Origin of the sequence: Pseudomonas sp. efr-133-TYG-23, from assembly GCF_030209215.1 — a bacterium.
GTDB classification, from domain to species: Bacteria; Pseudomonadota; Gammaproteobacteria; order Pseudomonadales; family Pseudomonadaceae; genus Aquipseudomonas; species Aquipseudomonas rhodesiae.
In genome coordinates this window covers 1-115,343 of sequence record NZ_JARVSL010000009.1, presented here as the reverse complement: position 1 = coordinate 115,343, position 115,343 = coordinate 1, and the positions used below count along the sequence as shown (strand labels likewise).

Sequence of the window (115,343 nt, the reverse complement as noted above, 5' to 3'; positions counted from 1 at the left end):
CGCGGTACTTCTATCCCTCCCCAACGGAAAAACCGGTAAGGAATTTATGTGCGGATTAGCTGGTGAGTTACGTTTCGATGCCCAACCTGCCGACCTGGCTGCGGTTGAGCGCATCACCCATCATTTGGCGCCACGCGGCCCTGACGCGTGGGGCTTCCATGCCCAAGGGCCGATTGCCCTGGGCCATCGCCGCCTGAAAATCATGGACCTGTCGGATGGCTCCGCCCAGCCGATGGTCGACGCTCAACTCGGGCTGTCCCTGGCATTCAACGGCGCGATCTATAACTTTCCGGAGCTGCGCGAGGAACTTGAAGCCCTCGGCTACGCGTTCTATTCCGGCGGCGACACCGAAGTGCTGCTCAAGGGTTATCACGCCTGGGGCGAAGCGCTACTGCCCAAGCTCAATGGCATGTTTGCCTTCGCCATCTGGGAGCGCGACGCGCAGCGGCTGTTTATCGCCCGCGACCGCCTTGGCGTGAAGCCGTTGTACCTGTCGCGCACCGGCCAGCGCTTGCGCTTTGCCTCGGCATTGCCGGCGCTGCTCAAGGGCGGCGATATCAACCCAATCCTCGATCCGGTGGCGCTCAATCACTACCTGAATTTCCACGCGGTGGTGCCAGCGCCACGCACCTTGCTGGCGGGCATCGAGAAGCTGCCTCCGGCCAGTTGGATGCGCATCGACGCCCAGGGCAACATCGAGCAGAAAACCTGGTGGACCCTGCCCTACGGCCCCCGTGACGATGAGCAACACCTGACCTTGGAAGACTGGACCGACCGTGTGCTCGACAGCACCCGCGAAGCCGTGGCGATCCGCCAACGTGCCGCAGTGGATGTGGGCGTGCTGCTGTCCGGTGGTGTGGATTCGAGCATGCTCGTGGGGCTGTTGCGTGAAGTCGGCGTGCAGGACCTGTCGACATTTTCCATCGGTTTTGAAGATGCCGGCGGTGAGCGCGGCGACGAGTTCCAGTACTCGGACCTGATCGCCAAGCACTACGGCACGCGCCATCACCAATTGCGCATTGCCGAAAGCGAAATCATCGAGCAACTGCCGGCGGCGTTCCGCGCCATGAGCGAGCCGATGGTCAGCCACGACTGCATCGCGTTCTACCTGCTGTCGCGAGAAGTAGCCAAGCATTGCAAGGTGGTGCAGAGCGGCCAGGGCGCCGACGAATTGTTCGCCGGTTACCACTGGTATCCGCAGGTCGATGGCGCCAGCGATCCGTACGCAGCCTATCGCGAAGCCTTTTTCGATCGCAGCTACGACGACTATGCGGCTACCGTCGCGCCCAAGTGGCTGACCGTCAACGACGCTGCCGGCGATTTTGTGCGCGAGCATTTTGCGATGCCGGGCGCCGATGCCGCAGTGGACAAGGCCCTGCGCCTGGACAGCACGGTGATGCTGGTGGACGACCCGGTCAAACGCGTCGACAACATGACCATGGCCTGGGGCCTGGAAGCGCGCACGCCCTTCCTCGACTACCGCCTGGTGGAACTCTCGGCCCGTGTGCCAGGTAAGTTCAAACTGCCCGATGGCGGCAAGCAAGTGCTGAAAGAAGCCGCGCGCCGAGTGATCCCCAGCGAAGTCATCGACCGCAAGAAGGGCTACTTCCCCGTGCCCGGCCTCAAGCACTTGCAGGGCGACACCTTGAATTGGGTCCGTGAACTGCTGCTGGACCCGAGTCAAGACCGCGGCCTCTTCAACCCGGCCATGCTCGATCGTCTGCTGACCGACCCTCAAGGCCAATTGACCCCGCTGCGCGGCTCCAAACTGTGGCAACTGGCGGCGCTGAACCTGTGGCTCAGCGAACAAGGAATCTGATTGATGAAACCTCACGCCGCGGCTTACAGCCAACGTTTGCTGAAGGGCCAGACGCCGACCTATGAGCGCCTGCAAGCCCGCCTGGCCGAAGATGGCAGCCCCCTGGCCGCCGAGCCGATTGCCGTGCATTGCGGCTGGGGCCGCTTGTTGATCGGTCACACCTTCCCAGACCCGTCCAGCCTGGCCCAGGAACTGCTCAAGGAGCAGCCGGGCGAGCGCGATATCGCGCTGTATGTGGCCGCGCCCCAGCAGATTCTGGGGATCGACCCGCAGCAATTATTCCTCGACCCGTCCGACACCTTGCGTCTGTGGTTCAGCGATTACCGCCCGGCCACTCGTGTGTTTCGCGGGTTTCGTATTCGTCGCGTACAGAGCGAGGCCGATTGGCAGGCGGTCAACCGTTTGTATCAAGGCCGCGGCATGTTGCCGGTGGACGCTGAACGCCTCACCCCGCGTCATCAGGGCGGCCCGGTCTACTGGCTGGCTGAAGATGAAGACAGCGGCGCGGTGATCGGCAGTGTGATGGGGCTGAATCATCAAAAAGCCTTCCACGACCCTGAAAACGGTTGCAGCCTCTGGTGCCTGGCGGTCGACCCGCAGTGCACCCGCCCCGGCGTGGGCGAAGTGCTGGTGCGCCACTTGGTCGAACACTTTATGAGCCGTGGCCTGAGCTACCTTGACCTGTCGGTACTGCACGATAACCGCCAGGCCAAGAACCTCTACGCCAAGCTGGGTTTTCGCGCGCTGACCACGTTTGCGATCAAGCGCAAGAACGGCATCAACCAGCCGTTGTTCCTTGGCCCCGGTCCGCAGGCGGAGTTCAACCCCTATGCGCGGATCATCGTTGAAGAGGCCCATCGCCGTGGCATCGATGTGCAGGTGGACGATGCCGACGCCGGCCTCTTCACCCTCAGCCACGGCGGGCGCCGCGTGCGCTGCCGCGAGTCGCTGAGCGACCTGACCAGCGCCATCAGCATGACCCTGTGCCAGGACAAGAGTCTGACCCACAAAGCCTTCAAGGCAGCCGGGTTGAACGTGCCGTCCCAGCAGTTGGCGGGCAGCGCCGACGACAATCTGGAATTTCTCGACGAACATCAGCGCGTCGTGGTCAAGCCCCTCGACGGCGAGCAAGGCCAGGGCGTGGCCGTGGATCTGCAAACCATCGAAGAGGTGCAGCAGGCCATCGAAGCGGCGCGGCAGTTCGACAGTCGTGTGCTGTTGGAGAGCTTCCACGAGGGCTTGGACCTGCGCATTCTGGTGATCGGCTTCGAAGTGGTCGCCGCTGCGATCCGGCGCCCCGCTGAAGTCACCGGCGATGGTCAGCATTCCATCGGCGCGCTGATCGAAGCCCAGAGCCGACGCCGCCAGGCCGCCACCGACGGCGAAAGCAAGATCCCATTGGACGCCGAAACCGAGCGTACCCTCGCCGCTGCCGGTTATGACTACAACAGCATCCTGCCACGCGGCAAAACCCTGGCTGTGCGTCGCACCGCCAACCTGCACACCGGCGGTTGCCTGGAGGACGTTACCGCGATCCTGCACCCCACGCTGGTGGACGCCGCCGTGCGCGCCGCCCGGGCCCTGGACATCCCCATGGTGGGCCTGGACCTGATGGTGCCCGCCGCCGATCAACCCGAGTACGTGTTTATCGAAGCCAACGAACGGGCCGGCCTGGCCAACCACGAGCCGCAGCCAACGGCCGAGCGATTTGTGGACCTTCTATTTCCACACAGTTAGAAGCCTCGAGTTACAAGCTGCGAGCTTCAAGAGTAGGGCATTACCGGCAAGCCTCAGATACCGCTTTTAACTTGAAGCTTGCAGCTCAACGCTTGCAACTAAAGGAAACCTTTATGACCCGAACCATTCCCGAACCGGATCTCAACTACCTGCAAAAAGTCCTGCTGGAAATGCTCGCCATTCCCAGCCCTACCGGTTTTACCGACACCATCGTGCGGTATGTGGCCGAGCGTCTGGAAGAACTGGGCATTCCATTTGAAATGACCCGGCGCGGCACCATTCGCGCCACCCTCAAAGGTCAGAAAAACAGCCCGGACCGCGCAGTGTCGGCGCACTTGGACACCATCGGCGCCGCCGTGCGCGCGATTAAGGACAACGGTCGCCTGACCCTGGCGCCGGTGGGCTGCTGGTCGAGCCGCTTTGCCGAAGGCAGCCGCGTCAGCCTGTTCACCGACAACGGCGTGATCCGCGGCAGCGTGTTGCCCCTGATGGCCTCCGGGCACGCATTCAACACCGCCGTGGATGAAATGCCAGTGAGCTGGGACCACGTCGAACTGCGCCTGGACGCCTACTGCGCGACCCGAGCCGACTGCGATTCCCTGGGCATCAGCGTGGGTGACTACGTGGCATTCGACCCACTGCCCGAGTTCACCGAGAGCGGACATATCAGCGCCCGTCACCTGGATGACAAAGCCGGCGTCGCCGCCCTCCTCGCCGCGCTCAAGGCGATTGTCGATAGCGGCGAACCGTTGCTGATCGACTGTCACCCGCTGTTCACCATCACTGAGGAAACCGGCAGTGGTGCGGCGGCGGCGCTGCCGTGGGATGTGAGTGAATTCGTGGGTATCGACATCGCGCCGGTCGCCCCCGGTCAGCACTCCAGCGAACATGCGGTGAGTGTGGCCATGCAGGATTCCGGCGGGCCGTACGATTACCACCTGTCCCGGCACCTGCTGCGCCTGGCGGCGGATAACGAACTGCCGGTGCGCCGCGACCTGTTCCGCTATTACTTCAGCGATGCCCATTCGGCGGTGACCGCCGGCCACGATATCCGCACCGCGTTGCTGGCATTCGGCTGCGATGCCACCCACGGCTACGAACGCACCCATATCGACAGCCTTGCCGCCCTGAGTCGTCTGCTGGGCGCGTATATCCTCAGCCCGCCGGTATTCGCCAGCGATGCGCAACCGGCCCAGGGCTCACTGGACCGCTTCAGTCATCAGATCGAGCACGAAACGCAGATGGAGAGCGACACGCGAGTGCCGTCGGTGGACAGCCTAGTGGGTCAAAAGTCCTGACACTGGCAACTGGGGTCCCGGCGCAGTAGGATCGCCGGGATCCAACACCCGAGGCTTGTATGCTGATTCCCTACGATGCACTTGAAGTCGATACCCTGACACGCCTTATCGAAGACTTCGTCACCCGCGATGGCACCGACAACGGTGACGACACGCCCCTGGAAACCCGCGTGCTACGTGTGCGCCAAGCGCTGACCAAGGGCCAGGCCCTGATTGTGTTCGACCCTGAGAGCGAACAGTGCCAACTGATGCTCAAGCACGACGTGCCCAAGCATCTGTTCGATTGATGGAAGATACTCAGGGGTTGGGGACTGCCGCCGGGTGAGTGGCGGCGGCTTGGCGTTTGCGGATTTTCTGATGCACCTCGGCGCGATGAACATTCACCCCGGCCGGTGCGTGGATGCCGAACTTCACTTGGTTACCGTTCAATTCGACGATGTGCAGGGCGATTTCATCGCCGATGGCAATGCTTTCGCCTACAGCGCGGCTTAAGACCAGCATGGCGGTTGTCCTTTTTTAGAATGACAGGACCCCGACCATGCGCGCCGGATGTAGAAGCATCAATGCCCTGCCCCTAAAACAGGCAGGACCTACATCAACTGGTAATTTAGCTGACAGACTAAGTGAAAGATGCAGAGGGGTTTTCCCCGCTTTCATAAATCCAAACGCTGACGCCATCGGGGGCAAGCCCCCTCCCACAGTTGGACCTGTTCACAGTTCAAAAGGTGGGAGGGGGCTTGCCCCCGCTATGGCTACAGGTAGCTGCACATCTGCGGTGAAAACTTACCCTGAGAATTGAGGTTCTTGTGCTGAGTTCAGCTTTTGGTTGCCTGCGCTTTGGCGCGCATTTTGTCGGCCATACTGGCCATTTCATCGTAGAGCAGCTGCGGATTCTTCTGCTTCAACGCCCACGCCATCCGCCCCTGCTCGTGGGGCAGAATCATGAATTCTCCCTCGGCCACACGCTGGTAGATGTAATCGGCAATATCCGCCGCCGAAATCGGCGAGCTCTCAAGCAACTTACCGACCTGCGCTTTCATGGCCGGCGTCGGGCCTCGGAACGAGTCCAACAGGTTGGTCTGGAAGAACGATGGGCAGACCACATGCACACCGACCTCCTGCTGCTTGAGTTCCACCAGCAGACTCTCGGACAGCGCCACCACACCGGCCTTGGCCACGTTGTAATTGCTCATGGCCGGGCCCTGCATCAGTGCTGCCATGGAAGCGATATTGATGATGCGCCCCTTGCTCTTCTCCAACAGCGGCAGGAACGCCTTGCAGCCCTTGACCACCCCCATCAGGTTGATTGCGATCTGCCAGTCCCAGTCTTCCAGCGACAACTCGGCGAAGAACCCGCCGGAAGCCACCCCGGCGTTGTTGACGATCACATCGATGCCTCCCAGCTTGACCTCGCAAGCCTGGGCAAACGCGGTGAGCTGGCTGTAGTCGCGCACATCGCAACGCTGCACGAAACCATCGCCGCCGGCTTCGCGTACCTGCTTGAGGGTTTCCTGCAGGCCGGGCTCGCTGACGTCCGACAAGGCCAACTGCCAGCCCTCGCGTGCCCAGCGCAGCGCGATTTCGCGACCCAGGCCAGAGCCGGCACCAGTGATCATCATGCGATTTTGCATAAGAAGTAGCCTTGTGGTTCACAGTAGAAGTGATCGGCAGTGTAGCGAAGGTTTCCACGCGCCCCACGCACCATCAGAGTGATGAATGCCCCAGGCAAACCCGCGGCCGGGTCGGATACCTCAGCTCTCTCTAAGTTCAATCTTTTTCAACTAAGCAGGGTTTTAGCCACTTATTTAAAAGAAATAACCAGGTTATCGAAATGCTTTAAAAAAACAGGGAATTTTCTGTGAAGCACTACAGTCGGAGTTGTTAAGGCGCCCGTAACTTAGAGTACGGTCCTACCGTTAAATAACCTGTCCTTGCATAAGGCCTATAAGGAAATAAAACCATGAGCCTCATTCTCATCATCATCCTGATTCTGTTGCTGGTCGGCGGTCTGCCGGTATTCCCGCACTCGCGTAACTGGGGTTATGGCCCGTCGGGTATTCTCGGCGTGGTACTGGTCGTACTGCTGGTGCTGTTGTTGCTCGGCAAGATATAAAACCGCGGTAAAAAAAAGAGGCCTTCAAGAAGGCCTCTTTTTTATTGCCAGTTAATCAGTCCGGCTTACCGTCCACCACACCGGCGGTGTTATCCAACAGGCTCTTGGTCGCGGTCTGCAGGAACGACTCAAGTTTCTGCTTGAGGGCCGCCTCATCCGAAGACTCCGGAATCAGTTTGCCGGTCGGGTTGGCACCCAACTCGTACTGCCACAACTTCGGTGGCATTTCCTTGGGCAGTACCAGGATGCGGTCCGCAGTGACCAATGCCACGGTCTGATCGCTGCCCGAAGGCTTGATCACGCCGAAGCCCTTGTCGCCTTCCGGCAGGTTGAGCAGGTCGCGGCCCCAGCACTGGTGCAGAGTTTCCCCACCCAGGCGGCCCATGATGGTTGGCACGATGTCGATCTGCGTCCCCACAGTGTGGTCGCGCTCGCCAAACTTTTCCTGCATGCCCGGCGCAATCATCAGCATCGGCACGTTGAAGCGGCCCAGGTCCATCTCAGTGATTTGCTGTTCGTTGCCGAAGCCGTGGTCGCCGACGATCACGAACAAGGTTTCCTTGAAATACGGTTCCTTGCGCGCCTGCTCGAAGAACTGGCCCAGGGCCCAGTCGGAGTAACGCATGGCGGTCAAGTGCTCGTTAAGGCTGCCACGGTCAGTGACTTTCTCCACCGGCAACGGCGTCGGCAACGCGTACGGCGTGTGGTTGGACAGGGTTTGCAGCAGCGCGTAGAACGGCTTGCCGCCTTCACGGGCCTTCAGCTCTTGCAGGCCACGGTTGAACATATCCTGGTCGGACACGCCCCACGTCGGGTCGGAGAATACCGGGTCGACGAAGTCATTGCGGCCAATGAAGTTGGTCATGCCCTGGTTGCTGAAGAAGCCAGACTGGTTGTCCCAGGCGAAGTCGCCGTTGTAGACATACACGTCGTCAAACTTGCGAGCGCTGAGCAACTGCGGCAGGCCCGACAGTTTGTGGCTGCCTTCGGGGGTCTGCATCAGGTATTCGAAACCCGGCAGGTTCGGGAAGCAGGCCATGGTGGCAAACATGCCCTGGTGGGTATGGGTGCCGTTGGAGAAGAAGCGGTCGAACAGCAGGCCTTCCTTGGACAATTTGTCGAAGTACGGCGTGATGTTGCCCGGACGGCCCAGCGCGCCCACCGAGTGGCCGGCGAAGCTTTCCATCAGGATCACCACGACGTTCTTGATCGGCAGGGTTTTCTCGGCCGGTGGCAGGAAGTTACGGCGCACAGCGGCGGTGTCGGTATCCACCAATTTTTCCGTCGGCAGCACCAGCATGTCGCGCACGGTCTGGGTCGCCAGCGGCTGCTCCAGGGTGGCTTTCCAAATATTGGTGCGGTCTTCGGAGAAGCGCGACTTGGCCGCCGCAATCAGTGACAGCGTGCCATTGAGGCCCAACTGGTTAGCGAAGTTGGACTCGGTGGTGTACACGTCGCCCCAGCGCAGCGGCGGGCCCTGGCGCAGGGTGCCACGGGCGGCGACCACGGCCACCAGCAGGCACACCACGAACACGGCGATGCGCGAATACCACGGCGCCACTTGGCGCGTACCGATGCTGCCGCCGCTGAACGGGCCGCGCGGGCGCGTGGCGCGGTCGGCGCCTTTGAAGGCCATGCTCAGGATCAGCGTACCCACAGCCCACGCCAGCAGGTAACGCACCACCGGGAAACCGTACCAGAGCATGCTCATCACGGTTTTCGGATCTTCCTTCACATATTGGAAGACCAGGCCGTTGAGGCGCTGGTGGAACTCGCGATAGAAGTCCATTTCCATCAGGCCCAGGAACAGGGCGATGCTGGACGCGACGGTCAACCACAAACGGAAGAACCCACGCGCGGCCATCGCGCGCACGCTGAACAGCGCCAGCAACAGCGGAATGCTCAGGTACACCACCAAGCGCAGGTCCAGGCGCAGGCCGTTGCCGAACGCTTCAAGGAAGGTCGAGGCCGGTGTGTCGAGGATCATCTCGCGGTTGTATACCAGAAGCGCCAGGCGCAGCAGGGAGAACATCACCATCATGACCAGTGCGCAGAGCAGCGTGTATGCCAGATGGGATTTGACGGTCGGTTGCAGCAGACGAGTCGAGGCTCGCTGCTGGCTCAGGGCGTCCGGGTTTGCCATGTCGTTTCAGGACCCATTGGAAGTTGAAGTGACGAAGTATTGCGTGGCGCGAATGGTGCCCGATCAAGGCCGGCAAGGCTATTAAATTACTGAACGGGGAGCTTTACCGCGCCTTGATTGGCGCGCAGCTGGAACCGGGGGGGAATTGTCTTGGAGGGAATGTGAAAATTCCGTGCAACGCATATTTCGATACACAAATTTCTAGATCGGACGGCAAGCCCGTGTGGGAGGGAGTGGCTCCCTCTCACACATAGCCCCTGAACGCCGTGGTCAGATCCGCACGTTACCGCGCGGGCCGGCGATCGCCCAGATAATCAGGCCCAGTACCGGCAGCAGCAGGATCAGCAGGATCCACAACACCTTGGCCCCGGTGCTGGCGCCGCTTTTGAAGACGTTGATGATCGCCCAGATATCCAGCGCGAGGATGATCAGGCCGATCAGGCCATTGAACGTGGAACCCATGGTGTCGCTCCTAAGTGAGGGCATGCCCTTGTAGGATAGTCAGCCCCTGCCAGGGTTCCGTTTTATTTCAGACATGTACGGCGATTTTCAGGGCTTCCAGGGACGGCTCGGCCTTTATCCCGACCTCGGCGCACAACTCCAACACCCGTGGCAAGGCATTGCCGTAGACCAGCACCAACTGAATCTCGTCATCCAGCAAGTGGCTGAAGTTCACCAGCACATAGCCGCCGTCTTCCTGGCTCAGGGCGCTCATCTGCACCTGGATGCGATTGAGCGCGGTCAGCGCTTCGGTCTTGGCCAGTTGTTTGGCCTTGAGGTTGAACGCCACGCCCGGCCCAAACGACGCGACGATCTGGGCAAACAGGTCGCCATAAGTGTCAGCCTGGAACAGCACCGTGTCCGGCAGGCTGCCGACCACCACCCACTCCCCGAGAGGGATCGGGAAAGTGTCGTCGTAGTTGATATCCGGGTTGGCCGCCAGAAAGGCCACCGGATCGGCGTAAGCCTGGGCGGCCTCCTCGGCGATGCGCGCCACCTCATCCTCGCCCATGACGCCGGCGCTGATGTGGCTGATGAGTTCGACGAGGGCGGTTTTCATGGGGCGTTCCTGTTGCAGGCTGATCTTCGAGGGCGCAAAGCCTACACCAGATTCTGCAAACGCGCCGCCGTATCCATCGCGCCCATGGTCTGCGCCGCTGCCAAAGCGGTGGCGCCCTGGGCGTCGGTGGCCTTGGGGTTGGCGCCCTGGGCGAGCAGGTAGTCGAGCATTTCGACGCGATTGAACATTGCCGCCATCATCAACGCGGTGCGACCGTCCGAAGACGCGGCCTCCACCGGCGTGCCGCCTTCGATCAAGGCCTTGACCACGGGCAGGTTGCCTTTGAACGCCGCGCCGGCAATCGGCAATTGGTTCTTATCGTTAGCGATCAACGGGTCGGCCTTGAACTCCAGCAGCACTTTGACCGCCTCGGCGTGACCGTGGTAGGCCGCCAGCATCAGCAAGGTGTCGCCATTGTGATTGCGAAAGTTGGCCGGCAAGCCCTTAGCCAGCAGCGCGGCGAGCATGGCGGCATCGCCTTTGCGAGCCACATCGAAAACCTGCTCGGCAAATTCGGCGGCTTCGTCTTCGGTCATTTGTTTGGGGGCAGACATGGGGGGCTCCTTGGCGGGTGCGAATTCAAGTACAGAATATGGCGCCCAGTGTCGCGATGGAGTTCCCCACTGTCATGGCTTTTTTGTCAAAAGTGTCCATAGACACACTCAATCAATAGCGGAAATGGCCACCCTGAATCTGCGCCAATAGCTCGCCAGTGATCGGCACGTAGCCATCCGACCCCGGCAGCCAGGCATACACCGGGTCGTTGCCCGCCTTGGCCGGGTCGAAAGCCTCTTCCTTGAGCCGCACCTTCTGGTACTTGAATGTGCCGGTGGTTTCCATCTGCACCTTGATCCGCAGGAACAGCGGCACTGCGTAAGGGGGCAACTGGCCGTGGGCGAATTGCAGCAGTTCACGCATGTCCAGCGCGGCCAGGGACTCGCTGGGGGTGATGGCGACCATGCCGGCGCGGCCATTGGTGTTGTCGATTTCCACTCCGTAGGCCACCACTTCAGCAATCTGCGGGTGTTGCAGCAGGACGTTTTCGACTTCGGTGGTGGAGACGTTTTCTCCTTTCCAGCGATAGGTGTCCCCCAGGCGATCGACGAACTGCGCGTGGCCGAAACCGATGCTGCGTAATAGATCGCCGGTGTTGAAGTACCGGTCGCCCGGTTCGAAGACGTCGGTGAGGATGACCTTGCGGTTTTTTTCTGGGTCGGTGTAGCCGTCGAAGGGCGACTTGTCATCGATCCTGGCCAGCAGCAGCCCCTGCCCGCCCGTCTGGACCTTGCGCATGAAGCCATCGCCGCCACGGATCGGTTCGCCGCTGTCGTGGGCGTAGTCCACCAGTGCCCAGTGCTGCAGGCAAAAACCGATGGTGTTGTCGAAATTCAACACATTGGTGAAGCCGATGTTGCCGTCGCTGGCGGCGTACAGCTCGCAGATATGAGCCACGCCATAGCGCGCCTTGAACTGCGCCCACACGCCGGGGCGCAGGCCATTGCCGACCATCTTGGTGACGCGGTTGTCGCGGTCGTTTTCGCTGGGCGGCTGGTCGAGCAGGTAACGGCACAACTCGCCCACGTAGCCCAGGGTGGTGGCATTGAACTTGCGCGCATCGTCCCAGAACTGACTGGCGCTGAACTTGCGACGGATGGCGAACCCCGACGCGCCGACAATCGCCGAGCCCCAGCACACACATAGGCCGGTGGCGTGGTACAGCGGCAAGGTGCAATACAGGACGTCGTCGGGGCCCATGTCCAGGGCGATGCGGCCGAAACTCACGGCGGTCTTGGTCCAGCGTCCATGTTTCATGATGCCGGCCTTGGGCAGGCCAGTAGTGCCGGAGGTGTAGATATAGAAGCAGGGGTCGTTGAAGAACACCTGAGCGGTGCTGGCAGGGTTAGCCTGCGAGCAGTCGGCGCTGGCTGCGATCAGGTCGACATAGCCCTCGGGCAGCGGCGCTTGCGTCTGATCAGGCACGAACCATGTCCGTTCGGCCTGGATCGGCACCTGATTGCGCACCGCGTCATAAGCACCGAGCAATTCCGCGCCGACCACGATCGCCACCGGGCTGACCAGGTTAAGGCTGTGCACCAGCGTCGCCTGGGTTTGCGCGGTGTTGACCATCGCGCAGATGCCGCCCAGCTTGGCCACGGCCAGTACGCACAGCAATAATTCCGGGCGGTTTTCGATAAACAGCGCCACCACATCGCCCTTGCCAATGCCTTGGGCGTGTAAGTGGTGGGCGATCCGATTGGCCTGTCGGTTGACATTGGCGTAACTGAGCACGCGGTCGCCGTACAGCACCGCGCTGCCGTCGGGGTTGCGCAAGGTGGCTTGTTCAAACTCCCAACCCAGCCCGCAAGCTTGGCCGGGGTCGGTGACATTCGCCGCGCGCATGCCGCGCACCACGCGCGGCAAAGCGCGAACAATGGCGGGCACCTTACGCAGCATCTTGCCCCAGGTGATCATGTCGTCATGCGGAGGGTTCATGGCGGAACGTCCTTTTTCTTATTCTTCGTATGATCCGCACACAGCAGCATCACCGTAGGAAGCTGCTAAATGCCTTGCAGGAAAATACGTCAGCCCTTCTTCAGCTGTACACGCAGGATTTGAAAAGTTTTGTATCCCGACGGATGCGCTCGGGAAAAGGGAATTTAGCCGCGCTTAAACAGTCTTTAAACGTAATGAGGCGCCAGTGGCACCGCGCCGGGTAACGCAAAATGCAGGATGCATGATGGCCATTCATGCAAATTGCACGAAAACGAAAATTTCTATTTTTTATAACACACTGATTTATAAGGATTTTTTAGTATTCGTTAAGCTGGCACAATCGCTGCACTTATCACTCCATGCTTGCCCACTTGAGCCAATGGAGCTGATAAACATGAGCCTGATCCAAGATAAATTCGCTTCGGTATTTTCCAACTACGACGTCACCACTCAGCCTCGTCCGGACGGCGGCATCCTGTTGACCTTGCGTAACAGTGAAGGCAAGCAGGTCAAACGCTCGATCTCTTATCAGCAATTGCATACTGCCGACCAACTGACCTGGGTGATCAGCGCCATCCGTCGTGACCTGGCTGAGCAGGCCAGTGAGCTGCCGCAGATCTCCATGCTGCAAAGCCAGAATCGTTTCGCCCTGCCGACCTACCATTCCGCGTAAGTCAGCCGCGCACAAAAAGGGCCGCGACGCCGTTGAGCGTCGCGGCCCTTTTTTATGGGCTTAACACAGGCCCTGGCGCGCGGCTTCGTTCATGGCCTGTACGCGGTTGTTGACCTGCAACTTGCCGTAGATGTTGCGCAAGTGGAACTTCACCGTGGCCTCGGAGGTGCAGCGAATCTGGCTGATCTCCCAGACGGTCTTGCCTTCGGAAGCCCATCGCAGGATTTCCAACTCCGACGGCGTCAGCGGCTTACCCCATAAATTAAGGCGTCTTCTGACGGCATTGGGCACGGTATACGACGACTCAAACGACTCCTCTGGGCGATTCATTGCGTCTCTCCTTTTTATTGGCTAATGCCCGATCACCCTTCGGATTCCTCCTATTGACAGGTGACATAAACACTGAGGCCGCAGAAGAGTTACACAACCCATGCACGTCGTGGGCAGGGGTCCGCATAAACAGCAGAGCCCTACAGATAACTAAGCCACTTCCCACAGCAATTTCAAATTTGCCGGGGTTGAAGATCCTATTCGTAGAGGTTAGTCGTCCAAACCCGGAAAGCGTTCGGCGAAAGTATCGCCCGTCAACGCAGGCTTAGCGCCCTCGGCACTGTTGAACAACCGCAGCATGACAAAATGCCCATGCTCGCCCTGATCAAACCAATGCGCCATGCCGGCCGGAATCACCAACAGATCGTTTTTTTCGCAGCGTACGCTGTAGACGTAATCGCCAACATGCAGGCTGAACAGCCCCTGCCCCGCGATAAAGAAGTGGGCGTGGGCTTCGCGGCAACGTTGCTCGGCAAGCGGCGGGCGCGGGTCGATGACTGTGAGCACCTCGACGTTGGCATACCCCAGATCATTGATCGGCGCCTTATACGCCTCGATCAGCGCGCTATCGGTGGCGCCCTTCTCGATCGCGGCCGGTTGCCAGCGCTCGAAGCGCACGCCGTGCTCGGCCAGGGTGCTGGCGATATCGTCGAGATGGGTCAGCACCTTGTTCGGCGTATCCGGTGTAGCGACGTGGTAGACGGCGACATAACTCATTGAAGGGTTCCTTGGTTCTGCTCGTGCAATCGAAAGCCGATGATAACGGCCGCAGCCAGGGCGGCGACGCTGGCAAGACTAAAGGTGAAGGCCGGGCCCAGCAGGTTCCAGCTGTAGCCGGCATACAGCGCGCCCAAGGCTCCGCCGGTGCCGGACAATGCGGCGTACAGCGCCTGGCCCTGGCCCTGTTGTTTAGCCCCGAAGCTGCGCTGCACAAAGGCAATCGCCGCCGCATGGAAACTGCCGAAGGTAGCCGCATGCAGCACCTGCGCCAGCAGCAGCACCCAAAAGAATTCGGCCAATGTGCCTAGCAATACCCAGCGCAGCGCCGCCAGCAGAAAACTCGCCAGCAGCACCCGGCGCAGCGAAAAGCGCGTAAGGATACGGCTCATGCCCAGAAACATCAGCACTTCGGCCACCACTCCCAGCGCCCACAACAACCCGATCACGCCCCGGCTGTAACCCAAGTGTTCGAGGTGCAAGGTCAAGAAGGTGTAATACGGGCCATGGCTCATCTGCATCAGCGCCACACAGGCGTAGAACGCCAGCACGCCGGGGCTGCGCAGTTGCTTGAGGAATCCATCCCCGGCCAGGCGATTGCCGTGGTTGGCCGGCTGTGCATTCGGCACCCACAGGCTGGCACCGATGATGCCGGCCATGATCACCACGACCACCACCGGGTAGATGTCCAGGCTCAGCCAGTCGAACAGGCGGCCCATGATGACCACGGTAAGAATGAAACCGATGGAGCCCCAAAGGCGGATCTGGCTGTAGCGCGAGGTGTGTTTTTGCAGATGGGCCAGGGTGATCACTTCAAACTGCGGCAGCACTGCGTGCCAGAAGAACGCATGCAGCGCCATCACCAGCGCCAGCCAGGCATAGGTGTGGCTGACGAAAATCAGCGAGAAGCTCAGCAATGTGCACACCGCGCCAAAACGCACGATGGCCAGGCGGCGGCCGGTGTAATCCCCCAGCCAGCCCCACAGGTTCGGGGCCACGCAGCGCATCAACATGGGGATGGCCACCAGCTCGCCGATGCGCGCGCTGGAGAACCCCAGGTGATCGAAGTACAGCGCCAGGAACGGCGCGGTGGCGCCCAGCAGGGCGAAGTAGAACAGGTAGAAGCTGGAAAGGCGCCAGTACGGGATCAGCATGGTGTGGGGGGCTGCTTCGCAGCCCGGCGCGAGCAAGCTCGCTCACCACAACAATTTTGCTTACCACAGCCAATATTGCAGACGGTCACAGCTGGCCCAGTACCGGGGTCGTCACCTGCACGTCGGCGTTCTGCCCGCGATTGCGCAGCAGGTGGTCCATCAGCACGATGGCCATCATCGCTTCCGCGATCGGCGTGGCGCGGATGCCGACGCAGGGGTCGTGACGGCCTTTGGTGATCACGTCCACCGGGTTGCCGTGCACGTCAATCGAACGGCCCGGAGTGGTGATGCTGGAGGTGGCCTTGAGGGCCAGGTGCGCGACGATGGGCTGACCGGACGAAATACCTCCGAGAATGCCACCCGCGTTATTGCTGAGAAACCCTTGGGGCGTCAGCTCATCGCGATGCTCGGTGCCGCGCTGGGCGACACAGGCGAAACCGGCGCCGATTTCCACGCCCTTGACCGCGTTGATGCTCATCAGCGCATGGGCCAGCTCAGCGTCGAGGCGGTCGAAAATCGGCTCGCCCAGGCCCGGCTTGACGCCTTCGGCGACCACGGTGATCTTGGCACCAACCGAGTCCTGGTCACGGCGCAGCTGATCCATATAGGCCTCCAGCTCCGGGACTTTGTCCGGGTCGGGGCAGAAAAACGCGTTGTCTTCCACGCTGTCCCAGGTCTTGAACGGGATTTCAATCGGGCCCAACTGGCTCATGTAGCCACGGATCAAGATGCCCTGGGTCGCCAGGTATTTCTTGGCGATGGCCCCGGCCGCCACGCGCATGGCGGTTTCCCGGGCCGAGCTGCGGCCGCCGCCACGGTAGTCGCGCTCGCCATATTTGTGGTGGTAGGTGTAGTCGGCGTGGGCCGGGCGGAACAGGTCCTTGATCGCCGAATAGTCCTTGGACTTCTGGTCGGTATTGCGAATCAGCAGGCCGATGGCGCAGCCGGTGGTGCGACCTTCGAACACGCCGGAGAGGATCTCGACCTCGTCGGGTTCCTGGCGCTGGGTGGTGTGGCGGCTGGTGCCGGGTTTGCGGCGGTCGAGATCACGCTGCAGGTCGTCCAGGGTCAACTCAAGGCCGGGCGGGCAGCCGTCGACAATGGCGACCAACGCCGGGCCATGGCTTTCGCCCGCGGTGGTGACAGTGAACAGCTTGCCGAAGGTATTGCCGGACATGCAGGGCGCTCCGTGAAATCAGTTGTAATCACTCAGGGGTGATAACCAAGCGCGCCAGTATACGCGGGCACACCGACTAGTTCATCCTCGAAACCTTACCGGTCGGCATGGGTCCAACCGGCACTTCCCTGATGATGGCGCGATGATGCTGCGAGTTTTGCTGTTTACCCTCACCCTCTTGACCACCTTGGCCCACGCCGCGTCCCCTGTTGTCCTACAACGGCCCATCAGCCTCGACACCGGCAGTGGCAAGCTATTCGGCTCGTTGTTGCTGCCGCAGTCCGACAGCCCGGTGCCAGTGGTATTGATCATCGCCGGCTCCGGCCCCACCGACCGCAACGGCAACAGCGCCGACGGCGCGCGCAACGACAGCCTCAAGCGCCTGGCCTGGGTGTTGGCCCGGCACAATATCGCCAGCGTGCGCTACGACAAGCGCGGCGTGGCCGCCAGCCTGGCCGCTACCCCGGACGAACGCAACCTGACCCTGGATGCCTACGTCGCCGACGCGGTGGCGTGGGGCAACCTGCTCAAGGCCGACAAGCGCATGGGCCCATTGATCGTACTGGGCCATAGTGAAGGTGCACTGGTGGCCGCGCTGGCCGCGCCGCAGTTGCAGCCTGCCGGGGTGATTTCCCTGTCCGGCAGCGCGCGCCCGGTGGATCAAGTGATCCGCCAGCAACTGGCCGATCACCTGCCCCCTGCCCTGCTGTTACGCAGCAATGAAATCCTCGATCACCTCAAGGCCGGCCAGGTGGACGCCGATGTGCCTGGCCCGCTGCAAGGCATTTTCCGACCCAGTGTGCAGCCGTATCTGATCAGCCTGTTCCGCGCCGATCCATCGGCCGCGTTCGCCAAGCTGAACATGCCGGCGCTGATTATCCAGGGCACTCACGATATTCAAGTGGGCGTGGGCGATGCACGGCAACTCAAGCAGGCCAAGCCCGACGCGCAACTGGTGGTGATCGACGGCATGAATCATGTGATGCGCATCGTGCCCAAGGAAGTGAAACAGCAACTGGCTTCCTACAACGACCCGCAATTGCCCCTTGCCGCTGAACTGGGCAAGCGCATCGTGAGCTTTATCGACGGACTTCAATCCCGTTAAGCAACAAATGGCCTCCAGTCCTGGCAAATCCGGCCGATAAGCCCAGGGTCGACAGTAAAAAGACCGTCGACTCGCTGGGCCTGGACAGGATCGCACCGCATGACAACCACAGAAGCACTACCCGAACCGACCGCCGACACCTCGGCCGCAACACCCGAGGCCGCCGACACGGCGCCTTTGCCATGGGCGGACGTTCAAGCCGAACATTTCAAGATGCTGCGCCTGGCTCCCCTGGCCACCGACCGCGCTACCGGTGCGCGGCCGTTGCGGTTTGTGCAGTTCGGCTATGCCGAGCGCAACGACAAACACCACAGTCTTTTGCGCATGGTCATCCAACTACCCGGTCAGCGCGTGCGCCGCGAGCAGAACCATTTGGATGTGTGGGTCGACCACGATAAACATCGCGTGCATTTCGGCCCCGGCAACAGCCTGGAAATCGAGCCGCCCAACCGTGGCATCGGTCGATTCCTGGTGGCCCAGGCCGCGGCTTGGGCGAAAAAGCACTGGTCCCATTACCGCGTCGATGGCGTCGACCTTTCTAACAAGGACGCCCTCAACGAATCCACGCGCCTGCGCCGCGATCACTTTTTGCGCATCCAGGGTTTCGATGTGGCCTACGCCGATGTGCAGCACCTCAAAGGCAACGTACAGCCCGGTAAGGTCAGCGCGGTGCTGGACAGTTGGAACACCGAGAAGGTGCAGTTCGTGGAAATCCTCGAAGCCGCACAGATGCTGCAGCAGGCCGAGCAGAATCTGCTGGAACAGGAAGTGAAGCTGCGAAAGGAAGAAGAAAAGGTCACCAAGTTCAAGCGCGAAGACAGCGGCTTGCGCTTTACGATTACCTGCCTGGTGGCGTTTACGGTGTTTCAGGCGGGGTTGTTGATCTGGATTGCGACGCACCGATAGCCGTTTGAAAGGCGATCGATGTGGGAGGAGGCCCCCTCCCACATCTTTAACGGTGGTCCCGCCGTTACACCTTGGCGGCGAACACCGCTTGATGGGTGCGGCACTGTTCGGCGGTCAACATAAACACACCGTGCCCGCCACGCTGGAACTCCAGCCAGGCGAAATCCACCTCCGGGTACAACGTTTCGACGTGAACCTGGCTGTTACCGACCTCGACAATCAACAGGCCTTTCTCCGTAAGGTGGTCCGCCGCTTCGGCCAACATGCGTCGCACCAGGTTCAGGCCGTCGTCGCCACAGGCCAGGCCCAGCTCCGGTTCGTGCTGGTACTCGTCCGGCATGTCGGCAAAATCCTCGGCGTCCACATACGGCGGGTTGGAGACGATCAGGTCGAACCGCTGGCCCGGCAGGCCGTCGAAGCCGTCGCCCTGCACGGTGTACACGCGCTCGTCGACGCCATGACGCTCGATGTTCTGGTTGGCCACTTCCAGGGCTTCAAAGGACAGATCCCCCAACACCACTTCGGCGTCCTGGAATTCGTAAGCGCAGGCGATGCCGATGCACCCGGAGCCGGTGCACAGGTCGAGAATGCGCGCCGGCGGTTGGGCCAGCCAGGGTTCGAAGCGGTTTTCGATCAGTTCGCCAATCGGTGAGCGCGGGATCAGCACGCGTTCATCGACGATAAACGACATGCCGCAGAACCACGCCTCACCCAGCAGGTAAGCGGTGGGCACGCGTTCATGGATGCGACGATGCAGCAGGCGCTGTACGTGGGAGATTTCCTCTTCTTCGAGGTTGCAGTCCAGGTAGCTGTCGGCCATTTCCCAAGGCAGGTGCAAGGCGCCGAGTACCAACTGGCGGGCTTCGTCCCAGGCATTGTCGGTGCCATGCCCGAAAAACAGCTCTTCCCCATGGAAACGGCTGACAGCCCAACGGATATGGTCGCGCAAGGTGCGCAGGCGGGAAGTGATCACGGGGCAGACTCCTGGAAAAAACGACTGGCGATTCTAACAGCCTTCGCCTGTACCGACGATGTACGAAAAACCCGGTGCCGTACGTCGGTTTTCATCCAAATTGCCAGTATTGCGCCCAACACGCCCACCTCTTGACATCGCTGCACGCCAGCAACGGCGTACCTTACGATCGTAGCGATTCACAGAAGCGCTCAGCCAGTGGACAATGTCGCAAACGCCCCCCTCACAGGAGCCCCAGAATGTCCGTTCCAAAGACGATGTTTCAACTCAGCGGTCGTGGTTACGCAGCTGCCAATCTCAGCCATGCGACCCTTGTGATCATCGACGCCCAGAAGGAATACCTCAGCGGCCCGCTCGCCCTCTCGGGCATGGACGCGGCCGTGGCCAATATCAAGCAATTGTTCGCGGCGGCGCGCGAAGCCGGGCGCCCTATCGTGCATGTGCGCCACCTGGGCACCGTGGGCGGCCTGTTCGACCCACAAGGTGAGCGCGGTGAATTCATCCCGGGCCTGGAACCTATCGCTGACGAAACCATTATCGGCAAGCTGCTGCCCAGCGCGTTCCACGGCACCGAACTGCTCGACTGCCTGCAGAACCTGGGTTCCCTGGATCTGATCGTCTGCGGGTTCATGAGCCACTCCAGCGTCAGCACCACGGTGCGCGCCGCCAAGAACCTGGGCTTTCGCTGCACCCTGGTGGAAGACGCCTGCGCCACCCGCGACCTGCCGTACAAAGGCGGCGTGCTGAGCGCCGAGCAGGTGCAGCAAACCGAAATGGCCATCATGGCCGACAACTTCGCCACCCTCGCTTTGACCAAAGATCTGATCTGATCGCCGCCGGGATGAGCGGCGGGTTTATTGCCCCGCTCATCCGCTAAGCCCTTTCATTTGGCGCATTTACCCCTGCCCCCGGAACAAGCCGGGTATCTTCCGGTCGAAGGGCCGATACCCTGGAGGAAAGGTCGGGATGAAGATATCCGATGGTTTTGACGCTCGTCGCTTGCGCCCCAAGGGCCCGAGCAATTGGCGTCTGCGCTTGGTGGCCGGCATTGCCGCGCTGCTGGCGATTGTAGGTGTGCTGTTGGCGGGCGCCGGTGGCGCTGGTCTGTTTGGCCATTCGCCGGCCCTGGGCGAATTGAATGCCAGCCCGGGCGGTTCTGCCTTGCTGTTGGGCATTGGCCTGCTGGTGCTGTGGTTGGGTGTGTGGTTGTGGCGCCGCAGCCGACGCCGCATGCGGCAGCCGCTGTCGTTGAACATTGCCTCACACCTGATGAAGAAGCACGACTAGTGGCGCTTGGATAGCGTTTCCTGCGCCCGGCCGCCGCGATTTAGGTAAACTGCCCGCCCTTCGCGGAGGCTGACATGCAAGACGACGATTTTTCCCTGTTCAAAAACGAGCTGCGCGGCGTCAAGCCGATCAAGCATGACCGTGCCGACACCGGTAAGCCCAAGACCGATCGCGCGCAGATCGCCAAACTGCGCCAGGCCGCGACCGTGCGCACCGACGCCACCACCGTGGATGGCCTGTCGGACCAGTTCGTCATCGACGTCGGCCCCGAAGACGAGCTGATGTGGGCCCGCGACGGCGTGCAGGAAAGCCAGATGCGCAAGCTCAAGGCCGGCCAGATCCCTTTCGAAGGCAGCCTTGACCTGCACGGCATGACCGTGGAAAAAGCCCGGGAAACCCTATGGGCCTTCCTCGCCGAAGCCACCAAGTTCGAAATCCGCTGCGTGCGCGTTACCCATGGCAAAGCCGTGCGGCTCGACGGTAAGCGGCCAATGATCAAGAGCCACGTCAACACCTGGCTGCGTCAGCACACACAAGTACTCGGCTTCACCTCCTGCCAGGCCCGCCACGGCGGCGCGGGGGCGGTGTATGTGATGCTCAAGCGGACCATGATGGAAGGGCGTGACGAGTAGGTAATTCAACAAAAAGCCCAGCGGATTAGCTGGGCTTTAAAGGAGCCTCTCAGAGGTTCAACTGCCGAAAAGCTCTCTTGCTTTCTTCTCCCTCGCCTGCAAGATCATTTCTTTTTGCAGAGTTATCGCAGCATTGGCGACACAACGGTATACCGCACGCCTTTCCTCCACCGAACCACTTCGAAAAAAATCCGACATCGTGGTTGAAGACGTCCCTATGACTTCTGTGACTTCACCTTTCATAAGGCTACTCCGGTCAAAATTTGCTCAAGTTGGTCTGGATGGAAGGGCTGCCTGACCAGTTCGTCAATTTCCTCGGCCGATAGATCGATGCCAATTTCCGCCTCGCCTCCATCGGTATCTTTAATAAGAACATCGACTTGCAGATGTCCCAGAAACTCTCGCTTCAATCCGCACACTGTCGTCTTTGAGGCATAAAATTGACGGATGAACTCCTTACACGGAATGTTTCGACCTTCTACCGCCTCCCGTGCCAGCACAAACTCCCAGGCAAGCTCAGGTTTTTGATAAACATAAATGATTTGTGCAGACCTGTTTTCCTTATCCAGCGCGCGCTGAATGTTCTTACGAGCCACTGCGAAATTCGCCAACGTCCCGTCCAACAAGAAGGACTGGTTCTGCTGATAAACCAAGTCTATGGTCCGTTCGACGATCAAAGTTACGCCACGTTGAAACAGGCTGGAGTTCGCTCCGTTGTATTCAGGAAAATAAACCCGAAAATCATCGGGGTCTATTCGCAATGCGCTAGTCCCGCCATCCTCCATCAAGCGAATAAAGGATTTAGAGACTTCTGTCTTCCCCGCCCCCGGAGAGCCGGCCATAAATACCGACACTGGGCAGCGTTCACCCGGATATTTAGTCAAGCAGGCCAACTCACGCGCGATACGCGTGCGATTTGCCTTGGCAAGATCAGCGCACGCTCGGAAACACTACGATCCTGCAAGGTCATCAGTTCCTGCCTCTGAACGGAGGTCGACTCTAGCACTGACATCGCCCAGGAATACAACTGTCCGCGTACCTAGGCTACTATGTGCGCCACATTAACTGCTGCCGCTGCATACGGCGCAGCGCTCCATCTTGGTACAGGCATACACCGTACCGTCCTGAAACCCATACGGAAACAGTCCTGTGACACTGGAACAGAATTACACCGCGATCCTCGGCCAACTCGGCGAGGACGTTTCCCGCGAGGGCCTGCTCGACACGCCCAAGCGTGCCGCCAAGGCGATGCAATACCTTTGCCGCGGTTATGAACAGACGCTCGAAGAAGTCACCAACGGTGCCTTGTTCAGTTCCGACAACAGCGAAATGGTGCTGGTCAAGGACATCGAGTTGTACTCGCTGTGCGAACACCACCTGCTGCCGTTCATCGGCAAGGCCCATGTGGCCTATATCCCGAGCGGCAAGGTGTTGGGCCTGTCCAAAGTGGCGCGGATCGTCGATATGTATGCGCGTCGCCTGCAGATCCAGGAAAACCTCAGCCGCCAGATTGCCGATGCCGTGCTGCAGGTGACCGGCGCATTGGGTGTGGCGGTGGTGATCGAGGCTAAGCACATGTGCATGATGATGCGCGGCGTGGAGAAGCAGAATTCGTCGATGATCACTTCGGTGATGCTCGGTGAATTCCGCGAAAACGCAGCCACCCGCAGCGAATTTCTCAGTCTGATCAAGTAAGCGGCTGCGTAGGAAAAGACCGGCGTTCATCGCCGGTTTTTTTTCGCCTGCACAAATCAGGTAAGCTGCGGCCCCTTCTGTGTTGGGCAAGAGGTTTCAGCCATGTTCGTCAAAGCACTTCGAGTGGGCCTCGGCCACGTCATCATCGCGGGCGATTTACTGACCCGTCCCCGTAAAAAGCAGCGCCCCGCCGAGCAACAGGCACAGGTCAACGAAGCGGCCAAGGGCCTGACCCTGTATCAGTTCCACGCCTGCCCGTTCTGCGTGAAGACCCGCCGCACTCTGCATCGCCTGAATGTGCCGGTAGCGCTGAAGGACGCGAAGAACAATGAGCAGGACCGTCAGACCCTGCTGGAGCAAGGCGGCAAGATCAAGGTGCCGTGCCTGCGTATCGAAGAAAACGGCCAGACCACCTGGATGTACGACTCCAAGGTGATCATCGATTACCTGGATAAGCGCTTCGCCGCCGTCTGACAGACTTACCGCCCCTTTGCCGGGGTGAGTTCCAGATCCAGCAGCGCCGAGCCCAGACACTTGCCATGGGCATCCAGGGCCAGCGAGCGGGTCACGCCGCCGCGCAGTATCCCCGGCAGCACGAAATTCAGCGCGTGCACATGGGGCAGTTCATAGCGCCGCACCGGTGCCGCGCCTGGGCCGAGCAACCCGGCGAAAAACTCGGCGACCCGTTCGGCGGTGAGCTGTTCGCACAGCCTTGGGTAATCCTCGGCGCGGTAGGCAATGATCGAGATATTCGACGTATCGCCCTTATCGCCGGTACGGGAATGGGCCAGTGTGTGCAGTTTCATGCCTGAATCCTCGGGTTGACCGCGTCACGGGGCAGCAGCAACGACGCTACCGCCACCACCTGGCGTAGGCTTTTGCTGGCACCGCCGCCGCCGGACGGGCCGTTGGTGTACAGGGTTTCCACCTCGTTGCCGATGCGCACGGCGTCGCTACGCTCTTCACAGCGGGCGGCGACGCGCAGCCGCACTTCCCAGGGCTCCACGCTATTGCGCGGACCGTGCAGCGAGTCGATACCGATCAATTCGGCGCGTACGTCCTGCATCTTCACTCCCATCAATTCAAGACGCTTGAGCACCACATCCCGCGCCAACTGCGCCCGTGCGACAGCGCCGGGGCCGCCGTAGGACATCTGCCCTTCCCCGATCCAGCCATCCAGATAGCCCACGCTGACCTTCAACTGCGACGGACGCCCACGGCCATCGGCGCCTTGGGCCCGAACGCGATCCACACCCTCGTCGACAAAGCTCACCTTGGAAAAGTCCGCAATCACGTCGGGGGTGAGATAGGCCGCCGGGTCATGCACCTCATAGATCAATTGCTCGGTGCAAGTGGCGCGGCTGACCCGCCCACCGGAACCCGCGACCTTGGTAATCACCGCGCTGCCCTCTGCATCGATCTCGGCCAACGGGAAGCCGAGCCGCGCCAAATCCTCCACGTCCTTGAACCCCGGATCGGCGAAATAGCCGCCGCTGACCTGTCCTGCACATTCGAGCAAGTGCCCCACCAGGGTGCCCCGGCCCAGGCGCGGCCAATCGTCCGCGGCCCAGCCGAATTCAAACATCTGCGGCGCAAGGAACAACGACGGGTCGGCCACACGCCCGGTGATCACCACATCGGCCTCGGCGCGCAGGGCCTCAAGGATCCCATCGACACCCAGGTAGGCGTTCGCCGAGATGACTCGCGCGCCGAGTGAGGCAAGGGTCTGGCCGTTATCCAGCACCTGCTCGGGGCGTAGCAGCGGCAATACGTCGTCGCCGACCACCGCCACAACGTTGAGGTCCAGGCCCAGTTCATCGGCGATGCGCCGTACGTGTTCGGCCGCCGACAGCGGGTTGGCCGCGCCCATATTGGTGATCACCCGCAAACGCCGGCGCCCCGGCTGCGCGCCGACAAACGGCAGCACCCGGCGCATGCGCTCGCCCAGCAGCGGGTCGTAGCCGCCCTGGGGATCGCTGATGCGTGCTTGTTGGGCCAGGGCGATGGTGCGTTCGGCCAGGCATTCAAAAACCAGGTAATCCAAGTCGCCGTGCTCGGCCAGTTCCACGGCCGGTTCAATGCGGTCGCCGGAATAGCCGGCGCCGGAACCGATGCGCAAGGTGTTCATGTCAGATCACTCCCAAAAGCAACGCGGTCAGGGTCATCAACACTGACGCGGCAAACAGAAACGGAATGGTGAAGCGCTGGTGATCGGCCAGTTCGATCTTGCACAGGCCCACCAACAGGAAGGTCGCCGGGGTCAGCGGGCTGACCGGGAAACCGGTGGTGTGCACGCCCAGCAGCGAGGCCTGGGCCACTTGCAGGGGGTCCACGCCGAGGGCCTTGCCGACTTCGGCGATCACCGGCATCACGCCGAAATAGTAGGAATCGGGGTCGAACAGCATGCTCAGGGGCATGGATATGAAGCCCACCACCGCCGGGATCAGCTTGCCGTGGCCCGCCGGAATCTGCGCCACCGCCACTTCGGCGATGGCCTTGAGCATGCCGGTGCCCTGCATGATGCCGGTGAACACCCCGGCGGCGAGCAGGATACTGGCCATGGTCAAGGCGGTTTTCGCATGGGCGTCGATGCGCGCACGCTGGGCGTCCACGTTCGGGTAATTGATGCACAGCGCCACGACGGTGCCGAGCATGAACATCACCACCGGGTCGACCCAACCGGCAATCATCACCACCATCACCAGCACGGTCAGGATCAGGTTGAGCCAGAACAGCCGTGGGCGCCGCAGCTTGAGGTCGTCCTCGCTGAGTACGCGTTGCGGCACGGCGTCTACCGTCGAACCGGCGCCCAGGCCCAGACGTTTTTCTTCGCGCCGGCCCAGCCACCAGGCGCAGGCGAACACAAAGATCAGCCCCACGATCTGCACGGGAATCAGCGGTTGGAACAAGTCCGCCACCGGCACATGCAGCGCGGCCGAAGAGCGCAGTACCGGGCCGGTCCACGGCAAAAAGTTGACCCCGGCGGCCATGGCGCACACACACGCGAGGATGCGTTTGTCGATGCCCAGCCGCGTATAGAGCGGCAACATCGCCGGCACCGTCACCAGGAAGGTCACCGCACCGGAGCCGTCCAGGTGCACCAGCAGCGCGAGGGTCGCGGTGCCGACGACAATCCGTGTAGGGCGCGTGCCCACCGTGCGCAGGATGCGGTCAATGATGGGGTCGAGCATGCCTGCGTCGGTCATGATCCCGAAAAACAGGATGGCGAATACGAACATCCCCACAACAGGCGCGACGTTCTTGATGCCGGTGATGATAAAGGCACTGGTTTGCAGGCCGAACCCGCCGAGCAGCGCGGCGATGATCGGCAAAGCGATCAAAGCCACCAGTGGCGAGAGGCGTTTGCTCATGACGGCAATGAGCAGGCACAGGATGGTAATGACACCCAGGGTAGCGAGCATGGGGACTCCAGAGCGGCCTTTGCTGGCCGGTTATTGTTTTCCACGGAGTATTGGAAGCGCGGTAGTCTTTGTAAATTGGAATATTCAGCCCGGCATGTTCGGAAAAACAAAACGATGAAAAATTCGATCCAGCATATCCAAGCGTTTCTCACCGTCGCGCGCACCGGCAGCTTTACCAAGGCCGCCAGCGAACTGAACCTCTCGCCGTCGGCGCTCACCGTGCAAGTGCAGCAATTGGAAGAGTGGCTGGGCATCGCCCTGCTCGACCGCAGCCCGCGCCACGTCAGCCTCACCCCCGCCGGGCAGGAAGCTCGCGGCCCGATGGAAAAACTGTTGCTGGACCTGGATAACATTGTCACCGGCTCGCGCGACCTCGCCGCGTTGCGCCGGGGCGTGGTCACCATTGCCGCCCTGCCCTCGGTGTGCGCCGGTAGCCTGCCCCCGGCGCTGCGTCTGTTCCGCGAGCGCTTTGCCGGGATCGACGTGCGTCTGCACGACGTGGTGGCCCATCGCATTCATGCCCAGGTGCGCGCCGGCGACGTGGACTTTGGCATCGGCGTGCGGGCGCGCTTAAGCCATGGCCTGGATTTCGTGCCGGTGCTCAATGACCGCCTGTGTGCGTTTGTGCCGCTGGATCATCCCTTCGCGGCTTTGCCACGCTTGTCCCTGGAGCAACTGGCGGACCAGCCGATCATCCTCACCGGCCGTGACAGCAGTGTGCGCGAGCAGGTGGACGCGCTGTTCGACCAGACGCGGCTGAGCATGACGGCCGGCATGGAGGCTAACTACATGTCGACGGTGCTGGCCTTGGTGCGTCAGGGATTGGGGATCAGTGTGTTGCCGGAATCGGCGGCAGATAGTTTGGAGGGGTTACAGCGGATCGCCATCGATCATCCCGGGGTAAGCCGGGAGATCGGCCTGATCAGTCGCAGCGGCACAACGCTGAGCCCGGCGGCGCAGCGCTGTTTCGACCTGCTGAGCGATGAGTTATCTGACACCTCATCGAACTGAATGGAGTGATCAGTCCAGCATCGCCACATGCTTGGGATGACTGGCCACCCGTGCCAGCCAGGCCTGCACCGCCGGGTACGGCGCCAGATCGAAGCCGCCTTCGTGGGCCACATGGGTGTAGGCATACAGCGCGATATCGGCAATCGAATACTGCTCGCCCACCAGATATGGCGTGGCTTGCAGTTGGCGTTCCATCACCCGCAGCGCCTTGTAGCCGCCCTTATGGGTGGTTTTGTATTCCTCCAAGCGATCTTCCGGCATGTTCAGGTAGTACTGGATAAACCGCGCCACGGCGATGTAAGGCTCGTGGCTGTACTGCTCGAAGAACTGCCATTGCAGCACCTGGGTGCGCAAGCGCGGCTCGGTGGGCAGAAACTCACTGCCGTCGGCGAGGAAGTTGAGGATCGCGTTGGATTCCCACAGGCAGGTGCCGTCTTCCAGTTCCAGCACCGGGATTTTGCCGTTGGGGTTCTTGGCCAGGAATTCGGCGGTCTGGGTGTCGCCGTTGAGGATGTCGACATTCACCCATTCATACGGGATGCCCAGCAGGTTGAGCATCAGTTTGACCTTGTAGCAGTTGCCCGAGCGGTAATCGCCATAAACCTTGTACATGGGGTTCCCCTTATGCCGCTTGCGCGTGCTGTGCTTGACGGATCACGGCGGCCAGACGCATCAGACCTTCGTCCAGGCGGGACGGGTCGATATGGCTGAAATTGAGCCGCAGTGAGCCCAGGTGCTGGTCCGGCTCGGAAAAGAACGGTTCGCCGGGCATAAAGGCGACGTTCTGAGCGAGCGCGGGCGCCAACAAAGTGCGGGTATCGAGCGGCTGTTTCAAGGTCAGCCAGAAGAATAATCCGCCCTGGGGCACCTGCCAGTCGGCGAGTTCGCTGAAATGCCGTTCCAGTGCGGCCTGAAACCCATCGCGGCGCTCGCGGTAAAAACGGCGCAGTTCAGCCAGGTGCTGCTGATAATTTGGCGTGCCGATCCACTGCATCGCCTGCCACTGGCCCACGCGATTGGTGTGCAGATCCGCCGATTGCTTAAGCTTGAGCAGGTGCGGGAACAGGTCGGGGCTGGCAATCAGGTAACCGACGCGCAGGCCCGGCAGCAGGGTTTTGGACACGGTGCCGGTGTAGATCCAACTGGCCTTGTGCAGGCGGCTGACGATGGGCCGCGCGCTGGCGCCGTCGAAGGTCAGTTCGCGGTAGGGTTCGTCTTCGATCAGGGTCACGCCGAATTCGTCGAGCAACGTGGCGACAGCGTCGCGCTTGGCCTCGCTATAGCGCACCGCCGACGGGTTCTGGAAGGTGGGGATCAAGTAGATGAACGCCGGGCGATGACGCTCAAGCTTGGCGCGCAACGCGGCCAGGTCGGGGCCGTCGTCCTCCAGGGGCACAGTGAGGCAATCGGCGCCGAACAGCTGGAAGATCTGCAACGCGGCCAGGTAGGTCGGGCCTTCGAGCAGGATGGGCGTGCCTTGATCGATATACAGCTTGGCCGCCAGGTCCAGGGTCTGCTGGGACCCGCTGACCACCAGCACCTGGCTGGCCTGGCACGGCACGCCCAGGGCGCGCGCTTCGGCCGCCAGCAATTCCCGCAACTGCGGCTCGCCTTCGCTCATGCCGTATTGGCCGATGTTCAATGGCATGTCATCCCACTTCAACGCCGGCAGCATGCTTTCGGCCGGCAGCCCGCCAGCGAACGACATCACTTCCGGGCGCTGCGCCGCGGCGAGGATTTCACGGATCAAGGAGCTTTTAAGGCGCGTAACACGTTCGGAGAAGGCCATAAGGTCACCGCTGGCGAAGACTGTAGGAAATACGTCAAACTGGTTGACCGAAATTACGACAGCTCACCTGGATACGTCAACATGCTTGACCTTAAAAACCCAAACAGCCAGCAGCAAGCCATGGAAGCGTTTTTCTTCGGCTACCAGGCGTTCACCGCCAAGGCCGATGAAATGCTCGAACGTCGCGGCCTGAGCCGGGTACATCAGCGCATTGTATTTTTTATCGCCCGCTACCCGGCCCTGAGCGTGACGCAGTTGCTCGCATTGCTGGGGGTGAGCAAGCAGGCGCTGAACATGCCGTTGCGCCAACTGCAGGAAATGCACTTGGTGAGCAGCGTGGCGTCGCAGACCGATAAGCGCAAACGCCTGCTGGAGCTCAGCGAAGACGGTCGACGGTTCGAACAATCCCTGCGCCGCGAGCAGGTGAAGTTGCTGCAGCGCGCCTTCAGTGAAGCCGGTGAAGAGGCGGTGAAAGGCTGGCTGGCGGTGAATATGGCGCTGAGCGCGAAAAACTAGAGGTTTGCCTTTCATTCCTTTCGCACACAAAATGGAAAACATTATTTGCTTTCTTTGTATACAAAAGCATAATTCGCTTCGTGCGAGTTCCTGACCTATTAGTCAACAAAACCCGCCAGTAACCTCACAGCGCCCTGCGCTGGCCATAACAATAAAATGCTTGAGGAGTACTCGCTGTGGATAGCCGCAAATCCGAAGCCCCTACGCTGGACCTGTCACCCGCCTCCCAAGGCGGTTGGCTGGAACGTCTGTTCAAACTGCGCATGCATGGCACCACAGTGAAGACCGAGCTGATCGCCGGCCTCACCACCTTTATCACCATGGCCTACATCATCTTCGTCAACCCCAACATCATGGCCGATGCCGGCATCGATCACGGTGCGGCCTTTGTCGCCACCTGCATCGCCGCCGCCCTCGGTTGCCTGCTGATGGGCCTGTACGCCAACTGGCCGGTGGGCCTGGCACCGGGCATGGGTTTGAATGCGTTTTTCACCTACACCGTGGTCGGCACCATGGGCTATCACTGGGAGACCGCCCTGGGTGCGGTGTTTATCTCCGGGGTGCTGTTTATGCTGCTGACGCTGTCGCGCATCCGCGAGTGGCTGCTCAACAGCATCCCGGTCAGCCTGCGGCATGCCATGGGCGCCGGTGTCGGTCTGTTTCTTGGGGTGATCGGCCTGAAAACCGCCGGCATCATCGTCGACAGCCCGGCCACCCTGATCAAGCTCGGGTCGCTGCACGAGCCGGCACCCCTGCTGGCGGCGGTGTGCTTTTTGCTGATTGCGATCCTCAGCTACCACCGCGTGTTCGGCGCGATTCTGATCAGCATCATTGCCGTGACCCTGGCCGGTTGGGGCCTGGGCCTGGTGCATTACAACGGCATCCTGTCCACCCCGCCGAGCCTGGCGCCGACCTGGATGGCGATGGACGTCAAAGGCGTGTTCAACGTCAGCATGATCAGCGTGGTGTTCGCCTTTCTGTTTGTGCACATGTTCGACACCGCCGGCACCTTGATGGGCGTCGCGCAACGGGCCGGGCTGGTGAATGCCGATGGCAAGATCGATAACCTGTCCCGCGCCCTCAAGGCCGACAGCGCCTCCAGCGTGTTTGGGGCCATGGTCGGTGTGCCGCCGGTGACCAGTTACGTGGAAAGCGCTGCCGGCGTGGCCGCCGGTGGGCGCACCGGATTGACCGCCGTGACCGTGGGCGTGCTGTTTGTGGCGGCGATGTTTTTTGCGCCACTGGCCGGCATGATTCCGGCCTACGCCACCGCCGGCGCGCTGATCTATGTCGCGATGCTGATGATGGCGAGCATGGCCCATATCAACTGGGACGAAGCCACCGACAGCATTCCGGCGATTGTCACGGCGATCATGATGCCGCTGACGTTTTCTGTGGCCGACGGTATCGCCCTGGGCTTTATCACGTATGTGGCACTCAAGGCCGGCACCGGCAAATACCGTGAAATATCCATCAGCCTGTGGGTGCTGTGCGCAATTTTCATCGCCAAATTCGTTTTCCTGTAACCCAGGCAAACGGCGATAACCGCCTCACCTTCGGGTGGGGCTTTTGCATGAAGGGAGGAATGTAATGAGCGTGGAAACCTGGCTGCTGTTCAGCGGCGCTGCCTTGATCGTGATCCTGATTCCGGGCCCGCTGTCACTGCTGATGATCAGCAACAGCCTCAACTACGGCCTGCGCCGCTCGTATCCGGCGTTTCTGGGCGGGGTGTTCGCCTCGATCTGCCTGCTCAGTGCGTCGGCGCTGGGTCTGGGGGCGCTGCTGCTGGCGTCCGAGCAATTGTTCAGCGCATTGAAAATCGTCGGCGCGCTGTACCTGTTCTACCTGGCCTGGCAAAGCTGGCAGCAATCGCGCCTGCCGTCCCAAGGCGCGGTGGTGCCGGACGCGGTGCCGGTGCCGCGTTTTCGCGCGTTGTTCGGGCGAGCCTTTGTGCTGGGCGCCAGCAACCCCAAGGACATCCTGTTTTTCGCCGCCTTCCTGCCGCAGTTTCTCAGCAGCCAGCAGGCGTTCCTGCCGCAATTGCTGATCATGATCGCCACCTGGACCGTACTCGACTTGCTCTGCAAGTTGGCCTACGGCCTCGGCGCCCATGGCGCGGCGCGCTACCTGCGCACCGGCAAGGGCCAGAGCTGGTTCAACCGCTTCAGCGCCGGGCTGTTCGGCGGTGCCGGCGCGGTCTCCCTGCTCAAGGGCTAGTAAGCTGAGGCTTGATGAAATACACGGTGGGGGGAAGGTTGCCTTTGACCGGCCACTGAACGCCCCCCACCATCGTCACCAAGCGCTCGCTGCCCATTGCATCGTTGACCAGACGATGCACCTCTGACGTAGGATGAAGGGTCAGCTGTTTGGCGACCGATTCCTTCGACAGCCTGGGAACGCCCGCAACGCTGCCTGATTCAAGCCATTGGGTCGACAGGTAATACACGTTGTCGGAGCGCTCATGGGTACACACCCACACGAAATGCTCCCGCCCGCCATGGGTTTTCTTCATCGACCTGAGCACAAAGCCTTGTGCCTCCAACACTTGTCTGATTGTGGCCTGCTGCGCCTGCCCTCGCTCACGCAAGAGCACATCCTTTGCCTGCTTCTTCTGCAACGCACCGAGCGACGCGGAAACAGGCGCCTTGAGTGACGCCGCCAAGGGGGTGGGCGGCTGGAAATCCACGCGCGAGAAGCCAGGCGCCTTGCCTTCGAACCCGATGAAAAAGGCTTGTTTGCCCGAGGGTTCGGCCGGGCGCAGGAGTTTGAACAGGTCATCGGTCTGGCCCCCGGCCGCAATCCAGCCGTCCAGGGTTGCGCGCACGTTCAACAGGTGCGTGGCCGACGCCGTGCGGCCGGTGTCCGCCAGTTCAATCAAGCGCTGGCCGGCGAAACGTCGGCTGGCCAGGGTCATGCCGGGAAACACCTGGGCCACGGATTGCTCCAGCGGGCGGTCGAACAACGGGCGATGCAGTTGCCAACGCTTTTCGGCGTTCAGGGTCGCCGGAATCGGTTGCTCGTGGAGCTGGCTGTTGAGCCAACGCTCGATATCGTCGACAGCCCGAGAGAAAAGTGGGTTGTCTTTCGTCAGGAAAATAATCTGGTCGAGGGGCGCGTTGCTGCCCTGGGGCAGCAACCGGTAGTAGTGGCCGTCGATCCTGACTACGTAGTAGTTGCGCTCCTGCAACGACGGCGAAGAAGAAACCGACTTGAAGGGCGGATGGGGCAACGCGACTTCAGGCTGCATCGGCACCAGAAACACCCCATGCCCGGACGGCGCTTCCGGCAACTGCGCAACGATATTGGCATGCCAATCGCGCCACGCCACCTGGGGGCCCGGCGATTGACGCACGGCGGTTTCGGTGGCGCCGCGCGCAGGTGGCGACCAGGCGACCGGCGTGTCAGACCGCCACGGACTGAGCACTCCAGAGCTGGGGCCGGCCACCGGAGCGTCCGCACCCAGCAGCCATTCACCGGGCGCGTAAATCGTCAGGATCAGTTCATCCTGACCCGACCCGTCCTGGTTTTTCAGGCGCAAAAACTGCTCGTCGCCGCGTCGGTAAACCGGGTAGCGGTCCTCGCCTACCACCATGAACGGCTCACCATGTTTGACGTACAAGCCTTTTTCACCGGGCCCACTGAGCGGCACGGCGTCGGCTGGCACGCCCGGTTTCCTGAATCGCTCCAGCAGTTTGAGCTGCCCAGCGGGAGAAGCCGACCGGCCCAGCCGAGGCACCCGGCCAACCTCGACGAGCGTCGTGCGATGCAGGCGGTTCAGACCTATCCCCATGGAGCGTAGCGGTACGCCCTTGCGCGCTTTTGGCCCAGGCATAACGCTCAGTATCAGATCCACCAGCAGGAATACCGCGCCAAATGCCACATCCACCGCATCCCGTGGGTCACCGCTATGGTGATAACGCCGTGCCGCCAACAACACCTCGTAGAGCTGGTTCACCAAGCCGAACCAGGGCACGAAAAGCGACAGCAATGCCCGGTCGCGGCGGTCTTTTTCCGCTTGCAAGCGTTGGGTGCGGTACTTTTCCAGGGTTTTACCGGAGTGGCTGCCGGCCTGGGCCTGACGATGCAGTTCAAGCACCCGCGCCTGGTACAACAGGGCCTGGGCATCGCACTGGGAGGTGGGCACCAATGCCAACCAGTTCAAGGGATCGCTGGCGATCTGCTCAAGGGTCTGCGCTTCGGCTTCCGCGGCCAGCGCCGTCGGCTCCTGATGCTTGACACTGAACGAGCGCACAAACTCGGCGCCGCGCCAGAGCCCTTGCAACATGACGTACCCCGGCAACAGATACACCGCCTGGAACTGCGGCGGCTGCGCGCAGGCTTCGTCAGGCGTGTGCGCGATGGCTTCGAATGCCCAGCCGGGTGCGATGTGCCGCGCCAAGGCTTTGGTATTAGGCGGTACTGCGCCGATGCGATTCAGATATTCCCGCGCCAGTTGCAGGCTGCTGTGCTCACTGATGGCATTGCCATCCGGCGCAGCGGGCCAGTAAACCACGCAGCCTTGGGACAGCAGGTCGTGAATCATCACGATGCCGGCAATGTAGCGATCGTGCTGCAACGTGTGGCCCACCAGATGCACCACATACAGTTGCAGGTGATAGCCCTGCTGGCGCAAGTCGTTCGGCGTGCGCGCCGCCATGGCCAGGCTGAACAGGCGCTGAGCGCTGGGCGTCAGCCCCTGTTGAGTCGCCGAATACAGGTGCGCGTCAGCGCCTGTGACCAGCGCGCGCCTGAGCAAGGTGGGCACGCGCCCCTCAGTCAAGCGCCGTGGCGCCTCGTCGCGCGGGTAAAACACTCCATTGATCAGCGCCTCATACCGACCGCCGATATCCAGCGAGGAGACCATGGCGATCAGGTAGGGCGGACTCAGCAGCCCCTTCCATTCGGGCTTCAGGTACTGTGCAAATCTAAATCGCCACCAAGTGGGCAACATCTGGGGGTCGAGGTTATGCAGCGCCAGTTGCAGCAAAGTGAACTGAGTGCGCCCGGTGCTGGGAGTGAGGATTTCCTTGCGATCGCCCACACTGCAGGTGGCATCTGCACTACAGAAACGACCGTCGACATGGTCGGGCATTTCGATAAACGGCGTGTCGATGTCCACCGCCGGAGGGAGGCCGTCCTCGCGTAAACGGGCAATAAGTACGCGGCGGGCGAAGCTGGGCAAATCCGGCAGGCACTGTTCCATACGTGCCTGCAGGGCAAAAGTGCTGCTCAGGTAGTGGCCTTGCAGGCGTTTGAATCGGTCGAGCTGCGCGGCCGACGCCTCTTTCAGCCACGCCGGCAGTGTGGGCTGCGCGCCCATCGCCTGGCGCACCAGATCGACATGGGCCCGCGCCCGCCCCCGCGCTGCGCTGGCCGGAGCCGTGAGCTGCTGCGCCAGCTCTTGGGCCAGCAACAGACCGCTCAGGTGCACATCGCTGACTTCACTGAATACCGGGGGAGTGCGCCCGATCCCTCGGTACACGCGCATATAACCCTTGAGCAGCCGCTTGAGCGCGAACAGCAGCGGGTCGCCGTCGATGGGGGCATAGCTCACGGCCAGAGTCTGCCCGGCCACCGCTGCGCGCACCGCACCACGGTGCTGGCGATCGACGTACTGCCACATCAGTGACGCGTCACGGCTGGCGAAACTGGCCTTGACCCCCTCGGTCAGCGCGCCGAGACGAGCAAAGCTCGCCACCCCACCCTCCTGTCCGAACGCGCACAACAGCACCGGCGCACGTCGCTGCGGATCGTCGAGGGCCGCCGCCTCGGTCACCACAAACAGGCCATGCAGCGGCTCGCCGCCCACTCGCACTGACAACACCCGGGCTTGACTGCCCTCACGCTGACGGGCCAGCGGAGCGTCCAGCACCTCACGCAGCAGGTCGCGATGGGGGGTGCGCAGCAAGCGCAGCCGGTGCTGCAACTGAACCTCGTCACGCAGCAGCTCGCGCCAGACAGCGATAAAGCATGCCACCCGCCGGGCCGTACCGTCGGCGCGCGCGGCCCAGAACGCCACGTCGAACAGTTTCAATTGAGCATCGTGCAGCAGCGTGCGCAGGCCGTTAGCGTGACCGTTGAGTTGGTTTTCCAGCGTGACTGATTCCTGCCAGGCCGGGGTGTCCTGGCCGGGGTCGTGGGGGTCCAGCAGCGCAGTCAGGCCCTTCTCATAACGCTTGACCTGCTGCTGCACGGTGTTCAACGCCAGGTCCGGCGCCGTGCTGGCGAAATTGATTTCCTGACGGCGACGCTGCTGGTCCCAGTCCAACAGCTCGCGGCGGATTGGTCCCAGGCGCGACTTGCCGATGCTGTGACGCCGGCCCCGCTCGATCTGGGCGAGAAACCGCGACTTATCGGTCACAGCCGGCCGCCGCGCAGCGGAAAACACCTGCGCAAGGTTGATCGACACGGCACAGGCCAACTCGTTTTCCCATTGCCCGTCGCGAATCGCCAGGGCGCTGAGAGCCAAGGCATCGCCATGCAGCGCCGAGCCGCGAGCCGCTGTCACCGCCATGCCGGATTGACACAGCTCGTGTCGACGTCGCAACGGCAGGCATTGCCACAGGTCGTCAAATACCGTGCTGCGGATCAGCGCGACCAGGCCGCACTGCAACTGAGCGAAGGACGGATACTCGTAAAAGGGGCGATTCAGCCCCGGCAGATACATCACATGGGGCATGCCCACCGGGTCGCCTTGCCGGTAGAGATGCAACGCACCGGGGATGGGCATCAGTCGCGGCCCCACTCCCGGCCACATCAATTGGCAGGCCTGTACGCTGGCCCACTGCTGCCCCGCACGTTGGCGGGCTTCGGCGGTCGGTGCGTCCACCAGGGCCTGGACCATGACCGCACCAGCGCTGGACAGCTCGTCCAATTGCCGCGCCACCAGCGCCCGGTCGGCGAACAATTGCCTGTGGAGTTCCACCCAGCGCTCCTCGCGGGTCTGCCAGGAACCCGTGGCAAGGGTCCGCCAGTACTCGGTCTGAGCGGTGTTGAGGCGCTCGAACAACTTGAGTGCGACAACTCGCTGCAGTGCTTCCAGCACTGTGAACGGTAAACGGCGCGTCGGCTCGTCCTTGAGGCTGAGGGCGGTGAATTGATTGATATTGAGCGGTACCGACGGCAGCACGAGCAACTGTAGGGCCCGATCGGTCAAGCACTCCACCTTGCTCGCGGTGGCCGGCGGCAAGGGTTCGGTGAACAGCAACGTGTCCGGGTCCAGATCGAAGGCCTGGCGCAGGGCGGCGCGAATTAATCGCAGCACCTTGGGCGCGCGCGCAATCAGGCCTGACACGCGGCGTGCCGCGTCGGCGCAGCGCAGATCGGCCGTCGCCAGCTGGTTGATCAGACGGCTGGGATGGGGGCTGCTGTTGATCCGCTGGGTCAGCTGGGCGCGCAGGGCCTGGCGCGCTTCGTGGGCGGCACGGGCCGGGTCGTCCGCCTCGGCAGGCAAGGCGGTAGGGTCGTCGTTGAGTGAGGTCACGGCGGTATCTTCGTCGAGGAAAACACCTAGCCTAGGCAGGGCCAAGCTCGCGCAGGCGCTAGATAATTGAACGCCGCCCGAGCAAAAAAAAGCCCGCAGTGTGAGCGGGCGAAAAACCAACGAAGAGCTTTGGGGGTGTGAAGCGCGGGGACGACTCAGCTACCGCGGTAGGTGGAATAGCTGTAAGGCGAAATCAGTAAGGGCACATGGTAGTGATCCTGTTCGGCGCTGATGCCGAAGCGCAGCACCACCACGTCCAGAAAGGCCGGCTCCGGCAGTTGTACGCCGCGGGCGCGGTAGTAGTCACCGGCGCTGAACTGCACCTGGTAGACGCCGCTGCGATAGTCGTCGCCCTGCAGCAATGGCGCGTCGCAACGGCCGTCGCTGTTGGTCACGGCGCTGGCCACCAGTTCCAGCTGCGTGCCTTCGACGCGGTACAGTTCAACCTTGATTGCGCTGCCGGGGCAGCCGTGGGCCGCGTCGAGTACGTGTGTGGTCAGTCGTCCCATGGATCGGGGCTCCGTTCAGTCGAGTGAGAAAGGCCGCACCTTTTCAGGGCGAAAAAAAACGGCGATGGCTGATTAAGACACTTTTGATAAAAATTGTACACAATAAAAACCACAAAATTTTCAGCACGCTCCTCAGCGCTTTTCGCGCAGGTGAATCCTCGGTAAACCTTGCGTTTAAAAGGACTGCTATACATTTACTGACCAACCGGGCAAGTTTCTTGCAGGGTTAAGCGGTGCAGATGGCTTGGAAAAAATGCGGAAATACAGGCTTACAAAGTGACCGGCAAGTTGTATACAATCAGCCCATCGCTGTGACGCCACCCAGTCTTTCCGCTGGCCGCCACGCACTTGTTACCACGCACAAGAAGGAAGACTGCAGTGAGCGCTGACTACCCACGCGACCTGATCGGTTACGGCAGTAACCCTCCTCACCCCCACTGGCCAGGCAAGGCGCGCATTGCCTTGTCGTTCGTACTCAACTACGAAGAAGGCGGTGAACGCAACATCTTGCACGGCGATAAAGAGTCGGAGGCGTTCCTTTCGGAAATGGTCTCGGCCCAGCCGCTGCAAGGCGAACGCAATATGAGCATGGAGTCGCTGTACGAATACGGCAGCCGTGCCGGCGTGTGGCGCATCCTCAAGTTGTTCAAAGCATTCGATATCCCGCTGACCATCTTCGCCGTAGCCATGGCCGCCCAGCGTCACCCGGACGTGATCCGCGCCATGGTCGCCGCCGGCCACGAGATCTGCAGCCACGGTTACCGCTGGATCGACTACCAATACATGGACGAGGCCCAGGAACGCGAGCATATGCTCGAAGCCATCCGCATCCTCACCGAACTGACCGGCGAACGCCCGCTGGGCTGGTACACCGGGCGCACCGGCCCCAACACGCGGCGGCTGGTGATGGAGGAAGGCGGGTTTCTCTACGACTGCGACACCTACGACGACGACCTGCCCTACTGGGAACCCAACACCCCCACCGGCAAGCCGCACCTGGTGATCCCCTACACCCTGGACACCAACGATATGCGCTTCACCCAGGTGCAGGGCTTCAACAAGGGCGATGACTTTTTCGAGTACCTCAAGGATGCGTTCGACGTGCTTTACGCCGAAGGCGCCGAGGCGCCGAAAATGCTCTCCATCGGCCTGCATTGCCGCCTGATCGGTCGCCCGGCGCGCCTGGCCTCGCTCAAACGCTTTATCGAATACGCCAAAAGCCACGAACAGGTGTGGTTCACTCGCCGCGTCGATATCGCCCGTCACTGGCAAGCCACCCACCCGTACAAGGGAGCGGCAAAATGACTGCGTTCCAAACCCTGCAACCCTCGACCTTGAGCCGTGACGCCTTCGTCCGCGCCTTTGCCGATATCTACGAACATTCGCCATGGGTGGCCGAAAAGGCCTTCGACCTGGGCCAGGACGCGTCGATCGATCAGATCGAAACCCTGCACCAGCGCATGAGCGATATCCTGTTGAGCGCTGATCACGCCAGTCAACTGGCGCTGATCAACGCTCACCCGGACCTGGCCGGCAAAGCCGCCGTCCAGGGCCAACTGACCGAAGCCAGCACTAACGAACAGGCCGGCGCCGGTATTCACCAATGCACGGCCGAAGAGTTTTCTCGCTTCACCGAGCTGAACGAAGCCTACAAAGCCAAGTTCAAGTTTCCCTTCATCATGGCGGTAAAAGGCAGCAACCGGCATCAGATACTCGCCGCGTTCGAAACGCGCATTCACAACTCGGCGGACGCCGAGTTCAAGTGCGCGCTGGACGAGATCAACAAGATCGCGTTGTTCCGTTTACTGACCCTCTAAACACCATCCCCAGCCACTCTATCTAAGGCAGACAAGAAGAATGAAATCTTACGCCGTACCTTTCGAAAAGTTCGTCAACCTGGCCGACGCCCGCTTGGGCACCAAGATCATCTCCGTGACCGATGACTGGTTCGCCGACGCCAACCGCCTGTTCCAGCCGACCCCGGCCGTGTGGAAGGAGGGCGTGTTCGATGACAACGGCAAGTGGATGGACGGCTGGGAGTCGCGCCGCAAGCGCTTCGAAGGCTACGACAGCGCGGTAATCCGCCTGGGCGTGCCGGGCTCGATCAAAGGCGTGGACATCGACACTTCATTCTTCACCGGCAACTACCCGCCGTCGGCCTCCCTGGAAGCCTGCTTCCTGGCCTCTGGCGAGCCGGACGAAAATACCCAGTGGACCGAAGTGCTGTCGGCCGTCGAGCTGCAGGGCAACAGCCACCACTACCATGAGATCAACAACGACCAGGCGTTCAGCCACCTGCGTTTCAACATCTACCCGGATGGCGGCGTGGCGCGTCTGCGTGTGTACGGCGTGCCGTTCCGGGATTGGTCGGCGGTGGGCGACAACGAACAGGTCGACCTGGCCGCGGCGCTCAACGGCGGCCGCGCCCTGGCGTGCTCCGACGAACACTTCGGCCGCATGAGCAACATCCTCAACCCAGGCCGTGGCATCAACATGGGCGACGGCTGGGAAACCGCGCGTCGCCGCACGCCAGGCAATGACTGGGTGATCGTCGCCCTGGGCCATCCGGGCGAGATCGAGAAGATCATCGTCGACACCCTGCACTTTAAGGGCAACTACCCGGATACCTGCTCGATCCAAGGTGCTTTCGTAAAAGGCGGCACCGACAGCCAGATCGAAACCCAGTCGCTGTTCTGGCGCGAACTGCTGCCGGCGCAGAAGCTTGAAATGCATGCCGAACACACCTTCGCCGAGCAGATCAAGGCGCTGGGGCCGATTACCCATATCCGCCTGAACGTATTCCCGGATGGGGGTGTAAGCCGCCTGCGCGTGCTGGGCAAGGTCGCTAAATAAGCGGTGAACCCAATCGCGGGCAAGCCCGCTCCCACAGGGGAATGCATTCCAAATGTGGGAGCGGGCTTGCCCGCGATAGCAATAGACCAGACAACACAGAACTCGGATAAGAAGACAGCCATGCGCACACTAGTGATCGAACCCCTGACCAAAGAAGCCTTCGCCCCTTTCGGAGACGTTATCGAAACCGACGGCAGCGATCACTTCATGATCAACAACGGGTCGACCATGCGCTTTCACAAATTGGCCACGGTCGAAACCGCAAAGCCGGAAGACCACGCCATCATCAGCATCTTCCGCGCCGACGCGCAGGACATGCCGCTGACCGTGTGCATGCTGGAGAGACACCCGCTGGGCAGCCAGGCTTTCATTCCGCTGCTCGGCAACCCCTTTCTGATCGTGGTCGCGCCACTTGGCGATGTACCTGTATCGGGCTTGGTCCGCGCCTTCGTCACCAACGGCAGGCAGGGCATTAATTACCATCGCGGCGTCTGGCACCACCCGGTGCTGACGATCGAAAAGCGGGATGACTTCCTGGTGGTTGATCGCAGTGGCACAGGTAATAACTGCGATGAGCATTTTTTCCAAGAGGATGAGCGGTTGATCCTCGCCCCCCACCAATAAGAGAAGGTCTGATCACCCGACAACAAGGGTGACAGGCGAGAGGTAAAGACTGTGGAAGCACATCTGTTGGAATGGCTGAACCTGAGCGTGCGCTGGGTTCACATGATCACTGGCGTCGCCTGGATCGGCGCTTCGTTCTACTTCGTCTGGCTGGAAAACAACCTCAACCGCGTCAACCCCAAGGACGGCCTGGCCGGCGACTTATGGGCGATCCACGGTGGCGGTATCTACCACCTGGAAAAATACAAACTGGCCCCGCCGACCATGCCGGACAACCTGCACTGGTTCAAATGGGAAGCCTATTTCACTTGGATGTCGGGCGTCGCGCTGCTGTGCGTGGTGTTCTATTCCAACCCGACCTTGTACCTGCTGGCGCCGGGCAGCAGCCTCAGTGGTCCGCAAGGCGTGTTGCTGGGCATCGGCTCGCTGTTCGCCGGCTGGTTCATCTACTCCTTCCTCTGCGACTCGGCCCTGGGCAAGCGCCCTGCCCTGCTTGGTTTCATCCTGTTCGTACTGTTGATTGCCGCCGCGTATGGCTTCAGCCAAGTGTTCAGCGGGCGCGGCGCCTACCTGCATGTAGGTGCGGTGATCGGCACCATCATGGTGGGCAACGTGTTCCGCATCATCATGCCGGCGCAGCGCGCGCTGGTGGCGGCCATCGCCGAGAACCGCACACCGGACCCGGCGCTGCCGGCCAAGGGCCTGCTGCGCTCGCGTCATAACAACTATTTCACCTTGCCGGTGCTGTTCATCATGATCAGCAACCACTTCCCGAGCACCTACGGCAGCCATTACAACTGGCTGATCCTGGCCGGTATCGCGGTGGCGGCGGTGTTGGTGCGGCATTACTTCAACACCCGGCACAACAGCCAGAAGTACGCGTGGACCCTGCCGGTTGGCGCGCTGGCGATGATCTGCCTGGCTTATGTGACCGGTCCCAAGCCGGCCGAACCGATTGCCAAGGCGCCGGCGGCCATCGAGTACCAACCGTTGCCGGAAACCGCCTTGGGCGGTGGCTTGAAACCTGCCGCGCCTGCGGCAACCGAACCCGCTGCCGCACCTGCACCGGCCCAGGCGACCATTGATTTCGACAAGGTCCACGGAGTGATCCAGGAACGCTGCGCCGTGTGCCATTCGGCCAAGCCCACCAGCCCGTTGTTCAGCACCGCGCCGGCGGGCGTGATGTTCGATACACCGGCGCAGATCCAGCAACAAGCGGCACGCATCCAGGCCCAGGCTGTGGCCAGCCAGATCATGCCACTGGGCAACATCACTCAGATGACCCAGCAGGAGCGCGACCTGATCGGCACCTGGATCAACCAGGGGGCGCATACCAACTAACAGCCTGGTGCGACTCCAAAATGTGCGAGGGGGCTTGCCCCCGATAGCGGTATGTCATTCAAAACATCAGTGACTGAACCAACGCAATCGGGGGCAAGCCCCCTCCCACAGATGACTTGCAGTGGTTTAGAGATTGCGTTCCACACAATACAAAAATAAAAAAGATTCGAGGTGTTGCATGTCCCCGTTAGAACCGCAGACTCCTGCCGCGCCCGCCATGGTGCGGCTGCCCCTCTTGCAACTGATTCTGGTCGGCCTGCAACACGTCTTGTTGATGTACGGCGGCGCCGTCGCCGTGCCTCTGATCATTGGCCAAGCCGCCGGCCTGAGCCGTGAAGAAATCGCCTTCCTGATCAACGCCGACCTGCTGGTGGCCGGCGTCGCCACCATGGTGCAGTCGTTCGGCATCGGCCCCCTGGGCATCCGCATGCCGGTGATGATGGGCGCCAGTTTCGCCGCCGTTGGCAGCATGGTCGCCATGGCCGGTATGCCCGGTATCGGTTTACAGGGGATCTTCGGCGCCACCATCGCCGCCGGGTTCTTCGGCATGCTAATCGCGCCGTTCATGTCCAAGGTCGTGCGCTTTTTCCCACCGCTGGTGACCGGCACCGTGATCACTGCCATCGGCCTGTCGCTGTTCCCCGTGGCCGTGAACTGGGCCGGTGGCGGCAGCGCGGCGGCCACCTTCGGCTCACCGATCTACCTGACGATTGCCGCTTTGGTGCTGGCCACCATCCTGCTGATCAACCGTTTTATGCGCGGTTTCTGGGTCAACATCTCGGTGCTGATCGGCATGGGCCTGGGGTACGCCCTGTGCGGCGTTCTCGGCATGGTCGACCTTAGCGGCCTGGCCCTGGCACCGTGGGTGCAGGTGGTGACGCCGCTGCATTTCGGCATGCCCACCTTCGAGTTGGCGCCGATTCTGTCGATGTGCCTGGTGGTGGTGATCATCTTCGTTGAGTCCACCGGGATGTTCCTGGCGCTGGGCAAGATCACCGACCGCGAGGTCACGCCAAAGATGCTGCGTCGTGGCCTGCTGTGCGACGCCGGCGCGTCGTTCGTGGCCGGGTTCTTCAACACCTTCACCCATTCCTCGTTCGCCCAGAACATCGGCCTGGTGCAGATGACCGGCGTGCGCTGCCGCTCGGTGACGATCATGGCCGGCGCGTTTCTGATTGTGCTCAGCCTGTTGCCCAAAGCCGCTTACCTGGTGGCCTCGATTCCGCCAGCGGTGCTGGGCGGCGCGGCGATTGCCATGTTCGGCATGGTGGCGGCCACCGGCATCAAGATTCTCCAAGAGGCCGACATCGCCGACCGCCGCAACCAGTTGCTGGTGGCGGTGAGCATCGGCATGGGCCTGATTCCCGTGGTGCGCCCGGAGTTCTTCGCCCAACTGCCGCTGTGGATGAGCCCGATCACCCACAGCGGCATCGCCATGGCCACCCTCAGCGCGTTGTCGCTGAATGTGTTGTTCAACATCCTCGGGGGTTCCGAGCGGGCGGTCGCCGAGCACGCGCACACCTGAGCGTGCCCCATCATCGCGCTGTACGCCCTGTAACAGCGCGCTTGAGCCCAGGCAGGGTTATCAGTATTCTCCGCGCCCGCTCGAATCGATTGCTCTTCAACGCGTTGGCGCGGCTCTTGCTAAACCCATAAAAGCTGACCGATCAGACGATATTCACAGCGAACCAAAGGCGCCACATCAGAGCGCCTGCATTAGAAGAAAAACCAAAAAAACTTTAACTCGGGAGCAACCGAATGAAACCTATGTTCAAAGGCCTGATGCTGGCGGGATCCCTGCTGGCCGGCGGCCAGGCCGTGGCCGGTGACTTGTTGCAGTGGCAGAACAACAGCCTGACCTACTTGTGGGGCAAGAACTTCACCGTTAACCCGCAGATCCAGCAAACGGTCACGTTCGAACATGCCGACGCCTGGAAGTACGGCGACAACTTCTTCTTCCTCGACCGCATCTTTTATAACGGCAAGGAAGACGGCAACGTCGGCCCGAACACCTACTACGGTGAGTTCAGCCCGCGCTTGTCGTTCGGTAAGATCCTCGACCAGGACTTGTCCTTCGGCCCGATCAAAGACGTGTTGCTGGCGATGACATATGAGTTCGGCGAAGGCGACAACGAGTCATACCTGGTCGGCCCAGGCTTCGATTTGAACATCCCCGGTTTCGATTACTTCCAGTTGAACTTCTACCAGCGCCAGACCGAAGGCAATCGCCCCGGCGACGGTGTGTGGCAGATCACCCCGGTGTGGTCGTACACGATCCCGGTGGGCAACTCGAACATCCTGATCGACGGCTTTATGGACTGGGTGGTGGACAACGACAAGAACGCCCGCGGCACCTACCACGCCAACCTGCACTTCAACCCGCAAGTGAAATACGACCTGGGCAAGGCGATGAACTGGGGCGAGAAACAGCTGTACGTCGGTTTCGAATACGACTACTGGAAAAACAAGTACGGCATCGAAGATTCCGGCGCGTTCAAGACGACTCAGGACACGGCGAGCTTCCTGGTCAAGTACCACTTCTGAGCGAACGCCCCAGGTCAGCGTGTGAGAGGGGCTTGCCCCCTCCCACCGTCAGATCGGCTACAGACCCAAAAATCGGGTGATCTCTTCACGCTTGGCCAGCGCATCTTTCCTGCCCAACTCGATCAATTCGCTGCAATACCCCGCCTCGAACAACAAGTAGCTCAGCACCCCTGCCCCGCTGGTCTTGGTCGCACCCGGCCCGCGCAGGAACACACGCAACGCTGCCGGCATTTCCTGGCGATGCCGCGCGGCGATTTCGTCGATGGGCTGGCTGGGCGCGATGACCAGCACTTCCACCGGCGCCAGGCCGCGCGCCGCGCTGTCGGCCGGCTGCAAATGGCTGAACTGATTGAGGCGTTCCAGCAATTCGATATCGCTTTCCAGGCTGTCGATAAAGGTGCTGTTGAGCATATGCCCACCGATCTGGGCCAGGGTCGGTTGCTGCCCGGTAAAGGCGCGCTGCACCGCCGGTTCATTGCCTCGCGGGTTGCCGCTGACGCCCACCACCAGCACGCGGTTGGCGCCCAGGTGCAGGGCCGGGCTGATGGGGGCCGATTGACGCACGGCACCGTCGCCGAAATATTCCTGGTCGAGTTTCACCGGTGCAAACAGCAGCGGAATCGCCGAGCTAGCCAGCAAGTGCTCTACCGTCAGCTGGGTCGGTACGCCAATGCGACGGTGGCGCAGCCAGGCGTCGATGGCGCGCCCGCCCTGATAGAACGTCACGGCTTGCCCGGACTCATAGCCGAACGCCGTGATCGCCACTGCATGCAGGTGGTTTTGCCGGATAGCCTCATCGATGCCTTGCAGGTGCAGTTTGTCTTGCAACAAATCGCGCAGCGGCGAGCTGTTAAGCAGCGCCACCGGCACCCGGCGGCCCAGGCCCAACAGGCTGTGGATCAGGAAGCGAGCGGCCTGGCGCACCACGCCGGGCCAGTCGCTGCGCAGCACCAAGTGGCTGCGAAAGCCCTGCCAGAAGGCGGTCAGGCGCTCGATGGACGCGCGAAAATCCATGGCGCCGCTGGCCAGGCTCACCGCATTGATCGCCCCGGCCGAGGTGCCGACAATCACTGGAAACGGGTTGGACGCGCCGGGCGGCAACAGCTCGGCAATCGCCGCCAACACCCCTACCTGATACGCCGCTCGCGCCCCGCCGCCGGAAAGAATCAAGCCTGTTACCGGTTCAGCTGGGCGCATCGCATCACTCCATTGGGGAAAGGTCGTTCTTATCGACGGCGTTTTTCGTACAGCTTGGGTTCACCCGGTGGCCGGCTCTTGAAGCGGCGGTGGGTCCACAGGTATTGCTCGGGGCATTCGCGCACGGAGGCTTCGACCCACTGGTTGATGCGCAGGCAGTCCACCTCGTCGCTTTCGCCGGGGAAGTCGGTCAGCGGCGGGTGAATCACCAGGCGGTAGCCACTGCCATCGGCCAGACGCTCTTGAGTGAACGGCACCACCAGCGCCTTGCCCAAGCGAGCGAACTTGCTGGTGGCGGTCACGGTGGCGGCCTGGATGCCGAACAGCGGCACGAAAATACTTTGCTTGGCGCCGTAGTCCTGATCCGGTGCGTACCAGATGGCACGGCCGGCGCGCAGCAGCTTGAGCATGCCGCGCACGTCTTCGCGCTCCACGGCCAGGGAATCGAGGTTATGGCGCTCGCGGCCACGGCGTTGGATAAAGTCGAACAACGGGTTGCCGTGCTCGCGGTACATGCCGTCGATGGTGTGCTTCTGGCCGAGCAATGCCGCGCCGATTTCCAGAGTGGTGAAGTGCAGGGCCATCAGGATTACGCCCTTGCCATCCAACTGTGCCTGCTTGAGATGCTCCAGGCCTTCAACATGGGCCAGCCGCGCCAGGCGCTGACGCGACCACCACCAGCTCATGGCCATTTCAAAAAAGGCGATGCCGGTGGAGGCGAAGTTTTCCTTGAGCAGGCGCTTGCGCTCCTTGGCGGTTTTTTCCGGGAAGCACAATTCCAGGTTGCGCGCGGCGATGCGGCGGCGTTCGCCGGCCACGCGGTACATGCCCGCGCCCAACAACCGACCGATGGTCAGCAGGGCGCGGTACGGCAATTGGGTCACCAGCCATAGGAGGCCGAGTCCCAGCCATAACAGCCAAAATCGCGGGTGAAAAAATACAGCTCGAAAACGCGGGCGATCCATTACAGATTCCGGTAAAGACAAGGGCCGCGCATTCTACAACGGTTCGACTCGGCTTGCGGCCAGTGAGTGTTCTCGTTATAAGTCTCGACACTTTTCGTGACAAGCCGCTTTTGCCGACCATGAGCCAAACCGAACCGCTAGACCAAGATCCCGTGTTCCAGTTGAAAGGCAGCATGCTCGCCATCACCGTGCTGGAACTGGCGCGCAACGACCTCGACGCCCTGGACCGCCAATTGGCCGCCAAGGTCGCCCTGGCGCCGAACTTCTTCAACAACGCCCCGCTGGTGCTGGCTCTGGACAAACTGCCCGCCGGCCAGGGCGCCATCGACCTGCCTGGTCTGATGCGCGTGTGCCGCTCCCATGGCCTGCGCACCCTGGCCATCCGCGCCAGCCGCATCGAAGACATTGCCGCCGCCATCGCCATTGAACTACCAGTACTGCCGCCGTCCGGCGCGCGCGAACGTCCATTGGATCCGACGGAAGGCGACGTAAAGAAAAAACCGGAAAAACCGCCCGAGCCGACGATAAAGCCTACAAAGATCATTACCACCCCCGTACGCGGCGGGCAGCAGATTTACGCCCAGGGCGGCGACCTGGTGGTGGTCTCTTCGGTCAGTCCCGGCGCGGAACTTCTGGCCGATGGCAACATCCATGTATACGGCCCGATGCGCGGACGCGCCCTCGCCGGTATCAAGGGTGACACCAAGGCCCGAATTTTTTGCCAGCAATTGACCGCTGAACTGGTGTCCATTGCCGGCCAATACAAGGTCTCCGAAGATTTGCGCCGCGACCCGCTGTGGGGGGCCGCCGTTCAGGTCAACCTGTCGGGCGATGTGTTGAACATCATCCGGCTTTAACGGATACTGCCGCATTTTCCAAGCATCTCTAGACTCTGATAGCACAGCGAAACCGGCAAGACTTGTGTAGGAATAACTGAAAGCTGGCGTTTCCCCGCGGAAACCACAGCTTTTTCCTACAGTAGCTGTCCGCCTGCAGCGAGTTCCAAGAGATGTTTTTCAGGGGCTGAAAAGTCCTTTTTCCTTAGGGGTGAAACACCTTGGCCAAGATTCTCGTGGTTACATCCGGCAAGGGTGGTGTGGGTAAGACCACCACCAGCGCCGCTATCGGTACCGGCCTCGCACTGCGCGGCCACAAGACAGTCATCGTCGACTTCGACGTCGGTTTGCGTAACCTCGACCTGATCATGGGCTGCGAACGCCGCGTGGTGTACGACTTCGTCAACGTGGTCAACGGCGAAGCCAACCTGCAACAGGCCCTGATCAAGGACAAGCGCCTTGAGAACCTGTACGTACTGGCCGCCAGCCAGACCCGCGACAAAGAAGCGCTGACCAAAGAAGGCGTAGGCAAAGTCCTTGCTGAGCTGAAGGAAACCTTCGAATACGTGGTCTGCGATTCCCCAGCGGGTATCGAGACAGGCGCGCACCTGGCCATGTACTTCGCCGACGAAGCCATCGTCGTGACCAACCCGGAAGTCTCCTCGGTACGTGACTCGGACCGCATGCTTGGCCTGCTGGCCAGCAAATCCAAGCGTGCCGAAGAAGGCCAGGACCCGATCAAGGAGCACTTGCTGCTCACCCGCTACAACCCTGAGCGCGTCAGCAACGGCGAAATGCTCGGCGTTGAAGACGTGAAGGAGATCCTGGCCGTGACCCTGCTGGGCGTCATTCCAGAATCCCAGGCGGTGCTCAAAGCCTCCAACCAAGGTGTTCCGGTAATTCTCGACGACCAGAGCGACGCCGGCCAGGCGTACAGCGATGCGGTCGATCGCCTGCTGGGCAAGTCCGTGGAACATCGCTTCCTCGATGTCAAGAAGAAGGGATTCTTCGAGCGTATCTTTGGAGGCAACTAAACAATGAAATTTCTCGACTTCTTTCGCGCCAACAAAAAGCCAAGCACCGCGTCGGTCGCGAAAGAGCGTCTACAGATCATCGTGGCGCACGAACGCGGCCAACGCAGCACACCGGATTACCTGCCAGCCTTGCAGAAGGAACTGGTCGAAGTGATCCGCAAGTACGTCAATATCGGCAACGATGACGTGCATGTCGCCCTGGAAAATGACGGCAGCTGCTCGATTCTGGAACTCAATATCACCCTGCCCGATCGTTGATCGAACGGGCGGTCGCCACGGCGGCTGGGGCGTGCGGCTCCCTTTACGGGAAGCGGACGGCCCAGCCGCCGTTGGCGTTTGTTACGAGGCTGTTTAATGCCGTTGTCCAACATTCATATCCTCTACCAGGACGACGCGGTCCTGGTGGTGAACAAGCCGACCCTGCTGCTCTCGGTGCCTGGCCGCGCCGATGACAACAAGGACTGCCTGATCACGCGCCTGCAGGAAAACGGCTACCCCGAAGCTCGCATCGTCCACCGGCTGGACTGGGAAACCTCGGGCATCATCCTGCTGGCCCGCGACGCCGATACTCACCGCGAGCTGTCCCGTCAATTTCACGACCGTGAAACCGAAAAGGCCTACACCGCCCTGGCCTGGGGCCAACCGGCACTGGATAGCGGCAGCATCGACCTGCCCTTGCGCTACGACCCACCCACCAAGCCCCGGCATGTGGTGGACCACGAATTCGGCAAGCATGCACTGACCTTCTGGAAGGTGCTGGAACGTTGTGGCGATTGGTGTCGCGTTGAGCTGACGCCGATCACCGGGCGTTCGCACCAATTGCGTGTGCATATGCTATCCATCGGCCACCCTCTGTTGGGGGATGGCCTTTACGCCCACGAACAAGCCCTGGCTGCGTGGCCGCGCCTGTGCCTGCACGCGAGCATGCTCAGCTTTACCCATCCGCAAAGCGGCGAGCGCTTACGCTTCGAGTGCCCCGCACCCTTTTAAGTGGTCAACACAGGCAAATGTGGGAGGGAGCTTGCCCCCGATGACGGCGTATCAGTGGCAGATGTACTGACTGACACACTGCAATCGGGGGCAAGCCGTCTCCCACATTTGTTATGTGCACTTGCCGCCATCGAACGGTAAACTCCGCGCATTGCTGTCTGGAGCTATTTATGCGCGAAGCGTTGAATCAAGGCCTGATCGACTTTCTCAAGGCCTCCCCTACTCCTTTTCATGCCACCGCCGCCCTGGCCCAGCGCCTGGAAGCGGCCGGTTACCAGCGTCTCGACGAGCGCGAAACCTGGGCCACCGAAGCCAACGGGCGCTATTACGTTACCCGTAACGACTCCTCGATCATCGCCTTCAAGCTCGGCCGCCAGTCGCCGCTGCAGGGCGGTATTCGCCTGGTCGGCGCCCATACCGACAGCCCGTGCCTGCGGGTCAAGCCGCAGCCGGAGTTGCAGCGCCAGGGCTTCTGGCAGTTGGGCGTGGAAGTCTACGGCGGTGCGCTGCTGGCGCCGTGGTTCGACCGCGACCTTTCCCTGGCCGGCCGCGTGACTTTCCGCCGTGACGGCAAGGTCGAAAGCCAATTGATCGACTTCAAGCTGCCGATCGCGATCATCCCCAACCTGGCCATCCACCTCAATCGCGAAGCCAACCAGGGCTGGGCGATCAATGCCCAGACCGAACTGCCGCCGATCCTGGCGCAGTTTGCCGGTGACGAGCGCGTGGATTTCCGCGCCGTACTCACCGACCAACTGGCCCGCGAGCATGGGCTCAATGCCGACGTGGTGCTCGACTACGAGTTGAGCTTCTACGACACCCAAAGCGCTGCGGTGATCGGCCTCAACGGCGACTTTATCGCCGGTGCGCGCCTGGACAACCTGCTGTCGTGCTACGCCGGCCTGCAAGCCCTGCTCACCAGCGACAGCGACGAAACCTGCGTGCTGGTATGCAATGACCATGAAGAAGTCGGTTCATGCTCGGCCTGCGGCGCCGACGGCCCGATGCTGGAACAGACCCTGCGTCGCCTGTTGCCTGAAGGTGATGAATTCGTACGGACCATCCAGAAATCCCTGCTGGTGTCTGCGGACAACGCCCACGGCGTGCATCCGAATTACGCCGACAAGCACGACGCCAACCACGGCCCCAAGCTCAATGCCGGCCCGGTGATCAAGGTCAACAGCAACCAGCGCTACGCCACCAACAGCGAAACCGCCGGGTTCTTCCGCCATCTGTGCATGGCCCAGGAAGTACCGGTGCAGAGCTTCGTGGTGCGCAGCGACATGGGCTGCGGCTCCACCATCGGCCCGATTACCGCCAGCCACCTGGGTGTGCGCACCGTGGACATTGGTTTGCCGACATTTGCCATGCACTCGATCCGCGAACTGTGCGGCAGCCATGACTTGGCGCATTTGGTGAAGGTGCTGGGCGCGTTCTACGCCAGCCACGACCTGCCCTGATCAATGAGGGAGGGGGCAGCCCCTCCCTCATTGGGTTTTGCCTAAAGCTGATCTGCATCATCTGCACTTTCTGCAATCCGACCTAGACTGGTCGATATTCCCCGTCAGACAAGGCCGTCGTTCCATGATTTCCATGTCCTCGTTCCACGCCATGCTTATCCCTATCCTGATCGGCATGATCATGCTGGCAGTGGGTTTCAACTTTCGCGACAAGCCCCTGGGCGTGTTCGGCATGTGGGTCGGCATGCTGCTGATCCTGGGCACCGTGGTGTACAAAATCCTCGCCAAACTGGCTGAATAAGAATTGCACTCGCATCTGGCATAGCGCCCTCGTACACTCGGTCAATTCGTCGTCTCCAAGGTTGACCGCCTCGTGCTTTCCCGTCTGTTTGCCCTGCCCTGTTCCCTGTTGCTTGCCCTGCTTATCCTGCTGCCGATCGCGCCTGCCTACGCAGCGGGCCTGCCGGGGCTGCTCAACGGCGGCAATAAAGCCCAACCCCAGGCCGAAGTACCGCTGGGGCAGTCGTTGGACGAGGTGATCAAAACCCTGGAGAACGACCAGCAGCGCACTCAACTGCTCAGTGACCTGAAGAAACTGCGCGCCGCCACGCAAAAGGCTCAGCCGGCCGCCGAGCAAGGCGTACTCGGCTTGATCGGCAGCACCTTGTCAGGCCTGGAACAGCAATTTTCCGGCAGCGACAGCCCACTGGGGCGTTGGTCCGATGAAGTCGATCAGGCCAAGGACGAACTTGAAGCCCTGATGCTGCCGGCCAGCGAATGGCTACCGATTATTTTCGGCTTTGCCTTGATTCTGGCGGTGTGGAGCCTGCTCGCCGCCGCGCTGATCTGGCTCAGCCACCGCGTGCGCGAGCGCTTCGGCCTGCCCGAAGAATTGCCGCAGCACCCACGCACCTGGGACATGCTGCGCTTTGCCCTGCGCAAACTCGGGCCGTGGCTGATCGCGCTGGTGATCACCGTGTACCTGAGCTACGCCCTGCCCTCGTCCCTGGGCAAATCCCTGGCGATGGTGCTGGCCTATGCGCTGGTGGTGGGCACCTGTTTTTCCGCAATCTGTGTGATTGCGTTCTCCCTGCTCGACGGCCCGCATCGCCATCGTGCGCTGTACATCCTGCGCCATCAGGCTTTTCGTCCGCTGTGGCTGATCGGCAGTTTCGCCGCCTTCGGCGAAGCCCTGAGCGACCCGCGTCTAATGCAATCCCTAGGGCAGCACTTGGCACACACCGCCGCGACCGTGGCCAATGTGATGGCGGCGTTGTCCACTGGGGTGTTTATCCTGCGTTTTCGTCGGCCGATCGCGCATCTGATCCGCAACCAGCCACTGTCGCGCCGCCTCACACGGCGCACCCTCAGCGACACGCTGTCGATCATCGGCACGTTCTGGTACTTGCCGGCGCTGTTGCTGGTGGGCATCTCGCTGTTCGCCACGTTTCTGTCGGCCGGCGACACCAGCACCGCCCTGCGCCAGTCGCTGCTGTGCACGGTGCTGCTGGTGTTGTGCATGGTGATCAACGGCCTGGTACGCCGCCATTCGCTCAAGCCCCAGCGCGGGCACAAGCGCCATGCGCTGTATTCCGAGCGCCTGAAGAGTTTTTTCTACACCCTCGCCCACTTGCTGGTATGGCTGGCGTTTATCGAACTGGGTCTGCGGGTCTGGGGCCTGTCGTTGATTCGCTTTACCGAAGGCGACGGCCATGAAATCAGCGTCAAGCTGTTCGGCCTGGGCGGCACGCTGCTGTTTGCCTGGCTGATCTGGATCCTCAGCGACACCGCGATCCACCACGCCTTGACCCGCTCGCGCAAAGGCCTGGCCAACGCCCGCGCGCAGACCATGATGCCGTTGATCCGCAACGTGCTGTTCGTGACCATTTTCATCATCGCCGCCATCGTCGCCCTGGCGAATATGGGCATGAACGTCACGCCGCTGCTGGCCGGTGCCGGTGTGATCGGCCTGGCCATCGGCTTCGGTGCGCAATCGCTGGTGGCGGACCTGATCACCGGCCTGTTCATCATCATCGAGGACTCCCTGGCCATCGACGACTACGTGGACGTCGGTGGCCACCTGGGCACGGTCGAGGGCCTGACCATCCGCACCGTGCGCCTGCGCGACATCGACGGCATCGTGCACACCATTCCGTTCAGCGAAATCAAGAGCATCAAGAACTACTCGCGGGAGTTCGGCTACGCGATCTTCCGCGTGGCGATCCCTTACAACATGGACATCGACGACGCGATCAAGCTGATCCGCGACGTGGGCCAGAAAATCCGCAACGACCCGATGCAGCGTCGCAATATCTGGTCGCCGCTGGAGATTCAGGGGGTGGAGAGCTTTGAGTCCGGCAGCGCAATCCTGCGCGCCCGATTCAAGACCGCGCCGATCAAACAGTGGGAAGTGTCGCGGGCGTTCAACCTGTCGCTCAAGCGTCAGCTGGATGAAGCTGGCCTGGACCTGGCCACGCCGCGCTTGAGCGTGCAGGTGGTGACGGCGGCGTCAGGGCAGGAAAAAGACAAGAGCGTCTAACTCCCGATCCCATGGCGGGATCGGGAGGCGAGAGAGATCAACCGGCCAGTGCCGCGCCATCCATCTTCTGGCGCAGGCTCAACGGACGCATGTCGGTCCAGACTTCTTCGATGTAGGCCAGGCATTCTTTCTTGAAACCGCTCTTGCCCACGGTACGCCAGCCGTCCGGCACAGCCTTGTAATCGGGCCAGATGGAATACTGTTCTTCATGGTTGACCACTACCTGAAACAGGATGTCGTCGCGGTCAAATACTGAGGTCATTGCTGTTCTCCATCGTTCAAAGGCTGGGCTGCGCACCACGCGCAGCATCGATATCTGTAGAAACGTAGCGGGCGCGCAAAAAATTAGAGACTGGCGACGGCTGCCGCCAGGGCGCGGCCGAAAATATCGGCCACTTGGTCGATTTCGCCGGCGGTGATCACCAGCGGCGGCAAGAAGCGCACCACGCTGGCGTGGCGACCGCCCAGCTCCAGGATCAAGCCGCGCTTGAGGCATTCGCGCTGCACCAACGGCGCCAACTGGCGATGCACCGGGGGGTGGCCCTGACTGTCGAGCGCGCCGTGGGGGTCTACCAGCTCAACACCGAGCATCAACCCACGCCCACGGATATCCCCCAGGTGTGGGTAGTCGCGCTGCAACAGGCGCAGGTGTTCACCCAGGCGCTCGCCCATCGCCGCCGCGTGACCCGGCAAATCGTGGGCCTTGAGGTAGCGCATTACCGCCGAGCCCGCCGCCATTGCCATCTGGTTGCCACGAAACGTGCCGGCATGGGCGCCCGGCAGCCAGGTGTCGAGCCAGTCGCGGTACACCACCACCGCCAACGGCAGGCTGCCGCCGATAGCCTTGGACAGCACCACCACGTCCGGGATGATGCCGGCGTGTTCAAACGCAAACATCTTGCCGGTGCGACCGAAGCCGCTCTGGATCTCATCGACGATCAATGCCACGCCCGCCTGTTCGGTGATACGCCGCAGGCCGCGTAGCCAATCGAGGTCGGCCGGAATCACGCCGCCCTCGCCTTGCACCACTTCCACAATCACCGCCGCCGGCAGCAGCACGCCGGCTTCGGGGTCGTTGAGCAGGTTTTCCAGGTAATGCAGGTTGACCCGCACGCCCTCCGCGCCGCCCAGGCCGAACGGGCAACGGTAGTCATAGGGGAACGGCAGGAATTGCACACCATTGCCGAGCAGGGCACCCAGCGGTTTCTTCGGCCCCAGGCTGCCCATCAGGCTCAACGCGCCTTGGCTCATGCCGTGGTAACCGCCCTGGAACGACAACACCGTACTGCGCCCAGTGGCGGTGCGCACCAGTTTCAGCGCGGCTTCCACCGCATCGGTGCCGGTGGGGCCGCAGAACTGGATCTTGGCTTGCTGCGCCAGCTCAGCCGGCAGCAGGCCGAACAAGTCCTGCACAAACTGATCCTTGACCGGCGTGGTCAGGTCGAGGGTGTGCAGCGGCAATTCATCGCTCAGCACCTGCTGGATGGCGTCGATCACCACGGAGTGGTTATGCCCCAGCGCCAGCGTACCGGCGCCGGCCAGGCAATCGATAAAGCGTCGGCCCTCCACGTCCTCCACGTAAATGCCCTTGGCCCGCTTCAGCGCCAGGGGGATACGCCGCGGATAACTGCGCGCATTGGACTCCTGCTGACGCTGGCGGGCCAGCAGCGGGGTTTCGTCGAACTGATAAAGCGTTTCATGCACTTGGGTATCTTCAATACGGCTGATAGCGACTGACATCTCTCGATCCCTCAATACGCGGATGATGGTGACCAAACTGCCGATCCGTTGGCGTCTGGCCCAAGGGCATGCGCACGGATTTCCTGTTCTGGAAACGCACCAGCGAGAAGAGGATTTAGGCGGCAGTGATGATTGCACCTGATAGCGGGGGATCAATCGGCAACTCTATTGGCTGATCCAGTGCCATCGGGGGCAAGCCCCCTCCCACATTGGGATGACCTTTGTTTTCGAAATGGAGCAATGGCTCGGTTAAAGTGAAATCGGTCAAAACTGTGGGAGGGGGCTTGCCCCCGATGGCCATAGGTATCTATAGATCTTCGGTGAAAACATAACCTGAGAAAATGAGGTTCTTGTGGTGACCAGGCTTGCCCTGCGCCGGGCTTCAGAGCCCGCGGTATTTTTCATTCAAGGCATACAGAATCGCGCAGGTCTCGGCATCCAGCACGCCTCGGTAGTCCCGTGGCCGAAAGTGCATCTGAAACGCCCGTGTCCGCGATTCGAACGCCTGGCGGTTCTGCGCCGGCTTGTAGCCGTAGCGCTGGAACGCCCGCTCCACTTCCACCTCCGGGGGTAAGCCGACGCAGAATCGGCGTTGATACATGGCCCGGGTCGACTCGTCGAACCAAGCGCCCAGGCCCGCCTCCGACAAGCGCTGCCACGGCAGTCGCGGCCCCGGATCGCTTTTGCGCCAGTACGCCACGTCGCTATGGCCGAGGATGTCCGTGGGTTCGATCTGCGGATAACGCCCCAGCACATCATGCAGCAGCGCAGTCAGCGCCTCGATCTGTGCTTCGGCAAACCCAGGAAAAACAAACACACCCGCCTCATCCCGCGCCAGGTTGACGATCTCGATGCCAATCGACCGTGCATTGAGGTTGTCGCGCCCACCCCATTGGCTGGCCCCGGCGTGCCAGGCGCACTGACGTTCATCCACCAGGCGAAACACGCGCAGTTCCTCGTACCCGGCGGCGCGGTAGCCGGGGTCGTCGGGGTCGGGCAACAGGTAGTGGGCACTCACGGCAGCCTGGGTCAGGGTGCGCAGAGACGCGGCAAACGGTGCCGCGGTGTAATGCAGGATCACCTGCCGCACGGACTCGCCGTTACGTTCGTTGCAGCCCGTGGCGGAAAAACTGGTGTCGATGACCAACATAAGAAGCGTCCTTTTCAATTCAGGCCGAGTCTTTCGGCCCGTTCAAGCGCAAAAAAATTACCGCCATCCTGAAGCCTTCCACTTCAAGGGGGCGGTAACTATTTGGCACCGGAAAGAAAAGGGATCAGCGTCGCAGCAGCATGCCCAGCTCGACCCGCAGGCCATCGGGCTGGCTGTCGAAGTTCAGTGAGCAACCACAGCGCTGCACGATCGCCTGCACAATCGCCAGGCCCAGGCCGCAGCCTTCGCTGCTGCCGTTGCGCCAGAAACGCTGGGTGAGGTATTGCAGGTCTTCGCTGGAGATCTGCTCGCCATGGTCACGCACGCGGAACACTACCTTGTCGGCGTCGTTGAACAGGCTCAGTTCCACGCGGGTGTGGGCTGGGGTGTGGCGCAGGGCGTTGTCCAGCAAGTTGCGCAGCGCGGCCACGGCCAGGCCCACCGGCATGTCCACCGGGGCGCCGCAGAGGTTGTCCGAGAGGATCAGGTCGATGCGCCCGTTGTCGCCGGCGCTGGCGTCCTGGATTGCCAAGCGCGCGACTTCTTCAGCGCTGGACTGCAAACCATCGTCAAACGACAGGCTACCTTCCACCCGCGCCAGCAACAGCAATTGTTCCAGGGTGCGGTGCAGGCGGTCGGCACCCTCCTCGGCATGGGCCAGGGACTGGTCGCGCGCCGCGCCGTCGGTCATGCGCGCCACTTGCAGGTGGGTCTTGATCGCCGTCAGCGGGCTGCGCAGTTCATGGGCCGCATCGCCGGTGAGGCGGCGTTCGCGCTCGATGGCCTTGGCGATGCGCTGCAACAGTTGGTTCTGGGTGTCGAGCAGCGGCTTGAGTTCGCTGGGGAGCGGGTGGATCTGCAGCGGTTCGAGGGAATCGGCGCTGCGCCGCATCAGCGCATCGCGCATGCGGTTAAGCGGCAGCAGGCTCTGGCCGATGCCCAGCCACAGCAGGCATAGGCAGCCCAGCATCGCCACGCCCACCGGCACCGACGCCGCCAGCAGGATCGACAGGTTCAACGCCTCGCGCTCCACCTGACGGTCAGCGGTGGTGATCAGCAGGTCGCCACGGGACAAGGTAAAGCTGCGCCAACCCACGCCGTCGATAACCTGATCGCGAAAGCCGCTTTTGCGCGACTCCAGCCCTTCATCCGGGGTGGTGTGGCTGCGCGCGAGAATTTCCCCACGCAGGGAGCTGACCTGGCAGGCCATGCCGCCCGGCACATTGAGTTGTTCGGCACTGAAATGCGCACCGCCGCTGACGCTGGCCAGGCCCGGCATCTGCTCGGTCAACCCGGCCACCATGCGCGCCGACGCCACCAGGCGCTGGTCGAGGGAGAACATCATCTGGTTGCGCAGGTCATTGAGCATCCAGGCCGCCGCCAGGGCCCAGATCAATACGAACGCAGCGCCCAACTTGAAGGTCAGGCGCAGGCGCAGGCTTTTCACGACGCGTCCTCTCCCCCGTCCGCCGGCCCCAGGCGGTAGCCCAGGCCGCGCACGGTCTCGACGATGCCGTTGCCCAATTTGCGCCGCAGGTGGTGGATATGCACGTTGAGGGCGTTGCTTTCCAGTTCGTCATTGAAGCCGTAGACGCTGTCCTTGAGCTGCTCGCTGGACAGCACACGCCCCTTGTTGTGCAGCAACGCTTGCAGCAACGCCTGTTCCCGGCGCGACAGGTCCACCGGCTGACCGCCCAGAAAGGTTTCGCGGCTGCTGGGGTCGTAGGTCAGGCGGCCGTGTTCGATCAGGTTGACGCTGCGCCCGGCCACCCGCCGCAGCAGGGTTTGCAGACGCGCGGCCAATTCGCGCAGGTCGAAGGGCTTGAGCAGGTAGTCGTCGGCCCCGGCCTGCAGGCCGTCGACGCGGTTGGTCACCGAATCCCGCGCGGTGAGGATCAGCACCGGAATCTCCAGGCCCTGGCTGCGCTGTTGCTGCAATAGCTTAAGGCCGTCTTCGTCGGGCAGGCCGAGGTCGAGCACCATGATGTCGAAGGTCGCGGCCTTGAGCATCGCGCGCGCGGCCGCTGCCGTGGCCACGCGCTCGACCGTAAAGCCTTGGGCGGTGAGGCCGGCCACGATGCCGCTGGCGATCAGTTCGTCGTCTTCGCAGACCAATACGTGCATGGAGAACCCTTCGTCAAAGATGGGGGAGATTAAAGAACCAACCGATTAAGCGCGGATTATGCCGTGAAAAGATGCACCCTCAGATATTCCCTACACTTTAGAATAGCGCCCGGTTAATCATCGGTTAATCAACGCCACACATTGTGTGCCTCACTTGTATCGAACTAAGGCTTGACCATGCGGCTTCTGTTGACCTTTCTACTGGTGATGTTCGCCGGGTTCGCCCAGGCCGCGCCGGGTAACCCCTTCGACACCAAACCCGAGTTCCTCCCGGTGGGCAAGGCCTTCACCTTTACTTCCGAGCGCCTTGAAAGTGGCGAGACCCAGTTGTATTGGCAGATTGCCGACGGCTACTACCTGTACCAGCAACGCATGAAGTTCGACGGCCTTGCCGAAAAGCCCGTGCTGCCCCAGGGCGAAGCCCATAGCGATGAATTCTTCGGCGAGCAGCAGGTGTATCGCCAGGGCCTGGAAGTCAAACTGCCGGCGGGCACCACCGGCCAGGTCAAACTGGGTTGGCAGGGCTGCGCCGACGCCGGCCTGTGCTACCCGCCGCAATCGATCACCGTGGACCTGGGCGGCAACCCGGCGGTAGCCGCCACTGCGCAGGCGCAGGATCAAAGCCTGGCCAGCGGTCTGCAACAACGCAGCCTGGGTTGGAGCCTGCTGGTGTTCTTTGGCCTGGGCCTGCTGCTGGCGTTCGCGCCCTGCTCGTTGCCGATGCTGCCGATTCTCGCCGGCCTGGTGGTCGGCAGCGGCGCCAGTCCGCGTCGCGGCTTTGCCCTGGCCGGCAGCTATGTGGTGTGCATGGCGCTGGTGTATGCCGCGCTGGGCGTGCTGGCCGCCCTGCTCGGCGCCAACCTCGCGGCGCTGCTGCAAACCCCCTGGATCCTCGGCAGTTTCGCGGCATTGTTCGTGATCCTGGCCCTGCCGATGTTCGGCTTCTTCGAGCTGCAACTGCCAGTGGCCCTGCGGGATCGTTTGGATAACGTCAGCCGCAACCAGAGCGGCGGTAGCCTGGTCGGCGCGGGCGTGCTCGGCGCATTGTCCGGCCTGCTGGTGGGGCCGTGCATGACCGCGCCCCTGGCCGGCGCGCTGTTGTACATCGCCCAGAGCGGCAATGCGCTGCACGGTGGGTTGATCCTGTTCGCCATGGGCATCGGTATCGGCGTCCCGCTGTTGCTATTGGTGACCGTGGGCAATCGCTTCCTGCCCAAGCCGGGCACCTGGATGAACGTACTCAAGGGGGTATTCGGCTTCCTGTTCCTGGGCACTGCCGTGCTGATGATTCGCCCTGTGGTGGATGAAAGCCTGTGGCTCGCCCTGTGGGGCGCGCTGGCGATGGCCATGGCCTATTGCGGCTGGCGCCTGGCCCAGGATTTCGGGCGGGTGGCCATGCTGTTCGGCGCCGGTTCCGTGGTGCTGGGCCTGTGGGGCGCGCTGATGCTGGTGGGCGCCGCCGGTGGCAGCGACGAACCGTGGCAGCCGTTGAAGGTGTACAACGGCTCGGGTACCGCCGCCGCGCCGACGGCCCACGACGCCTTCCTGACCCTCAACGACCCAGCCGCGCTGCAAAGCCAACTCGACAGTGCCAAGGCCCAGGGCCAATGGGTGCTGGTGGATTACTACGCCGACTGGTGCGTGTCGTGCAAGATCATGGAGAAACAGGTGTTCGGCCGCCCCGAAGTCCTCGCCGCCCTCAAAGATGTGCGCCTGTTGCGCCTGGACGTCACCGCCGACAACCCGGCCAGCCGCGAACTGCTGGGCCGCTACCAGGTGCCGGGGCCGCCGAGTTTCGTGTGGATCGGCCCGGACGGCCAGGAACGCCGCACCCATCGCATTACCGGTGAAGTCGACGCGATGACCTTCCTGCAACGCTGGACCCAAGCCCGGGACGCCCTCTGATGCTGACCCTGACCATCGGCACCTTCGCCATCGCCCTGAATCACATCCTGCTGATCGGCGCGCTGATTCTCGCCACCCTGGTGGGTTGGCGCGTGGCCAAGCGTGGCGGTGAAAACCCGGAGTCGGTGCTGTTCAGCCTGTTTCTACTAGGCATGCTTACCGCGCGCGTCAGTTTCGTACTGATGTACTGGAACTACTACCGCAACGACCCAGTGCAAATGGTCGACCTGCGCGACGGCGGTTTCCTGGCTTGGCCGGGCGTGGTCGCACTGATCCTCGGCGCCCTGCTCTACGGCTGGCGCCGCCCGGCGCTGCGCAAGCCGCTGAGCGCCGGCGTCATCACCGGCCTGCTGTTCTGGGGCATGACCAGCCTCTCATTGAGCGTGTATGAAAAAGGCACGCGCCTGCCGGACATCACCTTGCGCAATGCCAATGGTGACGTGGTGCAACTGGTCGACTACCAGGGCGGGCCGCTGGTGATCAATCTGTGGGCCACCTGGTGCCCGCCGTGCCGGCGCGAAATGCCGGTGCTGGAAAGCGCCCAACGCATGCGCCCCGACGTGACCTTCCTGTTCGTCAACCAGGCCGAAAGCATGCAAAGCGTCAGTACCTTCCTCGCCACCCAGGGCCTGACCCTGGACAACGTCTTGTTCGACGCCAGTGGCCGCCTCGGCCAGGCCGTGGGCTCCATGGCCCTGCCGACCACGCTGTTCTACACACCTGACGGACGCTTGATCAACAGCCATTTGGGCGAGTTGTCCCAGGCCAGCCTGGCCCGTGCCATGGAACCCTTCGACACCGTCCCCACCGCCACAAGGAAACCGACATGCCCCGCCTCCGCCACCTGCTGACCCTGCTGCCGCTGACGCTGGCGGCCTCCCTGGCCCAAGCCGAAGACTGGCCGGCGCCGATCAAGCAGATCGAAGCCAAGGGCGCCAAGATCATCGGCAAATTCGACGCCCCCAGCGGCCTCACCGGCTACGCCGCGCAATACCAGAACCGTGGCATGGCGCTGTATCTCACCGCCGATGGCAAACACGTGATCGCCGGCAGCCTCTACGACGCCCAGGGCAACGACCTGAGCAATGCGCCCCTGGAAAAACTGGTGTATGCGCCGATGGCCAAGGAAGTCTGGGCCAAGATGGAACACAGCAGCTGGATCCAGGACGGCGACGTTAAGGCACCGCGCATCGTCTACCTGTTCAGCGACCCCAACTGCCCTTACTGCAACATGTTCTGGGAACAGGCGCGACCTTGGGTCAAGGCCGGCAAGGTGCAACTGCGCCACATCATGGTCGGCATCATCCGCGAAGACAGCCCCGGCAAATCCGCTGCGCTGCTGGCCGCCAAGGACCCGCAAAAAGCCCTGGAAGAACACGAAGCCGCCGGCAAAGGCAGCAAGTTGCAGGCGCTGGCCAAGATCCCGGCGGATATCGAAGCCAAGCTCGATGCCAATATGAAGTTGATGGATGAACTGGAGTTGTCGGCGACACCGGCGATTTTCTATCTGGATGACAAAGGCGGGTTGCAGCAACAGCAAGGTGCGCCGTCGCCGGATAAGTTGGTGAAGATACTTGGACCGAAGTAACGCCTGCCAATATAGAGAAATGCCCGCAATAAGCGGGCACTCCGGGCGTAATGGAACAGCCGGTTACAGCTCCCTTACGCGGATGTTATCAACCGCGTAATCGTTACCTATCCCTGTAGCCACATGATTGTAGAGAGCTAACATCATGGTCGTGGCAGTGGCGGAAAACGTACCTTTAAGGGTTTGCCAGCTCTGACTTGGAATAAGCACCGGGCCCACCAGGGTTCTGCCATCCGCCAAAAAAACCAGGGCACTTTTTAAAAAAAAGAGTGCTCTGACGTATGTCAGAGCACTTGAACAAGTGCTGTCGCTCACTCCATTATCGATACAATTCAAAACTATCCAAATAAGAGTGCTGCTGGTTAACCACACTGATCTTCGCTATTTGACGACCGTCAGGAGCAGTGAAATCAACCCAGCTATTGAGAGGTAAATTAGAACGAACCCCGAGTTGCTGTCCTGCGGCATCATAAAAATAGCAAGCGCCGTAATACGCGTTGCGTGTAAAGGAGAATCTGACACGCATATATTCTTGCTTGAGAAACAGATCTACCGTCTGGATGGGCCTTTGTTGCTCAGTAGGCGCAGCACAATTCAGCGCTATGGCATTCCCTTCAGTCATTCCTGGAACGGCCGGGTTCGCAGCATGAATACCGACGTAACCTGACTGAGCCGTAATAGACATCGTCGGCGCTTGTACAATAGCCCCAGCAGGGTGCTGACCGTAAGGCAACGTCGCAAAATCTTCAATGATCTTCGTGATTGTGCGCACACTCAATACACGCTCTGGGCACACCACGTTGGCTGTCAAGCTGCCATCCGTTGCCACACTGAAAGTCAAAGTCAAGTTGGTACTGTCCATCAGTACTTCTAACTCAGAGCGTAAGACAAGGTTCGCTACCCCCACGGCGACTTCTCCCTCGGTGATAGTTCTGGCCGCGTACACGTCGAAAGAGTGCGGATGGCCACTCTTAGCAGTCCCCGTCGCCCGCAACCAACACTTCTGCCCCGCCCGCAAGAACCACATCGGGTCTTCCTGCGAGTTGGCATTTCCCGCAAACGTACGCAGATCCAAAATGGCATTTTGAGTCCTGGGTGGCGTAGCTTCCAGCACGTTCGGCGTTTCCAGGCGTGTCGGCAAGCTGATCGTCAAGTTCAACGGCGTTGACGTCTGTACCTTGCATGCCGTGTTGACGGTGTAGGTGATCGACACTGTTTTGCCCATGCTTTCGATCACCGCTTCCGCGGGTAAGGCAAAGCTGATAGTGCCTCCCGTACTTCCGGGTTTGGAATCCAGTACCCAACACATGCCATCCGGTTTTTTCCAGCAGACGCTGATGCTGTGTTGGGGCCCGATACCGACGTAATTCACTTCGACATGCACGCCATTACGCCCATTCCAGGCAATCAGGTTGGAACCCACCGCTTCGGACACTGCGGGGGCAACCAGCGCCAGCGGTTCCTGCTCGATCTTGTAAGTCTGAACCGGAAACTCATAGGCCTGTGCAATGTCGCTGACATCACAAAAACTCACCGCAAAGTGCAGCTCGAAACGACTGCAATCGGCCAGCAATTGTAGCTGCCGTCTTGGAATAGTGGCTTCGACACCCTCGGCCTTCCAATCGTCCGTAACCGGTGCCGCCTTCAAAATATCGAACCGGTAAGCATCACCGCCTTCGTGTTCTCCAGTGATCCACATCCAGCAAGCGTTCGAGCACTCGGCATAGGCCCAGACGGGCACTGTCGCGGTGGCGGCGCCTGTAAAGGTACTCAGGTCCAAATCATCGTTCGTGGCCTCTTCAATTCCCGGGTGGAGAAACTCAGGCACCGAAACATTCACGAGCCGGGAGGGCGATTGCTGCGGCTCATCCCCATTGGGAAACTGCACCGTGTAGCTCAACTTCATCGAGGTGTCGAAGAAGCACGCGATTGCACAGGACGACAGTTTGACGGACGCCGGAGCTCCATCATTCGCGATGGTCACGCAGCCCAGCGGCTCGGGCTCATAACCGGACCCGCTGAGAGAAAAACACACGCGGTCGCCGGCATAGGTATCCAACTGAGGGGTGTCTACGTCCCCGCCCGCCTCAGTGAGTCTCGGGTTGAGCCACCATTGGTCCTCGAACGCCACCGACTGACGCAGGTGTGGAGGCTCCAGCTCCAGTCCTGGGTCCACGATCAAAGCCGCCGTGCGACGACGTTGAACTTCGAGCGCGTTTCTCGGCAGCCGTGTTTCAAGGTGAGGGGGGACATCCGCTGGCGGTTCGGCCGGCAAACCGCTGGTGATCCACGCCGACTGCAGGGTGATCGTCCGCCAGCGCTTGCGGCGCGCCAGCCATCCGCGAGCAATCTGCGGACGCAAGACATAGCCCGCAACCGCCTCCTCGGCCGTGAGCACATGGTCGTAAATCACCGTGTAAAACACATGGGGGATGGCGTCCTGTTCGGTTACCGCGGTGCAATAAACCTTGTCTCCGGCTTTGGCCAGAGGATGCACCGGCACCAGCACCGTCTCGTTGCCGGTGTGGTCCTTCATGTCATAGGTCGGTGTGTTATTAACGTTTTCTTCGTGAAGCAAACGCGGGGCAAGGTCTTCACTTTCACTGGCCGGGTAAAACGATATTCCCACCTCCTTAACCAGCGAAGCGGCTACCTGACCTTGTGATTTGCCCTTATATGAGACCAGCAGCGTGAAGCCCATGGTCTTCGTCAGGTAATCCAACGGGATCTTAATCATGCGGGCGCCTGAATTGCCGCTGGAATCCACGATGTTTTCGAGCTTCAGCTCAGGCGCCTCCTTGGCACTGAACATGACGGTGATCGGCGAACTGTCCATGCGTGCGTCTACCGTCAGATAGGTACCGGGCATGTCGGAGGGTACAACGGTGCCATCCACTTCACTGGAAATTGATGGGGCATCGACCTCCACGGCTTTGGGCTTGGACGCTTTGGTGGGTTTTGCAGGAGCGACGATTGAGGAGGATGCAGGTGCCTTATTTTCTTTAGTCATGACAAAAGCTCCGTTCTAGGGGGTACGTCCCGAACCTTTCGGGATTAAAGCTCCCCCCTAGTGAGCGCTTCATCCATAACGTCGACAACTGTCAAAATTGACAGGTTTATAGCGTAACGCCGAGGTCTCAGACGAACGGTTCATCAACTCGCCTCACCGCAGATGAACCGTCACGAACTGCCTCAACATGGAATAAGCACTACATTTTTTGACACAGCGTACGCACGCAGCCCGCACACGAGCATCCAATCAAGTCCTGTAGCACATGCTGAAGTTGTCAATAAACGAGTAATCTTCCACATGAATGAGCATTGACTTGATCGCAGTACCAGGCGTCGTAGTGTGTTCCACCCAGAACCCGCCTTGCCAGTCGTCAGGATAATTGGCCGAGGTAATCACCTGACCATCTTCGTCGTAGAACGTGACGTGTGCCGGGCGTTGCTTCCAGGACCAACTGAACCGGACCGACTCCAATGCTCGACTAAATTCAATGCGGTGCAATTGCGGTGGGACTTGATACCCGACGTTTTGACACATGACAAAATGATTGCCCGAATAGAACTGATTATTGCCATATCGGACAATACCCGCCAAACCCGCCCCAGATTCAAAGGTTATCGTCATCAACGGCGTCTGGATGCGGCCCCCTGCGCTGTACGTCCCCCGCGCCAAGTCTTCAAATCGCTCTATTTCACAGATCAGAATTCTGCGCACAACCAAGTTCAGCACTGGAAAAACAATCCCATCTCGCTCGTGCTGGCTTTCATCTGTCGTCGCAGTACAAGTGACGACAAGAGGAGAGTCGTGTTTCAAAAGTTCAAGGTGCGCTCGGTCCAACTTTCGGACCAGCCCTTCATTCACATCATCCTGCGTGAGGATCGAGCCGTTGGAAACATAGAAGGTATAAGCGCTGTCGTCCTTTTTTACCCCCGTACATTTCAGCCAGACCCGCTGCCCCACTAACGCGAACCACCATTTTTCCACAGTGATCGAGGCATCTCCCGCAAAGCTCGCCAAATCCAGAAGCCCGCCCTGGGTAGCCGGTGGTGTTGCCTGCGGTACGACAGGTGTCGGCAAGCGCACAGGCTGGCTGATCGTTAACTTCAGCACCTTGGATTCACGCACCTTACAAGCACTTGCAACGGTGTAACTGACCTGGATCGTTTGCCCCGCGCCTCGAATCACGGCTTCGCGGGGAATGGAAAAATCAACATAACCTGATTCGCTATTACCTGGCTCAGGCCCCAGTGGTAGACGGGCGCCGTTTGGTTTGACCCAATAGCCAGTGATGGTGTCATTGGGATTTATCCGCTCATATGCGACTCGGACTGTCACGCCGAATCGACCATTCCAGATCGTCAGCTGCGAGCCGACCGCTTCAAGTACGGCCGGCGCAGTGAGCTCCACGTTTTCTTGAACCAAGTGGAACCGCCTGCTTGGAAATTCCAACGCCGTTTCACGCTCACACAAACCATCGAAGCTGGCGGCAAAATGCAAGACCATGACGCTGCAGTCGGCCAGTTCGCGCAACTTGTCCCGTGCGATCGCGGTAACCACACCATCGGCCAGCCAAGCGGTCGTCAGGGGTTCACTGACCAGAACATCGAACCCATGGGCACTGCCATCCTCAAGCACCCCGGTGATCCACATCCAGCAACAAGCCCCCTCCTTCGCATAATCCCAGATCGGCACCAAAGCGGTTGCATCGCCGTGGAATGTGTTGAGATCCAGTACCCCGGACGTTACCTCTTCAATGTCCGGTGTGGTGAGTTGAGGACCTAACACCTTGACTACCCGCTCCGGCGAACGCTGGGGTGCGTAGTGGTTGAACTGAAGGCTGTAGTCCAGCGTCAGGGTTTGGTTGAACAGCGCCGCGAAGAGGTCGGGAGCGACATCAAACGACAGACTTGCTTGGCCCGCCACGACGTCCTGGCAACCGAGGGGCACTCGCACGCCATTCGGCCCAGATGCATAAGCGCAGACATGATCGTCTTGAGCCATGCCGTCATAGGCGACGATGGCGTGCCCACCGTTGACGGTATTGGCCGGGTTGACCTGCCAGTGACCCGGTGGCAACTCCACCGATTCGCGTAAGTGCGGGGCAGAAAGTTCCTGGGTCGGGTCGACCTCCAGCAACGACGTAGTGCGTAGGTGAAAGTCTTGCGCGTTGACGGGTAGCGGGTTCTCATGCATGGGGTCGCCCGGTTCCGGAAACACAGGTACGGTTGTGTCCCAGATAACGCCCAAGTGGGCGGTGATTGCCGAGTAATCCCCGAGCCTGGACAACCATCCTCGCGACAGGCGAAACCTGAAGATGTGATCCGCGTGTGCCTCACCGGGTTGCACCACATGCCCCAAGGCCACCCAGATGAAACGATAGGGCGCGATGTGCTGATTACCGGCAACGGTGACAAACAATCGCTGCCCCGGATAGATCATTGGCCAGGCTTTGATCTCGACAATTTCATCGCCGCTGAAATTGTGCATCCTTAGCCACCACGTGTTCCACTCGTTGGTCGAATTCTTGAACACGGGCCTTGAATCAAGCAGGTCATCCTCAAGGATGTGCTGAACCTGCAGCTCCAGCGTCAAGGACTCACGGAGCTGCCCGCCAACGGTGGCCGTGTACCGCATCAAGACCGTGTGCCCGATGCAGTAACTGATTAACTGGGCGGGGATCTCGACGACATCCACCCCATCCTCGACAGACACCGGCTCGAATGTTGGCTCCTCCTGGCCTTCGATAGCCATATAGAACAGGACATGGGTGGCCCCCGCCGGCAGAGTCAACGTCGCGCGGGTGCCCTCCAGCACGTCCATGGGATACAGCACACTGTTATTGGCAGCGAATTCTATGATCGGGTAAGGCAACTCCGCCTTTGGCTTTGCCGAGGAAACCTGCGCTGGGATAGAGGCATGTGAAGGGGCGGTAGAAGCGCGCACGGTTTTTTTAGCCACGATAAGACTCCTTTCCAACGTTGGATACGGTCGGTGGGCCTGGCCTTTAGGTCAGAAACTCCGTTATCTAACGCTGGGAACGTGAGCCTTGCCTACTGTCAAAGTTGACAGTTCTGATGAATGATCAGGCACGGCACGACCAGTGGCATGGACATACCTTTCAACCAGTCTCTTCATCAGGATTTCCAACTTCAGCCGGCGGTTGGGCCGGCAAACCATTCGTGATCCAGGCTGCTTGGCAAGTGATCGACTCGTAGCGTGGTTTTTGCCGTGCCAGCCAGCCACGGGCGATGGGAAAAGTTAGGCGTTCACCGGAAGCTATATCATCAGCCGTTAACGCGTAGTCGTACGCCACAGTGTAGAAAGCCGGTTTCCCACTGCATTGCTCAATCACAACGGTGCAGTAAACCTTATCTCCTTGCTGGGCAAGATCCGGCAGCGGGATCTCAACGATCTCGTCCCCTTCGTGATCGTGCATGTCGTATGTTGGCGTGTTCTGGTAGATTTTTTCGTCGATTAATCGAGGTGCGAGCACTTTACCTTGCTCGGTTGCGTGGCCGCAGAAATGGGCGAGGATAGCCGGGTCAACTTGGACTGGCGCCATCGGGGCGTGGTATCTACACGTCCTCGATGAAAACACAGCCTGAGAAAGTGAAGCTTTTATGGTGAGTGGGCTGCTTCGCAGCCCGGCGCAGGGCAAGCCTGCTCATACCACAGAGTTATGTGTCGGCCTTCAGGACTTGAGTAAATGTTAAGACCATCGCAGATCAGAGCCCTTCCAACTCCGCCATCAAATCACTCAAGCGATCCACCTTCTCCACGCTGATCTCACTGCCCGCCAGCCCGTCGATGTACTCGGCCAGTTCCGCCACGCTGCTGCACTCGAACATCGCGCGCAGCGGTACGTCCCGTTGCAGGGTTTTCTGCACGCGCGACGCAATCTGTGTGGCCAGCAGCGAATGCCCGCCCAGCTCGAAGAAGTTGTCCTGCACACCGACCCGCTCGACTTTGAGCACTTCGGCCCAGATGACGGCCAGGGTGGTTTCCAGTTCGTTGCGTGGCGCCAGGTAATCCTGGCGGTGCAACTGGCCGATCTCCAGGGCCGGTAGGGCGTTGCGGTCGAGTTTGCCGTTGGCGTTGAGCGGCAGGCGTTCAAGCCATAGCCAATGCAGCGGCACCATGTACTCCGGCAGTTCGGCGCGTAGGCGCTGTTTGATACGGTCCAGGCGCTCGCTGGGGTTGAGCGCGCCATCGGCCGCCACCAGGTAGCCCACCAAGTGCTTGCCGTTGACGCCGTCCTGCACGCCGACGGCGGCGTCGCGCAGGTCGGCTTGTTCGTGCAGACGCGCTTCGATTTCCCCCAGCTCAATCCGGTAGCCGCGAATCTTCACCTGATGGTCGATCCGACCGACATATTCCAACACCCCATCGCTGCGCCGCCGCGCCAGGTCGCCGGTGCGGTACAGGCGTTCGCCCGGCGCGCCAAACGGGTCGGGCACGAAGACCGGCGCAGTACGCAACGGGTCGCCAACATAGCCGCGCCCGACCCCAGTGCCCGCCACGCACAACTCGCCGACGGCGCCTTGGGGCACCAACTCCAGTGCGCCATCGAGCAGGTACAGGCGGTTGTTGTCGGTGGGTGTGCCAATCGGCAGATAAGTGCCACGGGTCGAAGCCAGGTCGACGCGGAAGAACGCCACGTCATCGGAACATTCCGCCGGGCCGTACGCATTCACCAGGCCGATCTCGGGGTAGCGTTGCAGCCACTGGTGCGCCAGTTCAGGCGGCATCGCCTCGCCGGTCGGCAGCATCCAGCGCAGGCCGTCCAGGTGCAGGCGCTCCTGGGCGAGCATGCCCTGAATCAGCGACGGCACGCTCTCCAGCACGCTGATGCCCTGGGCCTGCACATGGGCCAGCAAACCTTGCGGGTCGTGGGCGATGCTGTTCGGCACGATGTCCACCCGCGCGCCAAACAACGGCGCGGCGAGGAATTGCCACACGGAAATATCGAAACTCTGGGAGGCGGTTTGCGCGATCACATCCGCTGCGGTCAGGTCCAGGTACGGCACTTTGCTCAACTGGTTATTAAGCATGCCGCGCTGTTGCACCATCACGCCTTTGGGCAGGCCGGTGGAGCCGGAGGTGTAGATCACATAGGCGAGGTTGTCCGGGCCACTGTAGATACCCGGGTTCTCACCACGGGCCGGCACTTCGTCCCATACCAGCAACTGGCAGTCGACACCGTCCAACAACGCGATGGCCTGTTCCCGACACGCCTCGCTGCACACCAGCAGCGGCGTACGGCTCAGCTCGATAAGGCGGCGCAGACGCTGGCTCGGCAAGCCCGGGTCCAGGGGCAAGTAGCCGGCCCCGGCCTTGAAGCTGCCGATGATCATGCCCAGCAGTTCCAAGTCGCGCTCGGCCAGCAACGCCACCGGTTGATCCAGGCCGACACCCGCCGCGATGAGTGCGTGCCCCAGGCCATTGCTGCGGCGATTCAGTTCCTCGTAACTCCAGTGCCGGTCCAGGCAACTGGCGGCGATACGCTGTGGATGCGCGGCTACCTGGGCTTCGAACAGCTCCACATAGCTGCGCTCCAGCGGGTAGGCGTGTTCGCTCTGGTTGCAGCCGTGCACCAGGAAATCGCGCTCCTGTTCGCCCATCAGCGGCAAGTCGGCCATGTCGCCATGGAAGCCCTGCACCAGCGCCAGCAGCAGGCGTTTGAACTCGGCGAGCAAGCCTTGCACGGTGCTTTCGTCGAAATAGCGTTGGTCGTAGGACAGGTGCAAGCCCAGGTCGTCGCCCGGATAGCACACGGCCGTCAGCGGGAAATTGGTGTGGGTGCGACCGGAATCCGAGGTGGCGTTCAGGCTGTGGGCGCGGTCCAGCACCGTGGTGTCCACCGGGGCGTTTTCGAACACGAACAGGCTGTCGAACAACGGCTGGCCCTTGGGCAGTTCGCTGTGTTCCTGGATGGTCACCAGCGGCAGGTATTCGTACTCGCGCAATTGCATATTGCTGTCGAGCAGGCCGTTCAACCACTGCCGCACGCTGCAGGGCTGGCCGTCCTCGGGCAGTTGCACCCGCAGGGCGATGCTGTTGATAAACAGACCGACCGTGTGTTGCATCTCGGGCATGTCCACCGGACGACCGGCCACGGTCACGCCAAACACCACGTCACGGTCTCCGCTCACCCGACGCAGCACCAGCGCCCAGGCCGCCTGGGCGAAAGTGTTGACGGTCAGTTGATGGGCCTGGGCCAATTCACGCAGCTGTGCGCCGTCGTGCGCATCGAGGCGGGTGTAGCAGTCGCCCACCACCATGCCGCCGCTGTGGCCGGCGTGTTCGCGCAGGAATGGGCGGTCGCTGGGGATCGGCGTGGTGCGTTCGAAGCCTTTCAGGTTCTGTTGCCACCACTGGCGCGCTTCGCTCAGGTTGCGGCGTTGCAGCCAGGCGATGTAGTCGCGATAGCGTGGCGGCGTGGCCAGTTGCGCATCGCGGCCTTCACCCAGCGCCAGGTAGATTTCGAAGAAGTCGTTCATCAGCAACGAACGGCACCAGGCATCAATCAGGATGTGGTGGTTGCTCATCATGAACCAGTAGCGCGCTTCGCCCACGCGAATCAGCCGCAGGTGGAACGGAGCCTGGTTGAGCAGATCGAAACCGGCCTCGCGCTCGGCCTTGAGCAGCGCTTGCAGGCGCGGCTCATGCTCGGCCTCCGGCGCGTGGCGCCAGTCCAGGTACTCGATGGGGGTGCTACCCGGTGCGTGAATCACTTGCAGCATGTCTTCGCCGACGTTCCAGCAGAACGACGCGCGCAAGGCTTCGTGACGGGCGATCACCGCTTGCCAGGCCTGGGCGAAACGCTCGGGGTCCAGCTCGCTGTTGATGCGGTAGCGGTCCTGCATGTAGTACAGGCCGGTACCCGGTTCCAACAAGGTGTGCAGCAGCAGACCTTCCTGCATTGGGGTCAGCGGGTAGACATCTTCGATCACATGGGCGGGCACCGGCAGGCTGTCCAGTTGTGCCTGGGTCAGGCGCGCCAGAGGGAAGTCCGACGGTGTCAGGCCACCGGCCTGGTCGCTGAGGCAGTGTTCGATCAGGCTGTGCAACTCGGCCAGGTAAGCCTCGGCCAATGCGCCGATGGTGCGCGCATCATAGCGTTCGCGGCTGAAGGTCCAGCGCAGCAGCAATTGACCGCCGTAGACCTGGCTGTCCACGCTCAAAGCATTGGGCAGCGGCGCGTCCGGGTCATGGGCCTGGCCGGCCGGCTCATCCAGCGGATGGAACAGCGCATCGGCGCCGAAGCTCTGGTCGAACTGGCCAAGGTAATTGAAGGTGATTTCGGCGCTCGGCAGCGCCGCCATCTGCTGCTTGCAACCGGCGTCCGCCAGGTAGCGCAGCACGCCATAACCCAGGCCCTTGTGGGGCACCGCGCGCAGCTGTTCCTTGATCGCCTTGATCGAATCGCCCTGCCCGTCTTGGGGCGTGAGGCGCAGCGGGTACGCGCTGGTGAACCAGCCGACGCTACGGGTCAGGTCGATATCGTCGAACAGCGGTTCGCGGCCGTGGCCTTCCAATTGGATCAACGCCGAGGCGTGGCCGCTCCAGCGGCACAGTACGCGGGCCAGGGCGGCCAGCAGCAGGTCATTGACCTGGGTGCGGTATGCGCTGGGCGCCTGTTGCAGCAACTGGCGGGTGCGCTCGGCGTCCAGGCGCACGCTGACGCTGTCGGCATCGCGATTGCGCAGCGCGCCATGGGCACGGTCCACCGGCAACGCCACGTCAGGCCCGGCCAACTGCGCTTGCCATACGGCCAGTTCTTCGCGCAGGGATTCGCTGCCGGCATACGCCTGCAGGCGCGCGGCCCAGTCACGCAGCGCGCTGGTCTTGGCCGGCAGGCTGACGGACTGGCCGGCGCTCAACTGGCGGTACACCGTTTGCAAATCTTCGAGCAGCACACGCCACGACACGCCGTCCACCACCAGGTGATGGATCGCGATCAGCAGGCGTTGCTGGCCCTCGGGCCCGTCCACCAGCAGCGCGCGCAGCAGCGGGCCGTGTTGCAGGTCGAGGCTGCGCTGGGTGTCGTTGAACAGCGCGGTGCACTGCGCCATGTCGCGTACCTGGGCCAGCATCAGCACGCCGCCGCGGGGCACGCCCAGGTGTTCGGCGTGCCACTGGGCGTCGCGCCTGCTAAAACTCAGGCGCAGCGCATCGTGCTGTTCCAGCACCGCCAGCAACGCTTGCTCCAGACGGTGCGGGTCGAGCAGTTGTAGCGGCTTGAGCAGCAGCGCCTGGTTCCAGTGCTGACGGTTGGGCATCGGCGTTTCGAAGAACCACTGTTGGATCGGCGTCAGCCCCGAACGGCCGGTGAGCACGCCTTGCTCGGCGCGAATGTGCTCGGTGCGCGTGGCCACGGCGGCCAAGGCCCTCACGGTCTGGTGCTGGAACAGGTCACGCGGGCTGAAATGAATCCCGGCCTGGCGTGCGCGGCTCACCACTTGGATCGACAGGATCGAATCGCCGCCCAGTTCAAAGAAGTTATCGTCCAGGCCCACTTGCTGCACATTCAACACGGCGCACCAGATCGCGGCCAGGCTGCTTTCAAGGGCGTTGCCTGGCGCCACGTAATGTTGGCGGTTGGCCTCCGGGTCGGGTTGCGGTAACGCACGGCGGTCGAGCTTGCCGTTGGCAGTCAGCGGCATGCTGTCGAGCACGATCAGATGCGCGGGCACCATGTAGTCCGGCAGTTGCGCCTTCAGGTGGGCTTTGAGGGCCTCGCGCAGAGGGCCGTGCTCGGCGTCGCTGACCAGGTACGCCACCAGTTGTTTGCCGCTCGGCGCATCCAGCGCCAGCACCACCGCTTCGCGCACCTGGCTGTGTTCCAACAGACGGGTTTCGATTTCCCCCAGCTCGATGCGGAAACCGCGAATCTTCACCTGATGGTCGATTCGCCCCAGGTACTCCACCAGGCCATCGGCGCGCTGGCGCACCAGGTCACCGGTGCGGTACAGACGCCCGCCATCGGCGGCAAACGGGTCGGCCACAAAGCGCTCGGCGGTCATGCCCGGACGTTGATGGTAACCCTGGGCCAGACCGGCCCCGCCAATGTACAACTCGCCGCTCGCGCCCTGGGGCACTAGGGCCAGATCGGCATCCAGAATGTACGCCACGCGCTCACCGACAATGCTGCCGATCGGCACGCTGCCAGCGCCCTCCTCCCACTGCGGCGGCGCCAGGCTGGCCAGGGGCATCACCACGGTTTCGGTGGGGCCGTAGGCGTTGAAAAACAGCGCGGGCTGGAACGCCCCACGGATACGCTGCAAGTGTTCGCCGGTCAGGGCTTCGCCGCCAGTGATGCACATGCGCACCGGCAATGTCTGCCGCTGGGTCGCAAGCCATTGCGCCAACTGGCTGCCGTAGCTCGGGGTAAAGCCCAGCACCGTGACGCCATGGTCGCGTATCAACCCACAGATCTGCTCGGCATCCCATTGCCCCTCAGCCCGCAGCACCACGTGTGCGCCGCTGAGCAACGGCACCAGCAAACGCTCGGTGGCGGCGTCGAAGTTGATCGAATAGAAGTGCAATTCGCAATCGTCGGCGCGCATGCCGAAACGCTCGATCACCGCCTGGCAGTGCATGGCGATTTCACCGTGGGACACCACCACGCCTTTGGGCTTGCCGGTGGAGCCGGAGGTGTAGATCAGATAAGCCTGATGCTGCGCCAGGTTGATGCACGGCGGCGCCTCGGCCGGGTAATGGCCCAGCACCGGCAGGTCATCCTCCAGGCACCAGCAGGCTACCGTGGCCGGCAGTTCGCCGAGGGCTTCGAACATCGCCGCATCGCTGAGCAGCAGGCCGATGCCGCTGTCGTCGATCATGTAGTGCAGGCGATCGAGGGGGTATTCCGGGTCCAGCGGCACATAGGCGCCGCCGGCCTTGAGGATCGCCAGCAGGCCAACCACCATCTCCAAGGACCGGGGCAGTGCCAGGCCGACCCGCACTTGGGGGCCCACGCCACGCTCGCGCAGCATCCAGGCCAGGCGGTTGGCGCGCGCTTCCAGCTCGCGGTAGCTGAGGGTTTCACCGGCAAAGGTCAGCGCCGGGGCGTCGCCACGTTGTAGTGCCTGTTGGCTGAACAGCGGATGCAGGCATTGGTCCAGGCGATGCACACCGGGCTCGGCGCCCAGGCTGCGCTGTAACTGGCGTTGTTCAGCGGCGCTCAGCAACGGCAATTCGCTCAAGCGCTGGTGCGGGTCGGCGATCAGTGCTTCGAGCAGGTTGCGCCAATGCTCGGCCATGCGCGTGATGCGCGGTTCGTCGAACAGATCGGTGCTGTAGGTCAGGCAGCAACCCAGGCGATGGTCGAGGTCGGTGACTTCCAGGTTGAGGTCGAACTTGGTGGCGCGCGCATCGTTGGCCAGGTACTCGACGGTCATGCCGGCCAGTTGGCGGCGCTGTTGGAATTCCCAACGCTGCACGTTGCACATCACCTGGAACAGCGGGTTGTACGCTGCACTGCGCGGCGGTTGCAAAGCTTCGACCAAGTGGTCGAACGGCAGGTCCTGATGGGACTGGCCTTCGATCACGGTGTGACGAACGTGCTCGAACAATTCGTGGACATTCATCTGCCCATCGAGCTGGCAACGCAGCACCTGGGTGTTGAGGAACGCGCCGATCAGCCCCTCGCTTTCCGGGCGGATGCGGTTGGCCACGGGGGCGCCGATGCGCAGGTCGGTCTGGCCGCTGTAGCGGTAGAGCAGCACCGCCAGGGTCGCGGTCATGGTCATGAACAGCGTCAAGCCGCGCTCGGCATTGAACGCCCGCACCCGCGCGGCCAGTTCGTCGCTGAGGTCGAAGCGATACAGCTCGCCCCGATGGCTTTGCACCGGCGGCCGCGGACGGTCGGCGGGCAGTTCCAGCAAGGGGTGTTCGCTGCCCAGTTGCGCGGTCCAATAATCCAATTGGCGCTGACCCTCGCCGCTCTCCAGCCATTGGCGTTGCCACACGCTGTAGTCCAGGTACTGCACCGGCAGCGGTGCCAGCGGCGACTCGCGCTCGTCGATAAACGCTTCGTACAGCGCACTGAGTTCACGGGCAAAAATGTCCATGGCCCAGCCTTCGGTGACGATGTGGTGCAAGGTCAGCACCAGGTAATGCTCCTGCTCGCCGGCCTTGACCAGGCACGCACGCAGCAACGGCCCGGTTTCCAGGTTGAACGGCGTATGGGCTTCGTGATCGGCCAACTGCTGCAGGCGCTGCTGGCGCTCGGCAGCAGCGAGGGCGGACAGGTCCTGCCAGTCCATGCGCACGCCGGTCTGCGCCGAGACCTGCTGACAGGCCACGCCGTCGACGCTGGGGAACGTGGTGCGCAGGGTTTCGTGACGCATGATCAAGGCCTGCAATGCGGCTTCGAAACGCCCCACATCCAGCACCCCGCGCAAGCGCGCCATACCGCCGACGTTATAGGCCGGGCTGTCCGGTTCCATCTGCCAGAGGAACCACATGCGCTGCTGGGAATAGGACAGCGGCACCGGCTGGCGACGGTCGACCCTGGCGATGGCGGTGTGCTGATTGCGCTGACCGGCCGCCTGGATCAGCGCGACCTGTGTGGCAAATGCTTCAAGCTCGCTGGCGTCGAACAGGGTGCGCAACGGCAGCTCGACATCGCAGGCTTGGCGAGTGCGGGAGACGATCTGGGTAGCCAGCAGGGAGTGGCCGCCGAGGGCGAAGAAATCATCGCGCAGGCCCACCTGCGGCACCCCGAGCACCTCGCGCCAGATCGCTGCGATCTGCTGCTGCAACGGCGTCGCGGGCTCCACATGTTCGCGGGTGTGCCACACCGGCTCAGGCAACGCGCGACGGTCGAGTTTGCCGCTGGGGCTCAGGGGCATGGCATCCAGGCGTATCACCTGCGCGGGCACCATGTACTCCGGCAGCTCGGCGGCCAGGGCGGCTTTGACATCGCGTTCATCCAATGGGGTGTGCGCGGTGTAGTAACCGATCAATTGCCCGTCGCGCACCAACACCACGGCCTGGGCGACGCCGTCCAGGGCCAGCAGGCGCGCTTCGATTTCTTCCGGCTCCACGCGGAACCCGCGCAGCTTGACCTGCTGGTCGAGGCGGCCGAGGTATTCCAGCACACCGTCGCGGCTCCAACGCACACGGTCGCCGGTGCGATACAGGCGCGTGCCGGCTTCGCCCAACGGGTCGGCAACGAAGCGTTCGGCGGTCAGCCCGGCACGCCCCAGGTAACCGCGCGCCAGGCCGATGCCGGCGATGCACAACTCACCCGGCACTCCGGCGGGCAATGGGTTGAGGTGCTCGTCGAGCACGCGGCAGATCACATTACCCAGCGGCCGACCAATCGGCGAGCGCTCGCCGTCCTCGGCCTGGCAGTGCCAATGGGTGACGTTGATCGCGGTTTCGGTCGGCCCATAGCGGTTATGCAACTGCACCGCCGGCAACTGCGCCAACACGCGATTACGCAGCTCGGCGGGCAAGGCTTCGCCACCGGAAAACAGGCGGCGCAGGCTGGTGCATTCGGCGGCCAGCGGCTCGTCGATAAACAGCTGCAACAGCGGCGGCACAAAGTGCAGCGTGGTCACGCCGTAGGTCTGCACCAACTGTGCGATGCGGTGGGGGTCACGGTGTTCGCCGGGCCCGGCCAGTACCAGGCGGCAGCCGCTGATCAACGGCCAGAAGCACTCCCATACCGACACGTCAAAACTGATCGGCGCCTTCTGCATCAGCACATCGCTGGCGTCGAGCCGATAGGTGGCCTGCATCCATTGCAAGCGCTCGGCCAGAGCCCCGTGGGTGTTGCCCACGCCTTTGGGCTGGCCGGTGGAGCCGGAGGTGTAGATCACGTAAGCGAGGTTGTCGCCGTGCAGGTGCAGGCCCGGCGGCTGGGTCGGCCAGCTGTCCAGGTGCAGGCTGTCCATCGCGATCACGCACACGCCCTCGGCGCTCGGCACGCGATCGAGCAGTGCGGTCTGGGTCAGCAGCAGGTGCACGCCGCTGTCCTTGAGCATGTAGGCCAGGCGCTCGGCCGGGTAGTCCGGGTCCAGTGGCACGTAGGCGCCGCCGGCCTTGATGATCGCCAGCAGGCCGATCAGCAACTGAGGCGAACGCTCGGCGGCGATGGCCACGCACACGTCCGGGCCGACGCCTTTGTCGCGCAGGTAATGGGCCAGGCGATTGGCCTGGGTATGCAGTTGGGCGAAGCTCAGGCTGCCGCCGTCCCACACCAGCGCGGTAGCGTCCGAGGTGTGCTGGTTGAGGGATTCGGGCAGCCATTGTTGCGCCGGTGCGCAGGGCGCGGCGTTCCATGCCTGCTGTTCATCGTGCGGCAGCAGCGCAAGGTCGCCGAGGGCCATGTGCGGGTGTTCGCACACGCCGTGCAGCAGGTGGATAAAGTGTTCGGCCAGACCCTGGATAGTCGCCGCCTCGAACAGTTCGTCGGCGTAGTCGAACGACAGACTCAGGCGCCCGTTGCGGTCCTCTTCACTGTGCAGTTGCAGGTCGAACTTGGCCTCGCGGCTGTGCCATGGCAACTCGTCGGCGAGCATGCCCGGCAGGCGGCGCAGCGCGCTCAAGTCCCGCTGCTGATGGTTGAACATCACCTGGAACAACCCCTGTTCGCGAGCCTGGGGGAAGGCTTCCAGCAGTTGTTCGAACGGCAGGTCCTGATGGGCCTGGGCGCCCAATGCGGTTTGGCGGGTAGCGGCCAGCAACTCATTGAACGGCAGGCGCCCATCCAGCTCGGCGCCTAGCACCAAGGTGTTGATAAAGAAGCCCACCAGCCCCTGGGTTTCCTGGCGCGGGCGGTTGGCGCTGGGCACGCCGATACGGATATCGCGCTGGCCGCTATAGCGGTAGAGCAAGGTCTGGAAGGCCGCGAGCAGCAACATGAACGGCGTGGATTCATGGGCCTGGGCAGTCTGGCGAAGCGCCTCGCTGAGACTCGCGCTCAAGCGCACGCTATGCCGCGATGCGCTGCGGCGGTGCTGGGCCGCACGCGGGTGATCGGTCGCCAGGCTCAGTACCGGGTGCTCATCGCCCAGTTGCGCCTGCCAGTACGCCAGTTGACGCGAGCCCTCACCGTCGGCCAGCCATTGGCGCTGCCAACTGCCGTAGTCGGCGTAGCTTACGGTCAAAGCTGGCAGCGTCAGGGTTTGGCCTTGAACAGCGGCCGAATACAGGCGCGCGAACTCGTCGAGCAGGATCGACAACGACCAGCCATCGGCGATGATGTGGTGCAGCGTCACCAGCAACTGGTGGTCTTCGTCGTCCAGGCGCACCAGGGTTACCCACAGCAGCGGACCTTTCTCCAGATCGAACACGGTGCGCGCTTCGTCCTCGCGAATCTGCTGCGCGCGGGCTTCACGCTCGGCGGCGGGTAAATCGCTGAGGTCGATCAGTTGCAAGTCGAACGTGACTGCGGCGTCGATGCGCTGATAGGCCTGGCCGTCGCGCTCGTAAAAGCGCGTACGCAGGGCGTCGTGGCGCTGGATCAACTGCGCGAAGCTGGCGCGCACCGCGTCTTCATCCAGTTCGCCGCGCAGGCGCAGGGCGCCGGGGATGGTGTAAGCGCTGCTCTGGGGGTCGAGTTGCCAGGTGATCCACAGGCGATTCTGCGCAAGGGACTGAGGCCGTTCGTCGTGAGCAGACAAGGCGCGGATGGCCCCTTGAGCCACCCCGCCGTCCTGTTGCAGGTGCGCGACCTGTGTGGCGAAACCTTGCAGGGTCGGCGCCTCGAACAACAGGCGCAGGTTCAGCTCCAGGCCCAGGCTTTCACGCAGGCGCGCAATCACCTGGGTGGCGCTGATGGAGTTACCGCCGAGCAAGAAAAAGTGGTCGTCGGCTGCCACGCTCGCGACCTGCAGTTGCTCGCACCAGATCGCGGCGATCTGGCGCTGCAGTTCGGATTCCAAGCTCGCCTCAACGGCCAACACCTGCCGATCGGGGAATTGCGCATAACAATCGAGACTGCCATCGGCATGGCGCAGTGCGCAGGCGGCGCGCTGCACCTTGCCGCTGGAAGTCTTGGGCAAACCGCCGGGGTTGAGCAGCACCACCACACACGGCGCTTCTTGATAGGCCTCGGCCACCGCTTGACGAATCGCTTTGATCAACGCTTCGGGCGGCAGGATTTTCTGCACGCTGCGGCTGATTTCGGCGGCGATGCCGATACCTTCCAGGCCCTGATCACTGACGGCGAACGCCGCCACCCGGCCCTTGCGCACCACTTCCACTTCGCGCTCGATGGTCTGCTCGATGTCCTGGGGATAGAGGTTGTGGCCGCGCACGATCAACAGGTCCTTCAGGCGACCGGTGATGTACACCTCGCCGTCGCGCCGAAAGCCCAGGTCACCGGTGCGCAACCAGGTACGCCCGGCGTGCGACACAAAGGTCTTGGCGGTGGCTTCGGGGTTACGCCAGTAGCCGTGGGCGATGCTCGGCCCGCTGGCCCAGAGTTCGCCGACGTGGTTGTCAGCCAGTTCGCTCAGGCTGTGGGGGTCGACGATCAACACCGCGTGGTCCGGCTGCGCCGTGCCGCAGCTCATGATCGCACTGCCCTGCCCTGGCTCGGCGCGGTTGGCGGCCAGCGCCGCGTCGTCCACCCGCAGCGCCGGGATACCCTGGCCACGACGGCCGCCGGCCACAAACAGCGTGGCTTCGGCCAGGCCGTAGGAGGCGAAAAAGTTGTTGGGGCTGAAGCCGCACACCGCGAATTTGTCGGCGAAGCGCTCCAAGGTGTCGAGGCGGATCGGTTCGGAACCGGAATAGGCCACGCGCCAGCGGCTCAGGTCGAGGCGCTCCAGGGCCGATTCGCTGACCCGCTCACTGCACAAGCGATAGGCAAAGTCCGGACCGCCGCTGATGGTGCCGCCGTATTCACTGATCGCTTCCAGCCAGCGCAACGGCCGACCGAGAAAGTACGCCGGCGACATCAACACACACGGCACGCCGCTGAAAATCGGTTGCAGCAGGCCGCCGATCAAGCCCATGTCGTGGTACAGCGGCAGCCAGCTGACGATCACGTCGTCCGGGTTGAGGTCGATGCCAAAACCACGGCGGATCAGCACTTCGTTGGCCACCAGGTTGCCGTGGCTGACTTGCACGCCTTTGGGCAACGCGGTGGAACCGGAGGTGTATTGCAGAAAGGCGATATCGTCAGCTTGCAGGTCGACCGCGACCCACTGTTCGGCGAGCTGCGCGTCAAGGGTGTCGACGCTCAGCACCGGCGGCGCGTTGTGGAGTTGCGCCAGGCCGTCGCTCAGACTGGCGATAGTCAGCAACAGGCGCGGCTCGGCGTCGCCGATGATCGACAGCAGGCGCTCCTGATGATGGCGACGCGTGGACTCCGGCGGATAGGCCGGCACCGCGATCACCCCGGCGTACAAGCAACCAAAGAACGCTGCGACGTAGTCCGGGCCGCTGGGGAACAACAACACCGCGCGGTCGCCCAAGCTCGCCTGCGCCTGCAACGCTGCTGCGATGGTGCGGGCGCGTTGGTCCAGTTCGCGATAACTGAGCACCACGTTGTGCTCGGCCGACTCGGCGAGAAAACGCAACGCCACCTGATCCGGGGTGTGCGCGGCGCGATGTTGAAGGGACTGGACCAATGTGCGGGGAAGTTCGAAGGCGTCCATCATGGGGTTCCTGCCTGAAATCGGCTTACGGGGAAATCGGAAAAATGGGCTGCGCTCAGCCAGCGGCCAGTTGCCGCGGCGCGCCATTGCGCCAGCGCGTGAGGTGTTCCTCGGCATAGCGCCGCACACAGCGCAGCACCGCGCTTTCGTGCTGCACGATGAAGAAGTGGTGACCGTCGAACAGGTCTAGGGAAAAGCCGCTGGCGGCCTCCAATTGCCAGTCGAGCAATTGGTCGGCGCGCACGCTGTCCTGCTTGCCGCCGAACACATGGATCGGCATGCCCAGGGGCTGGCGCTCGCCATAGCTGAAACTGCCGCACAGCAGAAAATCGGCGCGCAGGATCGGCAGCATCAACTGCATCAATTCGGGGTTGGCCAGGGCCTCCTCGGCGGTGCCCTGCAGTTCGCGCAGACGGGCGATCAGCTGTTCATCAGTCTTTTCAACCGCGTATTCACTGACGTCCCGACGGGCCGGCCCGGCAGTCCCGGATACGAACAGCGCCAGCGGCGCCGGCAGATTGCGGGCGTTCAGCGCGTGGGCCAGTTCAAACGCCAGCAGGCCACCCAGGCTGTGGCCGAACAAGGCGTAGGGGGTGTGCAGGTCGCGGCTGATTTCCTGCGCGAGCTGCGCCGCCAGGGCCTTGATGTCGCGCTGCAAGGGCTCGTCCATACGCATGCCGCGACCGGGCAATTCCAGCGGGCAGACCTGTAGCCAGTCCGGCAACGCACGGCGCCAGCGCACATAGACCATGGCGCTGGCGCCGGAATAAGGCAGGCAATACAGGCGCAATCGGGTCGCTGCACTCATCCCTGGAGTGCTCCGATGTGAGACACGCTGTGTGCACGATAAAAACCCATCTCGTCCTCCTGCGGGTGCTGATCCTTGGCCGCTGCGGGAACGGACCTGTCACCCATGAGAACGGACGGCCTCGGCAAATAATTAGTCGCCGGGGCAGCGCGTGAGGCACTTCACATCAAAGTGAAAAGCATAAGATTAGTTCGTCTTCTCATTTGACAATCATTATCATTCATCCTAATTTGTTGCCCGATGTGTAGGAGGCCTCAGCAAGGAAGCCCTCCCCTAACCTCTTTTGCGACAAGGTGATTTCCATGACGGAACCAGTAACCACAGGCAGGTGCGATTCACCTCTTCTTCAGGCGTTCGTCGACAATCGAACGATTCTGGTGAAGATCGCGGCACGCATTACCGGCTGCCGCTCGCGGGCCGAAGACGTCGTTCAGGATGCGTTCTTTCGCCTGCAATCGGCGCCGACTATCACCTCCTCGTTCAAAGCCCAGCTCAGTTACCTGTTCCAGATCGTGCGCAACCTGGCGATCGATCACTACCGCAAGCAGGCCCTTGAACTGAAATACTCCGGTACGGAAGAGGAAGGCTTGAATGTGGTGATTCACGGTGCTTCACCGGAAACCTCCCACATCAATTTCAATACCCTGGAAACCATCGCCGAGGCCTTGACCCAACTGCCCCAGCGCACCCGCTATGCGTTCGAGATGTATCGCTTGCATGGCGTGCCACAAAAGGACATCGCCAAGGAGCTGGGCGTCTCGCCGACCCTGGTGAACTTTATGATTCGCGACGCGCTGGTGCACTGCCGCAAGGTCTCGGGCAGCCACAGCGATACGTTTGCGCGGCGGGTGTAAAACCCTCGATCAAGGCACCGGCATCACATCGATGCGGTAAGGCTCGAAAATCTTCAGCATTTCGCCGTTATCGCGCAGGCGTTTGAGCAGCGCGGCAAACGCTGGGCCTGTGATCGGCGCTTTGGGACGCAGCAGCGCGTAGTGGTGGTAGATCTGGTCGATACGCTCCGAGACCAGGAACTGCGTGGCGGTGTCGGCATTGCGTACCATGAAATCGCTGAGGTAAGAGCGGGTCACCAGCGCAATATCGGCGCGCCCGCGGGCGACCATCAGTAGGTTGCTGTCGTGGGAATAGGTCAAGGTCGCGTTGAAGCGTTCGGCCATGAGCTTGGGGTCGGGGTCGAAGTTGGCGAAGGCGTAGTGATAACCGCTGAACACCGCCAGACGCTTGCCGCCAAGGTCAGCGAAATAGCTTTGGTCGCGTCCGGGCGCACGTTGAGCGACAAAGATTTCCGCGTCTTCCAAGCCCATATCGACGCTGGTATGGGGAATCTTCTGCCAGCCCCAGTCGGGGTTTTCGAAGATCGCCATGTCGACCCGGCCCTGGTCGAAATCGCGGAAACGCCGGGGAATCGAAGTGGGCACCAGCACGAACTGGTACTCGGTCTGCTCGGCGTTCAACGCCTCCACCAACTGCGGCAGCAACCCGGTATCGGCCCCCTGCTCAGGTCGCACGGTGTACGGCGGAAAATGCGCCGCGCCGATGCGCACCAATTGCGCAGCTGAAGCAGGCAGCCACGCGGCGGTGCCCAGTGCCCATAAAGTAACTCCTGCAGCCAACCGCCATGGCGATAACATCGAGGCACACACCGTTCATCACTCTGATGGCAATAAGCTAGGCGTTTTTGCCTGGGGAGACAACTTTCTACCGGCAAATTAATAGCTTGCGCCTCAGTCCTCTTTCAGAACCATTAGCAATGCTTCTTCCGCCAGTTGTTCGAGAGTCAGGCTGCCGCCCTCGGCACGGAACCAGGTGGTGGTCCAGGACAGCGCGCCGGTCAGAAAGCGCCGGGTGATAAATACATCGCCGCGGATGTAGCCCGCCGCTTTGGCTTCATTCAACACCTGCAACCAAATCTGCTCATACACGTCACGCAACGCCAGCACCTGGGCCTGCCCCTCGGCCGACAGCGAGCGCCATTCATACACCAGCACCGCCATGGCTTCGCCGCTGCCGCCCATGATCGACTGCAATTCGCAGCGGATCAGCGCCAGCACGCGCTCGCGCACGCTGCTCGCCGCTTGCAGCGAAGCACGCATCAGCGCGGTGTTGTAGTGGATGGTTTCTTCCATTACGGCCCGCAGGATCTCGTCCTTGCTCTTGAAGTGATGAAAGATGCTGCCGGACTGGATGCCCACGGCGCCGGCCAGATCGCGCACGGTGGTGCGCTCGAAACCTTTGTTGCGAAACAGGTGAGCCGCCGTCTGCAGCAACTTGCCCCGGGCACTGTCGGGGTCGGTCAATTGGCCGCCGTCGACCATGGTGCGCATTACCTGCAAGGCTTTTTGCTCATCCATGCTTCTCTCCTCTACTGCCAGAACGTGTTGGCCGGCAATTTAGGCCGTGCCAGCCACCCAAGCAAGCGCTTGGGTAAAACTTGTCGACGGCGTTTACAAACCAAGCGCTTGCTTGGTAGTCTCGGCCACAGCCATTCGAGGAAGGATTTCTCATGAGCAAGACGGTTCGTATCGGCTGCGCCAGCGCCTTTTGGGGCGACACCTGCACCGCCGCCGCGCAGTTGGTGCACGGCGGTGCCCTGGACTACCTGGTGTTCGACTACCTGGCGGAGGTGACGATGTCGATCCTCGCCGGCGCGCGCATGAAGGATCCCAAGGCCGGTTACGCCACGGACTTCGTCGAGGTGCTCACGCCGTTGCTGGCCGATCTCCAGCGCCAGGGAATCCGGGTGATCAGCAACGCCGGCGGCATCCACCCCCAGGCCTGCGCCGCCGCCCTGCAAGCGGCTTGCGACCATGCCCAAGTGCCCTTGAAAATCGCCGTGCTGCTGGGCGATGACCTGCAACCCCAGCTGAAAAATCTGCACGGCATCACCGATATGTTCGACGGCACGCCACTGCCGCCGGTATGCGTATCGGCCAACGCCTACCTCGGCGCGCCGGGCATCGCCCAAGCCCTCGCCCTCGGAGCGGATATCGTCATCACCGGTCGGGTGGTCGACAGCGCCGTGGTCAGCGCGGCGCTGGTGCATGAATTCGGCTGGTCGTGGCACGATTACGACCGCCTCGCCCAGGCCGCCCTGGCCGGGCACATCATCGAATGCGGCGCGCAGTGTACCGGCGGCAACTTCACCGACTGGCGCGACGTGCCCGATTACGAACATATCGGTTTCCCCATCGTTGAGGTCAGCGCCGACGGCCAGTTCACCGTAAACAAAGTCGACGGCAGCGGTGGCTTGATCAGCGAACTGAGTGTGGCCGAACAACTGCTGTATGAAATCGGCGACCCGCGCGCGTATGTGCTGCCGGATGTGATCTGCGATTTCAGCCAGGTCAAATTGCAGCAACAAGGCAAGCACCAGGTGCGCCTGCACGGCGCCAAAGGCTTGCCCCCGACCGACCGCTACAAGGTCAGCGCCACCTACCCGGATGGTTTTCGCTGCACCGCCAGTTGCCTGATCGCCGGGATCGACGCGGTGGCCAAAGCCGAGCGGGTCAGCCAGGCGATCATCGGCAAGACCGCCGAGTTGTTCAGCCAGCTCGGCTGGGCGCCCTTCACCGACGTGAACATCGAACTGCTGGGCAGCGAAGCGACCTACGGCCCCCACGGGCAGCGCCATGACACCCGCGAAGTAGTGGTCAAACTGGCGGTGCGCCACCCAAGCAAACAGGCGCTGGTGCTGTTCGCCCGCGAGATCGCCCAAGCGGCGACCGGCATGGCGCCGGGGCTCACCGGCATCGTCGGCGGGCGGCCGACGGTATACCCGCTGATCCGCCTGTTTTCGTTTCTGATCGACAAATCGGCCTGTGACCTGAGTATCCACTGGCAGGGCGAACGACATACCTGCGCCCTGCCCGCTGCCCAGGCACTGGTGACACCGGCGGCACCGATCGACCCACCCAAACCCACAGGCCGCGCCGACGCCAGCGTCGCCCTGGTGAAACTGGCGGTGGCGCGCGCCGGCGACAAGGGCAACCACAGCAATATCGGTGTGATCGCCCGCGCGCCCGAGTACCTGCCCTGGATCGCCGAAACGCTGACCCCAGAAGTGGTCGTCGACTGGATGCGCCATGTGCTCGACCCCGTGCATGGTCGCGTCGAGCGGTGGTACTTGCCCGGCAGTCACAGCCTGAATTTCCTGCTGGAAAACGCCCTGGGCGGTGGCGGCATCGCCAGCCTGCGCATCGACCCCCAGGGCAAGGCTTTCGCCCAGCAACTGCTGGAAATCCCCATCGCCGTGCCGCAGCACATCGCCGATCAACTCAACTGACAGGAGCCTGGCCGTGGCCTTCGACTCGATCTTCAAAGCCGAGCTGTTCAAGGGGCACACCGTGGTGGTCACCGGTGGCGGCAGCGGCATCGGCCGTTGCACCGCCCATGAACTGGCGGCCCTCGGTGCCCGCGTGATCCTGGTGGGGCGCAAGCCGGAAAAACTCCACGCGGTCGCGGCGCAAATTGCCGAAGACGGCGGCAGCGCCCATGGCTACGCCTGCGATATTCGCGATGAAGTGGCGGTCAAAGCGCTGGTCGGCCAAATCATTGCAGAACACGGCGCAATCCACGGCTTGGTCAACAACGCTGGCGGCCAGTACCCCTCGCCCTTGGCGTCAATCAATCAGAAAGGCTTCGAAACCGTGCTGCGGACCAACCTGGTCGGCGGTTTTTTGATGGCACGAGAGGTGTTCAACCAGTGCATGAGCACCCACGGCGGCGCCATCGTCAACATGCTGGCCGACATGTGGGGCGGCATGCCCGGCATGGGCCACTCAGGGGCGGCGCGCGCCGGTATGGATAACTTCACCAAGACTGCCGCATTCGAATGGGGTTACGCCGGGGTTCGGGTTAACGCCGTGGCGCCGGGTTGGATCGCCTCCAGCGGCATGGACACCTACGAAGGCGCGTTCAAGGCCGTGATCCCCACCTTGCGCGAACATGTGCCGCTCAAGCGCATCGGCACCGAGTCGGAAGTCAGCGCGGCGATCGTGTTCATGCTCAGCCCCGCCGCCGCGTTCATCAGCGGCAGCACCCTGCGCATCGATGGCGCCGCCAGCCTTGGCAACCGGGCCTGGCCGCTGCATAAAGCGGCCGTGCCGAGCGCGCCGTTCAATGGTTTTCACCGCGCGTATCTGCCCGATGTGCTCAAGGCGCAGGACTGACGCCATGCCGACAATAATCAGCCAGATCGACCCGCACAGCCCGGCGTTCGCCCAGAACCGCGCAGCGCTGCTCGCCAGCATCGAGCACCTGCGCCAGCTGGAAAATGCCCTGCTCGACAAGGCTCAAGCAGCCAAGGCCAAGTTCGAGCAGCGTGGCCAGTTGCTGCCGCGCGAGCGCCTCAGTGCGTTGCTGGACCCAGGCGCGCCGTTCCTGGAACTGGCCAGCCTGGCCGGCTACAAGCTGCACGATGACAAGGACGGTAGCGCCGCCGGCGGTGGCTTGATCGCCGGCATCGGTTACGTCAGCGGTGTGCGGGTGCTGGTGGTGGCCAATAACAGTGCGATCAAGGGCGGCACCATTTCCCCTTCGGGCTTGAAGAAATCCCTGCGCCTGCAACAGATCGCCATGGAGAACAAACTGCCGGTGGTGACCCTGGCCGAGAGCGGCGGCGCCAACCTCAACTACGCCGCCGAGATTTTCGTTGAAGGCGCACGCAGCTTTGCCAACCAGGCGCGCATGTCGGCCATGGGCTTGCCGCAGATCACCGTGGTGCACGGCTCGGCCACGGCCGGCGGCGCCTACCAGCCTGGGTTGTCGGATTACGTGGTGGTGGTGCGCGGCAAGGCCAAACTGTTCCTGGCCGGGCCGCCGCTGCTCAAGGCCGCCACTGGTGAAGTGGCCACGGACGAGGAATTAGGCGGTGCCCAGATGCACGCGCACGTAGCCGGCACCGCCGAATACCTGGCGGAAAACGATGCCGACGGCCTGCGCATCGTGCGTGAGATCGTCAGCCTGTTGCCGTGGAACGCTCAGCTGCCGCCGACGCCGCCGCGTGCCTTCGCCGAGCCGCTGTACCCCATCGACGAGTTGCTCGGGCTGATCCCCGCTGACGCCAAAAAACCCTACGACGTACGCGAAATCCTCGCGCGTCTGGCCGACGGCTCGCAGTTCCTCGAATTCAAAAGCGAGTTCGACCCGCACACGGTGTGCGGCCACTTGCATATTCACGGCCACGCGGTGGGAGTGATCGGCAATAACGGCCCGATTACGCCCAAGGGCGCGAGCAAGGCCGCGCAGTTTATCCAACTGTGCGACCAGAGCCGCACGGCGCTGCTGTTTCTGCACAACACCACCGGGTTTATGGTCGGCACCGAGTCGGAGCAGCAAGGGGTGATCAAGCACGGTGCGAAGATGATCCAGGCGGTGGCCAACGCACGGGTGCCTAAACTCACGGTGGTGGTCGGCGGTTCCTATGGCGCCGGCAACTATGCAATGTGCGGTCGCGGCTTGGACCCGCGCTTTATCTTCGCCTGGCCCAATAGCCGCACCGCCGTGATGGGGGGCGCGCAGGCGGGCAAGGTGCTGCGTATCGTCACCGAGGCCAAGCAGTTGAAGGACGGCCTGGTGCCCGACCCAAAGGTGCTGGACATGCTGGAGCAGGTCACCGCACAGAAACTCGACAGCCAATCCACCGCGCTCTACGGCAGCGCCAATGTGTGGGATGACGGCCTGATCGATCCACGGGATACCCGCACCGTGCTGGGGTTTGTGCTGGATATCTGCCATGAGGCCGAGGCTCGACAGCTACAGCCGAACAGCTTCGGTGTGGCGCGTTTCTAACAGGAGAACAATAAAAATGATCTTCACCCAGGAACATCAGGAACTGCGCCGCACCGTGCGCGCCTTCGTCGACCGCGAGATCAACCCCCATGTGGACGAATGGGAGAAAGCCGGGCGTTTTCCCATCCACGAGGTTTTCCGCAAGGCCGGCGACCTCGGCCTGCTGGGCATTTCCAAACCGGAACGCTTCGGCGGCATGGGCCTGGACTACAGCTACTCGATTGTGGCCGCTGAAGAGTTCGGCACCATCCGTTGCGGCGGCATCCCCATGGCCATCGGCGTGCAGACCGATATGTGCACCCCCGCCCTCGCCCGCTTCGGTTCCGACGAGCTGCGCGACGAATTCCTGCGCCCGGCCATCAGCGGCGAACAGGTCGGCTGCATCGGCGTCTCGGAAACCGGCGCCGGTTCCGATGTGGCCGGGCTCAAGACCCACGCGCGCAAGGATGGCGGCGATTACGTGATCAACGGCAGCAAAATGTGGATCACCAACTCCCCCAGCGCCGATTTTATCTGCCTGCTGGCCAACACCTCCGACGACAAACCGCACATCAACAAGTCGCTGATCATGGTGCCGATGAACACCCCCGGCGTGAGCCTCAGCCCGCCCCTGGAAAAACTCGGCATGCACAGCTCCGAGACGGCCCAGGTGTTCTTCGACAACGTGCGCGTGCCGCAACGCAACCGCATTGGTCAGGAGGGTGCGGGCTTCATGATGCAAATGCTGCAATTCCAGGAAGAACGCCTGTTTGGCGCGGCCAATATGATCAAGGGCCTGGAATACTGCATCGACAGCACCATCGCCTACTGCAAGGAACGCCACACCTTCGGCAAAGCACTGATCGACAACCAGGTGATCCACTTTCGCCTGGCGGAACTGGCCACCGAAATCGAATGCCTGCGCGCACTGGTGTACCAGGCCACCGAGCAGTACATCAAAGGCCAGGACGTGACGCGGCTGGCCTCCATGGCCAAGCTCAAGGCCGGGCGCCTGGGCCGCGAAGTCAGCGACAGTTGCCTGCAATACTGGGGTGGCATGGGCTTTATGTGGGACAACCCGGTGGCGCGGGCGTATCGCGATGTGCGCTTGGTGTCGATTGGCGGCGGCGCCGACGAAATCATGCTGGGCATCATCTGCAAACTGATGGGCACCTTGCCGGGGAAAAAGCCATGAACACCCTGTTGCTGGAAGCCCACAACGGTGTGCTGCACATCACCCTCAACCGCCCACAAAGCCGCAACGCCATGAGCCTGGAGATGGTCAACGAACTGCGCACGGTGCTGGCGCAGCTCGACAGCCAGGTGCGTGCCGTGGTGATCAGCGGCGCGGGCGGGCACTTTTGCGCAGGGGCCGACGTGAAGGATCTGGTCAGTGCGGGCGATCAATTGCAGGCGCTGAACCGCGCATTCGGCACCTTGCTGCAAGAGGTGCAAGCCACACCACGCGTGGTGATCGTGGTGCTGCAAGGCGCCGTGCTGGGCGGCGGGTTCGGCCTGGCCTGCGTAAGCGACATTGCGATTGCCGATCACCAGGCACAGTTCGGTTTGCCGGAGACCAGCCTGGGGGTACTGCCGGCACAGATCGCACCGTTTGTGGTCAAGCGCATCGGCCTGACCCAGGCGCGGCGGCTGGCGCTGACCGCCGCACGCTTCGATGGCGTCCAAGCGCAACGCTTGGGCCTGGTGCATTTTGTCGAGCGCGACCCCCAGGCCCTGGCCGAGCGTGTGGATGAGGTGCTGGGCCAGGTCTTGCAGTGCGCGCCGGGGGCCAATGCACGAACCAAAGCCTTGTTGCTGGCCAGCGTCGATCAGCCGTTGGAGCCGTTGCTGGATCAAGCGGCGCAGTGGTTTGCCGAGGCGGTGGCCAGTGCAGAAGGGATTGAGGGGACACAGGCTTTTGTACACAAGCGCAAGCCTGGTTGGTGCAAATGACGCCAGCCCCGGGGACTGGTTCCAAATGTGGGAGGGGGCTCGCCCCCGATAAGGCCAGACCAAACAGCGCATAACCAAGGGACCTTCCAATGCCCACATTCAGCAAAATCCTGATCGCCAATCGCGGCGAGATCGCCTGTCGCATCCAGCGCACGGCCCAGGCCCTGGGCTATCGCACCGTGGCGGTATACAGCGACGCCGACGCCGACGCCCTGCATGTGCAGATGGCCGACGAAGCCGTGCACATCGGCCCCGCTGCGGTGCAGCTGTCCTACCTCAATATCCCGGCGATCCTCGATGCCGCGCATAAAACCGGCGCTGACGCGGTGCACCCCGGCTACGGCTTTCTCTCGGAAAACCCCGATTTCGCCCGCGCCTGCCAACACGCCGGGCTCACCTTTATCGGCCCCAGCGCCGAAGCGATCGAGCTGATGGGCAGCAAACGCCTATCCAAGCTGGCCATGCTGGAGGCCGGCGTGCCGTGCATTGCGGGCTATCAAGGCGCCGATCAGGATGACGCCACCCTGCAACGCCACGCCGAACGCATCGGCTACCCGTTGATGATCAAGGCCAGTGCCGGCGGCGGTGGGCGTGGCATGCGCCTGGTTCATCAACAGGATCAGCTGCTGGCGCAATTGCGTACGGCGCGCTCCGAAGCGCTCAACGCCTTCGGCAGCGCCGAGCTGATTCTGGAACAAGCGCTGATTGAGCCGCGCCATGTCGAAATCCAAGTGTTCGGCGACCGTCACGGCCAGCTGATATACCTGGGCGAGCGCGACTGCTCGGTGCAACGCCGCCATCAGAAAATCATCGAAGAAGCGCCCTGCCCAGTGATGACGCCCGACCTGCGCCAGGCCATGGGCGAGGCCGCGCTCAAGGCTGGGCGCGCGGTGAACTACGTGGGTGCCGGCACCGTGGAGTTTCTGCTCGACCGCGACGGGCGCTTTTACTTCCTGGAAATGAACACTCGCCTGCAAGTCGAGCACCCGGTCACCGAGCTGATCACCGGGCTCGACCTGGTGGCCTGGCAACTGCAGGTCGCCGCCGGCCAGCCACTGCCCCTGACCCAGGCCGACGTGACCCTGACCGGGCATGCCATGGAAGTGCGCTTGTACGCTGAAGACCCGGCCCAGGGCTTCCTGCCGCAGACCGGCGACGTGCTGCGCTGGCAACCGGCCGCCGCTGTACGGGTTGACCACGGCGTGCTGGAAGGCCAGCGCATCAGCCCGTTCTATGACGCGATGCTGGGCAAGATCATCGCCCACGGCGCCACCCGCGAAGAAGCGCGGCGCAAACTGCTGCGTGCGGTGCAAGACACGCTGCTGCTGGGGGTGACCAGCAATCAACGGCTACTGGCCGAGGTGCTTGAACATCCGGACTTTGTACGCGGGGACTTCAGCACTGGGTTTATCCCTCGTTATTTCAATGCGATCGCCCCCTACCCGGCCACTGACGAACAATTAGCCGTCGCCGCCGCACTGTTCTACCAGCACAGTGCCGCGCGGCATCGTCCCGGTTTGTCCGGGTGGTGCAACAACGCCAGCGCAGCCAGGAGTTATCGCTTGCTGGTCAACGACAAGGTGCAGGGGATCAGCGTCAGTGTGTCGGCCGATAACGCCCTTTGCATCAACGGCATCGATATCCGGCCGCTCGGGCTCGACGACCGCCACTTCACCCTGGTCATCGATGGCATTCGTCGCCGCCTCGCCTATCACCTCGATGGCAGCCGGTTGTGGCTGCCGGGGCTGACGGTGGTCGACGTGACCCAGCAGGTTGCCCAGCGCCAGGACGACGCCGGCAGCGGTACGCTCAAGGCGCCAATGGACGGGGCAATCGTCGACGTGTGCGTGGGCGTCGGTGACCGTGTGCGCAAAGGCCAACTGCTGCTGGTGCTGGAGGCCATGAAGATGGAGCATCCGCTCAAGGCCGGGGTTGAGGGCGTGGTCAAGGGCATACAGGTGATGACGGGCGATCAGGTTCGCAATCGCCAGATTCTGCTGGAGATCGAATAAACCCTGGCTCTCCTGGAAAAAACAGCGCGGAACTACAGGGGCCGTCTACGCTCTATCCCCCAGGACGGGAAGAGTACGGGAACCTGCACCATGCCTCATTGGCTGATTATTGACCTTGAAGCCACGACGGATGAAGGCGGCTGGCCCGTGACGGAGATGGAAGTCATCGAGATCGGCGCGAGCCTGGTCAACCGCCAGGGCCGCGAAGTGGATCATTTCCAGCGCTTTGTGCGCCCACAGCGCCGCCCGTTACTGACGCCGTTCTGCCGCCAGCTCACCCATATCACCCAGGCCAATATCGACGCGGCGACGCCGCTGAACGAGGTGTGGCCACTGTTCGAACGCTGGCTGGGCCAGCATCGGACGCGCCTGGAAGGCTGGGCCAGTTGGGGCGACTACGACCGCCAGCAACTGGAACTGGAGTGGCAGCGCCATGGCCTGGACAGCGCCCTGGCCCACACGCCCCATATCAACCTCAAGCAGCGCTTCGCCAAGGCCCGACGCCTGGACAAGCCGCTGGGGCTCAACGGCGCGCTGCAGCTGGCGGGGATGCAGTTCCATGGCCAACAGCACCGGGCACTCGAAGACGCGCGCAACACCGCCCGCCTATTGCCGCTGATTTTGCCGGTCTAGGCAGCCTCGCAAGGCTTGGGCATACTGGCCAACCTTTTCCATAACGCTGCCCTCGCTTCGACAGGGAAGGCAACTTTTTCCGAGGATTCGCCCATGTTCAAAGTCAACGAGTACTTCGACGGCACCGTCAAGTCGATCGCGTTCGGCACCGCTGAAGGTCCGGCGACCATCGGTGTGATGGCCCCGGGTGAATATGAGTTCGGCACTGCCCAGCGTGAAATCATGCACGTCGTCTCCGGCGCGCTGACCGTCAAACTGCCGGATGCCAGCGAGTGGCAGACCTTCTCCGCCGGCAGCCAGTTCAACGTACCGGCCAACAGCAAATTCCAGCTGAAGGTCGAGGTCGACACTGCTTACCTGTGCGAATACCGCGGCTAAGGTTTCAGCCAGGCAAAAAAATGCCCGTTTCCCAGGTGGAAACGGGCATTTTTTATGGGCGATGGATTATTCGAGGATCGTCACCGGCATGCCGACTTCCAGATGACCCACGCCATCGTTGACCAGGTTCTGGCCGAACATCGCGCCATCCTCGGTCTTGCGATAGCCATTCAAAGTGGCGAAGGGTTCGCGGTCGGCGCTGCGCTCGCCGGTGCGCGGGTCGATGGTGGTGAGGATGCAGCGTGCGCACGGCTTGACCACCCGGAACTCCACGTCGCCGATGCGCAGGCGCTTCCAGCCATCTTCGGCAAACGCGTCGGCACCTTCGATCACCAGGTTGGGGCGAAAGCGCAGCATCTCCATGGGGCGGCCGACCTTCTCGGACAGGTCTTCCAGGGAGGCCTGGCCGATCAGCAGCAAGGGATAACCGTCGGCCAGCGCCACCTGGTCATCGTCGCGGCCATAACCGGACTGAGTGGTGCGCGCCCGCTTGAGCGGCATGTGCACCAACCGGGTCGGCGCGCCGACAAACTCGCTGACCCACGCAGCCGCCGCGTCACCGGCATCCGGCAGGCGCGGGGTGTCGCGCCAGATGGTCACGCCGCGCAACGCAGCGTCTTCATCGGGCAATGCGACGTCAAGGGAGGTATGGCCAGGCGAACTCAGGGTCAGGCCGCCGGCGCTGTTCCACAAGGCCGACAGCTGGCTCATCTTGGTGACGGCGCGTTGCGTCAGGAAGCGGCCACTGGCCTCGTCCACCAGCATCCAGCGTCGATCCCCGTCCAACCCGAGCTTATCCAGGCCGCTGTGTTGCAACGATTCGGCCTTGCCGGATTTCAAGGGATAACGGTACAACGCGCTGAGACGAAGCATGGCTCTGCATTCCTGAGGGGCAAAGCCATCACCCTAAGGTCAAGCTGGCTGTTCGTCCAGCATCAGTCGCTGGCGCACCACATCCACCAGTTTGTCAGGCTGGAACTTGGACAGGAAATTGTCGCAGCCGACCTTCTTCACCATCGATTCGTTGAAGCTGCCCGACAGCGAGGTGTGCAGCACCACGTACAATTTGCGCAGGCGCGGGTCGTTGCGGATCTCGGTGGTGAGGCGGTAGCCGTCCATTTCCGGCATTTCGGCGTCGGTGAAGATCATCAATAGTTTGTCGGTCATCACGTGACCGGCGTCGGCCCAGGACTTGAGCATGTTCAGGGCTTTGAGGCCATCGCTGGCGATGTGCATTTTCACGCCCAACTGGCCGAGGGTGTCACGCAGTTGCGACAGCGCCACGTTGGAGTCGTCCACCAGCAGCACTTCGCGGCCACGGGCGCGTTCGAGCACCGGGTCTTCGAGCTTTTCCCGGGAGACCTTGGCGTTGTACGGCACGATCTCGGCGAGGACTTTTTCCACGTCGATGATTTCCACCAACTGGTCGTCGACCTTACTGATGGCGGTGAGGTAATGCTGGCGACCGGCGCTGGTCGGAGGCGGCAGGATGGCTTCCCAGTTCATGTTGACGATGCGGTCCACACCGCCCACCAGAAACGCCTGCACCGAGCGGTTGTACTCGGTGACGATGATGGTGCTGTTCGGGCCCGGCACCAGGGGCCGCATGCCGATGGCCTGGGACAGGTCGATCACCGGCAGAGTCTGGCCGCGCAGGTTGACCACGCCACACACAAACGGATGGCGCTGCGGCATCAGCGTGAGCTTGGGCAATTGCAGGACTTCCTGCACCTTGAACACGTTGATGGCGAACAACTGCCGCCCGGCCAGGCGAAACATGAGGATTTCCAGGCGATTCTCACCCACCAATTGCGTGCGTTGATCTACCGTGTCGAGAATGCCGGCCATTGGAAGCTCCTGATATGCGCGGGTAAGTGCTGCGCGTAGGGGTTGTGCAGTTCACTAAGCTGTTTATCGGCGGCAAGCGCCAGATCTTGACCCCGTTAAAATGCCACGTAAATTAATTGATGTCACACTGACATCATGCTTTACTGGCCGTACCGCTTCATAAGTGGGCAAGGCGGCATTGCGCGACACTCAAATCGACGCAAGGTTCCCGCTTGTAAGGGATTCCCCTATACGCAATCAGGTCCAACCTGATATTCGCAATATCTAATAGCCATTAATGTGACGCCATTCTCATTGCATGAATGGAGTCAGGCTTTTGTTCGCCATCCCAAGTCCTCGCCCGTTGGGTGTTTCAGACATTTACGTCGCGGCAACTGAAGGTGTGCAACTGAGCCCGCTCACGAGGGCTGCGCAGCGCCGTTGGCGTTATTTCAATAAACTTCCTACCAAAAGCTCAGAAGCAACCTACAAGCATCAGCAATATTTCAGCGCTAGCTTTAAGCCATTGACCCGCAGCGAAATCTCATCGCCCGATTCCATATTGTGGAGACTTGCATGATGAACGACGGTAAAGAGTGGCAGCTCGCACTTTCGGCGTTTCTGCTGGAGGCTGAAAAGCTGTTGAACCGGTCAGAAGAATGCCTGAGCCATCTGCATCTGATTCGTAACGACAGCGACGCCATCGACTGCATGACACTCAGCCTGGCCAAGCTCGCGGCACAGGCCGACACCCTGGCGCTGCAAGCCATCAGCGAGTTTTCCGGGCATATCCACGGCCTGATTGCCAACGCTGAAAACCCATTGCAACTGCACGACCAGGCGCTGGACGCGCTGCATGACTGCCTGACTTTACTGGCCTGGCAATTGGAACTGATCGATACCAAGACCGGCCAATTGGCACTGGATGAAACCGAGCAAACCTCGTTGATTGCGACGGTCACCGTGCAGATCCCGCAAAAGGGCTTCACCTGTAAACCGCAACAACGTTTGCACCACGCCTCGTGAGGGTTTGACAGGTCGTGTTTCGCTACGCAACTTACCTAAAAACGACAGGCGTTAACGATTCAGTCATCCTTCAACATCCATTAACGTTACAACTTCGTTTACGTAGTAAAACTTTCCATGCTTCAGACGCTGATATCCCCCACAACATCCCCTCGTTTAATTGCTCGGCACGGCAAGGTGTCAGGCGACCAACGGTTACAGGGGTGTTACTATGCGTCGCTCGAAGTCATTCAACTTCCTGTATATAAACGATTCGGCCACGCACTCCAGACTGAGCCCCGTCAGAGGTGACCGGACTTCCCGCAGCGAACCTTCATTGGCTTCATCCGCTATGTACGCCAGCCTCAAGTCACTCCTCGCCAGGTCCGTGTCCCGCAGCCATGCTCGCCGCCTGACCCTTGGCTTGTGTCTTGCCTCGCTGTTGATCAGCCTGTGGGCCTTTAGCCATTCGGCGCCTTTGCCACTGTCGGTGTTGCTGCTCAACCTGGCCACGCTGGGGGTGGTAGGCCTGCAACAATGGCGCTCACGCAAATCCATCCGCTTCCAGCCCCAGGAATTGGCCGATCGTCTGTTGCAGGTCCAGGAAAACGAACGTCATCGCCTCAGCCGTGAACTGCACGACGATATCGGCCAACTGCTCACCGCCGCCAAACTGCAGAGCGAATGGCTCAAGCGACGCCTGCCGGATGACCTGCAAGACCAATGCACCATGCTGTGCAATACCCTGAACGAAACCCTGGCCAAGGTGCGCGACGTGTCTGCCATCCTCAACCCCCGGCAACTGACCAGCCTGGGCCTGGAGGCCAGCCTGCGCGCGCACCTGCTCAAGACCCTGGAAAACAGCCCCGTTCACTGGAGCCTGGAATGCCGGCAACGCCTCACCGGCATCCCGGAAGAAATGGCCGTAGCGGCGTTTCGCATTACCCAGGAAGCGGTGACCAACATGCTGCGCCACGCCCAGGCCCAGAACCTGCTGGTGCGCCTGCAACGCCTGCCCGAAGGGTTATCGCTGACAATTCGCGATGACGGCCGTGGCTTCGCGCCTGCGAGCAACCCAGCCCGTGAAGGTCAGCGAGGCATGGCAGGCATGGCCGAACGTGTCGATCAACTGGGTGGCACGCTGTCCGTCAGCAGCCAGCCCGGGCAAGGCACGCGCATCGAAGCACTTTTTCCCTGGGCGCCGCGCGCCCTCGAACGGGCCAACTCCCCTAAGGTTCTCGAGTGACCTGCACATTACTTCTAGTGGATGACCATGCACTGATCAGGGCCGGCGTGCGCGCCCTGATCCAAGATATTCCCGGCTACACCGTGATCGGCGAAGCCAACGATGGGGCACAGTTACTTGAGCAGTTCCACGCCTTGCAACCGGACATGGTGCTGCTGGACCTGTCGATGAAGCACACCGGCGGCCTGGACGCCTTGCAGCAACTCAAGGCCGCCTACCCGCGCTGCAAGGTGCTGATCCTGTCGATGCACACCGACCCGCAACTGATCATGTGCGCGCTGGAGGCCGGCGCCCATGGCTACCTGCTCAAGGACACCACCGCCAACGAGCTGGAACACGCCCTGCGAGCCCTGTGCAATAACGAGCGCTACCTGAGCCCGGCGATCGCCCATACCGTGATCAACCAAGCGCTGGTGCGCACCCAAGGGCCCACCGCGCCGGCAGGCCACGGCCACAACCTCACGGCGCGGCAGTTGGAAATCCTGCGCCTGATCGTGCGCGGCAAGTCCACCCGTGAGATCGCCCACGGCCTGGGCCTGAGCATCAAAACCGTGGAAGCTCACCGCTCGCAAATCATGAAGCGCTTGCAGATCTTCGACGTGGCGGGGCTGGTGCTATTCGCGGTGCGCGAGCAAATCATCAGCCTGGACGACTAGGGGCGAACCCAGCGGCAAATGCACGCGCAAGGCCTTGGGCAAGGCTTCGAAACGCAAGTCGTCGCCCTTGAGCGGTTCACCGTCCAGGTTGATGTACAGCCCTTCGGCCTGTTTGATCTGCACCCAGGGCAGCCGCGCACGCACGAACATGGTGTCCAGGCCCCAGCCATTGCTCATCAGTTCGCGCAAGGTGCCGACCACTTCCTGGGGCGCCGGCAGAATACTGACATCGAGCAACCCATCGTCGGCCATCGCCTCTGGGCACAGCACATGCCCGCCGCCAGCTTGGCGACCGTTGCCGATGCCCAGCGCCAGCATCTCGCCCTTCCAGTGGAAATCCGGGCCTTCCAGCTCGCCATAGGCCGCCTTCAACTCGCTGAAACGCGTGAGACCGGTGAACAGGTACGCCGCGCCCCCGAGGATTTTTTTCAGGTCTTCGGAGGTATTGGCGGTGACCTGGCTGCCGAAACCGCCGGTGGCCATGTTGAGGAAAATCTGCCCGCCGACCTGGCCGAGGTCGATCGCCCGCGGCGCCACATCCAGCAGCGCCAGGGCCTGGGCCGGCTCTAGCGGTACGCCAGCGGCCTTGGCGAAATCATTGGCGGTGCCCAGGGGCATCAGCACCAGGCTGGCATCGGCCTTGGCCTGGGCCATCGCCTCGGCCACATCGCGCAAGGTGCCGTCGCCGCCGCCGGCAATGATGTGGGTATAACCGCCGTCCAGGGCTTCCCTGACCAGGCGCTGCGCATCGCCGCCCTCCCAAGTCACCCGCACCGCCAGCTCCCAACCCTGCTCACGCCGGGCCAGCACGGCGCTGCGCACGTCCTCGTTGAGGGCTTGCTTGCCGTGGAGGATCAACAGTGCCTTGGGGGTGCTCATGCAGGGAATCTCCTGATTCAAAGGTGCTTGAAGGATGTGGACCTTGGCAGAGGAGAAAAAAGTCAGTGGGGTTGAAAATTAATTGGCCGGCCAGGTGCCAGGCATCGCAGGTGCGACGCCCCCCACCAGTTGCCACAGGCGCAATCAGCTCTTATGCAACTTACTCATCAACTGCGCCTCAGCCTGGGTCAAGCCGCACGACTGGGTCAGGTCGTCCACCGTCGCCCCCATCCCCACCAGCTTTGCCGCTTGGGCAAACGACAGGTTGGCCGGATCGCGCTGTTCCAACTGCTCCAGCTTGTCCGGCATCGGTGCGAGGATCGCGCGTAGTTCGTGCACCTCATCCCCGACCCGCACGGCACTCTTCTGGTAATGGTCGACGCGCTTGACCAGCTCCACGATACGCCGGTCACGCACGGCATCGCGCTCGGCCTGCTGCAACGCCAATTCGCGCTGCCGGGCCATGTAGCGCAGCAGAAAACCCAGGGTCCCGGCCCACAACAGAGCCAGGACGATCACCGCGACCTCAAGGAACAATCAAATGCTCTCCAGTTCCGACCATTCTTCTTCGCTCATCATTTTGTCCAGCTCAACCAGAATCAACAGTTCGTTGTTCTTGTTGCACACACCCTGGATAAACTTGGCCGACTCTTCGTTGCCCACGTTCGGCGCGGTTTCCACTTCCGACTGGCGCAGGTAGACCACCTCGGCGACGCTGTCGACCAGGATGCCGACCACTTGCTTGTCCGCTTCAATGATGACGACACGCGTGTTGTCGGTGACTTCGGCGGTATCCAGACCGAAACGCTGGCGCGTGTCGATCACGGTCACCACGTTGCCGCGCAGGTTGATGATACCCAGCACGTAGCTCGGCGCACCCGGGACCGGGGCGATCTCGGTGTAGCGCAGCACTTCCTGCACACGCATCACGTTGATACCGTAGGTCTCGTTGTCCAGCTTGAAGGTTACCCATTGCAGAATCGGATCGTCCGAGCCTTTTTGTGCAGATGCTGACATATTCATACCCATGACCCCTTCAAATGCCGTTGGATACGGCGTGTGTGCTTCATTCGCCAACCGCACACCCGTGCGGCCAGCGTGTTCAATCAACTGCGTTTGTTACCGGGCATCGACTTGACGGCGCCGCTGGCGATCAACTCGGCCAGTTCGGCGACGTCGAGCAACGCGCACATGTGTTCGATCACGGTGCCGGCCAGCCAAGGCCGCTGGCCCCGGTGACTGCGCCATTTGATTTCGTTCGGGTCCAGGCGCAGCGAGCGGCTGACCTGATGCACCGCCAGCCCCCACTCGTAGCCTTGAACGGAAATAACGTATTGCAGACCCTCGCGAAAATCGTCGCGGTAGCGGTCGGGCATCACCCAGCGCGCGGTGTCCAGCACCTTGAGGTTGCCGGCCTGGCTGGGCAGGATGCCGAGGAACCACTCCGGCTGGCCGAACAGCGGCGTCAGCTCGTGGCCTTCCAAAGAGTAGATCGAACCCAGGCACACCAGCGGCACCGCCAGGGTCAAACCAGCGACGTCGAACAGCAGGCATTCGAAAGGCTCAGCGGCCCATGCCGGCCGGTCGTCGCCGCTCACCGGCGGCGGCGTGATGCTCGGTGGCAGGTGCACGTCCACCACCGGCTCGATCACCACGGGCGCCGCCACCAACGGTTCCGCCGCCACAGGCTGCGCCACTACGGGTACGACCGGCGCAACAATCGGCGCTACGATCCGGGCGTCTCGGGCCTGCTCTTCCAGCACCGCCAGTTGGAATTCATCCAGCGTACTGCTGGGCTCGACAACCGCCTCCAGCACCAGAATCGGTTCCGGCAACACCTCATCGGTGGCTTCCTGCAACAGGGCATCCAGGTAGGATTCCAGCGCCAGTTGCGGCCGGGTCTTGGTCTTGAGTTCGACAGGACGGTTCATCATGCCACCTGCGCCACGAGTTGCTGGGACAGCAAGTGTTTGAGCAACGCACGGTAGGCCATCACGCCGCGACTCTTGCCATCGAACTGCGACGGCGTGAGCCCTGCGCGGCTGGCGTCACGCAGGCGCGTATCCACCGGAATGTAGCCTTGCCAGATGGTGTCCGGGTAGGCATCGCGCAATACACGCAAGGTGCCCAGCGACGCTTGGGTGCGACGGTCGAACAGGGTCGGCACGATGCTGAACGGCAGCGGTTGTTTGCGCGAGCGATTGATCATCGCCAGGGTGCTGACCATGCGCTCAAGGCCTTTGACAGCCAGATGCTCGGTCTGCACCGGGATCACCAGTTGCTGGCTGGCGGCCAATGCGTTGACCATCAGCACGCCCAGCAGCGGCGGGCTGTCGATAATGGCGTAGTCAAAGTCCTGCCACAGTTGCGCCAGGGTCTTGGCGATCACCAGGCCCAGGCCGCTCTGCCCCGGCGACTGACGCTCAAGGGTGGCCAGCGCGGTACTGGAGGGCAGCAGGGAAATGCTCTCGTTGCTGGTGGGCAACAGCAATTGCCCGGGCAGGTCGCCAGGCACGTTGCCCTTGTGCAGGAACAGGTCAAAGCAGCTGTGTTCCAGCGCATCCGGGTCGTAGCCGAAATAGCTGGTCATCGAGCCGTGGGGGTCCAGGTCCACCACGACCACACGCTTGCCCGCCTCGGCCAGCAAACCGGCCAGAGCGATGGAGGTGGTGGTCTTGCCGACTCCACCTTTTTGATTGGCAACTGCCCAGACTCTCATTCGGATGATTCCTCCCGGCAGGCACAGGCGCGACCGAGACATTGCATAACGTTATTGAGCCGGTGACGGAGAATTGACGGCGCTCTGACCCACCGGCGGCTTAACCGCTGGCGGTGCAGTTTGTGTGCCAGCACGCCTCAAGGCCGCATCCGGTGTTGCATTGGCGGTGCCGGTGCCGGTCAGGCTGCGGCGCACATCCAGGTTGCGCGACACCACCAGCACCACCCGACGGTTGCGCGCGCGCCCTTCCACCGTGGCGTTATTGGCCACCGGCTGGAATTCGCCATAGCCCACCGACGCCAGGCGCCCGGGGTTCACACCCTGCATCGCCAGCATGCGCACGATGCTCGCCGCGCGGGCCGAGGACAGTTCCCAGTTGGTGGGGTACTGCGCGGTGCTGATCGGAATATTGTCGGTAAAGCCTTCGACGTGGATCGGGTTTTCGAACGGCTTAAGGATCGCCGCCACTTTGTCGATGATGGTGAACGCCTGGTCGCTGGGCATCGCATCGGCGCTGGCGAACAGCAGGCTGGAATTGAGCTCGATCTCGACCCACAGCTCATTGCCGCGCACGGTCATCTGATTGGAACTGATCAGGTCGCCAAATGCGGCGCTGATGTCATCGGCGATGCTTTTCAACGGGTCGCTGGTGCCGCCCACGCCAGCGGCGGTTTCATCGCTGTCATTGACCAGCGGCTTGGCCGGGGTCACGGTGCGGGGCCGCTCTTCGCCGATGGGAATCGGCTTGAGCGAACGGTCGGCGTCGTTGAACACCCCGATCAGCGCTTGGGAAATCACTTTGTACTTGCCTTCGTTGATCGACGAGATGGAGTACATCACCACGAAAAACGCGAACAGCAGGGTGATGAAGTCCGCGTAGGACACCAGCCAGCGTTCGTGGTTAACGTGTTCTTCAGGCTCGCGACGGCGACGGCTCACAACCCATACCTCCCATCAATCCATGAAGCCCTGGAGCTTCAATTCGATGGAGCGCGGGTTCTCGCCCTCGGCAATCGACAGCAGGCCTTCGAGCAGCATTTCGCGGTAACGCGATTGGCGCATGGCAATCGACTTGAGCTTGCTGGCTACCGGCAGCAACACCAGGTTGGCGCTCGCCACGCCGTAGATGGTGGCGACAAAGGCCACGGCAATGCCGCTGCCCAATTGCGACGGATCGGCCAGGTTGCCCATCACATGGATCAAGCCCATCACCGCACCGATGATGCCGATGGTCGGCGCGTAGCCGCCCATGCTTTCAAAGACTTTGGCTGCGTTGATATCGCGGCTTTCCTGGGTGTAGAAGTCCACCTCAAGGATGCTGCGGATCGCTTCCGGCTCGGCGCCGTCCACCAGCAACTGCAAGCCTTTGCGCGCGTAGCTGTCAGGCTCGGCATCGGCCACGCCTTCCAGGCCCAGCAGGCCTTCCTTGCGTGCGGTGAGGCTCCAGTTGACCACGCGATCAATGCCACCGGCCAAGTCCACACGGGGCGGGAAAATAATCCAGATCAGGATCTGCATGGCGCGCTTGAACGAACTCAACGGCGACTGCAGCAACGCAGCGCCCACCGTGCCGCCGATCACAATCAGCGCCGCTGGGCCGTTGGCCAGGGCGCCCAGGTGGCCGCCCTCCAGATAGTTGCCGCCGATGATGGCGACAAATGCCATGGTGATGCCAATCAGACTCAAGACATCCATCAGAGGCAGGCCTCCACCAGATGCTTGCCGATGTCATCCAGGCTGTAGACGGCGTCGGCCAGGTTGGCTTTGACAATGGCCATGGGCATGCCATAGATCACGCAACTGGCTTCGTCCTGGGCCCAGATCGCGCTACCGCCCTGCTTGAGCAGGCGCGCGCCTTCGCGGCCGTCGGCGCCCATACCGGTCAGGACCACCGCCAGAACTTTGTCGCCGTAAGACTTAGCGGCCGAACCAAAGGTGATGTCCACGCAGGGTTTGTAGTTGAGGCGTTCGTCACCCGGCAGAATTTTGATCGCACCCCGGCCGTCGACCATCATCTGCTTGCCGCCCGGGGCCAGCAACGCCAGGCCGGGCCGCAGGATGTCGCCATCCTCGGCTTCCTTGACGCTGATGCGGCACAGTTTGTCCAGGCGCTCGGCAAACGCCTTGGTGAACGCGGCCGGCATGTGCTGGATCAACACGATCGGCGCCGGAAAGTTGGCCGGCAATTGGGTCAGCACGCGCTGCAACGCCACCGGACCACCGGTGGAGGTGCCGATGGCGACCAGTTTGTAGGCCTTGCGCTTGGGCGCCGGGGACTGTGCCGTTGCCGCTGGCGCAGACGCACGCACAGGTGCCGCTGCGGGGCGGGCAACCGGTGCAGGCGCGGGGCGCCCGAACGTCGAGGCACTCGTGGGAGCCGGTGCGGCAACAGGTGTCGGGGCCGGCGCGGGGGCGCTGAATAGGCTGCGACGGTTGCTGCGGGAAATGCTGTGGACTTTCTCGCACAACAGTTGCTTGACCTTCTCGGGGTTGCGCGAGATGTCTTCGAAATTCTTCGGCAGGAAGTCCACCGCCCCTGCGTCCAGGGCGTCGAGGGTCACTCGGGCGCCTTCATGGGTCAGCGAGGAGAACATCAACACCGGAGTCGGGCAGCGCTGCATGATGTGCCGCACCGCGGTGATGCCGTCCATCATGGGCATCTCGTAGTCCATGGTGATGACATCAGGCTTCAACGCAATGGCTTGATCAATCGCCTCTTTACCGTTGGTGGCCGTGCCGACCACCTGGATGCTTGGATCGGCGGAAAGAATTTCCGAGACGCGGCGGCGGAAGAAACCCGAATCGTCCACCACCAGGACCTTGACTGCCATAAACACTCCGTTAGGCGGGGCGGGCAATACCGCCCTGCCCCGCCAGAATCAAATACGCCGAGCGGCGTAACGCTTGAGCATGCTCGGAACATCGAGAATCAGCGCGATTCGACCGTCACCGGTGATGGTCGCACCCGACATGCCCGGGGTTCCCTGCAGCATTTTGCCCAAAGGCTTGATGACCACTTCTTCCTGGCCGACCAACTGATCGACCACAAAGCCGATGCGTTGAGTGCCCACGGAGAGAATCACCACATGGCCTTCGCGCTGTTCTTCATGAGCCGCCGAAGCCACCAGCCAGCGCTTGAGATAGAACAGGGGCAACGCCTTGTCGCGCACGATCACCACTTCCTGGCCGTCCACCACGTTGGTGCGCGACAGGTCGAGGTGGAAGATCTCGTTGACGTTGACCAGCGGGAAGGCGAACGCCTGGTTGCCCAGCATCACCATCAGGGTCGGCATGATCGCCAGGGTCAACGGCACCTTGATGACGATCTTGGAACCCTGGCCCTTGGTCGAGTAGATATTGATCGAACCGTTGAGCTGGCTAATCTTGGTCTTGACCACGTCCATGCCCACGCCACGGCCCGACACGTCGGAGATCTCGGTTTTGGTCGAGAAGCCTGGGGCGAAGATCAGGTTGTAGCACTCGGTGTCGGTCAGGCGGTCGGCGGCGTCTTTGTCCATCACGCCACGCTTGACCGCAATATTACGCAGGATGGCCGGGTCCATGCCTTTGCCGTCGTCGGTAATCGACAGCAGGATATGGTCGCCTTCTTGCTCGGCCGCCAGGATCACTTTGCCGCCCCGGGACTTGCCCGCGGCTTCGCGTTCTTCCGGGGTTTCCACGCCGTGGTCGACGGCGTTACGCACCAAGTGGACCAGCGGGTCGGCCAGGGCCTCGACGAGGTTTTTGTCGAGGTCGGTCTCTTCGCCCACCAACTCCAGGTTGATCTCTTTCTTCAGCTGACGCGCCAGGTCGCGAACCAGGCGTGGGAAGCGGCCGAAGACTTTCTTGATCGGCTGCATCCGCGTCTTCATCACGGCGGTTTGCAGGTCGGCGGTGACCACGTCGAGGTTCGACACGGCCTTTTGCATGGACTCATCGCCACTGCTCAGGCCCAGGCGCACCAGGCGGTTACGCACCAGCACCAGTTCGCCAACCATGTTCATGATGTCGTCCAGGCGCGCGGTATCGACCCGCACGGTGGTTTCGGCTTCACTGGCAGGCTTGTCGGCCACCGGCGCGGCGGCGGCCCGTGCAGGCGCGGCAGCCGGAGCTGCCGCCGCGGGCTTGGGTGCTGCGGCAGGCGCCGCAGCCTTGGCGGCGACCGGTGCAGGTTTGGCGGCGGTAGCGGCGGCCGCAGACGCGGCCGGCGCAGGCACTTCGCTGAATTTGCCCTTGCCGTGCAAATCATCCAGCAACGCTTCGAATTCATGATCGGTGATCAGCCCGTCACCGGCAGGTGCCGCAGCGGCTGCCGGCTTGGCATCAGCCGGCGCGGCGGCGGTGGCCGCGACTTCCGGCAACGCGTCGGCGGCGAAGGTACCCTTGCCGTGCAACTGGTCGAGCAACGCTTCGAACTCGTCGTCGGTGATATCGGTGCTGGCAGCCGCAGCGGCCGGTGCAGGCGACGCAGCGGCAGGCGCCACGGCATCGGCGGCGAACTGGCCTTTGCCATGCAACTGATCGAGCAGGGACTCAAATTCGGCGTCGGTGATGTCTTCGCTGGCCGGTGCTTCAGCCGAGGTCGGGGCCGCAGCGGCCGGCGCTTCGGCTTCGGCCTTGACCGCGCTGAGGGAACTGAGCAGCTGTTCGAATTCACTGTCGGTCACGTCCGGTTCCGGCGCCGGTTCAGGCTCCGGCACGGCCTCGACCACGGGCTCCGCCGACAGGTCGGCAGGCTCTGCATAGCGCGCCAGGGCGGCCAGCAGTTCCGGGGTGGCGGCAGTGATCGGCGCACGTTCGCGCACTTGGCTGAACATGCCGTTGACCGCATCGAGCGCTTCGAGAATCACGTCCATCAACTCCGAGTCGACGTGACGCTCACCCTTGCGCAGGATGTCGAACACGTTCTCGGCGATGTGGCAGCACTCCACCAGCTCATGGAGCTGGAGGAAGCCGGCGCCCCCTTTTACAGTATGAAAACCGCGAAAAATTGCATTGAGCAGGTTCGCATCATCCGGGCGGCTTTCCAGCTCGACCAGTTGTTCGGACAGTTGCTCTAAAATTTCGCCGGCCTCTACAAGGAAATCCTGAAGGATCTCTTCATCGGCGCCGAAGCTCATGTGGGTGCTCCTTAGAAGCCTAAACTGGATAACAGGTCATCTACGTCATCCTGACCTGACACAACGTCTTCACGTTTATCGGCATGAATCTGCGGACCTTCACCCTTGGCGAGATGTTTTTGTGGATCTTTTTCCGAGAGGATCGCTGCGCGGTCATGTTCGATGCCGGCAAAACGGTCAACCTGGCCGGCCATGAGCACCAGTTTGAGCAAGTTGCTTTCCACTTCGGTGACCAATTGCGTCACGCGCTTGATCACCTGACCGGTCAGGTCCTGGTAATCCTGAGCCAGCAGAATATCGTTGAGGTTGCTGGACACCGTGCGGTTGTCCTGCTCGCTGCGTGACAAGAACCCTTCGACCCGGCGCGCCAGCTCGCGGAACTCTTCAGCCCCCACTTCCCGGCGCATAAAGCGCCCCCAGTCGGCATTCAGGGCCTGAGCTTCGGTGGCCATGCCGTTGACCAGAGGCGTGGCGTTTTCCACCAGGTCCATGGTGCGGTTGGCCGCAGCCTCGGTCAGCCTGACCACATAGGACAGGCGTTCAGTGGCATCCGTGATCTGCGAGATTTCCTCGGCCTGGGGCATGTGCGGGTCAATCTGGAAATTGACGATTGCACTGTGCAGCTCGCGTGTGAGCTTGCCCACTTCCTGGTACAGGCCTCGGTCACGGGTCTGATTGAGCTCATGGATCAACTGCACCGCGTCGCCGAAATGGCCTTTTTCAAGGCTGTCGACCAGTTGGTGAGCATGTTTTTTCAGGGTGGACTCAAAGTCTCCCTGTGACGTTTCTTTGTGCTCCATAGCTCCCCCGCGATGGCATTAGCCGTGGATGCGTTCGAAGATTTTTTCGATCTTCTCTTTCAACGCCTGTGCAGTGAATGGCTTGACCACATAACCGTTAACACCGGCCTGGGCGGCCTCGATGATCTGCTCGCGCTTGGCTTCGGCGGTTACCATCAGCACCGGCAGGTTGCGCAGTTTTTCATCGGCGCGCACCCAGCGCAGCAGGTCGATACCGGTCATGCCCGGCATGTTCCAGTCAGTCACCAGAAAGTCGATGCCTCCGCTGTTGAGGATCGGCTGTGCAGTGATGCCATCGTCCGCCTCGACCGTGTTGGTGAACCCAAGGTCACGCAACAGGTTTTTTATGATCCGCCGCATCGTTGAGAAGTCATCAACGATGAGGATTTTCATGTTCTTGTCCAATTCGACCTCCAAGCAGTCTTAAACGCGCCCAGCACCTGGACGCGCCATTTCAATCAACAGGCATTACACAAAAAGGACTGCCGGGGCCACCACGGGCCGAACCCGCGTAGGCCAATCACCCCCGCGGTATCGCTCTGCAGTGTCCCCACACTGCCTGTCAGCGCGCTCGCCACTCTCCCAAACGCCCCCGCAAGCGGGCGGCGCACTGGCTGTGCAACTGGCTGACTCGCGATTCGCTGACCCCCAGGACCTCACCGATTTCCTTGAGGTTCAGCTCTTCGTCGTAGTACAGCGCCAACACCAATCGTTCACGCTCCGGCAAATTGGCGATTGCGTCCGCCAACGCCCCCTGGAAACGCGCATCTTCCAGGTCGCGCGACGGCTCCATGTGAGCGCTCGCGCCGTCCTCGTGCAGCCCTTCGTGTTCGCCGTCCTGGAGCAGGTCGTCGAAACTGAACAGGCGGCTGCCCAAGGTATCGTTCAAAATCCCGTAATAATCGTCGAGACTCAATTGGAGTTCGGCCGCAACTTCATGATCTTTAGCGTCGCGACCGGTTTTTGCTTCAATTGCACGAATTGCGTCACTGACCATGCGCGTATTGCGGTGCACCGAACGGGGTGCCCAATCACCTTTGCGCACTTCATCGAGCATCGCCCCACGGATACGGATACCCGCATAGGTCTCGAAACTCGCGCCCTTGGTTGCGTCGTACTTGGTCGACACTTCGAGCAGGCCGATCATGCCGGCCTGAATCAAATCTTCGACCTGCACGCTGGCAGGCAACCGGGCCAGCAAGTGGTAGGCAATGCGCTTGACCAGGGGCGCATAGCGCTCGATCAGTTCACCCTGGCTGTCACGCGCCGATTTCTTATAGAGGTTGTAGCCGCTCGATGTCATAGCACTGGTCCTGCGCTCGTCTGATGCACCAATCGCTCGACGAAAAACTCCAGATGCCCACGCGGGTTGGCGGGCAAAGGCCAGGTATCGACCTTCTGAGCAATAGCCTTGAACGCCAAGGCGCATTTCGAACGAGGGAATGCTTCGTAGACCGCACGCTGCTTTTGCACGGCCTTGCGCACACACTCGTCGTAGGGAACTGCGCCGACGTATTGTAAGGCGACATCGAGAAAGCGATCCGTGACCTTGGTCAACTTGGCGAACAGGTTGCGCCCTTCCTGCGGGCTCTGGGCCATGTTGGCCAGGACGCGGAAGCGGTTCATGCCGTAGTCACGGTTAAGGAGTTTGATCAGGGCGTAGGCGTCGGTGATCGAGGTGGGTTCGTCGCAGACCACCAGCAATACTTCCTGCGCGGCGCGCACAAAGCTGACCACGGATTCGCCAATCCCGGCGGCGGTGTCGATCACCAGCACGTCGAGGTTGTCGCCGATATCGCTGAACGCCTGAATCAGGCCGGCATGCTGCGCCGGGCTCAGGTGCACCATGCTCTGGGTGCCGGAAGCGGCCGGTACGATGCGGATCCCGCCAGGGCCCTGCAGCAGCACGTCGCGCAGCTCACAGCGCCCCTCGATCACATCGGCCAGGGTGTGTTTAGGCGTCAGCCCCAGCAGAACGTCGACGTTCGCCAGCCCCAGGTCAGCGTCCAGCAGCATGACGCGACGGCCAAGCTCTGCCAGCGCCAGGGACAAATTCACTGACACGTTCGTTTTTCCGACGCCACCTTTGCCGCCGGTCACCGCGATCACCTGTACGGGATGCATGCTGCCCATTTTATTTCTTTACCTTGTCTTGCTTAGACGCAGGCTACATGGCTTGGCCGCGTGAATCGCTTGCAGACCATCAATGTAGGTACATTGCATTGTGTTCATGTTGCTCAGCCCACCCGTTTTGCCGGGCTGTGGTAAAGATCAGCGAACATATCGGCCATCGCTTCCTCGCTCGGCTCGTCTTGCATTTGCACGCTGACTGCACGGCTGACCAACTGATGACGGCGCGGCAGATGCAGATCATCCGGGATCCGCGGCCCGTCGGTCAGGTAGGCGACCGGTAACGCATGACCGATAGCCAGGCTCAACACTTCGCCCAGGCTGGCGGTTTCGTCCAGTTTAGTCAGGATGCAACCGGCCAGCCCGCAGCGCTTGTAGCTGTGGTAGGCAGCGGTAAGAACCTGTTTCTGGCTGGTGGTTGCAAGCACCAGGTAATTCTTTGACTTGATGCCACGCCCGGCCAGGCTTTCCAACTGCATGCGCAGCGCCGGATCGCTGGCTTGCAGGCCGGCGGTGTCGATCAACACCACACGTTTGCGCAGCAGCGGGTCGAGGGCGTTGGCCAGGGATTGGCCCGGGTCGACGTGAGTCACCGGCACATTCAGGATGCGCCCCAGGGTCTTGAGTTGTTCCTGGGCACCGATACGGTAGCTGTCCATGCTCACCAGCGCGATGTTATGCGCGCCGTATTTGAGCACATAGCGCGCCGCCAGTTTGGCCAGGGTGGTGGTCTTGCCCATGCCGGCCGGGCCGACCATAGCGATCACACCGCCCTCTTCCAGGGGTTCGATTTCCGGGGTGACAATCATGCGTGCCAAGTGGGCCAGCAGCATGCGCCAGGCTTGGCGCGGCTCATCGATTTCAGTGGTCAGGGCCAGCAGGTCGCGGGACAACGGACCGGACAGGCCGATGCGTTGCAGACGACGCCACAGGTTGGCTTGCTGCGGCTTGCTGCCTTGCAGTTGGTTCCAGGCCAGGGAACCCAGTTGCACTTCCAGCAGCTCGCGCAGGCCGTTGAGTTCGAAGCGCATCGAATCGAATACGCGCTGGTCGACGGCGGCGGCCGGTGCTGGCGCGGCGGGACGTGGCGGTTCGACGAAGGTCGGCTCCACCAGCGGCTCGGCGGCGGTCAGCGGCAGCCCGGCGAACAACTGGCGATTGGTGGTGGCATCGCTGTCGCCACGCATGCTCAGTTCAGCCTGGGCCGAGACGATGCGCGATGCAGTCTTGCGCAGTTCATCTTCGAGTTCCATGTTGGGAACGCGCGGCGCCAGCGCCGAGGGGGTGTAGTCCAGGGCAGCCGTCAGCTCGACACCGCCGGCAATGCGACGGTTACCGATAATCGCGGCATCGGCGCCCAGCTCATCACGGACCAGTTTCATGGCCTGACGCATATCGGCGGCGAAAAAACGCTTCACTTGCATAACCCACTACCCTCAGCCGTTGGGCCCTACTGTCGCGACGATAGTCACTTGCTTGTTGTCAGGAATTTCCTGGTAAGCCAAAACGTGCAAATTCGGTACTGCCAGGCGTCCAAACCGCGACAACATCGCTCGGACCGGGCCCGCCACCAGCAGAATCACCGGTTGGCCCTGCATTTCCTGACGCTGTGCGGCGTCGATCAACGAACGCTGCAGTTTTTCAGCCATGCTTGGCTCCAGCAGAACGCCCTCTTCCTGGCCTTGTCCTGCCTTCTGAATACTATTGAGCAATATTTGTTCCAACCTTGGTTCCAAGGTGATCACAGGCAGCTCGGAGTCAAGCCCTACAATGCTTTGCACGATAGCGCGGGACAATCCGACGCGCACTGCCGCCACCAGCGCGGCGGTATCTTGACTCTTGGCGGCGTTGTTGGCGATGGCTTCGGCAATGCTGCGGATGTCGCGCACCGGCACCTGTTCGGCCAGCAGCGCCTGCAACACTTTGAGCAATTGCGACAACGACAGCACGCCCGGCACCAGTTCTTCTGCGAGTTTTGGCGAGGCTTTGCCAAGCAACCCCATCAATTGCTGGACTTCCTCGTGGCCGATCAGCTCGTGGGAGTGCTTGTAGAGGATCTGGTTGAGGTGGGTGGCAACGACCGTGCTGGCGTCCACCACGGTGTAACCCAGGGACTGTGCCTGGCTGCGCTGGCTGATTTCGATCCACACCGCGTCCAGGCCGAAAGCCGGATCTTTGGCGGTAATGCCGTTGAGGCTGCCGAACACCTGCCCGGGGTTGATCGCCAGTTCGCGGTCGGGGTAGATCTCGGCTTCGGCCAGGATCACGCCCATCAGGGTCAGGCGGTAGGCGCTGGGGGCCAGGTCGAGGTTGTCGCGGATGTGCACGGTGGGCATCAAAAAGCCCAGGTCCTGGGACAGCTTCTTGCGCACGCCCTTGATCCGCGCGAGCAGTTGGCCGCCCTGGTTGCGGTCCACCAGAGGGATCAGGCGGTAGCCGACTTCCAGGCCGATCATGTCGATCGGGGTCACGTCATCCCAGCCAAGCTCCTTGGTTTCCTGGGCGCGGGCCGGGGATGGCAGCAGTTCCTGCTGACGGGCGATCTCTTGCTGGGCCTGCACCTTGACCATGTTCTGTTTTTTCCAGAACAGGTAGGCGGCACCGCCGGCCAGCGCGGCCATGGTCAGGAACGACACATGGGGCATGCCCGGCACGATGCCCATGATCGCCATGATGCCAGCCGCTACGGCCAACGCCTTGGGCGACGCGAACATCTGCCGGCTGATCTGCTTGCCCATGTCTTCGGAGCCCGAAGCACGGGTCACCATGATCGCGGCCGCTGTAGATAACAACAGTGATGGCAATTGCGCCACTAAACCGTCACCGATGGTCAGCAAGGCGTACACCTTGCCCGCATCGCCGAAGCTCATGCCGTGCTGGAACATGCCGACAGCGACGCCGCCGATGAGGTTGATGAACAGAATCAACAGGCCAGCGATGGCGTCACCGCGCACGAATTTGCTGGCACCGTCCATGGAGCCGTAGAACTCGGCTTCCTGGGCCACTTCCAGACGGCGGGCCTTGGCTTGGTTCTGGTCGATCAGGCCGGCGTTGAGGTCGGCGTCGATAGCCATCTGTTTGCCGGGCATGGCATCGAGGGTAAAACGTGCGCTCACCTCGGAGATACGCCCGGCACCCTTGGTCACGACCACGAAGTTGATGATCATCAAAATCGCGAACACCACGATACCGACCACGTAGTTGCCGCCGATCACCACTTCACCGAAGGCCTGGATCACCTTACCGGCAGCGGCGTGGCCGTCCTGACCGTGGAGCATCACCACGCGGGTGGACGCCACGTTCAGCGCCAGGCGCAACAGGGTCGCCACCAACAGGATGGTGGGGAATACCGCGAAATCCAGCGGCCGCAGCGCGTACACACACACCAGCAGCACCACCACGGACAGCGCGATGTTGAACGTGAAGAACACATCCAGCAGAAACGGTGGCATCGGCAACATCATCATTGCCAGCATCACCAGCAACAGCAACGGCACACCCAGATTGCCCCGCGACAGGTCAGTCAGGGTGCCACGGGCCGTACTGAGCATTTGAGAGCGATCCACCACCGGTATTCCTCGTTTCCTTGAAGCAAACTTTTGACGCCGGGAGGCGTCCTGGAGGCGGTATTGCAAGAAGCCTTCCAACTTTACTTTTGTGCCTGGAGAACCTCACAAACACTCCGGGCCATCGGGTGTCAATCATTCCAAATGAGGGAGGGGGCTTGCCCCCGATTGCAGTCTGTCAGGCCCGGATCAGGTGCCTGATACACTGAAGTGCGCCCCAAAAGTTGGACACCTATCCAACTCTTGGGGCTTTTTCATGAG

Annotated in this window: 98 protein-coding genes; 46 read left to right on the top strand and 52 right to left on the bottom strand. The window is 62.0% G+C overall.

Features of this window, described 5'->3' with window-relative positions:
- The first annotated feature begins 46 nt into the window (after positions 1 to 46).
- The 4 genes from QRN41_RS05940 (at position 47) to QRN41_RS05925 (ending at position 5,141) form a co-directional block, all read left to right on the top strand.
- Positions 47 to 1,819 carry an N-acetylglutaminylglutamine amidotransferase gene (locus QRN41_RS05940; protein WP_167418063.1) on the top strand — a complete coding sequence of 591 codons (1,773 nt, stop codon included), beginning with the start codon at positions 47 to 49 and terminating at the stop codon, positions 1,817 to 1,819.
- Between the two features lie 3 nt (positions 1,820 to 1,822).
- Entirely contained in the window at positions 1,823 to 3,556 is a 1,734-nt protein-coding gene (gene ngg / locus QRN41_RS05935) for an N-acetylglutaminylglutamine synthetase (RefSeq protein WP_167418064.1), read from the top strand.
- A gap of 113 nt (positions 3,557 to 3,669) precedes the next feature.
- Positions 3,670 to 4,854, top strand: coding sequence for an osmoprotectant NAGGN system M42 family peptidase (locus QRN41_RS05930; protein ID WP_034099320.1), 1,185 nt, complete (start codon positions 3,670 to 3,672; stop codon positions 4,852 to 4,854).
- Positions 4,855 to 4,913: 59 nt separating this feature from the next.
- Positions 4,914 to 5,141 (top strand): YheU family protein, encoded by a 228-nt coding sequence (locus QRN41_RS05925; protein WP_003192759.1) that lies wholly within the window; start codon positions 4,914 to 4,916, stop codon positions 5,139 to 5,141.
- 10 nt (positions 5,142 to 5,151) lie between these two features.
- Here QRN41_RS05925 and csrA read toward each other — a convergent pair whose 3' ends face one another.
- Both csrA and QRN41_RS05915 read right to left on the bottom strand, forming a co-directional pair.
- On the bottom strand, positions 5,152 to 5,355 hold the full coding sequence (csrA, locus tag QRN41_RS05920) for a carbon storage regulator CsrA (protein WP_034099321.1): 204 nt from the start codon (positions 5,353 to 5,355) through the stop codon (positions 5,152 to 5,154).
- 314 nt (positions 5,356 to 5,669) lie between these two features.
- Complete coding sequence (locus QRN41_RS05915) at positions 5,670 to 6,485, bottom strand: SDR family oxidoreductase (RefSeq protein WP_034138785.1); 816 nt, start codon at positions 6,483 to 6,485, stop codon at positions 5,670 to 5,672.
- Between the two features lie 329 nt (positions 6,486 to 6,814).
- On the opposite strand from QRN41_RS05915, the gene QRN41_RS05910 reads away from it, so the two are divergent.
- Positions 6,815 to 6,967: a DUF3309 family protein gene (locus QRN41_RS05910; RefSeq protein WP_003192767.1), complete on the top strand. Its 153-nt coding sequence runs from the start codon at positions 6,815 to 6,817 to the stop codon at positions 6,965 to 6,967.
- Positions 6,968 to 7,022: 55 nt separating this feature from the next.
- Here QRN41_RS05910 and QRN41_RS05905 read toward each other — a convergent pair whose 3' ends face one another.
- The 5 genes from QRN41_RS05905 to QRN41_RS05885 all read right to left on the bottom strand — a co-directional run bounded on the left by QRN41_RS05905 (position 7,023) and on the right by QRN41_RS05885 (position 12,663).
- The gene (locus tag QRN41_RS05905) at positions 7,023 to 9,110 is read right to left on the bottom strand and encodes an LTA synthase family protein (protein WP_167418065.1); all 2,088 of its coding nucleotides are present in this window, start codon (positions 9,108 to 9,110) and stop codon (positions 7,023 to 7,025) included.
- Between the two features lie 270 nt (positions 9,111 to 9,380).
- Positions 9,381 to 9,572: a PLDc N-terminal domain-containing protein gene (locus QRN41_RS05900; RefSeq protein WP_003172956.1), complete on the bottom strand. Its 192-nt coding sequence runs from the start codon at positions 9,570 to 9,572 to the stop codon at positions 9,381 to 9,383.
- Positions 9,573 to 9,639: 67 nt separating this feature from the next.
- Complete coding sequence (locus QRN41_RS05895; protein WP_167418066.1) at positions 9,640 to 10,170, bottom strand: hypothetical protein; 531 nt, start codon at positions 10,168 to 10,170, stop codon at positions 9,640 to 9,642.
- A gap of 41 nt (positions 10,171 to 10,211) precedes the next feature.
- On the bottom strand, positions 10,212 to 10,724 hold the full coding sequence (locus QRN41_RS05890; RefSeq protein ID WP_034099327.1) for an ankyrin repeat domain-containing protein: 513 nt from the start codon (positions 10,722 to 10,724) through the stop codon (positions 10,212 to 10,214).
- 112 nt (positions 10,725 to 10,836) lie between these two features.
- Positions 10,837 to 12,663, bottom strand: a complete 1,827-nt coding sequence (locus tag QRN41_RS05885; protein ID WP_167418067.1) for a long-chain-acyl-CoA synthetase — start codon at positions 12,661 to 12,663, stop codon at positions 10,837 to 10,839.
- 394 nt (positions 12,664 to 13,057) lie between these two features.
- Between QRN41_RS05885 and QRN41_RS05880 the strand changes: the two genes are divergently transcribed.
- Entirely contained in the window at positions 13,058 to 13,336 is a 279-nt protein-coding gene (locus tag QRN41_RS05880; protein ID WP_003172952.1) for a DUF3509 domain-containing protein, read from the top strand.
- 60 nt (positions 13,337 to 13,396) lie between these two features.
- On the opposite strand, the gene QRN41_RS05875 is transcribed toward QRN41_RS05880, so the two are convergent.
- From QRN41_RS05875 to aroC, 4 genes are all read right to left on the bottom strand, one after another.
- Complete coding sequence (locus QRN41_RS05875) at positions 13,397 to 13,666, bottom strand: response regulator transcription factor (RefSeq protein WP_034099331.1); 270 nt, start codon at positions 13,664 to 13,666, stop codon at positions 13,397 to 13,399.
- Positions 13,667 to 13,876: 210 nt separating this feature from the next.
- Complete coding sequence (locus QRN41_RS05870) at positions 13,877 to 14,383, bottom strand: acireductone dioxygenase (protein WP_167418068.1); 507 nt, start codon at positions 14,381 to 14,383, stop codon at positions 13,877 to 13,879.
- A complete protein-coding gene (locus tag QRN41_RS05865) occupies positions 14,380 to 15,537 on the bottom strand; it encodes an MFS transporter (RefSeq protein ID WP_167418069.1) in 1,158 nt (385 codons plus the stop codon). Before QRN41_RS05865 ends, QRN41_RS05870 begins: the two co-directional genes overlap by 4 nt.
- 85 nt (positions 15,538 to 15,622) lie before the next feature.
- On the bottom strand, positions 15,623 to 16,714 hold the full coding sequence (gene aroC / locus QRN41_RS05860; protein WP_034099336.1) for a chorismate synthase: 1,092 nt from the start codon (positions 16,712 to 16,714) through the stop codon (positions 15,623 to 15,625).
- 142 nt (positions 16,715 to 16,856) lie between these two features.
- Here aroC and QRN41_RS05855 point away from each other — a divergent pair, with 142 nt between their 5' ends.
- The gene (locus QRN41_RS05855; RefSeq protein WP_123478932.1) at positions 16,857 to 17,819 is read left to right on the top strand and encodes an alpha/beta hydrolase; all 963 of its coding nucleotides are present in this window, start codon (positions 16,857 to 16,859) and stop codon (positions 17,817 to 17,819) included.
- Positions 17,820 to 17,918: 99 nt separating this feature from the next.
- Complete coding sequence (locus tag QRN41_RS05850) at positions 17,919 to 18,725, top strand: hypothetical protein (protein ID WP_034099339.1); 807 nt, start codon at positions 17,919 to 17,921, stop codon at positions 18,723 to 18,725.
- A 64-nt stretch (positions 18,726 to 18,789) separates the two neighbouring features.
- Here QRN41_RS05850 and prmB read toward each other — a convergent pair whose 3' ends face one another.
- Entirely contained in the window at positions 18,790 to 19,698 is a 909-nt protein-coding gene (gene prmB / locus QRN41_RS05845; RefSeq protein WP_167418071.1) for a 50S ribosomal protein L3 N(5)-glutamine methyltransferase, read from the bottom strand.
- A gap of 239 nt (positions 19,699 to 19,937) precedes the next feature.
- Between prmB and QRN41_RS05840 the strand changes: the two genes are divergently transcribed.
- The 3 genes from QRN41_RS05840 to QRN41_RS05830 all read left to right on the top strand — a co-directional run bounded on the left by QRN41_RS05840 (position 19,938) and on the right by QRN41_RS05830 (position 21,617).
- Positions 19,938 to 20,528, top strand: a complete 591-nt coding sequence (locus QRN41_RS05840; RefSeq protein WP_034138793.1) for a cysteine hydrolase family protein — start codon at positions 19,938 to 19,940, stop codon at positions 20,526 to 20,528.
- A 136-nt stretch (positions 20,529 to 20,664) separates the two neighbouring features.
- The gene (locus QRN41_RS05835) at positions 20,665 to 20,985 is read left to right on the top strand and encodes a hypothetical protein (protein ID WP_034099345.1); all 321 of its coding nucleotides are present in this window, start codon (positions 20,665 to 20,667) and stop codon (positions 20,983 to 20,985) included.
- A 74-nt stretch (positions 20,986 to 21,059) separates the two neighbouring features.
- Complete coding sequence (locus QRN41_RS05830; RefSeq protein WP_034114655.1) at positions 21,060 to 21,617, top strand: Smr/MutS family protein; 558 nt, start codon at positions 21,060 to 21,062, stop codon at positions 21,615 to 21,617.
- A gap of 57 nt (positions 21,618 to 21,674) precedes the next feature.
- Here QRN41_RS05830 and QRN41_RS05825 read toward each other — a convergent pair whose 3' ends face one another.
- A complete protein-coding gene (locus tag QRN41_RS05825; RefSeq protein ID WP_213632275.1) occupies positions 21,675 to 21,860 on the bottom strand; it encodes a hypothetical protein in 186 nt (61 codons plus the stop codon).
- The gene (locus QRN41_RS05820) at positions 21,857 to 22,501 is read right to left on the bottom strand and encodes a zeta toxin family protein (RefSeq protein ID WP_285421308.1); all 645 of its coding nucleotides are present in this window, start codon (positions 22,499 to 22,501) and stop codon (positions 21,857 to 21,859) included. Before QRN41_RS05820 ends, QRN41_RS05825 begins: the two co-directional genes overlap by 4 nt.
- A 265-nt stretch (positions 22,502 to 22,766) precedes the next feature.
- On the opposite strand from QRN41_RS05820, the gene folE reads away from it, so the two are divergent.
- Both folE and QRN41_RS05810 read left to right on the top strand, forming a co-directional pair.
- On the top strand, positions 22,767 to 23,312 hold the full coding sequence (gene folE / locus QRN41_RS05815; RefSeq protein ID WP_003175229.1) for a GTP cyclohydrolase I FolE: 546 nt from the start codon (positions 22,767 to 22,769) through the stop codon (positions 23,310 to 23,312).
- A 102-nt stretch (positions 23,313 to 23,414) separates the two neighbouring features.
- Positions 23,415 to 23,786, top strand: coding sequence for a glutathione S-transferase N-terminal domain-containing protein (locus tag QRN41_RS05810; RefSeq protein WP_034114659.1), 372 nt, complete (start codon positions 23,415 to 23,417; stop codon positions 23,784 to 23,786).
- Between the two features lie 5 nt (positions 23,787 to 23,791).
- Here QRN41_RS05810 and QRN41_RS05805 read toward each other — a convergent pair whose 3' ends face one another.
- From QRN41_RS05805 to QRN41_RS05795, 3 genes are read right to left on the bottom strand one after another with little or no spacing between them, the layout of a single operon-like run.
- The gene (locus tag QRN41_RS05805; protein WP_034099357.1) at positions 23,792 to 24,118 is read right to left on the bottom strand and encodes an AtuA-related protein; all 327 of its coding nucleotides are present in this window, start codon (positions 24,116 to 24,118) and stop codon (positions 23,792 to 23,794) included.
- Positions 24,115 to 25,440 (bottom strand): acyclic terpene utilization AtuA family protein, encoded by a 1,326-nt coding sequence (locus QRN41_RS05800; RefSeq protein ID WP_285421307.1) that lies wholly within the window; start codon positions 25,438 to 25,440, stop codon positions 24,115 to 24,117. Before QRN41_RS05800 ends, QRN41_RS05805 begins: the two co-directional genes overlap by 4 nt.
- Position 25,441: 1 nt before the next feature.
- A complete protein-coding gene (locus QRN41_RS05795; protein WP_034099360.1) occupies positions 25,442 to 26,734 on the bottom strand; it encodes a CitMHS family transporter in 1,293 nt (430 codons plus the stop codon).
- 114 nt (positions 26,735 to 26,848) lie between these two features.
- Here QRN41_RS05795 and QRN41_RS05790 point away from each other — a divergent pair, with 114 nt between their 5' ends.
- Positions 26,849 to 27,745 carry a LysR family transcriptional regulator gene (locus QRN41_RS05790; protein ID WP_167418074.1) on the top strand — a complete coding sequence of 299 codons (897 nt, stop codon included), beginning with the start codon at positions 26,849 to 26,851 and terminating at the stop codon, positions 27,743 to 27,745.
- A gap of 9 nt (positions 27,746 to 27,754) precedes the next feature.
- Here the strand turns inward: QRN41_RS05790 and QRN41_RS05785 are convergent, their stop codons facing one another.
- Positions 27,755 to 28,357, bottom strand: a complete 603-nt coding sequence (locus QRN41_RS05785) for a glutathione S-transferase family protein (RefSeq protein ID WP_034099363.1) — start codon at positions 28,355 to 28,357, stop codon at positions 27,755 to 27,757.
- A gap of 10 nt (positions 28,358 to 28,367) precedes the next feature.
- Entirely contained in the window at positions 28,368 to 29,534 is a 1,167-nt protein-coding gene (locus tag QRN41_RS05780) for an aminotransferase-like domain-containing protein (RefSeq protein WP_285421306.1), read from the bottom strand.
- Positions 29,535 to 29,615: 81 nt separating this feature from the next.
- Between QRN41_RS05780 and QRN41_RS05775 the strand changes: the two genes are divergently transcribed.
- The 3 genes from QRN41_RS05775 to QRN41_RS05765 all read left to right on the top strand — a co-directional run bounded on the left by QRN41_RS05775 (position 29,616) and on the right by QRN41_RS05765 (position 32,267).
- Positions 29,616 to 30,050 carry a MarR family winged helix-turn-helix transcriptional regulator gene (locus QRN41_RS05775; RefSeq protein ID WP_034114667.1) on the top strand — a complete coding sequence of 145 codons (435 nt, stop codon included), beginning with the start codon at positions 29,616 to 29,618 and terminating at the stop codon, positions 30,048 to 30,050.
- A 263-nt stretch (positions 30,051 to 30,313) separates the two neighbouring features.
- Complete coding sequence (locus tag QRN41_RS05770; RefSeq protein ID WP_371263967.1) at positions 30,314 to 31,576, top strand: NCS2 family permease; 1,263 nt, start codon at positions 30,314 to 30,316, stop codon at positions 31,574 to 31,576.
- Positions 31,577 to 31,640: 64 nt separating this feature from the next.
- Positions 31,641 to 32,267, top strand: a complete 627-nt coding sequence (locus QRN41_RS05765) for a LysE family translocator (protein WP_034138799.1) — start codon at positions 31,641 to 31,643, stop codon at positions 32,265 to 32,267.
- Here the strand turns inward: QRN41_RS05765 and QRN41_RS05760 are convergent.
- Entirely contained in the window at positions 32,257 to 37,533 is a 5,277-nt protein-coding gene (locus tag QRN41_RS05760) for a dermonecrotic toxin domain-containing protein (RefSeq protein ID WP_285421305.1), read from the bottom strand. The genes QRN41_RS05765 and QRN41_RS05760 overlap by 11 nt on opposite strands.
- Positions 37,534 to 37,688: 155 nt before the next feature.
- The gene (uraH, locus tag QRN41_RS05755; RefSeq protein WP_034099376.1) at positions 37,689 to 38,042 is read right to left on the bottom strand and encodes a hydroxyisourate hydrolase; all 354 of its coding nucleotides are present in this window, start codon (positions 38,040 to 38,042) and stop codon (positions 37,689 to 37,691) included.
- Positions 38,043 to 38,420: 378 nt separating this feature from the next.
- Between uraH and puuE the strand changes: the two genes are divergently transcribed.
- From puuE to QRN41_RS05720, 7 genes are all read left to right on the top strand, one after another.
- Positions 38,421 to 39,347 carry an allantoinase PuuE gene (puuE, locus tag QRN41_RS05750; protein ID WP_034099379.1) on the top strand — a complete coding sequence of 309 codons (927 nt, stop codon included), beginning with the start codon at positions 38,421 to 38,423 and terminating at the stop codon, positions 39,345 to 39,347.
- A complete protein-coding gene (uraD, locus tag QRN41_RS05745; RefSeq protein ID WP_034099380.1) occupies positions 39,344 to 39,859 on the top strand; it encodes a 2-oxo-4-hydroxy-4-carboxy-5-ureidoimidazoline decarboxylase in 516 nt (171 codons plus the stop codon). The genes puuE and uraD overlap by 4 nt, the downstream gene beginning before the upstream one ends.
- Before the next feature lie 40 nt (positions 39,860 to 39,899).
- The gene (gene alc, locus QRN41_RS05740; RefSeq protein WP_034099382.1) at positions 39,900 to 40,895 is read left to right on the top strand and encodes an allantoicase; all 996 of its coding nucleotides are present in this window, start codon (positions 39,900 to 39,902) and stop codon (positions 40,893 to 40,895) included.
- Between the two features lie 120 nt (positions 40,896 to 41,015).
- Positions 41,016 to 41,519, top strand: a complete 504-nt coding sequence (locus QRN41_RS05735) for an ureidoglycolate lyase (protein WP_034099384.1) — start codon at positions 41,016 to 41,018, stop codon at positions 41,517 to 41,519.
- A 51-nt stretch (positions 41,520 to 41,570) separates the two neighbouring features.
- Positions 41,571 to 42,860, top strand: a complete 1,290-nt coding sequence (locus QRN41_RS05730) for a urate hydroxylase PuuD (RefSeq protein WP_034099386.1) — start codon at positions 41,571 to 41,573, stop codon at positions 42,858 to 42,860.
- A gap of 178 nt (positions 42,861 to 43,038) precedes the next feature.
- On the top strand, positions 43,039 to 44,385 hold the full coding sequence (locus tag QRN41_RS05725) for a nucleobase:cation symporter-2 family protein (protein WP_123478926.1): 1,347 nt from the start codon (positions 43,039 to 43,041) through the stop codon (positions 44,383 to 44,385).
- A 233-nt stretch (positions 44,386 to 44,618) separates the two neighbouring features.
- Entirely contained in the window at positions 44,619 to 45,404 is a 786-nt protein-coding gene (locus QRN41_RS05720; RefSeq protein WP_034099390.1) for an outer membrane protein OmpK, read from the top strand.
- A gap of 57 nt (positions 45,405 to 45,461) precedes the next feature.
- On the opposite strand, the gene QRN41_RS05715 is transcribed toward QRN41_RS05720, so the two are convergent.
- Positions 45,462 to 46,601: a patatin-like phospholipase family protein gene (locus tag QRN41_RS05715; RefSeq protein ID WP_034099392.1), complete on the bottom strand. Its 1,140-nt coding sequence runs from the start codon at positions 46,599 to 46,601 to the stop codon at positions 45,462 to 45,464.
- Positions 46,602 to 46,630: 29 nt separating this feature from the next.
- On the bottom strand, positions 46,631 to 47,566 hold the full coding sequence (locus tag QRN41_RS05710) for a lipid A biosynthesis lauroyl acyltransferase (protein WP_034138803.1): 936 nt from the start codon (positions 47,564 to 47,566) through the stop codon (positions 46,631 to 46,633).
- 119 nt (positions 47,567 to 47,685) lie between these two features.
- Between QRN41_RS05710 and minC the strand changes: the two genes are divergently transcribed.
- The 7 genes from minC to QRN41_RS05675 all read left to right on the top strand — a co-directional run bounded on the left by minC (position 47,686) and on the right by QRN41_RS05675 (position 54,425).
- A complete protein-coding gene (minC, locus tag QRN41_RS05705; protein ID WP_034099395.1) occupies positions 47,686 to 48,423 on the top strand; it encodes a septum site-determining protein MinC in 738 nt (245 codons plus the stop codon).
- Between the two features lie 200 nt (positions 48,424 to 48,623).
- The gene (gene minD, locus QRN41_RS05700; protein ID WP_094064907.1) at positions 48,624 to 49,436 is read left to right on the top strand and encodes a septum site-determining protein MinD; all 813 of its coding nucleotides are present in this window, start codon (positions 48,624 to 48,626) and stop codon (positions 49,434 to 49,436) included.
- Between the two features lie 3 nt (positions 49,437 to 49,439).
- Entirely contained in the window at positions 49,440 to 49,694 is a 255-nt protein-coding gene (minE, locus tag QRN41_RS05695) for a cell division topological specificity factor MinE (RefSeq protein ID WP_003175252.1), read from the top strand.
- A 96-nt stretch (positions 49,695 to 49,790) separates the two neighbouring features.
- On the top strand, positions 49,791 to 50,426 hold the full coding sequence (locus tag QRN41_RS05690) for an RluA family pseudouridine synthase (protein WP_034099399.1): 636 nt from the start codon (positions 49,791 to 49,793) through the stop codon (positions 50,424 to 50,426).
- A 170-nt stretch (positions 50,427 to 50,596) separates the two neighbouring features.
- Positions 50,597 to 51,886 (top strand): M18 family aminopeptidase, encoded by a 1,290-nt coding sequence (locus tag QRN41_RS05685; protein WP_034114690.1) that lies wholly within the window; start codon positions 50,597 to 50,599, stop codon positions 51,884 to 51,886.
- Positions 51,887 to 52,010: 124 nt separating this feature from the next.
- Positions 52,011 to 52,187, top strand: a complete 177-nt coding sequence (locus QRN41_RS05680) for a hypothetical protein (RefSeq protein ID WP_016970148.1) — start codon at positions 52,011 to 52,013, stop codon at positions 52,185 to 52,187.
- Between the two features lie 72 nt (positions 52,188 to 52,259).
- Positions 52,260 to 54,425 carry a mechanosensitive ion channel family protein gene (locus QRN41_RS05675; protein ID WP_285421304.1) on the top strand — a complete coding sequence of 722 codons (2,166 nt, stop codon included), beginning with the start codon at positions 52,260 to 52,262 and terminating at the stop codon, positions 54,423 to 54,425.
- 37 nt (positions 54,426 to 54,462) lie between these two features.
- Here QRN41_RS05675 and QRN41_RS05670 read toward each other — a convergent pair whose 3' ends face one another.
- The 5 genes from QRN41_RS05670 to QRN41_RS05650 all read right to left on the bottom strand — a co-directional run bounded on the left by QRN41_RS05670 (position 54,463) and on the right by QRN41_RS05650 (position 59,439).
- Positions 54,463 to 54,687 carry an MbtH family protein gene (locus tag QRN41_RS05670; RefSeq protein WP_034099405.1) on the bottom strand — a complete coding sequence of 75 codons (225 nt, stop codon included), beginning with the start codon at positions 54,685 to 54,687 and terminating at the stop codon, positions 54,463 to 54,465.
- 83 nt (positions 54,688 to 54,770) lie between these two features.
- Positions 54,771 to 56,165: an aspartate aminotransferase family protein gene (locus QRN41_RS05665; RefSeq protein ID WP_034138804.1), complete on the bottom strand. Its 1,395-nt coding sequence runs from the start codon at positions 56,163 to 56,165 to the stop codon at positions 54,771 to 54,773.
- 382 nt (positions 56,166 to 56,547) lie between these two features.
- Positions 56,548 to 57,315, bottom strand: a complete 768-nt coding sequence (locus QRN41_RS05660) for an N-acetylmuramoyl-L-alanine amidase (RefSeq protein WP_285421303.1) — start codon at positions 57,313 to 57,315, stop codon at positions 56,548 to 56,550.
- 124 nt (positions 57,316 to 57,439) lie between these two features.
- Positions 57,440 to 58,762, bottom strand: a complete 1,323-nt coding sequence (locus tag QRN41_RS05655) for an ATP-binding protein (RefSeq protein WP_285421302.1) — start codon at positions 58,760 to 58,762, stop codon at positions 57,440 to 57,442.
- A complete protein-coding gene (locus QRN41_RS05650; protein WP_034138806.1) occupies positions 58,759 to 59,439 on the bottom strand; it encodes a response regulator in 681 nt (226 codons plus the stop codon). Before QRN41_RS05650 ends, QRN41_RS05655 begins: the two co-directional genes overlap by 4 nt.
- A 177-nt stretch (positions 59,440 to 59,616) precedes the next feature.
- Between QRN41_RS05650 and dsbD the strand changes: the two genes are divergently transcribed.
- Genes dsbD through dsbG form a run of 3 tightly spaced genes read left to right on the top strand, consistent with a single transcriptional unit; the run spans position 59,617 to position 62,932 of the window.
- Entirely contained in the window at positions 59,617 to 61,344 is a 1,728-nt protein-coding gene (gene dsbD, locus QRN41_RS05645) for a protein-disulfide reductase DsbD (protein WP_285421301.1), read from the top strand.
- The gene (locus QRN41_RS05640) at positions 61,344 to 62,195 is read left to right on the top strand and encodes a TlpA disulfide reductase family protein (protein WP_285421300.1); all 852 of its coding nucleotides are present in this window, start codon (positions 61,344 to 61,346) and stop codon (positions 62,193 to 62,195) included. Before dsbD ends, QRN41_RS05640 begins: the two co-directional genes overlap by 1 nt.
- Positions 62,171 to 62,932, top strand: coding sequence for a thiol:disulfide interchange protein DsbG (dsbG, locus tag QRN41_RS05635; protein WP_034138809.1), 762 nt, complete (start codon positions 62,171 to 62,173; stop codon positions 62,930 to 62,932). Before QRN41_RS05640 ends, dsbG begins: the two co-directional genes overlap by 25 nt.
- 319 nt (positions 62,933 to 63,251) lie before the next feature.
- Here the strand turns inward: dsbG and QRN41_RS05630 are convergent, their stop codons facing one another.
- From QRN41_RS05630 to QRN41_RS05610, 5 genes are all read right to left on the bottom strand, one after another.
- The gene (locus QRN41_RS05630) at positions 63,252 to 65,942 is read right to left on the bottom strand and encodes a hypothetical protein (RefSeq protein WP_285421299.1); all 2,691 of its coding nucleotides are present in this window, start codon (positions 65,940 to 65,942) and stop codon (positions 63,252 to 63,254) included.
- 249 nt (positions 65,943 to 66,191) lie between these two features.
- Positions 66,192 to 68,900 (bottom strand): hypothetical protein, encoded by a 2,709-nt coding sequence (locus QRN41_RS05625; RefSeq protein WP_285421298.1) that lies wholly within the window; start codon positions 68,898 to 68,900, stop codon positions 66,192 to 66,194.
- Between the two features lie 160 nt (positions 68,901 to 69,060).
- On the bottom strand, positions 69,061 to 69,504 hold the full coding sequence (locus tag QRN41_RS05620; RefSeq protein ID WP_285421297.1) for a hypothetical protein: 444 nt from the start codon (positions 69,502 to 69,504) through the stop codon (positions 69,061 to 69,063).
- A 163-nt stretch (positions 69,505 to 69,667) separates the two neighbouring features.
- Positions 69,668 to 82,564, bottom strand: a complete 12,897-nt coding sequence (locus QRN41_RS05615) for a non-ribosomal peptide synthetase (RefSeq protein ID WP_285421296.1) — start codon at positions 82,562 to 82,564, stop codon at positions 69,668 to 69,670.
- Between the two features lie 52 nt (positions 82,565 to 82,616).
- Positions 82,617 to 83,369: a thioesterase II family protein gene (locus tag QRN41_RS05610; RefSeq protein WP_094064918.1), complete on the bottom strand. Its 753-nt coding sequence runs from the start codon at positions 83,367 to 83,369 to the stop codon at positions 82,617 to 82,619.
- A 302-nt stretch (positions 83,370 to 83,671) separates the two neighbouring features.
- On the opposite strand from QRN41_RS05610, the gene QRN41_RS05605 reads away from it, so the two are divergent.
- Positions 83,672 to 84,223 carry an RNA polymerase factor sigma-70 gene (locus QRN41_RS05605; protein ID WP_034138813.1) on the top strand — a complete coding sequence of 184 codons (552 nt, stop codon included), beginning with the start codon at positions 83,672 to 83,674 and terminating at the stop codon, positions 84,221 to 84,223.
- A gap of 9 nt (positions 84,224 to 84,232) precedes the next feature.
- Here QRN41_RS05605 and QRN41_RS05600 read toward each other — a convergent pair whose 3' ends face one another.
- Together QRN41_RS05600 and QRN41_RS05595 are read right to left on the bottom strand one after the other, a co-directional pair.
- Positions 84,233 to 85,021, bottom strand: coding sequence for a substrate-binding periplasmic protein (locus tag QRN41_RS05600; protein ID WP_094064919.1), 789 nt, complete (start codon positions 85,019 to 85,021; stop codon positions 84,233 to 84,235).
- 93 nt (positions 85,022 to 85,114) lie between these two features.
- Positions 85,115 to 85,741 (bottom strand): TetR/AcrR family transcriptional regulator, encoded by a 627-nt coding sequence (locus QRN41_RS05595; RefSeq protein ID WP_034099426.1) that lies wholly within the window; start codon positions 85,739 to 85,741, stop codon positions 85,115 to 85,117.
- 152 nt (positions 85,742 to 85,893) lie between these two features.
- On the opposite strand from QRN41_RS05595, the gene QRN41_RS05590 reads away from it, so the two are divergent.
- From QRN41_RS05590 to ppnP, 8 genes are all read left to right on the top strand, one after another.
- Complete coding sequence (locus tag QRN41_RS05590; protein WP_285421295.1) at positions 85,894 to 87,672, top strand: acyclic terpene utilization AtuA family protein; 1,779 nt, start codon at positions 85,894 to 85,896, stop codon at positions 87,670 to 87,672.
- A 13-nt stretch (positions 87,673 to 87,685) separates the two neighbouring features.
- Positions 87,686 to 88,558, top strand: a complete 873-nt coding sequence (locus QRN41_RS05585; protein WP_285421294.1) for an SDR family oxidoreductase — start codon at positions 87,686 to 87,688, stop codon at positions 88,556 to 88,558.
- A gap of 4 nt (positions 88,559 to 88,562) precedes the next feature.
- On the top strand, positions 88,563 to 90,179 hold the full coding sequence (locus tag QRN41_RS05580; protein ID WP_285421293.1) for an acyl-CoA carboxylase subunit beta: 1,617 nt from the start codon (positions 88,563 to 88,565) through the stop codon (positions 90,177 to 90,179).
- 16 nt (positions 90,180 to 90,195) lie between these two features.
- A complete protein-coding gene (gene atuD / locus QRN41_RS05575) occupies positions 90,196 to 91,353 on the top strand; it encodes a citronellyl-CoA dehydrogenase (RefSeq protein WP_034138818.1) in 1,158 nt (385 codons plus the stop codon).
- Complete coding sequence (locus tag QRN41_RS05570; protein ID WP_123478916.1) at positions 91,350 to 92,111, top strand: enoyl-CoA hydratase/isomerase family protein; 762 nt, start codon at positions 91,350 to 91,352, stop codon at positions 92,109 to 92,111. The genes atuD and QRN41_RS05570 overlap by 4 nt, the downstream gene beginning before the upstream one ends.
- An 89-nt stretch (positions 92,112 to 92,200) precedes the next feature.
- On the top strand, positions 92,201 to 94,123 hold the full coding sequence (locus tag QRN41_RS05565; protein ID WP_285421292.1) for an acetyl/propionyl/methylcrotonyl-CoA carboxylase subunit alpha: 1,923 nt from the start codon (positions 92,201 to 92,203) through the stop codon (positions 94,121 to 94,123).
- Positions 94,124 to 94,213: 90 nt separating this feature from the next.
- The gene (locus QRN41_RS05560; protein ID WP_034099435.1) at positions 94,214 to 94,756 is read left to right on the top strand and encodes a 3'-5' exonuclease; all 543 of its coding nucleotides are present in this window, start codon (positions 94,214 to 94,216) and stop codon (positions 94,754 to 94,756) included.
- A gap of 93 nt (positions 94,757 to 94,849) precedes the next feature.
- Positions 94,850 to 95,134 (top strand): pyrimidine/purine nucleoside phosphorylase, encoded by a 285-nt coding sequence (gene ppnP / locus QRN41_RS05555; protein WP_034099437.1) that lies wholly within the window; start codon positions 94,850 to 94,852, stop codon positions 95,132 to 95,134.
- Positions 95,135 to 95,200: 66 nt separating this feature from the next.
- Here ppnP and QRN41_RS05550 read toward each other — a convergent pair whose 3' ends face one another.
- Together QRN41_RS05550 and QRN41_RS05545 are read right to left on the bottom strand one after the other, a co-directional pair.
- Positions 95,201 to 96,007, bottom strand: a complete 807-nt coding sequence (locus tag QRN41_RS05550) for an MOSC domain-containing protein (RefSeq protein WP_285421291.1) — start codon at positions 96,005 to 96,007, stop codon at positions 95,201 to 95,203.
- Between the two features lie 39 nt (positions 96,008 to 96,046).
- A complete protein-coding gene (locus QRN41_RS05545; protein WP_034138823.1) occupies positions 96,047 to 96,982 on the bottom strand; it encodes a chemotaxis protein CheV in 936 nt (311 codons plus the stop codon).
- A gap of 555 nt (positions 96,983 to 97,537) precedes the next feature.
- Here QRN41_RS05545 and QRN41_RS05540 point away from each other — a divergent pair.
- The 3 genes from QRN41_RS05540 to QRN41_RS05530 all read left to right on the top strand — a co-directional run bounded on the left by QRN41_RS05540 (position 97,538) and on the right by QRN41_RS05530 (position 99,868).
- Positions 97,538 to 97,987: a hypothetical protein gene (locus QRN41_RS05540; RefSeq protein ID WP_034138824.1), complete on the top strand. Its 450-nt coding sequence runs from the start codon at positions 97,538 to 97,540 to the stop codon at positions 97,985 to 97,987.
- Between the two features lie 331 nt (positions 97,988 to 98,318).
- Positions 98,319 to 99,212, top strand: coding sequence for a sensor histidine kinase (locus QRN41_RS05535; RefSeq protein WP_285421314.1), 894 nt, complete (start codon positions 98,319 to 98,321; stop codon positions 99,210 to 99,212).
- Positions 99,209 to 99,868, top strand: a complete 660-nt coding sequence (locus tag QRN41_RS05530) for a response regulator transcription factor (RefSeq protein WP_034138826.1) — start codon at positions 99,209 to 99,211, stop codon at positions 99,866 to 99,868. Before QRN41_RS05535 ends, QRN41_RS05530 begins: the two co-directional genes overlap by 4 nt.
- Here the strand turns inward: QRN41_RS05530 and yegS are convergent.
- From yegS to flhA, 15 genes are all read right to left on the bottom strand, one after another.
- Positions 99,827 to 100,747 carry a lipid kinase YegS gene (gene yegS / locus QRN41_RS05525; protein WP_034138827.1) on the bottom strand — a complete coding sequence of 307 codons (921 nt, stop codon included), beginning with the start codon at positions 100,745 to 100,747 and terminating at the stop codon, positions 99,827 to 99,829. The genes QRN41_RS05530 and yegS overlap by 42 nt on opposite strands.
- Positions 100,748 to 100,891: 144 nt before the next feature.
- A complete protein-coding gene (locus QRN41_RS05520; RefSeq protein WP_034099447.1) occupies positions 100,892 to 101,284 on the bottom strand; it encodes a DUF2802 domain-containing protein in 393 nt (130 codons plus the stop codon).
- Positions 101,285 to 101,770 (bottom strand): chemotaxis protein CheW, encoded by a 486-nt coding sequence (locus QRN41_RS05515; protein ID WP_373873651.1) that lies wholly within the window; start codon positions 101,768 to 101,770, stop codon positions 101,285 to 101,287.
- Between the two features lie 83 nt (positions 101,771 to 101,853).
- On the bottom strand, positions 101,854 to 102,678 hold the full coding sequence (locus QRN41_RS05510) for a CheW domain-containing protein (RefSeq protein ID WP_167416919.1): 825 nt from the start codon (positions 102,676 to 102,678) through the stop codon (positions 101,854 to 101,856).
- Complete coding sequence (locus QRN41_RS05505) at positions 102,678 to 103,466, bottom strand: ParA family protein (protein ID WP_034099451.1); 789 nt, start codon at positions 103,464 to 103,466, stop codon at positions 102,678 to 102,680. Before QRN41_RS05505 ends, QRN41_RS05510 begins: the two co-directional genes overlap by 1 nt.
- A 51-nt stretch (positions 103,467 to 103,517) precedes the next feature.
- Complete coding sequence (motD, locus tag QRN41_RS05500) at positions 103,518 to 104,405, bottom strand: flagellar motor protein MotD (RefSeq protein ID WP_034138828.1); 888 nt, start codon at positions 104,403 to 104,405, stop codon at positions 103,518 to 103,520.
- A 15-nt stretch (positions 104,406 to 104,420) separates the two neighbouring features.
- Positions 104,421 to 105,161, bottom strand: coding sequence for a flagellar motor protein (locus QRN41_RS05495; RefSeq protein ID WP_034138829.1), 741 nt, complete (start codon positions 105,159 to 105,161; stop codon positions 104,421 to 104,423).
- Positions 105,161 to 106,297: a protein-glutamate methylesterase/protein-glutamine glutaminase gene (locus QRN41_RS05490; RefSeq protein ID WP_040269012.1), complete on the bottom strand. Its 1,137-nt coding sequence runs from the start codon at positions 106,295 to 106,297 to the stop codon at positions 105,161 to 105,163. The genes QRN41_RS05495 and QRN41_RS05490 overlap by 1 nt, the downstream gene beginning before the upstream one ends.
- A 48-nt stretch (positions 106,298 to 106,345) precedes the next feature.
- Entirely contained in the window at positions 106,346 to 108,586 is a 2,241-nt protein-coding gene (locus tag QRN41_RS05485; RefSeq protein ID WP_285421290.1) for a chemotaxis protein CheA, read from the bottom strand.
- A gap of 11 nt (positions 108,587 to 108,597) precedes the next feature.
- On the bottom strand, positions 108,598 to 109,386 hold the full coding sequence (locus QRN41_RS05480; RefSeq protein ID WP_034138832.1) for a protein phosphatase CheZ: 789 nt from the start codon (positions 109,384 to 109,386) through the stop codon (positions 108,598 to 108,600).
- 18 nt (positions 109,387 to 109,404) lie between these two features.
- A complete protein-coding gene (locus QRN41_RS05475) occupies positions 109,405 to 109,779 on the bottom strand; it encodes a chemotaxis response regulator CheY (protein ID WP_162276696.1) in 375 nt (124 codons plus the stop codon).
- Between the two features lie 169 nt (positions 109,780 to 109,948).
- Entirely contained in the window at positions 109,949 to 110,689 is a 741-nt protein-coding gene (fliA, locus tag QRN41_RS05470) for an RNA polymerase sigma factor FliA (protein ID WP_034099464.1), read from the bottom strand.
- Entirely contained in the window at positions 110,686 to 111,519 is an 834-nt protein-coding gene (fleN, locus tag QRN41_RS05465) for a flagellar synthesis regulator FleN (RefSeq protein ID WP_003192912.1), read from the bottom strand. The genes fliA and fleN overlap by 4 nt, the downstream gene beginning before the upstream one ends.
- Positions 111,520 to 111,623: 104 nt before the next feature.
- Positions 111,624 to 112,940 (bottom strand): flagellar biosynthesis GTPase FlhF, encoded by a 1,317-nt coding sequence (gene flhF / locus QRN41_RS05460; protein ID WP_034138833.1) that lies wholly within the window; start codon positions 112,938 to 112,940, stop codon positions 111,624 to 111,626.
- A 12-nt stretch (positions 112,941 to 112,952) separates the two neighbouring features.
- Positions 112,953 to 115,067, bottom strand: a complete 2,115-nt coding sequence (gene flhA, locus QRN41_RS05455; RefSeq protein WP_375538188.1) for a flagellar biosynthesis protein FlhA — start codon at positions 115,065 to 115,067, stop codon at positions 112,953 to 112,955.
- Positions 115,068 to 115,343 lie beyond the last annotated feature (276 nt).

Coding starts and splice junctions, on each gene's coding strand:
- QRN41_RS05940 (WP_167418063.1), top strand. CDS start 47: ATGTGCGGATTAGCTGGTGAGTTACGTTTCGATGCCCAACCTGCCGAC.
- ngg (WP_167418064.1), top strand. CDS start 1,823: ATGAAACCTCACGCCGCGGCTTACAGCCAACGTTTGCTGAAGGGCCAG.
- QRN41_RS05930 (WP_034099320.1), top strand. CDS start 3,670: ATGACCCGAACCATTCCCGAACCGGATCTCAACTACCTGCAAAAAGTC.
- QRN41_RS05925 (WP_003192759.1), top strand. CDS start 4,914: ATGCTGATTCCCTACGATGCACTTGAAGTCGATACCCTGACACGCCTT.
- csrA (WP_034099321.1), bottom strand. CDS start 5,355: ATGCTGGTCTTAAGCCGCGCTGTAGGCGAAAGCATTGCCATCGGCGAT.
- QRN41_RS05915 (WP_034138785.1), bottom strand. CDS start 6,485: ATGCAAAATCGCATGATGATCACTGGTGCCGGCTCTGGCCTGGGTCGC.
- QRN41_RS05910 (WP_003192767.1), top strand. CDS start 6,815: ATGAGCCTCATTCTCATCATCATCCTGATTCTGTTGCTGGTCGGCGGT.
- QRN41_RS05905 (WP_167418065.1), bottom strand. CDS start 9,110: ATGGCAAACCCGGACGCCCTGAGCCAGCAGCGAGCCTCGACTCGTCTG.
- QRN41_RS05900 (WP_003172956.1), bottom strand. CDS start 9,572: ATGGGTTCCACGTTCAATGGCCTGATCGGCCTGATCATCCTCGCGCTG.
- QRN41_RS05895 (WP_167418066.1), bottom strand. CDS start 10,170: ATGAAAACCGCCCTCGTCGAACTCATCAGCCACATCAGCGCCGGCGTC.
- QRN41_RS05890 (WP_034099327.1), bottom strand. CDS start 10,724: ATGTCTGCCCCCAAACAAATGACCGAAGACGAAGCCGCCGAATTTGCC.
- QRN41_RS05885 (WP_167418067.1), bottom strand. CDS start 12,663: ATGAACCCTCCGCATGACGACATGATCACCTGGGGCAAGATGCTGCGT.
- QRN41_RS05880 (WP_003172952.1), top strand. CDS start 13,058: ATGAGCCTGATCCAAGATAAATTCGCTTCGGTATTTTCCAACTACGAC.
- QRN41_RS05875 (WP_034099331.1), bottom strand. CDS start 13,666: ATGAATCGCCCAGAGGAGTCGTTTGAGTCGTCGTATACCGTGCCCAAT.
- QRN41_RS05870 (WP_167418068.1), bottom strand. CDS start 14,383: ATGAGTTATGTCGCCGTCTACCACGTCGCTACACCGGATACGCCGAAC.
- QRN41_RS05865 (WP_167418069.1), bottom strand. CDS start 15,537: ATGCTGATCCCGTACTGGCGCCTTTCCAGCTTCTACCTGTTCTACTTC.
- aroC (WP_034099336.1), bottom strand. CDS start 16,714: ATGTCCGGCAATACCTTCGGCAAGCTGTTCACTGTCACCACCGCGGGC.
- QRN41_RS05855 (WP_123478932.1), top strand. CDS start 16,857: ATGATGCTGCGAGTTTTGCTGTTTACCCTCACCCTCTTGACCACCTTG.
- QRN41_RS05850 (WP_034099339.1), top strand. CDS start 17,919: ATGACAACCACAGAAGCACTACCCGAACCGACCGCCGACACCTCGGCC.
- QRN41_RS05840 (WP_034138793.1), top strand. CDS start 19,938: ATGTCCGTTCCAAAGACGATGTTTCAACTCAGCGGTCGTGGTTACGCA.
- QRN41_RS05835 (WP_034099345.1), top strand. CDS start 20,665: ATGAAGATATCCGATGGTTTTGACGCTCGTCGCTTGCGCCCCAAGGGC.
- QRN41_RS05830 (WP_034114655.1), top strand. CDS start 21,060: ATGCAAGACGACGATTTTTCCCTGTTCAAAAACGAGCTGCGCGGCGTC.
- QRN41_RS05825 (WP_213632275.1), bottom strand. CDS start 21,860: ATGAAAGGTGAAGTCACAGAAGTCATAGGGACGTCTTCAACCACGATG.
- QRN41_RS05810 (WP_034114659.1), top strand. CDS start 23,415: ATGTTCGTCAAAGCACTTCGAGTGGGCCTCGGCCACGTCATCATCGCG.
- QRN41_RS05805 (WP_034099357.1), bottom strand. CDS start 24,118: ATGAAACTGCACACACTGGCCCATTCCCGTACCGGCGATAAGGGCGAT.
- QRN41_RS05800 (WP_285421307.1), bottom strand. CDS start 25,440: ATGAACACCTTGCGCATCGGTTCCGGCGCCGGCTATTCCGGCGACCGC.
- QRN41_RS05795 (WP_034099360.1), bottom strand. CDS start 26,734: ATGCTCGCTACCCTGGGTGTCATTACCATCCTGTGCCTGCTCATTGCC.
- QRN41_RS05790 (WP_167418074.1), top strand. CDS start 26,849: ATGAAAAATTCGATCCAGCATATCCAAGCGTTTCTCACCGTCGCGCGC.
- QRN41_RS05785 (WP_034099363.1), bottom strand. CDS start 28,357: ATGTACAAGGTTTATGGCGATTACCGCTCGGGCAACTGCTACAAGGTC.
- QRN41_RS05780 (WP_285421306.1), bottom strand. CDS start 29,534: ATGGCCTTCTCCGAACGTGTTACGCGCCTTAAAAGCTCCTTGATCCGT.
- QRN41_RS05775 (WP_034114667.1), top strand. CDS start 29,616: ATGCTTGACCTTAAAAACCCAAACAGCCAGCAGCAAGCCATGGAAGCG.
- QRN41_RS05770 (WP_371263967.1), top strand. CDS start 30,314: ATGCATGGCACCACAGTGAAGACCGAGCTGATCGCCGGCCTCACCACC.
- QRN41_RS05765 (WP_034138799.1), top strand. CDS start 31,641: ATGAGCGTGGAAACCTGGCTGCTGTTCAGCGGCGCTGCCTTGATCGTG.
- uraH (WP_034099376.1), bottom strand. CDS start 38,042: ATGGGACGACTGACCACACACGTACTCGACGCGGCCCACGGCTGCCCC.
- uraD (WP_034099380.1), top strand. CDS start 39,344: ATGACTGCGTTCCAAACCCTGCAACCCTCGACCTTGAGCCGTGACGCC.
- alc (WP_034099382.1), top strand. CDS start 39,900: ATGAAATCTTACGCCGTACCTTTCGAAAAGTTCGTCAACCTGGCCGAC.
- QRN41_RS05735 (WP_034099384.1), top strand. CDS start 41,016: ATGCGCACACTAGTGATCGAACCCCTGACCAAAGAAGCCTTCGCCCCT.
- QRN41_RS05725 (WP_123478926.1), top strand. CDS start 43,039: ATGTCCCCGTTAGAACCGCAGACTCCTGCCGCGCCCGCCATGGTGCGG.
- QRN41_RS05720 (WP_034099390.1), top strand. CDS start 44,619: ATGAAACCTATGTTCAAAGGCCTGATGCTGGCGGGATCCCTGCTGGCC.
- QRN41_RS05715 (WP_034099392.1), bottom strand. CDS start 46,601: ATGCGCCCAGCTGAACCGGTAACAGGCTTGATTCTTTCCGGCGGCGGG.
- QRN41_RS05710 (WP_034138803.1), bottom strand. CDS start 47,566: ATGGATCGCCCGCGTTTTCGAGCTGTATTTTTTCACCCGCGATTTTGG.
- minC (WP_034099395.1), top strand. CDS start 47,686: ATGAGCCAAACCGAACCGCTAGACCAAGATCCCGTGTTCCAGTTGAAA.
- minE (WP_003175252.1), top strand. CDS start 49,440: ATGAAATTTCTCGACTTCTTTCGCGCCAACAAAAAGCCAAGCACCGCG.
- QRN41_RS05690 (WP_034099399.1), top strand. CDS start 49,791: ATGCCGTTGTCCAACATTCATATCCTCTACCAGGACGACGCGGTCCTG.
- QRN41_RS05685 (WP_034114690.1), top strand. CDS start 50,597: ATGCGCGAAGCGTTGAATCAAGGCCTGATCGACTTTCTCAAGGCCTCC.
- QRN41_RS05680 (WP_016970148.1), top strand. CDS start 52,011: ATGATTTCCATGTCCTCGTTCCACGCCATGCTTATCCCTATCCTGATC.
- QRN41_RS05670 (WP_034099405.1), bottom strand. CDS start 54,687: ATGACCTCAGTATTTGACCGCGACGACATCCTGTTTCAGGTAGTGGTC.
- QRN41_RS05665 (WP_034138804.1), bottom strand. CDS start 56,165: ATGTCAGTCGCTATCAGCCGTATTGAAGATACCCAAGTGCATGAAACG.
- QRN41_RS05660 (WP_285421303.1), bottom strand. CDS start 57,315: ATGTTGGTCATCGACACCAGTTTTTCCGCCACGGGCTGCAACGAACGT.
- QRN41_RS05650 (WP_034138806.1), bottom strand. CDS start 59,439: ATGCACGTATTGGTCTGCGAAGACGACGAACTGATCGCCAGCGGCATC.
- dsbD (WP_285421301.1), top strand. CDS start 59,617: ATGCGGCTTCTGTTGACCTTTCTACTGGTGATGTTCGCCGGGTTCGCC.
- QRN41_RS05640 (WP_285421300.1), top strand. CDS start 61,344: ATGCTGACCCTGACCATCGGCACCTTCGCCATCGCCCTGAATCACATC.
- dsbG (WP_034138809.1), top strand. CDS start 62,171: ATGCCCCGCCTCCGCCACCTGCTGACCCTGCTGCCGCTGACGCTGGCG.
- QRN41_RS05630 (WP_285421299.1), bottom strand. CDS start 65,942: ATGACTAAAGAAAATAAGGCACCTGCATCCTCCTCAATCGTCGCTCCT.
- QRN41_RS05620 (WP_285421297.1), bottom strand. CDS start 69,504: ATGGCGCCAGTCCAAGTTGACCCGGCTATCCTCGCCCATTTCTGCGGC.
- QRN41_RS05615 (WP_285421296.1), bottom strand. CDS start 82,564: ATGATGGACGCCTTCGAACTTCCCCGCACATTGGTCCAGTCCCTTCAA.
- QRN41_RS05610 (WP_094064918.1), bottom strand. CDS start 83,369: ATGAGTGCAGCGACCCGATTGCGCCTGTATTGCCTGCCTTATTCCGGC.
- QRN41_RS05605 (WP_034138813.1), top strand. CDS start 83,672: ATGACGGAACCAGTAACCACAGGCAGGTGCGATTCACCTCTTCTTCAG.
- QRN41_RS05600 (WP_094064919.1), bottom strand. CDS start 85,021: ATGTTATCGCCATGGCGGTTGGCTGCAGGAGTTACTTTATGGGCACTG.
- QRN41_RS05595 (WP_034099426.1), bottom strand. CDS start 85,741: ATGGATGAGCAAAAAGCCTTGCAGGTAATGCGCACCATGGTCGACGGC.
- QRN41_RS05590 (WP_285421295.1), top strand. CDS start 85,894: ATGAGCAAGACGGTTCGTATCGGCTGCGCCAGCGCCTTTTGGGGCGAC.
- QRN41_RS05580 (WP_285421293.1), top strand. CDS start 88,563: ATGCCGACAATAATCAGCCAGATCGACCCGCACAGCCCGGCGTTCGCC.
- atuD (WP_034138818.1), top strand. CDS start 90,196: ATGATCTTCACCCAGGAACATCAGGAACTGCGCCGCACCGTGCGCGCC.
- QRN41_RS05570 (WP_123478916.1), top strand. CDS start 91,350: ATGAACACCCTGTTGCTGGAAGCCCACAACGGTGTGCTGCACATCACC.
- QRN41_RS05565 (WP_285421292.1), top strand. CDS start 92,201: ATGCCCACATTCAGCAAAATCCTGATCGCCAATCGCGGCGAGATCGCC.
- QRN41_RS05560 (WP_034099435.1), top strand. CDS start 94,214: ATGCCTCATTGGCTGATTATTGACCTTGAAGCCACGACGGATGAAGGC.
- ppnP (WP_034099437.1), top strand. CDS start 94,850: ATGTTCAAAGTCAACGAGTACTTCGACGGCACCGTCAAGTCGATCGCG.
- QRN41_RS05550 (WP_285421291.1), bottom strand. CDS start 96,007: ATGCTTCGTCTCAGCGCGTTGTACCGTTATCCCTTGAAATCCGGCAAG.
- QRN41_RS05545 (WP_034138823.1), bottom strand. CDS start 96,982: ATGGCCGGCATTCTCGACACGGTAGATCAACGCACGCAATTGGTGGGT.
- QRN41_RS05540 (WP_034138824.1), top strand. CDS start 97,538: ATGATGAACGACGGTAAAGAGTGGCAGCTCGCACTTTCGGCGTTTCTG.
- QRN41_RS05535 (WP_285421314.1), top strand. CDS start 98,319: ATGTACGCCAGCCTCAAGTCACTCCTCGCCAGGTCCGTGTCCCGCAGC.
- yegS (WP_034138827.1), bottom strand. CDS start 100,747: ATGAGCACCCCCAAGGCACTGTTGATCCTCCACGGCAAGCAAGCCCTC.
- QRN41_RS05515 (WP_373873651.1), bottom strand. CDS start 101,770: ATGAATATGTCAGCATCTGCACAAAAAGGCTCGGACGATCCGATTCTG.
- QRN41_RS05510 (WP_167416919.1), bottom strand. CDS start 102,678: ATGAACCGTCCTGTCGAACTCAAGACCAAGACCCGGCCGCAACTGGCG.
- QRN41_RS05505 (WP_034099451.1), bottom strand. CDS start 103,466: ATGAGAGTCTGGGCAGTTGCCAATCAAAAAGGTGGAGTCGGCAAGACC.
- QRN41_RS05495 (WP_034138829.1), bottom strand. CDS start 105,161: ATGGATGTCTTGAGTCTGATTGGCATCACCATGGCATTTGTCGCCATC.
- QRN41_RS05490 (WP_040269012.1), bottom strand. CDS start 106,297: ATGGCAGTCAAGGTCCTGGTGGTGGACGATTCGGGTTTCTTCCGCCGC.
- QRN41_RS05485 (WP_285421290.1), bottom strand. CDS start 108,586: ATGAGCTTCGGCGCCGATGAAGAGATCCTTCAGGATTTCCTTGTAGAG.
- QRN41_RS05480 (WP_034138832.1), bottom strand. CDS start 109,386: ATGGAGCACAAAGAAACGTCACAGGGAGACTTTGAGTCCACCCTGAAA.
- QRN41_RS05475 (WP_162276696.1), bottom strand. CDS start 109,779: ATGAAAATCCTCATCGTTGATGACTTCTCAACGATGCGGCGGATCATA.
- fliA (WP_034099464.1), bottom strand. CDS start 110,689: ATGACATCGAGCGGCTACAACCTCTATAAGAAATCGGCGCGTGACAGC.
- fleN (WP_003192912.1), bottom strand. CDS start 111,519: ATGGGCAGCATGCATCCCGTACAGGTGATCGCGGTGACCGGCGGCAAA.
- flhF (WP_034138833.1), bottom strand. CDS start 112,940: ATGCAAGTGAAGCGTTTTTTCGCCGCCGATATGCGTCAGGCCATGAAA.
- flhA (WP_375538188.1), bottom strand. CDS start 115,067: ATGCTCAGTACGGCCCGTGGCACCCTGACTGACCTGTCGCGGGGCAAT.